Here is an 82,647-nt window from a genome sequence, read left to right on the forward strand (position 1 = left end):
TGACCTCATCGACAGCCAAAACAGCAATCATATTTTCATGATGCGGTAAAATCCCCATTTCTCCATCAAGAGTTTTAACGGAAACAAACGTTGCATGATGATCAAAAACCAGACCATCAGGTGTAACGATTTGTACTGTCATTTGAGCCATAGGTCACCTCTTAAAATCCCATTTTTTCAGCTTTAGCAACGACATCTTCGATAGAACCAACACCACGGAAGGCATCTTCAGGAAGATGATCATATTTTCCTTCAAGGATTTCCTTAAAGCCACGAACTGTATCAGCAACTGGTACATAAGAACCTGGTTGCCCAGTAAATTGTTCAGCAACATTAAAGTTTTGTGACAAGAAGAATTGAATCCGACGTGCACGCGCAACCAAAGTCTTTTCTTCGTCTGACAATTCATCCATACCAAGGATTGCAATAATATCTTGCAATTCATGGTAACGTTGAAGGACGCGTTTCACTTCTGCTGCTACAGCATAGTGCTCTTCTCCGACAATTTCAGGAGCAAGGGCACGGGAGCTAGAAGCAAGTGGGTCAACTGCTGGGTAAATCCCTAATTGCACCAATTTCCGCTCCAAGTTGGTTGTAGAATCCAAGTGAGCAAACGCTGTAGCTGGCGCAGGGTCAGTGTAGTCGTCGGCTGGCACATAGATAGCTTGGATAGAGGTTACAGAACCTTTCTTGGTTGACGTAATCCGTTCTTGCAATTGTCCCATTTCTGTCGCAAGTGTTGGTTGGTAACCCACAGCTGATGGCATACGACCAAGAAGGGCTGACACTTCAGAACCTGCTTGAGTGAAACGGAAGATATTGTCAATGAATAAAAGAACATCTTGACCTTCCACATCACGGAAATACTCTGCAATCGTTAACCCAGTCAAAGCTACACGCATACGTGCTCCAGGCGGTTCATTCATTTGCCCAAAGACCATAGCTGTCTTTTCGATAACACCAGATTCTTTCATTTCCCAGTACAGGTCATTCCCTTCACGAGTCCGTTCCCCAACACCAGTAAAGACTGAAATCCCACCGTGTTCTTGGGCTATATTATGAATCAACTCTTGAATCAAGACAGTTTTCCCAACGCCAGCACCACCGAAGAGGCCGACTTTCCCACCTTTGAGGTAGGGGGCTAAAAGGTCAATAACCTTTATTCCTGTTTCTAAGATTTCTGATGAAGTAGATAACTCATCAAAAGTTGGAGCTTTTTTATGGATTGGTTGACGTTCTGCATCTTCGCCAAATGGAGTATCCAAATCAATGGTATCGCCTAAAACGTTAAAGACGCGACCAAGTGTTTCTTTCCCAACTGGAACAGAAATTGGTCGACCAGTATCTAGAACTTTCATGCCACGAGTCAACCCATCAGTGGATTCCATGGCAATAGTTCGAACCACTCCATCACCAAGCTCAAGAGCTACTTCAAGGACGATTTTTGATTTATTTTCGTCATTTTTATAGACTACAAGTGCATTATTTATCTCAGGTAATTTATCACCAGCTGCAAACGAAACGTCAACGACTGGTCCGATAACCTGAGCAATTTTGCCTGAGCTCATTCTTTTCTCCTCTATCTATTTATTTTATGTGACACTATTCTAGTGCACTTGCACCCGCCACAATTTCAGTAATTTCTTGCGTGATAGCAGCTTGTCTAGCACGGTTATACTGAATCGTTAAATCACTGATAACTTTCTTTGCGTTATCTGTTGCTGTCTGCATGGCGGTCATTCCTGCTGCATTTTCAGCAGTTTTCGCATCAATAATTGCCCCATAAATCATACTCTCAGCAAATTGAGGCAACAATTGATCCAAAATGACATCTCGACTTGATTCCAATTCCAAATTCAAAACGTAGTCTTCATCTGCTTCATTTGGATCCAAATCCACAATTGGAAGCATTTGTTCAACACGCATTTGGCTTGTTAAACTATTGACGTGATGATTATAACAAACATACAATTCATCAAATAATTCGTTTTGATACATTTCAACCGTTTTGTTAATGATTTTACGGACTTCATCAAAGCTTGGTTGATCTGCTAAACCACGCAGTTCATAAATTGGTTGAAGACCACGAGCACGAAAGAAATCCGAACCCATACTTCCGATTGAAATAATGACAAAATCATCTTTATCATGGTATTCCGCAAAAAGTTCCATCATGGATTTGAGAATGGTCGCATTATAACCACCTACCAAGCCACGATCCGATGTGATAACGATATAAGCCGTTTTCTTAACCGGACGACTAACAAGCATAGGATGGTATTTGGAATTTTGAGCTTCATGTCCGTGAAGTAAATCCGTCAATAATTTTCTGACCTTAGAAGCATAGATTTGAAAATTTTTGGCTGCTTCTTCAGATTTTCCCAACTTTGCAGCAGACACCATCTGCATAGCATTTGTGATTTGACTGGTGTTTTTTGTGGATGCAATTTTATTTTTTATATCATTTAATGAAACTGCCATCTGACACCTCTCTTCTTACTTGAAGCTAGACTGATTGATAAATTCAGTAATTGCAGCATCTAGAGCAGCTTCTTCTGGAAGATCTTTTGTCCGACGAATAGTTTCATAGATGCCTTCATGATGAGCATCAAAGTAATCAAACAATTCTGCTTCAAAACGAAGAATATCATCAACTGGTACACTATCCAAGAAGCCATGTGTCAATGCATACAAGATAACCACTTGTTTTTCAACTGGTAGTGGTTCATGAACAGGCTGTTTCAATACTTCTACTGTCCGACGACCACGGTTTAACTTTGCTTGTGTCGCAGCATCCAAATCACTACCAAACTTGGTAAAGGCTTCTAGTTCACGATAAGAAGCAAGGTCAATACGGAGTGTACCAGCTACCTTCTTCATAGCTTTTATCTGAGCAGAACCACCTACACGCGATACAGATGAGCCGGCATCAATAGCTGGTCGAACCCCCCCATTAAAGAGACTATCACTCAAGAAGATTTGACCGTCTGTAATGGAAATCACATTAGTTGCGATATAAGCTGAAATGTCTCCTGCTTGTGTTTCAATAAACGGCAACGCTGTGATAGAGCCACCGCCTAGTTCATCTGAAACTTTTGCAGACCGTTCCAAAAGACGGCTGTGAAGATAGAACACATCTCCAGGGAAAGCTTCACGACCTGGTGGACGACGAAGTAAAAGTGACAGTTCACGATAGGCAACCGCTTGTTTGGATAAATCATCATAAACAATCAAAACGTGTTTACCATTATACATAAATTCTTCTGCCATTGCCACACCAGCATAAGGAGCCAAAAACAGCAATGGTGACGGTTGAGAGGCTGACGCCGTCACAACGATTGTATAATCAAGCGCTCCATACTGACGAAGCGTTTCTACTTGCGTACGAACCGTTGACTCTTTCTGTCCAATAGCAACGTAGATACAAATCATATCTTGTCCCTTTTGGTTCAAAATCGCATCAATTGCAATACTTGTTTTACCAGTTTGACGATCTCCGATAATCAATTCCCGTTGACCACGACCAATTGGTACCAAAGCATCAATCGCTTTCAACCCCGTTTGAAGAGGTTCTGATACAGATTTCCGTTGCATAACTCCTGGAGCAGGCGTTTCAACTGGGCGTGTCTTGTCTGTCTTGACTTCACCAAGTCCATCAACCGGACGACCAAGTGGATCAACAACCCGCCCAATCAAAGCATCCCCAACCGGTACTTCCATGATTTTACCAGTACGACGGATTGTATCACCTTCGCGAATATCAGTAAAATCACCTAGAATGATAATTCCAACATCTGTTGATTCTAAGTTTTGTGCCATACCATATGAGCCATTTTCAAAAATCAACAACTCACCGCTCATTGCATTATCAAGACCATGGGCACGCGCAATTCCATCACCAATATAAGTGACGACTCCTGTTTCCGTGACGTCAAAATTTGGCTGGAAATTTTCAATTTGTTGCTTAATTAAAGCGCTGATTTCTTGTGCGTTAATCGCCAAAATTCACACCACTTTCTATTTCAATTTTTCTTTTACTATTTGTAATTGACGTTTAATACTTGCATCAATTGTCTTATTATTAGCAGTGATGATAAAGCCACCAATAAGGCTCGCATCAAGTTCTTCTTTTAAGGAACGAACTTGCAATCCAAATTTTCGCTCAACAATTGGAATAATTTTGGATTTTTGAGTCTCAGATAAAGTCTGAACGGATTTAATCGTCACTTCAAATTCATTACTAATCATTTCAAGCTGATGAAGACTTTCTACTAAAATGTCATAAAAAAGATCTTCACGATGATTGTGAATAATAACTTCAATGAAGTTGTCAATCAAAAGTGAATCAGATCCTTGAAAATAGCGAAGGCTTTTTTCTTTTTCTGTATCATCAACACCAATGTGCGATAGAAAGGCAACTAAGTTTGTATCATCCAAAATGTCTTTCATTTGATGAAGCTGTTCAAAGACATCTTTTTGTTGCCCTTTTTCAATCACAAGCTGGACAAAAGGTGTGGTATATTTTTCAATTACCGCAAATCTTTTTTTGTCCATTAAGCATCTCCTAGCTTGTCAATGTAGCGGTCAATCAACTCTTTGTGAGCTTCTTGATCCAACTGTTGGCCTAAAATTTTACTAGCAAGATTTACAGTCAAATCAGCTACATCACCTTTAATACTGTTCAAGGCTTCTGCTTTGGTTTGAGCAATTTCTTGATTTGCTTTCTCTTTTAAACGTCCAGCTTCATCAGCTGCATCTGCCAAGATTCCTGCCTTATTTTTCTCAGCAGTTTCTTTAGCATTCTCAATAATGGTTGTCGCTTCCTGACGACTACCTGCTAATTCTGTTTCTCTTTTTTGCGCTAAATCTTCTGCTTTTTGACGAGCTGATTCTGCACCATCAATATCGTCTGAAATCTTTTTAGCACGTTGCTCAAAAGTACTTGTGATATTCTCCCAGGCAAATTTCTTGATTAAAATGATTAACAGAAGAAATGAGCCTGCTACAAGGATAAAATCCCCAATAAGACTACCTAAAGTAATATTCATCTCTTATCTCCCTTCTATTCCTCACTGTTAATTTTCTTACCTAGATACATAGATGTCAACATGGTAAATACATATGCTTGAATACATGAAATAAAGACTGAAAAAGCAGTCCAAACAAGATTCAAGACAAAAGCAATTGGATACCAACCAGCAGCTTGTTGTGATAAAGTTAACAACAAACCAGACAGAACCTCACCCGCATAAATATTACCATAGATACGCAGAGCCAGAGAGGCAAAATTAGTGAATTCTTCCAAAATATTCATTGGAGTCATTCCAGCAGGTGTCGCAAATGCCTTGAGATAAGCTTTCACTCCCCGTCGGCGAATCCCTTCAACATGACAAATTAAGGTAATCAAAAATGAAAATCCTAAGTCAAAGGCAAGATTGGCCGTTGGAGATGTCCACAAATTATGACCATTGGTTGTCTGCACTTTTGCCATCAAACCAAGATTGTTAGCTACTGCAACGAAAAGGAATAAGGAAAAGATAAATAGAGAATAATTCTTTATATATTTATCGCCAATATTTCCCTTTGTAAAGCCAATGACAAAATCATAGAGGTATTCTAAGACATTTTGTTTGCCAGAAGGCTTCAGCGTCATTTTCCGACTAGCCCAATAAACAAAGGCAAATACGATAAATACAGTTAGAAGAGACATAGCAAGTAGAGTCAAATCAAAAGTCACAGGACCTAAAGTGATAGTTGGATTTATACTTTCTTCCAACGAACTCCACCCCCTTTTCTAAAGGATAACTTTCTTTTCTTATTTAATGATGAATGACATCGCAAGTGTTACGAAGAAAGTACCTTCGATAAAGGCAATCCCCATGATCATGAGCGTTCTCAACTGACCAATGATTTCTGGTTGACGTGATGCTGATTTAAATAGATTTGCCATTAAAAAACCTTCAGCGAGCGAAACACCCATACAGGCAAGACATAATCCCAAAAATGTTAAATTCATGATGAATTCTCCTTTATGTTTAAAATTTACTTACTTAGTTTAGTCCTAAAAATTCTTTTTGTCAAATGTTTTTGTCTTTTGGAAACGTTTTATACGGATTTACTTCATTTTCCAAAAAAGCAAGGTATTTCTGCAATAATGATAACCCTAGATAGCGAAAATACGAAGTTTGTTTCACTATAAATCTACCTTTATAAAAAAATAGTAATCTTGTTCTTATTTATTGAAATCTGATACTTCACAAAATCTTCCTCTATCAAATGAAATAAACTAACTTTTCAACAAAGAGGCTGGATAGGTCCCAGCCCCTAGCTTAATCCTTTTTCAGGTTCCAAATTTCTTTGGCGTATTGTTCAATCGTATCATCTGATGTGAATTTATCAGACGTTGCAATATTAACAAGACTCATACGCGCCCATTTTTCTTTGTCGCGATAGAGTTGATCAATCTTTTCTTGTGCAGCTACGTACGAAGCAAAGTCTTCTAGAAGGAAGTATTCATCATTGTGTGTAATCAAAGCTTCATAAATCTCAGCGCCTTCATTCCGGACATTTGGAATGGTTCCGTTTACGAAACTATCAACTACACGCCGAATGACTGGATTGTCTTCGTAGACACCGCGTGAATCATAATCATGACGTGCGTAATGGTCGTAGACTTCGTTTTTGTTCATACCGAAAATCACAATATTGTCATCTCCAACTTCATCTTTGATTTCAATATTAGCTCCGTCAAGGGTTGCCAAGGTAATAGCTCCTGTCATCATAAATTTCATATTAGATGTTCCTGAAGCCTCTTTGGAAGCAAGAGAAATTTGCTCTGACACATCTGCCGCTGGAATGATGAGCTCAGCTAAACTGACACGATAATTTTCAAGGAAAACAACTTTTAATTTGCCTTGTAAACTTTCATCATTATTCACAAGATTTGCTACTTCGTTGATTAATTTAATAACAGATTTTGCAAAATGATAACCTGGTGCTGCTTTAGCACCAAAAATGAAAACTCGCGGCACCATATCTTTATCAGGATTATCTTTCAAATCCCAATATAGCTTAAGAATATGGAGCAAATTGAGCAATTGACGCTTATAGGCGTGAAGCCGTTTCACTTGCACATCAAAGATAGCTTCCGTTGACACTTCCACTCCTGTAGATTCTTTGATGAAAGCTGCTAAACGTGCTTTAGCTTCCTGCTTAACATTATAAAATTCGCTCAAAACATGCTGATCATCTTTGTAGTCTAAGAGTCTACGAAGTTCATGAATATCCGTCCGCCAGCCCTTACCAATCAAACGATCAATTTCATTTGACAATGGTTCATCTGCAATTTGCAACCAACGACGTTGAATGATGCCATTCGTTTTATTATTGAATTTTTCAGGATAAATAGCATAAAAATCACGCAACGTATCTTCTTTGAGAAGTTCTGTGTGAAGTTTGGCCACTCCATTGACCGAATGACCGCCAATAATCGCCAAATGTGCCATGTGGATTTGATTATCTTTGACAATCCGAGTATGTTCAATCACTTGTGGGTCAATGCCACGCGCAGCCATATCAGCAATATAACGATTGTCAATTTCAAGAATAATTTGATAAACACGAGGAAGAACATTTTTAAAGAGTTCCGCATCCCATCTTTCTAGGGCTTCTGAAAGGATGGTATGATTGGTATAGCTCATCGTCTGAACTGTCGCATTCCAAGCGTCTGCCCATTCAAGACCACAATCATCTAACAGAAGTCGCATAAATTCTGCTGGTGCAACTGCTGGGTGTGTATCGTTAATATGAACCGATACCTTTTCATGAATTTGCTCTAAAGGCAGACCTTGTTTCCGATAGGATTTGATAATGGTCTGCAAACCGGCACTGGTCATGAAATATTCTTGAATCAAGCGTAGCTCTTTTCCTTCATAACTTGAATCATCTGGGTAAAGAATGGCCGTAATATCCTGTACCTTGCGACGCGCTTCAATCGTTGGATAATCTAATTCATATTCTTCAGGAATTTCGACATCCCAAAGACGAAGATTGTTGACAACGTCATTTCCAAAACCAATTTGTGGTACATCGTAAGGTACTGCACGGAGAGTTTGTGAATTTTCATAAATGGGAAGCATTCGCCCTTCTTTGTTGGCTTGCAGATAGACATTTCCAAAGATTTTAACATCTACAACATCATGATCCTTACGTGTTTCCCAAACATTTCCGAGACTACCAAACCAATCATCAGGCAACTCGACTTGGTAACCGTCCACAATTTTTTGTTTGAATAATCCATAGCGATAGCGAATTCCATTACCAAATCCAGGATAACCTGTGGTTGCCAATGAATCCATAAAAGCTGCTGCTAAGCGACCCAAACCGCCATTCCCTAGCGCCATATCGTACTCAGCCTGTTTGACAGCTGTAAAATCAATACCTAATTCATCAAATCCTTCTTTGACAACATCGAGGATTCCAAGATTTAATAAATTGGTTTCCAGCATTCGCCCAGGCAAAAATTCAATAGAAAAGTAATAAGCAATTTTTTGCTTGTCTTCTACTAATTTGTTTCGTCGCTCCAACCACATAGGAGTGATGTATTTGCGAATTGTACGTGCTAAGGTTTGAAACAGTTCTGCCGAAGTGGCATCTTCTACTTTAATCAATTGTTCTTCATGCAAAATGTCCTTAAAATCATGAAGAAACTGCTCTTTTGTTAGTTCCATTTCTTAACGGCAAACTCCTTTCTATCAATAAAGAGATTGGTACAAATGACTGTAAGCTTGGCTAGCTGTATCCCATGAAAAATCACGTTCCATAGCTTGTATTTGAAGGTTATACCATGCTTCTTTATCGTTGTAATATAAGTCGATAGCCATGTCAAATGTCCATTTCAGCCAGTAACCTGAGAAATTATTAAAGCTAAATCCAGTTCCTGTTCCTTCGTAAGCATTATAGGGTTGAACGGTGTCACGAAGACCACCAACTTCATGTACAAGTGGCAATGTTCCATAACGCATTGCCATCATTTGGGACAATCCACACGGCTCAAAGCGACTCGGCATCAAGAACATATCACAAGCTGCATAAATTTCTTGGGCTAATTTCACATCAAAAGTGATATTGGCAGATAATTTTTCTGGATAAGCTTGACCAAACCAAGCAAATGATTGCTCAAAAGATGGGTCTCCTGTTCCTAAAAGGATAATTTGTACATCATCTTGTAGTAAATTGTGTAATTGATCCACAACTAAATCAAAACCTTTTTGCCGAGTCAAACGTGATACAATCCCTACTAGAGGTACATCATCTCGAACAGGTAGACCAACTTTTTCCTGCAACACACGCTTATTAGCAAGTTTGCCAGATAAATCATCTTTATTAAAATGATGATCCAGTAACACATCTGTTTCTGGATTATAAATATCTGTATCGATTCCATTGACAATACCTGAGACTTTACCCGACTCCATCCGCAAAATTTGATCCAAACCGCAACCGAACTCTGGTGTCATAATTTCATGTGCATAACTTGGTGATACAGTTGTTACACGATCTGCATATAAAATCCCTGCTTTCATCCAGTTGAGGCAGTCATTCCAACGCAATGTTCCATCTGCATAGCGCTCATAACCCACTCCGAATAAATCCCAGAGCATGCCATCGGAAAATTGCCCTTGAAATTCTAAATTATGAATGGTTAAAACAGTCCGAATTCCATGATAAGCTTGAATCCAATGGTATTTTTCTTTCACTAAAAATGGAATCATCGCGGTATGATAATCATGCACATGCAATACATCTGGAATGAAATCTACTCTTTCCATCAACTCAACAGCAGCCATTTGGAAATAAGCAAAACGCTCACCATCATCAAAATCACCATAAACATGACCACGAAAGAAATAGTATTGATTGTCTATAAAATAGAAGGTTACACCATTTAAAACTGTACGTTTCACACCGACATATTGACCGCGCCAGCCGACCTTTACTTCAAAATGGAACAAGTCTTCCATTTGGTCGCCGAATTTAGTCTCTACCATATCGTAATAAGGCAACACCACTCCCACTTCATGACCAGCTTTCACAAGAGATTTAGGGAGAGCGCCAATGACGTCTCCCAATCCTCCTGTTTTAGAAAAAGGTGCACCTTCTGCTGCTACAAATAAAATTTTCATTGAATTCTATCCTCTGTCACTTTTTCGCCTTTTTTAAGAACAACTGGGTTATCAACTGTTCCTCGAACGGTCACATTCTCAGCAACCTCAACACCCTTATCTAAGATTGCATAGTCTACAACAGCATTTTCGCCAATAAGGACACGTGGGAAAAGAATACTGTTTTTTACACGACTTCCTTTTTTAATACGAGTATTACGAGAAATGACAGAACCACTCACTTCTCCTTCAATAATACTGCCGGAAGCAAATTGAGCATTTGAAACCTTAGAACCGACTGCATAATAAGTTGGCTCTTCGTTTTTTACTTTAGTATAAATCTTTTGATTTGGAGAGAAAAGGGAATAGAATTTTTGTGAATCAAGCATATCAATATTGGCATTGAAGTACGAAGTGACAGAATGAATATTTGCTAAATAACCCGTATATTCATAAGCAAACGCTTTTTCCTGAGCAGCTAAATCACGTAAAACATAACGTAATTTTTGAGGAAATTCTTTTTGTGCTTCTATTTCTAATTTTTCAATCAGCCAGGGTGTATCCACAACAAAGATATCTGTTGACATGTTGTACAAATCCTGTTCTTTTTTATCATCAAAAAGATGGTGATTTTTCACATGATCTGTTTCATCAATTTCCAAAACAGCATTGACTTCGGAAATTTCTTCTTTTGGTAATTTTTTATAGACAACTGTGATCGGTTGATCAGTTGTACCATGTAAGTGGAAGACTTGGTTCAAGTCGATGTTCACCAAAACATCACAGTTCAATGCTACCGTTTGATCGCTGCCCGAACGTTTTAAGTAGGTCAATAATTGCTCGTAGTATTCTTTACCAACAGTAGAACTTTCTACGCGCGTATTATAAATACCAAGATAGTAGTGACTCAAAAGAGTAGACAGCCCCCATTCACGTCCAGAACGGATATGGTCAAAGACAGAACTAATATTATCTTGTTGGAAAATGCCAAAGACGCTCCGAATCCCTGCATTGGCCAGGCTAGACAACGGAAAGTCAATTAAACGATATTTCCCACCAAACGGCAAACTGGCAACTGGACGATGATTTGTCAAAGTAGACATATCATGAAATCCAACTGTATTTCCTAAAATTGCTGAATATTTATCAATCTTCATCTGATGGTACCCCCACTTTCTCATTGTATCCGATAACTTGTACTTCGTCTGTTCCATCAATTTCTACACCATCAGAAATGATAGCTCCTTCACCGATAATAGCACGTTTGATTTTTGCACCTTGACCAATGATAGCACCACTCATAATCACAGAATCTTCTACAACTGCATCTTTACGCACTTGAGCTTCCGTAGAAAGAATGGAATGCTTAACCGTGCCATCTACCAAACAGCCGTCCACAACCAAAGAATCTTCTACATGAGCATTTTCTCCAAGGAAGTTTGGTGGAGAAATCAAGTTACGTGAATAAATTTTCCATTGACGATCCCGACTGTCTAAAGCATTGTTTGGGTCAATATACTCCATATTGGCTTCCCAAAGTGACTCAATCGTTCCAACATCTTTCCAATATCCCTTAAATTCATAAGCATAGACACTTTCGCCGGATTCAAGATAATTTGGAATAACATTCTTACCAAAGTCAGACATATCTACATTGCTCTTTTCAGCAGCTATCAGCATATTACGCAGGCGTTTCCAGTCAAAGATATAAATCCCCATAGAAGCCTTAGTAGACTTAGGTTCAGCTGGTTTTTCTTCAAACTCGACAATGCGGTTATTGGCATCTGTATTCATAATACCAAAACGACTGGCTTCTTTTAAAGGAACATCCAGAACAGCTACCGTCAGACTGGCGTTGTTGTCCTTGTGAGATTGAAGCATATCATCGTAGTCCATTTTGTAAATGTGGTCACCAGACAAAATCAAGACATACTCAGGATTGATAGTATCAATATAATCAATGTTTTGATAAATCGCATGACTAGTTCCTTCAAACCAACGATTGCCCTCACTTGCTGAATATGGCTGGAGAATAGAAACTCCTGTGTTAATACCATCCAGTCCCCAACTAGAACCATTTCCAATATGACTATTCAAAGCTAATGGTTGGTATTGAGTAATGACACCAACATTATGAATTCCTGAATTGGCACAATTGGACAAAGCAAAGTCAATGATACGGTAGCGTCCACCAAATTGTACTGCTGGTTTGGCAATACTTTGAGTGAGTTTTCCAAGGCGTGTTCCTTGCCCACCGGCAAGAATCAAAGCTAGCATTTCATTCTTCATCTGTTACTCCTTTTTGGACTTCTTACTTCCATTTGCTGATTTCACACGACGTTTAATTTTCCAAATACTTGCCCCTAATGCTGGCAGAGTAAAGGTCAACGTCTGAGGATAATCCTTCCACAAGCCTTCTTGAGACTGAACTGTTTGATTATACTCTTTCCATACACCTCCCCATTCTTCTAATTCAGTATTCCAAATTTCTTCATATATGGCTGTCACCGGAACACCAATGGTAAAGTCTTTGCGCTCTACCGGAGCCATATTAAAGACGCAAATTAGCATATCTCCCTTGTCATTTTTCCGAATAAAGGAAAGTACACTTTGATCTGTATTATCCGCATCAATAATTTCTAAGCCATCCCAATTCAAGTCGTTTTCCCATAAAACACGATTTTCTTTATAAAGCTGATTGAGTCGAGAAGTGAAATGTTGCATCTTAGCGTTCATATCATCTGCCAAATCACGCCATTCTAAAGATTCTTCGCATTTCCATTCTAAGAATTGTCCCCATTCGCTGCCCATGAATAGTAATTTCTTCCCTGGGTGACATATTTGATAAGTATAGAGATTTCGCAGACCAGCAAATTGATTATAGCGATCTCCCCACATCTTATGCATGAGACTCTTCTTACCATGTACCACTTCGTCATGAGAAAATGGCAACAAGAAGTTTTCAGAAAAAGCGTACATGAAACTAAAGGTTACTAGATTAAAATCATACTTGCGGTAAATCGGATCTTCTTCGTAGAAACGCAGAATGTCATTCATCCAGCCCATGTTCCACTTATAATCAAATCCAAGACCACCCATTTCTATCATCCCCGTAATCTTTGTATCACTCGTACTTTCTTCTGCAATCATCATGACATCTGGATGAGCAAGCTTGATAACCGTATTCAATCGTTGAAGGAAGTAATAACCTTCATAATTTCGATTACCCCCATCAATATTTGGTTGCCATGGACCACTATCGTAATCCAGATAAAGCATGTTGCTAACTGCGTCTACACGGATTCCATCTAAGTGATAAAAATCAATCCAAAACTTAATACTAGAAATCAAGAAAGACTGTACTTCATTCTTTCCTAAATCAAAGTTAAGAGCCCCCCAGCCATAATTGTGGGCACGGTCATGATCTTGATACTCAAATGTAGGTGTACCGTCATAATAAGCCAAGGCATCATCATTGATAGTAAAATGACCTGGCACCCAGTCTACGATAACTCCAATATTATTCACATGACATTCTTCTACAAAATCACGAAACTCTTCAGGAGTTCCATACGTATGCTCAAGTGCAAAATATCCCATCAGCTGATAACCCCAGCTCAGTCCAAGTGGATGCGCCATTAGTGGCATGAATTCCACATGAGTATAATTCATTTTAACCAGATAAGGAATTAGTTCTTCTTTTAATTGAGCAAATGAGTAGGAACTGCCATCTTCATTTTGCTTCCAAGAACCTGCATGAACTTCGTAAATATTCACAGGTCGTGAGAAAAATCCCCAACGTTTTCTGCGAGCTAACCACAAGCCATCTTTCCATTTCTTTTCAGGAATTGTCCGAACAACTGCACCTGTACCAGGACGTTTTTCAAAATAGATAGCTAAAGGATCAATTTTTAAAATTTCTTGACCGCTGCTTCGTCTAACATTGTATTTGTAAATATCTCCTTCCTTTGGCAAATCCGTGAATACTTCCCAAACACCACCTTCATTGCGTGTCATAGGAATCTGATTTTCATACCAGTCAGTAAAGTCTCCAATCAAATGCACACTTTGAGCATTTGGCGCCCATACACGAAATGTATAGCCGCTTTGTCCATCAACTTCATCTTGATGAACCCCCAAATAGTGCTGCAAATGGAAATTTTCACCTGTGGTAAAAGTTCTCAATGCTTCTTGTCTATCCATTTTTTCACCTCACTTTGTAAGCGTTTTCTATAATTCTATTTTACTATTTTTCCTATTGCTTTTCAAGTAAATTTCCAATATTATTACAAAAAATTCGCAAAACCGAACTTTTCTTCAAATAATACTCACTATTATTAAAAATAACTAGATTTTGTTGGAATTCTAAAATTTTCATTCCATTCCTACTAAATAGCCACTAACATATCAAAGCTACTTAAATGAAAATTTTCATAAAGGTCTATATAGCTTTATAAAAAGGCCGCACAATGCTGCCTTTTCTATTTATTTTATAGTAGCAAATCGCAAAATTACGATCTAATTTCAAATATTTTTCCTCCACTCTCTGATTTACTATTATTTTATCGAACTTTTCTGAAATTTTCAAGCAATATTTTCAATAAAACACAAAATTTAGGAACTATTTTTAATTTTTATGAAGAAAACATTCGTGAATAAGAGGGCGATTTATCTATTCTACTTTCACCACTTGAAGCTGTGCTCCGCCTAACAACACTAAGTATTTTTCAACTTTTTCAATACTGTATGAACGACTAAGAGCTTCAGCATAAAGTGCTAATTGTGCTTGGTAGCGCTCCACTAATTCACTTGGATTTGTATATCGATCCGTCTTGTAATCAAAGAGAATGATTCGGTCCGTCAGCAGTAGATAACCGTCCAGAATCCCACGGACTACAAAATATTGTCCACTTGCTGGATCCTGCTTTAACATAGCAAAAGGAGCTTCACGATATACTCTGTCTGTATGCTTCAAAAGGAGCTGCCCAAGTTCAGTCCAAAAAAAACTAGCTATCTTTTGCAAATCAATTTTCTTTTTAACACTTTCTTCTGCCTGAACCTGTTTTAAAACTTTTCTCAAAATAGCTATCGTAGGGGCTTGATCCAAAGGAATACGCTGCATCAGTTCATGGACAGCGCTACCGATTTGCGCTCCTGTAACTGGAGCTTTTTTAGCAAAATTTGGTAGCTCAAAAGAAGCTTTTCCTACAATGGTCGGATTCCTTTTCTCCATAATTTCAACGCCGTCTGTATCCATAATCGGTTCATAAAATTTCTTAATTTGACTTGGTGTTCGAACACTCGGTAAATGGATGGCAGCTTGATACTTGGTATTCAATCGATCTACATTTTCCAAAATATCCAAAGCCCTACGAATATCCTCAGATTGGCGATTATGCACCATACTCTCTTCAATAACCGCATCTTTCAATTTCAGTTGACCTATTTTTTCACTTGTCAACTCATTATCTGTCACAAATCGCGTTGAAAAAGCTAGATTATCTTTCTCAAATACTACATGTAAAGCCCACATCCAATCTTGAAAACTTGTCATACTTTGCCTGATAGATGCAGCTAAATGCCCCTTCACTGGAGTAGGGAAGCTTTTTTTCTCCAAACTGTTCTGATGACCTTTACCAACTAAATACAGTTTCCTTTCAGCGCGTGTCATGGCGACATAGAGTAGACGCATTTGCTCAGAAATACTGGCTAGATGAATCTCACGCTCATTTTGCTCATAAGGCAGAGTATTAATAGACAAACGAACATGGTTTGGAGCTAACTTATCAGCAACATCTACTGCTACATCAGCTACATACTTGATACCAACGCCATTTTGACGACTGAGAATCAAAGCAGAACTGCTATCTTTACGATTGAAAACTTTGTCCATATTGAGCAAAAAGACATATTTAAATTCCAAACCTTTGCTCTTATGAACTGTCATCAGGCGAACTGCGTGTTTCGGAGCTGCAACAACGACACTTGCCAAGTCATTTTGAGTTTCTAAAATCTTATCAATCATCCCGATAAAACGTGACAAGCCTTTAAAACTCATTTTTTCGTAATCATTTGCGCGCAAAGTAAGGGCATAGAGATTAGCTTGACGTCCCGCTCCATTTGGCAAAGCTCCCACATAATCGTAATAAAAACGATCTTGATAGATTTTCCAAAGCAAATCATATAGTGAATTTGTTTTTGCATACTCTCGCCAAGCCTGTAGTGTTTCTTGAAACTGCTGGATTTTTTTTAAAAGAGGAGGCGTGATAAGTTCAGGATATTGACCGTACCCATTCAGAGTATTCTTCAACTTCTCATATAGATTTTCCTGATGGACAACATAATTTGCCTCAGTCACCTTCTTTTGCAAAGCTAAACGTGCCAATTCATCTTCTGTAAAGTTGAACATGGGCGACTTTAAAAGCGCCACTAAAGCATAGTCATTAAGAGGATTGTTAATCGTACGCAAGGTGTCTAACATCACCATGACTTCAACAGACTGAAGGTAATTGTCCTCACCACCGTCTGAAACGACAGGAATACCATATTTAGCAAATTCAGCTAAAATCGCATCGTTGCGCGTCCGCGAAGCCGTTAGCAAAGTAATATCCTCAAATTGGACATTTTCTTCATTATGCAAACGAATAATTTCTTTGATAACCAGCGCCACTTCTCCTGCAGAAACAGAAGAAACATCTTTGTCGTTCTCCTCATTATCTGTCTCAAGCGCTCCATCATAAATGAGAAATTCTGTCTGATACAAGGGATTTGGTTCTTTTTTATCAGGATTTCCAGCTACCAGATAATGCGTTTCATTGTAATCAATTTCTCCCACTTCTTCATCCATGAGGCGCTTAAAAACATCATTGGTGGCTTCCAAGACTTCCAAATGACTGCGAAAATTCTCTTTTAAGACAATCAATTTCCCTTGTTGACTATCGCTTTGATACAATTTGAATTTCTCATTGAAAATCTGCGGATCCGCTTGACGAAAACGATAAATAGACTGTTTAATATCCCCCACCATAAAGCGATTACCCCCATTTGATAACAGTTCTAGCATCCGCTCTTGCGTGTGGTTGGTATCTTGATATTCATCTACCATAACTTCATGGTATTTGTTCCTATAAAACTGACGCACATCCGAACATTCTTCTAAGATCTGAATAGCAAAATGACTAATGTCCGCAAATTCAAAAGCATTTTCTTCTTTTTTGCGATTCAAATAGCTTGTAACAAACGATTTCATAAATTGCTGCAAAACAAGTAAAATTTCTTTTGCTTCCTCATGGTAGGTCATTTGAAATTCAAAACGATAAAATTGATCCGCCAAGTCTCGTAGAACTTGAATTTTTTCTTTGCGTTTTTCGTTATAGGCGTTGATGATTTCTTTTAATTCTTCTTTACGACCGCTGTTCGTCAAGGCTTTTCCATTGCTGGCACGCGATATTTCTACAATGTTATTGAGCGCTGTGAGATAGGCTTCCTCAGAGGATTGTCCTTGTAAGCTTGCCAGGTCATCAAGCACACGCTGCACATTTTCAAGATATTTTGCTTTGGGAAATTCCTTGGCTTCATGAACCAAATGATAGCTAAAAAAATCTTCTAAATCAAAGAGGGCTTCTTTTGTTTGTGCTAAAAGTTGCGCTTTTTCTTCTTGGAAATCTGCAAACTCATAGCCTTTCAAAAAGTCTTTTTCCAACCATTCTATTGGACTACTAGTAGACTGCAAAAAAGAATAAATCTTATAAACCTGCTCGCGAAAACCAAGCAAATCTTTTCTCTGACCTGTAAAGTTTTTGACCATTTTTTTAAACAAAGCTGCCTGATCAGATTGATAGAAGTCTTCAAAAACTTGCTCAAAAACTTCGTTTTGTAGCAATAATTGTTCACTCGCACTTTGTAAAATGCGAAAATTTGGTGCTAACTCCAACAAATAACCATATTTATTCAGGACTTTTTGAGTGAAAGAGTCCATAGTTCCAATATCTGCATTGGGAATATCAGCTAATTGCTGCGCTAAGTGTTGTTTAAGTTCCTCATTAGTTGTTTCTTTCAAGGCCTTGGACAGCTCTTTCTCCAAGCGCTCTTTTAATTCACTAGCTGCTTTGACGGTGAAAGTTGAAATGAAGAGCTGCTCAATACGAACTCCCCGCAGAATTTGATCAATAATCCGCTGCACCATTACAAAAGTTTTTCCTGATCCTGCAGAAGCAGACACAAGAATGTTTTGACCAGAGGAGTAGATAGCTTCGATTTGCTCTGCTGTACGTTTTTGAGTTTTATTAGACTGTGCTTCTTGATCCTGCAAAGCACGAATCTCTGCTTGAGTCAAAAATGGAATTTGTCTCATTTTTCTAACTCCTCCTTCATCTTTTCTATCCACGCTTGACGTTTTTTTTCACCTGCTGAGTGCTTATCTAGCTTAACCAAATGTCGGGCTCTAGAAAGATGAAGATTGGCTTCAAAACCTGTAATGGACTTATATTGTTCCACAAAAGGTGCAATACTTTTGCCATTTTCTGTATAAGGATTAATCTTAAAATGCCCTGTCAATATCTGCTCGGCAGCACGACGGTACAAGAGTGCATTATAAGCTAACAAAGTTTCTAGCTCTTCTTGACTTAATAAATTGACTTTCTTTTTATTATACAAATCATTGAGTTGATAAGCTTGCTCCGATAGAAATAGCCCCTTGTATTCTAACGTTTTCATCACCTCTTTGACTGCATCACTCTGCGACTTGGTCTTCGCTAAAGGTACGAGTGGATTGGTCATCTGCAAATACATGGCGCCAAAAACCTGTGCTTCATCATTCGTCCACTTTTCTTGTTTCAATGCCATTATATACGTAGGTAATTGAGAATTCAAACCATTGAAAAATTTTTGAAAATCAAAATCTGTGTCACTTGATTTATAATCCACAATTCCCAGACTGTCATTACTTCTCAATCGGTCAATGCGGTCAACTTTTCCTCGAATTTGAAGATTGCGACCATCTGATAAGGTTAAAAATTCTGCACTCTCTTGCCCAAAAACAGCCTCTTCCTGAATAGTTTCTACTAAATCATTTCTTTCTAGAACACGCCCTGTCGCACGCGCTGCGTCAAGCAAAACTTCATGAGCAAACAATGCTTCGGCACTTTCGGTATAAAGAGCTTCAAACTCCGGTTCACAGCTTACTTCCTGAATGGCTTTTTCTAGACGGATGTCGAATTGCTCGTTCGATTGATCGTGCACGACTTTTTCAAACACACGGTGCAGAAAATTTCCATGACTGCGCGCATCTGGGTAAATTGTCATTTCTTCTTGCAGAGCCAAAATATACTTCAAAAAATAAGCATACTGATTACGATAAAATTCTGTCAAAGCTGAAGTCGACAATAGAAATGCTTGATGAGGCGGATAAAGGATTTGCAAAGTCTGCTCTGACAAGGTTTCTGTCTCAAGACTTGACGTGACATTCGGAATCGAAATGCCTTCACTTTCCAATTTTTTGCGCAAAACTCGTACAGCTACTGACCAAAAAGTCTGTTCTTTCTCAGTCAAAGAATGCTCTTTATCAATATCTCCTTGATTCAACTCAATAACCCTCGCCAATAAAGCACGATAAGTACCAATATCATCACTTGTTGCCTGCGGATGCTTCACCTCAATTGGCAAAGCAATTGGTTGCTCACGCAGTTCCAACAGATATGGAGAAATGTCATTCTCTATTTCATTGACAATCTGAGGAGTGGAAAGTACCAATCTATCCGTTGCAGCATTTAGAAGTGACAAGGCGACAAAACGATTTTTCTTGAGATTTTCCTGAGCAGCAATCAGCAATTCCGAATGCTCATCTGTCACTTCGTTTAGCAACAAACGGTCTTCATCTGACAAAAGAGTCTTATTTTGTGCAATTTTGGGAAAATAGTCTTGGGTCAAACCAATCGCGTAAACAAAAGGACTTGACAACGGCTCAATCAAGTCATAAGACTGAACGGTCACAACGTCTACTGTTGCTGGAATCGTTCGATAATTAGATAACAGCATTCCTGACTGCACCAGAGTCAGAAAATCATCTAGATTGACTTTGCTAGCTGAAAAGACATTGGCAAATTGTTCCAAAACATGGCAAAAAGCTTTCCAAACTTCTTCTTGCCGTTCTTGATCTTGCGGATTCGTAAAATCTACTAAACTAGCAAAATTCTGAAAAAAAGAAATTGTTGTTAAAAATTGATGAAATTTTTGAAGCAGGCCTGTCGCTGTTTGACTGCGAGATTTAAAAAATTCCAAGAGAGGAGTGACTATATTTTTTCTTAATTGATTGATATGAACTAGATTAAATTTTCGTTGTTGATTATGAGTAAATTCTTTAGAAAACTTACTCATTCCTCTCACGTCTGCAAAACGGATATATTGCTCAAACAAGTCTAGTTCTTCTTGCTTTAAATGACCATAAAGACCTGTTTTTAAGAGATTGAGCAAATCTTCCGTTCGAAAATTGTAGTGTTTTAGGCGCACTAAAGCTTCAATAAATTGCACCAAAGGGTGATGAGCCATAGCCTCACTTCGTCCCAGATAAAAAGGGATTTGATACTGATCAAAAATCGTCTTTAACTGTAAATGATACGCTTCCACATCTCCCAAAAGAACGCGAATATCCTTATAACGAACTTCATCATGAACTAACTGACGAATGCTTTTTGCCACATATTCTAATTCTTCTTTTTGATTGACTGTTGACCAAATCTGCACATGCGAGCGATCCTGCTCCGTTAGCTTTAGGTCAACATCTGAGAAATCATACCGACTTTCTAACAGTTTTGAAATCTTTCCAAAAGCATCATCTGGCTGGCTTGCTGGTATATATTCAGGTTTCACTTCAAATTTACCTGCCAACTGTCGCAAGAAATCAACACTCGCCTGATAAAGATTGCCCTCTCGAAAACTTGCACGATACGCTTTTTCACTTGCATAAGCACCGATGATAATTTCCACACCCTTATTATGCAAAAGCTCGATCAAATAAGCTTCCTCAGCCGAAAAGCGCGTAAACCCATCAATAACCAAGACTAAATCCTGCAGTTCCTCATCCACATCACCTGCTATAATATGATGGGTAAAGGCCATGATATTTGAATCAGAAGTAAATTCACTCTGATTAAGCTGATACATCACTACTTGAAAAATCTTGATTAAATCTGCTTTTTTCTCTGCTTCTTCCAAATAGTCTAGGTCTGTATAACTCATCTGAGCGACTTGCAGTTCATGATAGAGCTCAACCAATTGCTGAATAAATTGTGCATCCGTCCGAATGGCACCATATACCCTCAAATCATGCTCATTCATTTCTGAAAGCACTTTATAAAAGAGCATGCTAAGCCCAATATCATATATGTTTTCTCCCTTTTGCACATCATTGAGGACAAAATAACGTGCCATCTGCGCAAAACGTGTCACTGTAATAGCAAAGGAAGCATGGTTTTCTAAAAGAGCCAAAACAGCTCTCTCCTTTTCAAATGAAAGAGAATTAGGTGCAATATAAAACACGCGCTTACCTTCCTGTGCCAAGCGTTCTGCTTCTTTCACCAAAATCTTCGTTAAGGGATTGCGAATATCTGTATAAAGTAATTTCATGAGCATCCTGTTTCTATCATAATATAGTTTAATTATATCATTTTTAAAGTTTTTCAACAGCGATTGACTGCATGCCTCCTTTTCAAGAAAAATCCCCACAAGAATACTTGTGGAGAACTATTTTTAACGATAAGCTAAAGCTTTTTTGAAACTCTTCCAAATACCAATATCATCTGTTTGCAAAATCAAGCTGGAATAAATTCGACCAATATAAACCGTCATTCCAGTGGTAAATAAGAACGCAATCACAAAGGAAATCCACGCTTCCAAACTAGTTGCATAACCATTGATAGCACGGAAAGGCATAAAAAAGGTTGAAATAAATGGAATATACGAGCCAACTTTAAGTAAAATCGTATCACCTGCATTTCCAAGAGCTGTTACACCTAAGAATCCTAGTACAACTAGCATCACAACAGGCTGAACGGCTTTCCCAACATCTTCAATTCTCGTTACCATCGAGCCTAAAAAGGCAGATAGGACAACGAACAAAAAGACACTTAAAGTAATGAAAGCAATGGTATTAAAAGAAATGGCTTCACCTAGATGCTTCATCAAATTTGGATTAGCTTGCAAAAATTCTTTTACAAAAGAAACCTTGTCAGAAAATATTAGTAAGAGCACTGCTCCTATCACGTAAATTCCTACATGTGTCAAAATTACTGCAAAAATTCCAGCCATTCGACCATAAAAATATTCAGATGCCTTGATACTGGAGAAAATAACCTCCATAATCTTTGTTCCTTTTTCGCTTGCAATTTCCTGCGCAGTTGAGCTTGTATAAACAATGAGAATCATGTACAATATCAAACCAATTGCTGTTGCAACAACTGTTTGAATCGTTTTCTTAGCCTCTTTCTTTTCGTCAATTTTTTCCTTAAAATCAATCCCCCTTGAAAGCAGTTTAACTTGGTTTGCTGATAAATTAGCTTGGCTGATATTTGCAACCTGCTGTAACTGTAGTAATTTCTGTGAAATTGCTGCCTTTGTAGTGCCATTCATCCCTGTATCAGCGACATAGGTTGCTTTAATTTGACCGCTTGCTTCTGATAGCAGCAAATACCCCCCGACATCACCGTCTTTTATAGCTTTCTTGGCTGCTGCTTCATCTTTATAATCGAAGTCCAGATTCTTGATATCTTTTAAAACTTCCTTGATTTGTGCATTGTCTGTTACAACTGCAATACGGCTAGAATTGCTACTTGACATGGAAGAAAGATACCCAACTCCAAAACTAAGACCAATAAAGATGAAAGGAGAAAGAACCATGAAGACAAAACTCCATGACTTGACATGACGAAGATAAGTCTCTTTGATTACAATTAATGTCTGTTTCATACTTCCACCCCTGATTCTAATTTAAAGATTTCATCAATTGTTGGAGCTTGTTGGTCAAAAGTTGCAATATATTGTCCTTTAGTCAGCAAGTCAAACAAGTCCTTCCCAGCTGTTTCGTCATCTAATATCAATCGCCATGTTCCTTGATTGGTCAGACTGGCTCTGCTTACGTGAGGAAGCGCCTCTAATTCAGCTTGAGAAAGCGCACTAGATACAAAGAGTCTTGTTTTCCCATAGCGATTACGAACTTCTTGTACACTACCATCCAAAATGACTTTACCATCACGAAGCATGATGATCTTATCACATAATTCTTCCACATTTGTCATGACATGATCAGAAAAGATAATGGTCGCTCCGCGCTCTTTTTCTTCAATAATAACTTGCTTTAAAATCTCCGTATTAACTGGGTCAAGACCGCTGAAAGGCTCGTCTAAGATAATCAAATTTGGCTCATGTAAAAGTGTAATAATCAGCTGCACTTTCTGCTGATTTCCCTTTGACAGGCTCTTGATTTTATCAGTCAATTTTCCTTTAACTTGCAATCGTTCCATCCACTGAGGCAATTTTTCTCTCACAACTGCACTTGATACACCTTTTAAATTCGCCAAATAACGCACCTGCTCATAGACAGTCAACTTAGGCATCAAACTTCGTTCTTCTGGTAAATAGCCAATTTCCCGATAAGTGTCTTGAGAAATAGCTTTGCCCTCAAAAGAAATCCTACCGCTATATTCTAAAAAACGTAGAATGCTATGAAAAATCGTTGTTTTCCCAGCACCGTTTTTTCCAATCAGACCAAGGATTTGTCCTGATTCAGCCTTAAAATCAACACCAAACAGAACTTGTTTTTGCCCAAAACTTTTTTCTAAATTCTGAATTTCAAGCATCCTAAACCTCCTAAAATTTTAAGTTCACTATATTATATATATTGTCTATATTTAATAGTATAATATTTTGAAAGCGTATTTTCAAGTTTTTGTGTAAAATTCCTTATTTTTTACAACAAAAAAGAGAGTCATCAACAGTTACATTTATAGATCGTCTGTCTCTCACTCTCTTGCCTTTATTCTATTTACGCTTTACTAAGCCTTAAAAGCCTCTACCAATACTTGAAATTCTTCATTGGAAAGCGTAATCCCTTTTCCCATTTTTGTATGATCAGGACTCCAGCTACGGATATCATATTTGGCTGGTGCACCATTGAAACTCACTCGGTTCAGCTCTTTCGTCCAGCCTTTATCATTTTCTGATAACACCAGTAACTTTTCTTCTATCTCAAATTTAAACTCTGACATTTTTTCTCCTTTTTCTTCTTTCTTGATTTATTCGTAAAAAATTTACTTTTTTAGCAAGTTTATTATATAATATATTGTAACAAGTTATGGAGAATTTAGCTATGAAAAAATTTCTCGAAATGATTTTAGAACGCGCAAGTGAATTTATCAATTACAAAAAGAATACGCAAGAAATAGAGGAGGACAACGCCAATATTTTGCAGATGATTGAAACCGCTTTGCAAAAGAAATCAGGCGTACATGTTATTTTTTTAGATAAAAGTTTTACGGGTGATATTGTCAAATATGACAAAGAACGCCAGCAGCTCATTATAAAAAATTTCCAGAAAAGCATGTCTACCATTATTCGTATTTCAGATATTAAGCGGATTCGTCTGGTTCCTAATACTATCAGAGAAGCACAAAAAAGAAATTCCAACCTCAAATGAGATTGGAATTTTTTATTCAAACAAACCATAATAATCCGCTATGGTCATTTTGGCTTTTTCTTCCTGTTTGAGGTCTTGGATGATCTGTCCGTCTTTCATGACAATCAAGCGATTGCCATATTTGAGAGCATCTTCCATATGGTGGGTAATCATGAGAGCAGTCAGTTGATCACGATTTACAAATTCATCTGTCAGACTCATCAATGCCACACTGGTTTTGGGGTCAAGCGCTGCTGTATGTTCATCCAAAAGCAACAGCTCAGGGCGTTTGAGAGTCGCCATCAACAAACTCAAAGCCTGTCTCTGACCACCAGAAAGAAATTCAATTGGCGTATCCAAATACTTTTCTAAACCATTGCCGATTTTCTCTATTATTTCTTGAAATTCTTTTCGATAATGGCTCAGACGGCGTGGCACTAGAGGGCGTTTTTCACCACGAAATTTAGCAATCAATAGGTTTTCTGCCACCGTCATGCGCGGAGCTGTTCCCATCTTTGGGTCTTGAAAGACGCGTGACAGATACTTAGCACGTTTCTCTGGCAAATAACTCGTCACATTTTCACCTAGAATATAAATGCTGCCACTCGTCAATGGCAATGTTCCTGAGATGACGTTGAACAGAGTAGATTTTCCCGCCCCATTTCCACCTAAAATGGTAATGAAGTCATGCTTATGAATGGTCAAGGAAACATTGTCAAGAATCGTTTTTTCATCAAAGCCATTATTCACAACTTTCGTCGCATTTTTTAATTCTACAATTGCTGTCATTTGCTTAACTTGACTCCTTTAAAGAATTTATTTTTAAAAGTCGGAATCATGAGGCAAACCGCCAAGATAACCGCACTATACAGACGGAGATAACTGGTATTAAAACCAAGTGCAATCACACCCCAAATCAGAAATTGATAGAAAATAGCTCCGACAACAATCGTTAGTAAACGTTCTGCTAATGTCAGACTAGTAAAGAGCACCTCGCCGATGATGAGGCTAGCAAGTCCGACAACAATCACTCCAATACCGCGCGAGACATCCGCATAACCTTCCTGCTGAGCAATGAGGGCTCCAGCTAGAGCAATAACACCATTAGATAGCACCAACCCCATCAGCTCCATTCGCCCTGTGTGAATACCAAAACTCCTCGCCATATCAGGATTATCTCCTGTAGCAATATAAGCTTGACCCAATTTTGTATCTAAGAAAAAGAGCAATGCAGCTATTACCAAGCTAACAAAAAGTAGCCCTGTTAGAAGATTGTTGATTTCGCTAGAAAATGGCAGAAAGTCCTGAATTTGCTTGGTTTCTAGAAGACCAAGATTCGCTCGCCCCATTAACATGAGCATAATCGAATGGCAGGAAGTCATGACCAAAATTCCAGAAAGTAGAGTAGGTATTTTCCCCTTGATATAAAGAAGTCCTGTTGCCATTCCTGCCAAACACCCTGCCAGAATGGCAACAACAGTCGCCGGAAAGGGATTGATACCTTTACTAATCAGCGTAACTGCCACTGCTCCCCCAAAGGGAAAAGAGCCTTCGGCTGTCATATCAGGGAAGTTTAAAATGCGGAAGGTCATAAAAATTCCCAAACCTAGTATGGCCCAAACAAGGCCTTGTGAGACAATTGAAATAATCATAATGTTGTCCTAACTTTAAAAAATATCGTTTCTTATCAATCGGATTACTCAATGACTTGTCCTGCTTTTTTCAGAACATCATCTGGAATCGTTATTCCTAGCTGAGCAGCCACTTTTTTATTTATAACCGTTTTTCCAGTATTAAAGATTTCAACCGCTGTGTTTGCTGGTTTAGCCCCTTTCAAAATCTTCGCAGTCATTTTTCCAGTCGCTACTCCAAGTTCTTTTTGATCTACTACAACGGAACCTAAACCACCTTCTTTTACCATAGCCGTCGCGCTTGGATAGATAGGTTTTTTAACTGTTTGATTGCTGGAAACAACTGTTGAAAAAGCAGAAGCAATGGTGTTATCAATTGGAATCCAAATGGCGTCTACTTTCCCTGTCATCACATTCATAGTTGAAGCAATCTCATTTGTCGAAGGCACAGAATAAGGAAGCACCTTATAGCCTGCTTTTTCAGCCAAAGTTGTAAATTCTTCTACCTGCGTTTTGGAATTGTCCTCACTACTTGAGTAAAGAATACCAATTGTTTTCACATTCGGTGTTAACTGTTTAATCAGATTTAACTGTTGTTTAGCTGGATTATGATCAGAAACACCTGTGATATTACCGCCAGGCTGTTTCAAATCTTTGACCAAATTTGCCCCAGCTGGATCGGTCACTGCTCCCATGACAACTGGCTTATCTTTCGTTGCACTAGCTAGCCCCTGAGCGGCATGCGTTGCGATTCCAATCAGCACATCATTATTATTTGCGACCAGTTGCTTACTCATCGTTGCTACTTTACTTTGATCACCTTCTGCATTCATAAAATCAATCTTGATTTTCTTGCCTTTGTAGCCTTCTTGGGCCAAGCCTTCTTGAATACCCTTATAAATCAAATCCAGCGATGGATGACTAACATATTGTAGTACGCCGACTTTTACTGTTTTTGTTGTATTGTTGATTTTCGTTGTTTTCCCATCATTAATGCTAGAATAAATGATTCCTCCAACAACTAAGACTACTAAAAGTGCAATAATTGCCATTAGTCGTTTATTTTTCATATCTGTTCTCCATTTCGTATGTTTCAAATGTTTATTCAAGTAAAATCCAGAGTCGCCATCGCTTAAACATACTTCCCCTCCATTTACAATAAAAGAAAAACCCACACACAGTTCATCCTGTGTGAGGGCGTAAATCGCGGTGCCACCTCAATTATGGGAAAAATCATACACTTTTCCCACATCTCTATCTTGTCTAACAACAAGTTGCACTATAAGGTGTGCTTACCGAATTTTTATCGTTTCAAATTCAAGTTCTATCCATTAGCCCAATTTCATAAAACCCTGCTGCTTGTTTTCACCAACCACAAGCTCTCTGCCAACAAATATTTTATTACTTTTCTAATTTGATATTATTTTAGAGGTTTCTGAAATAAATGTCAAGTATTTTGTCAAACTTTTCTGATAATAATTTTTCAACCTTTTCTTACTATTTTTTGTTATAATTTTCTTTAGTACCATTCAAGGAGAAAAACCATGTCCTTTGACGGATTTTTTTTACATCACATGACAGATGAATTGCGGCAACAGTTACTGTACGGTCGTATTCAAAAAATCAATCAACCGTTTAATCAGGAATTAGTGCTACAAATTCGCAGTAATCGACAAAATCATAAATTGCTCTTGTCTGTTCACCCTGTTTTTAGTCGCATTCAACTAACCCGTACCGCCTTTGAAAATCCAGCAGTGCCCACCACATTTATCATGGTTATGCGAAAATATCTACAAGGTGCTACGATTGAAAACATTTCACAAATCGAGAATGATCGAATTTTAGAAATTTCTGTCTCCAATAAAAATGAAATTGGAGATAACGTGGCAGCAACTCTTATCATCGAAATCATGGGCAAGCACAGCAATATCATCCTAATGGATAAGGCAAGCGGCAATATTATTGAAGCTATTAAACATGTCGGCTTTTCTCAAAATAGTTACCGTACGATTCTGCCTGGTTCAAGCTATGTCACTCCACCTCAAACAGATAAGCGCAATCCATTTACCATTTCTGATGAAAAATTATTTGAAATTTTGCATACAGAGGATTTGTCGGCCCGTTCTTTACAAAACTTATTTCAAGGCTTGGGGCGCGATACAGCAGCCGAACTCAGCCAGCGCTTAACAAGTGATAAGTTAAAAATCTTCCGCGCCTTCTTCGCTAGCTCCACTCAGGCAACCCTGACTAGCAAGTCATTTACCCCCATTCTCTTTGCGGATAGTCAGAAAGAATTTCCTAGTTTATCACAATTGTTAGATGCTTTCTATCAAGACAAGGCAGAGCGCGATCGCGTTAATCAGCAAGCCAGTGAACTGATTCATCGAGTGGAAAATGAATTAGAAAAAAACCGTAAAAAATTAACGAAACAAAAGCAGGAATTAGTCGCGACTGAAAATGCTGAAGAATTTCGCCAAAAAGGAGAACTCCTCACTACTTTTTTGCACCAAGTTCCCAACAATCAAGACCAAGTAGAACTGGACAATTACTACACAAGCGAGAAAATTACTATTGTGCTGGATAAAGCTTTGACCCCTAACCAAAATGCTCAGCGCTATTTTAAGAAATATCAAAAACTGAAAGAAGCAGTCAAGCATTTAACGGGACTGATTGAAGAAACTAAAGAAACCATTCAATATTTGGAAAGTGTGGAAACCGCCCTGTCACAGGCTAACTTAACAGAAATTGCTGAAATTCGTGAAGAATTGATTCAGACCGGTTTTATTCGCCGGCGTCAGCGTGAAAAGATCCAAAAACGAAAAAAACCTGAGAAATATTTGTCTACTGATGGACAGACAATTATTCTGGTTGGACGAAACAATCTGCAAAATGATGAGCTGACCTTTAAAATGGCGAAAAAAGAGGAACTTTGGTTTCATGCCAAGGATATTCCCGGCAGTCACGTGGTCATCACAGGAAACCTGCAACCAAGCGATGAGGTCAAGACAGATGCTGCGGAATTGGCGGCATACTTTTCTAAGGCGAGATTGTCCAATCTTGTTCAGGTGGATATGATTGAAGTCAAAAAACTTAACAAGCCAACAGGTGGTAAACCTGGTTTTGTAACCTACACGGGGCAAAAGACCCTACGCGTTACTCCTAATGAAGCCAAAATTAAATCCATGAAGATGTAAGGTGTCTACTAACTGGCACCTTTTTCTGACTATTTTTTATATGTCCGACCCTCGGATGAAATGAATCTCTTTTCAGGCAAGCTGTCCGACCCTCGGATGAAATGAATCTCTTTTCAGGTAAGCTGTCCGACCCTCGGATGGAGTGAATTACTTTTCAGGCAAGTTATCCGACCCTCGGACGGAGTGAATTACTTTTCAGGTAAGTTGTCCGACCCTCGGATGGAATGAATTATTTTTCAGGCAAGCTATCCGACCCTCGGATGAAATGAATCTCTTTTCAGGTAAGCTGTCCGACCCTCGGACAGAGTAAATCAGTTCTCAAGCAGGTCGTCAATGTGGACGACAGCTTAAACCAGTTCTCGTTCACTTTGTCGACCGAGGCGACGAACTCGTTCTCATTATAAGGGACTGAAAAAACTTCTTAGAATAGTAAAAGGCTTAAAATCAGTGCTTTTAACAACACGATTTTAAGCCTTTTTGGCATCATTCTTTTGAATTTTGAATGGAATTTGAGCTTTTGTCTAACTTTGTCCACTATTTTTTATTCAGATTTCTCAATATCTTCTTTTAACTCCGACACATTCAATTTTGCAGAGAGAAAATCTTGATCTTGAACCGGAAAACGCTGCTCCAAAGCCGCAATTATTCCGATTTCAACCTCTCCATTTTTCATGACAAAATCCATGACATGTCCACCGAATTGGTGGTCATCAGATAGAAAATGAAGATGATAACCAGCTACGCTGACGCCGTGAAACAGCTCCGGCGTCCAAAAGCCAACAATCGTTCCTGAAATGTGTTCTGCATGATACTCCGGCTGATGAGCTGCGATTTCTGCAAACCTCTTTCCCGGAGAGGATTTTGGAGCTATTCGCACGTGCATGCTGCTAAATTCACCATGAATCTTAATTGAGCGAAAAAGATTTTCCCCGACATAGCTAGCTTCTATGCGCTTCTTCAACGCTTCATCAGTCAGCTCAACGTCCTGACGAAAACACGCTTCTGCTCTGTGAAAAGCCACTGCAGCATAAGGAACCATCCTATCTGTTGAAACTTCTATCACTTCAGGAGTTACTCCTATTCCCTTGGCCTGATAAGCCTTACCGTCAAGCACAATCAGCTCTCCGTCAATAGAGTCTAAAGTACCAATCCCTAAATCGCCATGTTGAAGCAATTCTTCAATCGTCATCGTCCCCTTGTAAAGCCCCGCCATCAAAGCTCCCAAAGTATTGTAGTGAAATAATGTTACAAGCTTTTCCATTTCTCCTCCTAGGCAATTTTTACTATCTTTCCTTGAAAAAAGCAGGTCTCACATCCAGCCTTTTACTGTCTAATACTGCACATCAACCGTACAAGAAAATGAGAAATTGAACTCTCTTGAAATAGTCTTGAACCCTTTCCCAGTTTCAATTTAATAAAACTCATCTGGTAAAATCGTTTCTCCTAGTGTACTGCTGTCCTTGTAATCCACTGGCACATCAATGATAACCGGTCCATTTTCCTTTAAGGCTTTTTGGAGCAACTGTGTTAATTCTGCTGGAGATGTTGCTCGGAATCCTTTCGCACCAAAACTCTCTGCATATTTAACAAAATCAACAGGCCCAAAGTCCACTCCAGATGAACGACCATATTTCATTTCTTCTTGAAATTCCACCATATTATAATGCCCGTCGTTCCAAATAAGATGAATAATTGGCAATTGCAGGCGAACCGCTGTCTCTAGCTCCTGAGCTGAAAAGAGGAAGCCGCCGTCGCCAGACACAGAAATGATCTTTGTGTTGGGACGAACCAAGGCTGCTGAGATTGCCCAGGGTAATGCCACTCCTAACGTTTGCATCCCATTTGAAAAAAGCAGATGCCTTGGTTCATAGCTCTTGAAATAACGTGCCATCCAAATATAATGCGTACCCACATCTACTGTAACTGTCATATCATCTGTCGTATTTTCCTGCAAGACTTCGACAATATCCAGCGGGTGTAGTCGTCCTGTTTCAGTTTGGCTGCGGTCAAATTTCACATCACCGTCCATTTTATCTCGCAAAACTTGCAGATATTCCCGCGACCCTTCTGGTAATTGATAACCGTTGATCGCTGGCAGCAATAAATCCAAAGTATTTGCAATATCTCCAATCAGCTCACGCTCCGGTTGGAAGTAAGTATCAATCTCTGCTGGCTCTACATCAATCACAATGACGCGGGCAGAAATTTCCGCATTCCAGTTGCGTGCTTCATACTCAATCGGATCATAGCCGATAGCGATGACTAGATCAGATTTTTTCAAGAGCATATCACCTGGTTGATTACGAAACAGTCCGACACGTCCAAAGAACGTAGCTTCTTCCAATTCACGAGACACAATCCCAGCCCCTTGGAATGTTTCCACAACAGGCAACTGTACTTGCTCCAATAACTGACGAATAGAAGCCGTCACTTTGGCACTTGAAGCACCATTCCCCAAGAGAAGAACGGGCAACACAGCATTTTTAATCGCTTGCGCTAGGTAGTTGATGTCAGCCACTGAGCTAGAACCCAGTTGCGGATCCGTCAACGGTTTAATAGCCTTCACATGAACCTGACTATCCACCACATCCTGTGGAATGGAGATAAAACTTGCCCCTGGCATTCCTGATTTGGCATGACGATAAGCATTGGCAATAATTTCTGAAAGAGTATTGCCATCTTGCACTTCGACAGAATACTTGGTAATCGGCTTAAACAGTGCAGCATTATCCATGGACTGATGAGCACGTTTGAGAAGATCAGCTCGTTTGACCTGACCGGCTAAAGCTAGTACAGGATCCCCTTCTGCGGTCGCAGTAACCAAGCCCGTTGCCAAGTTTGAAGCGCCTGGTCCACTGGTTGCAATCACGACACCTGGCTCTCCTGTAATCCGCCCAATTCCTTGTGCCATAAAAGCAGCATTTTGTTCATGACGAGCCACGATCAGTTGTGGGCCTTTGTCCTCTAAGGTATCAAACACACGGTCAATCTTTGCACCCGGAATCCCAAACACATAATCCACTTTATGATTAATTAAACTATCTACAATTAGATCAGCACCAAATTTTTCAGTCATTTTCTTCGTCCTTCCTGAATATCACGCTCATCATTATATCATAATTCCCATGCGTCTTATAGGATTGTGCTTGTTACTCTTTTTACAAACTATCGTACAATTCCTGCATGATACCGTCATCCGGAACGAGGCGAAGATAATGCTCTGCTTGGTGTTTTGCTTTTTCAAATTCACCCATTTCACGAAGTAGATAAATATATTGCTCTAAAAATTCTGGATTTTCCTGTAAATCTGAGAGCAACAGACTGTAGCGCTCCAAAGCTGCTGTTGTATGTTCCAAAGCTTGATAGGCACGTGCAATATTCCACTTCGTCAGAACATTATCTACATCTCGCTCTTCAAATGCCAAAACTTCATCAAAACGCTCTTGCTGCACATAAAGATTCGTCAAACGCAGTACGATTTCTTCCTCATCTTCAGCATTCTCTTGCGCTTGCAGCAGGTATTCTTCTGCCTTTTGCTCATCGTGTAGCTCATAAGAAAGTTGTGAAGCCAGTAGCAAAAGACGAGTGTCAAACGGATTTTTCGATAAGCCCTGCTGCGTGAGGCGTAATGCTTCTTCTGTCTGATGTTCTGCATGAAGCGACAAAGCATAACCGTACTCATAGCCCTCAAAGTCTTGCGAAATCGTATCAATTTGCTTAAAGTACAGATTGGCTTTTTGATATTCTTTCTGATCATATAAAATAGTTGCTAGTTCAAAGGCTACCGTATCATCATATTCAATCTCTAAGGCTTTTTGAAGAAATTCAACCGCTGCTTCAAATTTACCAAGATTTGCATAGGAAATGCCAATTCGCTGATAAGTAGAAATACCTGTCTGCTCATAAATGATGCGATTGTCTAAACTAGCATACTCTTTAATGGCTTGCTTAAAATTTCCCAATTCAAAATCTATTTCAGCCAAACCAAAAGTTACTAACGGCTCGTCAGTCAATTGTTTTGCTTCGGCTAGTTTTTCTCTTGCAACGTCCGGCAACCCTTCCATTTGGTACAAATCAGCTTTGACCAATAGAGCTGTCACGTACCAATCACTATCAAAATTAATTTCTTCCAGATAAGCAAAGGCCTCTTCCACTTTCCCATCTTCACTAGCAATCTGTGCTAAACTAATATAGGATTCTGGATAGTGGGGAGCTAAGTTTTCATAAATTCGCTTAGCTTGAGGGAAAAAGCCGATACTTTCTAAGTAATCGGCCAATTCAAGTAATTCTTCTTCTGTATCATTTGTTAGGGCTCTCTCAAAATATTTATTAGCATGCGCCAAATCCTGCTTTTGTAGAAAAGCGACCATTTTTTCACTGTTGTTCAATTCTCTCTCCTGTTTCATCTACTAATTCTTCTTCGTACAAACCGCTAACTTTTTTATACCATTTAAAAATAGCAGTAATCACAACTTTTGCAGAAGCATAGATTGGAATTCCCAGTAAAACACCCCAAATACCAAACATAGAACCAGCTGTCAAAAGGACAAAAAGGACATTAATCGGATGGATATTCAATTGGCTACCGAGAATCAATGGTGATACAAACCGCCCTTCAATCGTTTGCTCTACAATAAAGACAACAATAACTTTCAATAACATAAGCGGTCCAGCAATCAAACCTAAGACAAGAGCCGGTAACATCGCGAGAAAACTTCCTAAGTAGGGAACCAAATTTAAAATCCCTGCAGTTACTCCAAGCGTAACTGCATAACGAAGTCCTATTATCTTAAAGAAAATGATAAACATAATCGCTACAATGATAGCAACAGTCACCTGACCACGAACATAATTAGCAAGCTGTGTATTGACGTCTGTCAAAATTTGACCAACAGGGTCACGAAACTTTGTTGGTATGAATTTTGTCAAATAAGATTTCAAATTTTTCCCATCTCGCAAAAGGTAAAAAAGGATAAAAGGCATGATGATAATAGCTACAATCACTTGCGAAGCCGTACTAATCAATGTGCTCACCCAATTTACTGCTTTCGATGAAAAATTACTTGCCCAAGTCGTCACTTGATCTGAAAAATTGTTGGCAATTTCTTCCAATTGAGGCTTGACATCATCAGAAATACGATTTTCCAAAAAATCTTGAATGATTTTATTCGACTTTTGCAAATTAGCTGGTAAATTCCTTACAAAGCTCACAATCTGATGTTGCAAACTTGGAATTGCCACAGCCAATCCCCAAATCAAAAGCAAAGCAATCAAAATAAAAACAATCGTAATCGCAACCAAGCGATTTATTTTATGCTTCTCCATAAAATCCACGATCGGGTTCAATAGATAATACAAAAGCCCCGCTAAAATAACCGGCAGCATAATAACCCCGATAAATTCTAGAACAGGAATAAAAATGAAACTAATTTTGCTTAATACAAAAATATTCAATCCCAGCAATAATGTCACCAAAAAAACAGTGATTGCTTTATTATCTAAAAACCATCGAAAAAACCACGATAGAGTGAAATCCTTCTTTTTATGTTCCATACAGACATCCTTTTCTTTATTTATCTCATTGTAGCATTTTTCACTAAAAAATTCTTGAAGAAAAAGTAGCCATTTGTAAATTTCTTCCTTGCGTCCAAGTCAAATATAAAAAAGTGAGATTGGGACAAAAATTCCCAACCTCAAAGTATACTATATAATAAACCAACACCGCAATAACTGATTCCTCAAAGCACTACTTTGAGGAAACGGATAGAACTTGCGAAGCAAGTTTCAAGGCGGTTCGCTTTTCAAGCTTGGAAGAAAATTTTTGACAAAAACTTCGTTTTCTTCATTCACCACCTCAACAGTCTAGAAAACTATTAAACAACTTTACGAGGGGAGACTACGAACTAAATTTTTGTTTCATTTAGTTCTATCCCATTCCCACTTTTAGTCTTCTTTATCTGAGAAAAAAATTATAAAACGCATTCGTTTGCCATCAACCGCCTCGAAGCGATAACGCAAGTTGTGTTTCTCCAAAATTTGTTGAACAATAAAGAGTCCCAAACCTGTTCCACCGTCTTTACGATTGCGACTGTAATCTGGACGATAAAATGGTTGAAAGATTTGCTGGATTTGCTGTTCATCCAACACATGTTCCGCATCATTTTCAATCATTAACTGACCATTTTGAATCGTTAAAAAAATTTCTCCGCCAGCTAATGCATAATGAAAAGCATTGTCCAATAAATTTTTAATCGCCTTTAATAAATACATTTTGTTACCATGCACATGAAGTTCTTCTAAATGAACGATAAACTTGTAACCTTTCATATCAGCCAGCATTTTATAAGTATTTAAATTTTCCTCTAAAAGCTGCTTAAGTGAAAACTCCTCTTCTTCCGCTTCTATACGCATTTCAATCTTAGAAATCGCCAAAATGGATTGCACAAGTTTAGATTGCTCTTCTAAAATTTCACGGCATTTATGTAAATATTTATCTTTATCCTTGAAGTCACCAACTCCATAGATCATACCATCTACAATTCCCATCATGCTAGTGATTGGTGTCTTCAACTCATGAGAGGTCATACGAAGGAACTCTGCTTTCTCCCGCTCGCTTTCAGCCACTTTTTCATTTTCCAATCGCAAAGCTTCAATACTCATCAACAGATTTTGATAAAGAGTGTTAATATCTTGAGCAAGATTAGAAATTTCATCATGACCTTTGACTGGACAAATTACATCTGGAGAAAGAGTTGCCATCTTACGCGTACTTTCTGAAATTTCTTTAATGCGTTTGGTTGCAAATCGACTGTAAAGAAAAGCTGCCACACCACCTAGTGCTAAAGAAAAGAATAAGATATAAGGATAGAGGCTTAACAGCACATAATTAGCATCCGATATTGGTTGGAGGGAATATTCTCCACGCAAAGTCAATGTGGTACCTTCTGCCGTTTTTATCTTCTTACTCATACTTTTGGTTTGATTATTCAAGCTCATGTCAGAGGGTAAAATTGTTAATTGAAATTCCCCCTTTTCATTCGCTAAATCAATACGAGGATAAATAAGTTTTCCTTTTGCATCTAATATGCTAAACCAGACGCGTGTATTCTTTCGATTGTAGTCACTTAAAAGCTTTCCCATGTCATCTGACGGTTTTCCTTGAACCTGCTGGGCAATTTGGGAAAACTCACTTTTAGCCTCTCGATGTTTGACTTGATCATAATAAACAGGCATCACAAAATAAAGTGTTGCCAGAACCGTTGTCACGACAATAAAAATAATCGTTCCTGTCAAAAGGAAATGCTTTTTAGCAATTCTCACTCTTCTTCGCCCCCAAGTTGATAACCCATACCGGTAATAGTTTTAAGAGGAATTCCGGGAATTTTTTTCCGAATATTTTTCACATGGTTGTCCAAAACCCGACTATCTAGTTCGCTATAACCCCAGATTGTATTCATCAATTGATCTCGTGTCACTAAATGATTTTTTCTTTTAGCCAGAGCTTGGATGATTTCATATTCTTTTTTGGTTGGAGACATTTTTTCTTCTTGCCAATAAACTGTACAATCATCGATTGAAACACGCAAGTCCCCAACAAGAATTTCAGATTCTGTTACTGTACTACGGAAAATATTTTCAATCCGTTTCATTAAAATAAGTGGTGAAAATGGCTTAGTAACATAGTCGCTAATCAAATGGTTAAAGCTAACTAGTTGAGTATATTCATCATCTAGTGCAGTTAACATCATAACTGGAACCTGCGAAGTTTTGCGGACTTCCTTTAGTACATCCAAACCACTCATGGAAGGTAACATGACATCCAAAACGATTAAGTCAAATGATTTTTCTTCAAATATACGCAAAGCTTCTGCACCGTCAAAAACGGGAGTCACTTCATAATGGTTTTCTTTTAAAAACTCACAAATCACTTGATTGATGGTAGTGTCATCTTCTACTACTAAAATCTTATGCATTTTTTACTCCTTAAATTATAAATATAAAATGACGAATAATCCATATAAAGATTACTTTTATTATACAACAAAATAGAGAACTTACAAAGATTGAACATTGTGATATAGTATAAAATTTTCTTCAAAAAATCAAAGCATTTTCAGAAATCAGCGACAAATTCCTTAGTCTTTTTTGATAATTAAAAACCTTTATAAAATACTTATTACAGCAAACTTCGTTATCCTTTGGAAAAATCCTATTTCGCTTCTATAAATCTATTTTATTGTAACAAAGCTATCTGTTCCCTTTCTACCTCAAATCTATTTTTTATCTATTTTTTAAGCATAAGGATGAAAGGCGCTTTCATTTATGAAAACTATTTCATCTATTTTTATGTTATAATAAAAGTATCAAATTTTTTCGAGGTGAATGATGACTCAAACAGTCTATTTTGGAACTTATACACGTCGTAGCTCTGAAGGAATTTACAAGGCTGATCTTGATACTAGTACAGGTGACCTAACAAATTTAACACTTGTTGCCAAAGAACCGAATCCTACGTATTTAGCTTTTGACAAGCAGCATCACCTGTACTCTGTCGGAGCTGAATATGGGGAAGGAGGTATTGCAGCTTACAATAAAACATTCCAATTACTCAACCATGTTGTAGCTGAGGGAGCTCCTCTCTGCTATGTGAGTGTCGATGAAACAAGAAGTCTTGTCTACGGAGCAAACTATCATAAGGGGCAAGTCTTAGTTTATAGACGACAAGAAAATGGCAGCTTAAAATTAGTTGACTCTGATGTTCACATTGGGTATGGTCCGCATGAAAACCAAGCTGCAGCTCATGTGCATTTTGCAGATTTGACACCAGATAACTATCTGGTTACGTGTGATTTGGGGACTGATGAAGTTATTACATATGATATTAGTGATTATGGTCGGTTGATCCGATTAGATACCTATCATGCAACACCTGGTGCTGGTCCACGTCATATCGTGTTTCATCCTCATTACAAAATCGCTTATCTTATTTGTGAATTAAATTCTACTATTGAAGTTTTAATTTATGATGGCGACGGTCAATTTGAACGCCTACAAACTATTTCAACTTTACCAGAAGACTTTTCAGAATTTAATGGAACAGCTGCTATTCGTTTATCTACAGATGGTCGGTTCCTTTACGGTTCTAATCGTGGGCATAATTCAATTGCTGTTTACAAAGTGGTAGGAGACGGAACTCTTGAACTTGTAGAAATTGTTCCAACTAACGGAAAAAATCCACGAGATTTTAATATTACACCAGATCAACAGTATATTATTGCAGTTCATCAGGACTCAGACAATGCCACTGTCCTCAAACGCGACCCAGAAACAGGAAAACTAACAGAAATCTCACATGATTTCTTTGTCCCAGAAGGTGTTTGTGTTGCTTTTACTCATTAAAAAATAAGGGAATTACATACCTGTTTACACAATTGCACAGTATAAATTGTCAAATTTACAAAAATCATGTTTTAAAAAACTACATATTGTGATTGGTGTAGACTGCTTAATTTAAAAACACCTATACATTTACTCATTGAGGATCCACGTAATTTTCTTATAAAAAGGAATGGAAAACAATCGTGTTTTCATATAATACAAATAAAGAGAAGGAAATAAACCTTCTCTTTATTTGTATAACTTTTCAATTTAAAATCGGATATTTTCTCGTGTTTTTTCATACGATGTAACAAAACGATTGGTTACACCGGGCTCTACTACATCCAATGCTTGTGAGATTTCTTCAAATGAAGCTTGATAATCAAAATCATTCTCAAAAATTTCTAATGCACGATCGAAAGCAGCTTGTACACCTTCATCAAATGAACGATAGCGATTCGAATACTGTAATAATTGTTCTGTTAACGTTGCATTTTCAACAATTCGATAGGTTTCATTTTCAAGTTCATTCATATCATTTGTTAAAATTTCCAGCATACGATTTACTGATTCTATATTGACACGATATTGTTCCAATTCTGCCACTAAGCTTTCCGTGTTATCACTTGCAGTAAAGAAAATGGTCAAGAAACTTCGTGGAATACCTGGCAGATTGCGTTTTTCCATATAACGTTTAATTGTATGCAGTTTGTTGATATAAATATTGACTTTTTGTCGAGCATTGTCATCATCTTTTTCAATTTTAGCCAATTTTTCACTCAGTATTAACTGCTCATCTTCAATTTCTTTCACGCGTTTTTGAATTGTTTCAAGATTTTCTTGAAGAACAGAATAAGCTTGTTTTCTTTCTGAAGAATCTTCAATAGCTTCTAAAACAACATCATCTAAACTCGAAAGTTCACTTTGAAGGCGACGAACATGATTCGTATCACTTTCTGTCAATAGATATAATTTTGAAAGGCGGGCAATCTCTGTCAACAGATTTTGATTGTTTTCTTTTGTATGACCCAAATAACCTGGTAAACTATTGACTAACTTGACAACTACTTTATGTGACTTGATTTCTCGGTTGAACATGTCATACAAAGCATCCACTTCTTCTTGAATTTGCGTATTTTCATACTGCGCATTATCCAATTCCAAACTGGCAATGTTTTCGCTATTCCGGTTCAAACTAGTGTGTAACTGTTGGAAACGAGATTCAATATCCGTTTCAATAAAGTGATATCCTGACTCCAACAGTTTGCGATAACCAGATTCCAAATCTTCTAACTGCTCTGGCAATTTTTCCACTAATTCTGATACAAGAGTTGGAATTTTTTCAACGATATGCGTCAAAGCAAGGATGTGATCTTCTGTTTTATCCAAAATTTCTGCTGCTTCAACAGGGTCTCCTGATGAATTTAAGGTTACAAATTGAGAGAATTCAGATTGAATTTTTTCTAATTGCTTTTCAATCTCAGGAAGTGCTGAACCATAACTTTCTGTATCATTCGCAACAGATACCTGTAACTTTTCATACAAATCCAAGGCATGCAGGACACGACCACTGTTTTTTGACTCTTGCTTTTCTAGCTCAGCAAGTGCGTTACGAATAGCAGTGATATCCTCTTCAATTAGGTCAATCTGACTTTCGATTTTATCAATACCGTGTTTTGCCTTTAAAAATCGAAACGAATTATTGTAACCTTCTGTCTCAAAAAGATTGTTTTCAATATCGGCAAAAGAATTCAAAGAAAGATCAACCCATTTTTGATTCCATTCACGAAAGGCCACTTGACTTTGTCCGATTAAGTGCATATTTTTAACTGCTTCTACTTCATCGTTTACAGGAAGATTATAAAGTTCTTCTTTGTGCTCTTCTAACTTAGCAAGTAAAGCATCATTTCTTTTTCTCAATAAGACAGCAGCTATATAAGCAACAATTAAGAGAACTGCTATCACTATAATTAGTACGATTAGTCCGTTAGACATGTAAAACTCCTTCAAAATATTACTTGAAAATAATCATGATTATTATATCATAATTTTACTGGTAAATGTGAATTTTTTCAGATTTTTTTAAACGTCCAATGTACTATAAACGGCATTTTCTTCGATAAATTCACGGCGAGGTTCCACACGATCACCCATCAGCATATCAAAAATCTTATCTGCTTCTGCTGCATCATCTACTGAAACACGCGCCATTAAGCGATGTTCTGGGTTCATTGTTGTTTCCCAAAGTTGGTGATCATCCATTTCACCTAACCCTTTATAACGCTGGATGCTTGGTTTGGAGCGACCTTCAGAATAACGTTCCAAAGCTAACTGCAGCTCTTCTTCTTGATTGGCTCCAGGTTGGATATATTCTTTCACTTCACTGCCAACTTTCACTCCATAAATAGGTGGTTGTGCAATATAAACATATCCTGCTTCCAAAACAGGTTTCATATAACGATAAATCAATGTCAACAGAAGAGTTCGGATATGGGCACCATCAACATCAGCATCGGTCATAATGACTAACTTTTGATAACGAGCCTTATTCACATCAAAGTCTGCGCCAAAGCCTGTTCCCATTGCGGTAAAAAGGCTACGAATTTCTTCATTTGCCAAGATTTTATCCATACTGGCTTTTTCAACATTTAAAATCTTACCACGAATTGGTAAAATAGCTTGAAATTCCCGATTCCTACCAGACTTGGCTGAACCACCTGCTGAGTCTCCTTCCACGATAAACAATTCTGTTTCGTGCGGATCGTTGGAAGAGCAATCTGCTAATTTACCAGGTAAGTTGGAGATTTCTAGTCCTGATTTCTTGCGGGTCACTTCACGTGCCCGCTTAGCTGCAATCCTAGCTTTAGATGCCAAAATTCCCTTCTCAATAATTTTCTTAGCAACTGCAGGATTTTCCAAAAGAAAATCTGAAAAGGCTTCACTAAAGAGACGATTGGTAATTTTAACAACTTCACTATTGCCCAACTTTGTCTTTGTTTGTCCTTCAAACTGAGGATTAGGATGTTTGACAGAGATGACAGCTGTCAAACCTTCACGAACATCTTCACCAGTTAGATTATCTTCATTTTCTTTTAAAAGTTTATTTTTCTTCGCATAGTCATTGATGACACGCGTGAGTGCTGTACGGAATCCTTGTTCATGAGTTCCACCTTCGTGAGTGTGGATATTGTTTGCAAAACTCATGACTGTTTCGTGATAACCTGTTGTGTATTGTATAGCTACTTCAACAGTAATATCATCCATTTCTCCGTCTGTATATATAGGATTCTCAAAGATAACGTCTTTGTTTTCATTGATGTATTGGACATAGCTAGCAATTCCACCTTCATAATGGTAATCTTTTGTTTGTTCCAATCCTTCGCGTTTATCTGTGATAGAAATCCGCAATCCGCGATTCAAGAACGCTAGTTCCTGTACCCGTTTATTCAATTTTTCAAAATCAAATTCAACAGTTTCTGTGAATATTTCTGGGTCTGGAGTAAAGTGAACAGTTGTCCCTGTTCGATCTGTTTCTCCAATAATTTTCAAATCCGCTACGACCTGACCGCGACGATATTCTTGAAAATGAATCTGTCCATTTTTGTAAACCCGAACATCTAACTGAGCTGAGAGGGCATTGACAACGGAAGAACCCACCCCATGAAGGCCACCGGAAACCTTATAACCGCCACCGCCGAATTTTCCTCCAGCGTGGAGAATCGTAAAGACTGTTTCTACCGCAGGACGACCTGTTTTCTCTTGAATATCTACAGGAATCCCACGACCGTCGTCAACAACTGTAATCGAATTATCTTTTTCTATAAATACTTGAATATGAGTTGCAAAACCTGCTAGTGCCTCATCAATTGAGTTATCCACAATTTCCCAAACAAGGTGGTGAAGTCCTTCCTTTGAAGTTGAGCCAATGTACATTCCTGGGCGCATACGAACAGCTTCTAACCCTTCGAGAACCTGAATTTGACTAGCATCATAATCCTGTGCTTGCATTTCTTTAGTTTCTTCTGACATACGATTCCTTTTCTATATTTTTATAAATTGCTCGAGATTTTCCATATTATCAAAGAGATAAGTCGCAAAACCAGCTGCTTGACCAGCTTCTATATCAATCGGACGATCTCCAATGACTAAACCATTCTCAATCTGATACTTGTCTTTTAAGTAAAGCATCGACTCAGGATTTGGCTTCCTTTTAAAGCCTCTACTAGAAGTCACAACTTCCGTAAAATATGCCAAAATCCCTGTTTTTTCAAGAATCTCTAAAACTTGGTCATTCCGATGAGAAATCAGAAAATTACGCCCTCCTTGCGCAAGAATTTTCTTAAGCAACTCCGAAGCCCCTTCAAATAAAACAGGATGAGCTAATTCTATCGCTTCGTTCGCTTTATAAGTTTGTAAGAATGGAGGAATGTCAGGCACAAACTGAGCAACTGCATAGGGAGTGGAAATCTTCAATGCCTTGTAAACCTCATCATGGTTAGCTTGAATACCAAAACTAGCTAATGTTTCTACAAAAGCAGCCGTTGAAGTCTCGTAATTATCGAGGAGAGTCCCCCCTAAATCCCAAATATAATCTTGATAATCCATACCTCTTATTATAACATATTTTTCTAAAAAATGGCGGTAAAAAGGGATAGGAGAGCTTATTTTAGATATGAATTCCCATAAAAAAACTTACTTGGTTAATTCCAAATAAGTTTCAGTATCCCAGAAAATCAATCACCATAAACATCATTGTAAAGCATTGCCGTTGCAAGCCACTCACTATCTCCGCCCAATTGATGAACTAATTCATAAGCAAAAGCTAGAGCAGTTGCGGGTCCTCGGCTAGTAATCACTTTCCCGTCAACAACAACGGTTTGCTTGATATAAGTACCAGAATCAATATCTGATTCGATACCGTCGTAACAGGTAAACTGTTTGTCCTTTAAGATTCCTGCACGATTGAGTGCAATCGGTGCTGCGCAAATGGCTGCTATCCACTTACCTTCTTCTTGCATCTTCTGTAGAGCTGACATCAAACGATCATCATCTCGCAAATTTGTCGCCCCAGGCATTCCTCCCGGCAGCACTACTAGGCCATAATCCTCTAACTTTCCAGCCCAAACTTTATCTGCTTGAACTGAAATACCATGAGAACCCGTTATAACCCTTTCAAAGCCAACCATTTCGCAAGTAATATCAGCACGACGCAGAACATCCACAACCGTCAACGCTTCAATCTCTTCAAATCCATTGGCCAACATAACAGCTACTTTCGTCATACTTCCTCTCCTTTATTTTAATTGTTTTAATACTACTTTTTTATGCCTTGTAGGATAATGGGAGCGTTTCTCATCTGAGAGATTATTTTGATAACTTATCGAAAGCAAGAGTCCGACACCAATTAAATTACTAATAATCGAAGAACCACCTTGAGAAATGAATGGAAGCGGGATTCCTGTTAAAGGTAAAATTCCTGTTACAGCTCCGATATTTTCAAAAATATGAAAGAGTAACATCATGATAAAACCAGTAGAAATATAGGTGTAAAATTGATTATTTGATTTCAGCGTAATTTTTAACATACGATAAATCAATAGCAAATACAAGGCAATCACAATCGTTGCACCGACAAAACCAAAATCTTCTGCAATGACAGTAAAAATCATATCACTTTCACGTACAGGCACCAATAGATTGGATACATTAAACCCTTGTCCCCAGAGACCACCACTACCAATTGCTATTTGACCTTGTGCCTGTTGATACGTAGTTGTTTGCGCATAATCAAATGGATTCAACCAAGCCAAAATTCGATTAATCTGATAAGTTGGGATCCCAATTTGATGCAAAAAGGCTCGCCCGTCTTTTGAAATGAAAATAAGTAAAAAGCCACCACCTACAATCAGAGCTGTCAAAACAACTGGTACGATTATTTTCCAAGACACACCGGACAGGAGAACAATTCCTGAAAAGATGGCAATAAAAACTAAAGATGTCCCTAGGTCACTCTGCAATGCCAACAAAATCAGGACAGGCAAGGTATAAAGTGCTAATTCAAAAATCAGAAAAAAGTCTAATTGAATTGATCGCTCTCTATCTTTATGGCGCTGTAAAAAATTGACAACAACTCGCGATAACATCAAAATATAGGAAATCTTCATAAATTCAGACGGTTGGAACAAGGTGACACGCCCTATAGTTACCCAGTTTTTTGCTCCTGTCGAAGCAACTAATTCTGAACTATAAAAAATAAGCGGAAGCACCATCAGGGATAAGCCAAATACATATAAGTATGGCGTTATTTGCCAAAGAAATTTTGTATTAAATAGCATAATAATCAAACTGATAACTGTCCCCAGAGCAATCCAAGCAATCTGTTGCCCTACAATCGGCCAAACATTTTTAGGATAATCATGACTAACTGCAATATAAATGGCAACAATACCAATAAAAAGCAAACAAAATACTGGTAATATTAAACTATAATCCACTCGTGAATCAATCGAGCGTTTTTGATAAGGCATATCTCCTCCAACATACGTAATAAACATCAAAAACTTTTACGAGAAAAAGTATTGAATAATTAAGCTAGATGCAGCAACTGCAAACCAAGCAAAGGCACCTGTTACCAACGGTGCTACACCTGCTTTTCTAAATTGTCCAAAGGATACTCTCGCCCCAATCCCAGCAAGAGCCATTGCCATGAGCCATTGTGACAAGAATTTTGTTACTGGTACAAAGGAACTTGGAAAGATGCCTATACTAGTAACAATAGACGCTACGACAAACCACAGAATAAACCAAGGAAAAATATTCTTTAAATCAACTTTTTGATGACTGTTTTGTGAGCGTATATATCGGACTCCTGCAAAGATGAGACAGGCTGGTACAATCATCAAAGCACGACTTAGTTTGACAATCGTTGCCAAATCTCCCGCCGACTGACTGTAAGTGTATCCTGCTGCTACAACAGATGATGTATCATTGATAGCGGTTCCTGCCCAAGTTCCAAAAGTTGCATTATTCATATGCATCAAATGCCCTAAAAATGGGAAAATAAAAACTGCTAAAATGTTAAAGAAAAAAATTGTTGAAATAGATAAAGCGATGTCTTCATCTTTTGCTTCTAAAATCGGTGAAGCTGCTGCAATGGCAGAACCACCACAAATAGCAGTCCCGAACCCAATCAAAGTGGTTAAAACTTTACCCATCCCCAACAAACGACCTACCACATAAGCTGAAAGAAAGGCGATGAGAATCGTTAAAATACTAATCTTTAATGAGGAAATACCCGTAGCAGAGACACGACCAATGGACATGCTGAACCCCAGCAAAATAATGGAATATTGCAGTAATTTCTTACCTGAATAAGCTAGACCAGCATGATAAGTCTTTTTTATATGAAAAAGATTATTGGCTAAAATTCCCAAAAGAATGGCAAAAACGCTGGAGCCAATCAAGGGAAAGAAATTTCCCAAGACGGTTGCTACTGCCGCTAATACAAAAGCAAAACCAATCCCTGGAAGATATTTTTGATACATATTGAACCTTCTTTCTTTGTGTTTCTATTATAACAAAATTTAAAACTAGCAGCAGAGAAAATCAGTATTTTTAACAAAAAAACTCAGTTTACTTTGAACTGAGTCATTCATAAATTGAAGTTACATCGTTTTCTTCTTCAAAAATTGCTCCATCTCTTTTGGAATTTGTTTCATACTTGTGATGGATAGTGGAGCAACTTTTTCCAGAGCTGTTTGAATTTGGCGTCCATATCGTTTGGTTAAAATGCGATTGTCTAAAATAACGACTGCTGATTGCTGCTCTTGGTGTCGAATTGTACGTCCTAAAGCCTGTTTTATCCGTAAAATCGCAACAGGTAAGCTATAATCATAAAAAGGATTCTTACCTTCTTGCCGCAATTTGCGATTGAGCTTCTGCGTAAAGAAATCACTCGGATTGTCAAAAGGGATTCGCGTAATAACTTCAATCATTTGTTTCTGACTAGAAAAATCTGTCCCTTCCCAAAAGCTACCCGCTCCTAGTAAAATACTACTTTCCCCTCTATCAAAACGTCGTTTAATATTAGCTGCTTCACCATTCTTATACTGGGCTAAATGAGGAAGACGCAAGCGGTCTGAAACAGCCAGTAGTAACGATTTTGATGTAAACAAAACGAGGAGAGGAACCCCTTGAGTAGCTAACTTATGTACCCATTTAACAATCAAATCTGCATAAATATCTATATCCAACTCTACAACATTTGGAAAATTCTTATCCAGCCATATTTTCTGCTGATATTTCTGCTTTTGTGGCAACTGATAAAATGGTGCATGTTCAAAACCAAGTAAATGAGCTAAATGCACTTTTTTGCTGATTTCCAGTGTAGCCGAAACGAACAAGACTTGAACTTCTTCGGGTAGCAAGGCTCTAAAATCTAGCATTTCTAAGCAAGCAGCTTCCAACATTGTCACTCGATAATCATCAAATCGCTCCTCTTTTAACCAGAACTGGTCATATTTTGTAGCGAAAATAGCGCGTAAGTCAGGAAGAGAGGAGGTATTTATCTCTGACAAGTCTTGTCGAAGTTTAGAACAAGTTTCCTTTGCCAGTTCATTTTTTCTGTAGCGTTGGAATTGTTCTATTGCATGAGCTAACTCAAATTGGATATCCTCTAACAAACGGCGTTCTAAGATAGTATTTACTTCTTTTAGTTCCAATTGAATCTGCTGCAAACATTTTGTCATATTAAGTGATTTTCGAGATAGATTTTCCAAAGCTAAAAACAACTTCTGCGCTTCATCCACAATCAAAAGCCGATTTTCTACAATTGACTTATCATCTTCTAACCGCGTCAAAAAATAGGCATGATTCGTCACTAACACACGACTACGCTTCGATTTTTCTTGACCTTTTTGCCAAAAATCTGTATCCCAAAAATGAGATTTTTTGCTCAATTTCCCGTCATGAAGAACCTGTTGTAAATAAGTCTGATAACGATGTCGTTGGCCAATTTCATCCAGATCACCAGATTCTGTTTCTGTAAGCCAAACTAAAAGTAACATTTTGCAACGATTGACCAGACGATTATCATCTACTTGTTGCAAACTATCATAAAAGAAGTCAAGTTTCAAATAATTGGCAGGACTTTTTAAGCTATGAAGAGAAATATGAAAAATTTGTTCTAAGTTCTGTCCTTCATTTGCCACAATCTGATCCTGCAATACTTTCGTAGGAACCGTCACCAAGATTTGCTTGCTCGTTTGACCTAAAGCTGGAAGTAAGTAACCATAGGTCTTTCCTAACCCTGTCTGAGCTTGTAAAAAGCTTGATTGATGACTTTTTAAAGCTTGTTCTACCGCATGAGCAAACTCATCTTGTTCTTTTCGTTCCTCTAAATCCAACAAATTGATATTGTGTTGGAAATTTTGGGATAATTTCCTTGCTTTTTTAATCTTTTTACTTTTTCTAAGAAAAATCCCCTGCCGCTTTACCAAATCATGGCAAGTGAAATCCGACATGTGATCAAAAGCATCCTCTATTGCCAAACGTGATTCATAAATCAAACTATTCGAAAAAGTTAACAAATATTCCACTAACTCTTTTGGAAGTTTTTGGATTTTCTCCTGTATTTTTAAAAATAAGGTAGCAGTTGCTGAAGCATCCGCAATCGCTGTATGTGCATGTTTTAAAGGGATGTCTAACTGTTCACATAATATTCCTAGATTGTATTTTTCAAACATCGGGAAAAAGACTTGTGCAAGTTCTACTGTATCTACCCTCGGAGTCACCAATTCAAACCCTTCCCAAAAAAGGGCTTCTGCAAGTAAATTGGCATCAAATTTCACATTATGAGCCACAAAAATGGCATCTTCAATCAACTCATATATCTCACGAGCTACTTGAGAAAAGTCTGGTGCCTTTCTCAATCGCTTATCTGTCAATCCTGTTAATTGGCGAATATGAGAAGTCAACTTTTCATGAGGATTCACATCGGTTTCATACGTTTTGACAATTTGACTATTTTCAATAATCACAATTCCGACTTGGATAATCTTTGCATTGCTACTGGCACTAGTCGCCTCCAAATCTACCACAGCATATTTTCTTTTTTCTTGTGTCATACTAGAAAAATTATACCATAAATCCAACTATTTCGTATCACGTTTTATGTCTTATTTTCTTTTGACGAATAAAGCAATATTTCTTTTGTGTCATTTCTCACATTTTTTGTTAAACTATGAAAGGAAGGGAGCTCTAATGATAACAATTCATAAAACTTTAAATTCTCAAGCATACGAAAATACTTATTATTTAGAAAACGAGCATCATCTTATCGTAGTTGATCCGGGTAGTGACTGGGAGAAAATTGCAGCAAAAATCCAAAAAATCAATAAGCCAATTACAGCTATTTTACTGACTCATACCCATTACGACCATATTATGAGTGTTGATTTAGTTCGTCAACAGTTTAGCAATCCACCTGTCTATGTCGCTGAAAGCGAAGCTACTTGGCTCTATAGTCCGGAGTATAATCTATCTGGACTAGAGCGTCACCAAGATATTGACGACATCATCCTCCAACCTGCCGATGTTTTCTATAATTATCATAATTCTTACAGCTTAGATGATTTTTATTTTTATGTCGTACCAACACCCGGACATTCAATCGGTGGCGTTTCAATTGTCTTTCCTAACGAGCGTTTTGTTTTAACTGGTGATGCCTTATTTTGTGAAGCAATCGGTCGAACGGATCTCTATACTGGAAACTTGGAACAACTCATTGCTGGCATTAAAGAAGAATTGCTGACCTTGCCTAATTATGATGTTTATCCCGGTCATGGTTCTCAGACTACCATTGTTCACGAAAAAATGTTTAATCCATTTTTACAATGAAAAAAGCCCTAAACAGGCTTTTTATTATTGTTTTCTACTAAATCCTCAAGAATCGTCTCATAGACAGAACTGATCCAAATGAGCCAATAATGATTCCTACGACAAAAAGGAAGGCAATCATCAATGGAATAAAGGTTTGCGGTACAATCATTGAGAGATTCTGACTGGCAAGTGATGGATTGAACGATTTATAAGCTACTTCATAAACAAAATAAACTAATCCAGCTGGAACAACCGCTCCGAGTAAGCCAATCCAAGCTCCTTCTAGTAAGAACGGTCCTCGAATATAACTGTTTTTCGCACCTACCAGACGCATGATTTGGATTTCACGACTGCGTGAAATAATCGTAATCCGAATAGTATTTGAAATTAAGAAAATAGCAATAAAGACTAAGAGGAGTGCTCCTACAATACCCCACGTACGAATAAAATTAGCCAGAGCAAAAATACGTTTTGTATTGGCTCCACCGTATTCGACCTCAGAAACTCCTTCAATCTTCTTCGCATTATTTGCGACAGAAGTAACATACTTCGGTTCTGTCGTATCCACGATATAGGCATCATGCAATGGATTGGCGTCCCCTTCAAAGAGTTTCCAATCTTTTCCCATGACTTCCGTTAATTTCTTTAATTGTTCTTCTTTGCTAGAAAATGTAACAGATTTGACATTGGCCATTTTATTAAGAGCATCATAAACCTTATGATAATCCTCATTTTTAACTTTTTGGCCTTCTTTTGTAATCGTCTCTTTATTATCTGCCGTATCTGGACGCATATAGACCATGACCCGCACATTATTTTCAATATCTGTTGCTAGCTTCGCTGTATTTAAAATGACTGACACAAAGATTGCAACTAATCCCAGCGTAATCATCACGGAGCTGACTGCAGCAACCGTCATCCAACCATTGCGCTTTAAACTTTTAAGCGATTCTAGCAGGTGACTTAAAAATCTACTATTCATCGTATCCGTATTCTCCTTTTGCTTCATCACGCACCACACGACCATTTTCGATGGCAATAACGCGGTGACGCAAAGTATTTACAATTTGGCTATTATGAGTGGCCATTAAAACAGTTGTTCCTTGAAGGTTGATTCGTTCCAGAAGATTCATGATTTCCCATGAATTATCCGGATCCAAATTTCCTGTTGGTTCATCAGCGATTAGAACCTTTGGATTATTGACAATAGCCCGTGCAATCGCAATCCGTTGTTGTTCACCACCTGATAACTCATTTGGAAAAGAGCGAACTTTATGTTTCAAACCAACTAAATCTAGCACTTCCATAACGCGCTTTTTAATATTGCGACGACGCTCACCGATAACTTCCATGGCGTAAGCGATATTTTCATAAACTGTCTTTTTGGGTAGCAATTTATAATCTTGGAAAACGACGCCAACATTGCGACGCAACATTGGAATATCACGTTTTTTAATTTTAGCAAGATTAAAGCCAGCAACTTGCAGACTTCCCTTATCAACTTTCACTTCACGATACAATAATCGAATAAAAGTTGATTTCCCAGCTCCAGAAGGTCCTACAATGTAGGTGAATTCTCCTGGTTCCACTTTGATGGACACACCACGCAAGGCTGTTGTCCCGTTGTCATATTTTTTGACAACATCTCTCATTTCAATAATTGACATATATTGCAAAGAGTCCTTTCATTAAATACTCAAGTTACTAAAATGACACTTTCTGTGATAAAAGTCTTCTTTTTAGTTCAACCGCCATTTCAAGTAGGCATCTATGAAGCCATCTAAATCACCATCCATAACTTTATCAACTTGAGCTACTTCGTAACTAGTTCGATGATCCTTAACCATAGTGTAAGGTGTAAAAACATAGGAGCGGATTTGACTTCCCCAAGAGATCTCTTTTTTATCTCCTTTGAGCGAATCTACTTCTGCTGCTTTCTTTTCTTGCTCCATTTGATAGAGCTTGGCTTGAAGCAACTTCATTGCCCGATCACGGTTTCCATATTGTGTACGGTCAACCGTTGATTGTGTCACAATTCCTGTCGGTATATGCGTCAAACGCACCCCCGTCGAAACTTTATTGACATTTTGTCCACCAGCACCACCTGAACGAAAAGTATCCATCTTGATGTCTTCATCTCGAACTTCAATTTCAATCGTATCATCTAACTCCGGCATAACTTCTACTGATGTAAAGGAAGTGTGTCGACGCTTAGCTGAATCAAACGGAGAAATCCGCACTAATCGATGAACTCCCATTTCAGATTTCAACAAACCATAAGCATGAGGCCCTTCAAAAGACAAGGTAACAGACTTAATTCCCGCTTCGTCTCCCGCTTGATAATCCAAAACTTCAACCTTGAAACCATGAGCATTGCCAAAACGTGTATACATACGAAGCAACATATCTCCCCAGTCCTGAGCTTCTGTTCCTCCTGAACCTGGGTGAATTTCAAGGATAGCATTGTTGTTATCATAAGGTTCTGATAAAAGCAAGGTCATCTCATAACTTGCCATCATCTTGTCCAATTCAACTAGCTTTTCTTCTAGTTCTTCTTGCACAGATGTATCTTCAGCCAAGAAATCCAGCAAAATTTCTAGTTCATCAAACAAATCAGTCATTTGCTGAAAGTTATTATAGGTTTGCTTGAGTTCATTGAGCTCCTGAGATGTCTTTTGAGCTGCAATGTTGTCATCCCAAAAGTCAGGTTCTGTCATCTTATTTTCTAAGATAGCAATTTCTTCTTCCAGACCTTCTAAGTCAAAGAGACCCCCTGAAAGAAGCTAATTTTTCACGATTTGCGTCAATTTTTTGACGAATTTCTGAAATATCCATATCTACCTCTTTTCACATATCGTTTTATTATATCACAAGTCAGTATTTTTTTCTAATTTCTGACAGAATCCAATAATAGTTATTGTATAAAATTTCTAAGTTGTAATCAAGAAATTTCGTTTTTTGTTACATGATTGTTAGATAGGTTGCTGGCTGAAGAAAAATATTAAGAAGATAGATATACCGAAATGATATGTATGGTAGTGTTCTACTTTGCAATTTCTCACTCAAGAACTTCTAAAACACCTGATTCTTGATTACCTGGTGCTTGATATTTTGCTACTCTCTTTACTATTTCAGATTCGTTTTTCATCGCATAGCCTGCTCTACATAAGCTAGCTTTTCTAGGTCATTTCCACCATCTCCAAAAGCCACTATCTCTTGTGGAGCTGATCTTTTGGAAAAAATGAAGCCAATTGGGCATATTGATTATCTGAGATGACAACTACTTTAATATCTTTATCTTGCAACATTTGATAAATTTTCTCGAAATACTTCACATCATAGGTATTGTCAAAGCACAGAAATGTACCATCCACAACAAATGCCACTAATTTGACTATCTTTTATCCCTCCTCTTTACCTCAATTTTATACTAAAAAACTTAAAAATTCCTATGATTTTTGACGACAATCGTTCCTATCTCTTTTTTTAAAATACAAGAAGAAGCACTTTAACGAAGAAATTGTAGCTACACTTATCTCTTTTAAAATCTAGTACGAAAATAAGTGAATGGCTTCTCTCAGCTCGTCTGCAAGAACTTTTTCTTTATTTAATTGGAGATAAATTTCTAATAAGCACGAACGAACATTGGAAAACTGTATGAAGTCTATTGAGTTTTCTAACGGAAAGCTAAGTGAAGTTAACCAAACCGCAACTCTGGTTTGTGAGAGCCTCTCATTTAAAACAGCTTGATAGATTACTCGTGCCAAACGCCATTCTTCATCACTAATAAAGCGCCAATCCACTCTTTTAAAAATCTTTTCTAATACTTGAAGAACCTCATTTACTCGTGTTATAGGAAAATCTGGATGACAGATAATCTCAACTAAAAGATCTGCACCATGAGCAAAGGCATGCACCCAACCATATTCTTCAGAATAACCAGTGCTATCATTTTCATACAATAAATAAGACAGACCTTGTTCAAATAGAGCCATTCTTTGATGACTAGAAAGTCTTTTAAAATAAAGTGAATTTTTCTTAGCATCTGCATTTAGCAAATTAGCGAATAATAAAGCCGTAAAAGATCGAATCAGAGTAGCCTGACCAACTTCTTCCTTTTTATACAAAAGTCCCTGTCGTTTAAGAGCTTCAACCACTACAAAATCAAACTGGTCCTTTGTAAATAACTGTTCTTGTATGGCTCTGGCTAGAGAAACAAAGATTAAGTCATCTCGTATTTTATAATTCGGATGACCAACATGATCTAACATCCAAAGGATTTCTTCTTGTTGATAAATTGGCATATCCTGTGCTAATTTTTCTTTTAGTATTTTTTCCATATCTTTCCTTTTCAATTATATTATTAGATTATTAGAAAAAGTCATCCGAAGATGACTTTTTCTTTCTTAAATAGCATTCTGATCAAAGCCAAGTTTGCGTTGGATAAATTTGACAATTTCCACGATGATAATCATTGAAAAACTGCCAATAAGGACTGCTGTCCATTGTGAAAGATCCAATTTTGTTACATGGAAAATTCCTTCTAATGGCTCAATCAAAATAGTGGAAGCTAGCAAAATAAAGGAAACTAAGATAGACCAATTAAAGGTTTTAGACTTGAATGGTCCGACTGTCAGAAGTGATTGATAAACAGATTTCACATTAAAAGCATGGAAGAGTTGAATTAATCCAAGCGTTGCAAAAGACATAGTTAATGCGTCTGCATGAATGGCTCTCATATCCCCAACATGAACAGGATTCATCAAGGCATAGGCATAAACACCAAGTACCAAAGCACCTTGCAAGAATCCTTGATAAATAATCGAGCTCATGACACCACCTGAGAAGAAGCTAGACTTGCGGCCACGCGGTTTATGCGTCATCACGCCCGGCTCAGCAGGTTCAACTCCCAGAGCAATGGCAGGGAAAGTATCTGTCACTAAATTAATCCAAAGTAAGTGAACCGGCTGCAGCACATCCCAGCCAAAAAGAGTTGCTAGGAAAATAGTCAAAACTTCTGCTGTATTGGCTGAAAGCAAATATTGAATCGTCTTTTGAATGTTAGAGAAGACTTTACGGCCTTCTTCAACAGCCACGATAATCGTTGCAAAGTTATCATCAGCCAAAATCATATCAGAAGCACCTTTCGAAACTTCTGTACCTGTAATCCCCATTCCAATACCGATATCGGCTGTCTTCAGGGCTGGTGCATCATTGACACCATCACCAGTCATAGCAACAACTTTCCCCTGATGTTGCCATGCTTTTACAATCCGTACTTTATGCTCAGGTGATACGCGCGCATAGACAGAATAATGACCAACAACTTTTTCAAACTCTTCGTCTGACAATTCGTTAAGCTCGGCACCAGTCATGACATGGTCTTTACTATCATCATTGATAATTCCTAGACGTTTTGCAATGGCTTCCGCCGTAGCTTGGTGGTCACCCGTAATCATAATTGGACGAATCCCTGCTTCCTTGGCAACGCGAACAGCTTCTGCTGCTTCTATACGCTCAGGGTCAATCATTCCAATCATACCTGTGAAAATTAAATCATTTTCAAGATTTTCAGACGTTAAGTTTTCTGGGATTTCATCAATAATTTTATAGGCGCCAGCCAACACGCGCAAGGCTTGATGAGCCATACCTGAGTTATTATCTTTAATCAACTGAGTCGTTGCCTCATCAATCTGCGCAATAGTTCCTGCCTTGTCACGAGACACACAACGTTTTAAGAGTTGATCTGGCGCACCTTTTACAGCAACCAAAAATCTACCGTCCGGCAAAGGATGAATAGTTGACATGAGCTTACGGGTCGAGTCAAACGGCAACTCTGCTACACGAGGATATTGCTCTAAGAAAGCTTTAACATCATAGCCCTTATCAAGTGCATACTGAACAAAGGCTGTTTCTGTTGGGTCACCAATGAGTTTCCCCTCTTGGTCGATTTTAGTGTCATTAGCAAGTACAACCGAGCGTAGCAAAGGCAAGTCGAGCCCAAGCTCAATAGCTTGTTTTGCTTCGTGCAAGCTACCATCATAAAAGACTTTCTCAACTGTCATTTTGTTCATAGTTAACGTACCAGTCTTATCAGAAGCAATAATTTCAGTAGAGCCAAGCGTTTCAACTGCAGGAAGCTTTCTAACAATAGAATTTCTCTTCGCCAAAACTTGGGTACCAAGTGCCAAGACAATGGTTACAATAGCAGGAAGCCCCTCTGGAATCGCTGCAACAGCAAGTGCAACTGATGTCATCAATTCGCCCAGTGGATCTTTTCCTTGAATAAATACACCAACCACAAAAGTGATAGCTGCAATAATTAAAATCGCATAGGTGAGCACTTTTGACAGACCATTTAGATTTTGCTTGAGTGGAGTATCTGTTTCATCAGCGTTTTGAAGCATACCAGCAATATGACCGACTTCCGTATACATACCTGTATTGACAACTACACCCATTCCCCGTCCATACGTAACATTTGAATTTTGGAAAGCCATATTGATGCGGTCACCCAGTCCTGCATCCGCAGCTACATCATCAGTCATATGTTTTTCAACAGGAACAGATTCACCAGTCAGAGCTGCTTCTTCGATTTTCAACGTGTTCGCTTCCAAAAGACGCATATCAGCAGGTACCACATCACCAGCTTCCAGTATAACGATGTCTCCTGGAACTAATTCCTTAGAATCCACTTCTGTCACATGCCCGTCACGCAGCGCGCGCGCAGCTGGGCTAGACATAGATTTGAGTGCTTCAATTGCTTCTTCTGCCTTGCCTTCTTGGTAAACTCCAAAAATGGCATTAATAATGACCACAGCTAGGATAATAATCGCATCTGCAATATCTTCACCACCTGAAGTCACAACTGAAAGAATAGCAGCAATCAGCAAAATGAGAATCATCAAATCCTTGAATTGCTCAACGAATTTCATCAGAAGGGATTTTTTCTCTCCTTCATCTAGTTCATTGCGGCCGTACTCATCTAAACGCTTAGTAGCTTCATTGCTTGTTAAACCCTGATTAGAAGTTTCCAAATTCTTTAAAACTTCTTCCGAACTTTGCGTATAAAACGCTTGGCGCTTTTGTTCTTTCGACAAAATAGTTCCTCCTTTAATCTCTTTTTGACAAACAAAAAGAGACCTGTTTGCTGTAACAAGTCTCGCTGTTTCATACAAGGCCGGAAATTGCTTTCGTATTGACGACCTTGTAACGGATATCCCGCTAGCTACTCCCTTGAGTATTTTTATTATATCAAATTTTTTGATTTTTTCAAGCAAAAAAGTTCAGTAACTGCCTATTTTTACTCAACAGATAACCAGCTGAAATAAATAAAATAATCACTATGAAGTTTGGCAAAATTGAATCTAAAGACATATTGTCTCTGATTACGAAAAATCAAATACATCTACTGACAACCAACATAGCAACTATTGCTAAACTGGGAATCATTTTTCTCTATCCTATTTCCAGGAAATCTCCATTTGATAACTTGCAAAAATCTGCTCACTATCACGTGTTCTCAATTGATAATGAAGTTCAAGTGTCTGCTTTTTCAAATCAACCTGGTAATGACTTGTTTTTGTGATAAATTGCTGTATGCCGACCGGTGTGGGAATTCCAATCAAGGCTTCTCCTCCTTTGATAAACCGCATCAAAGATTTAGGAGTAGAGAAGCGTGTCATGACTAGTTCCTCATCCTGAAACTTCAAAACAACATTTTCATTCTCTTCATTTTCAAAACGCAAGTAATGATAAGCTCCCTTTTTCTGCCATTCTCCGTCATAAGTTTGATCAATTTGTTCTACTTGTTCATCAAACTGTATCTGATTTTTGATTCTAATCTTCACACTATAAGCTCCTCATCTACTGCTTTTCTTTTCTATTTTATCAGAAAATCTCAAAGATTTCTTCCTTTCTTTCCTTTAATTTTTTCAGTGTGGTCTTCTTCTGTTTTATGGTATAATAGAGCCATGATTGAAAAAGTATTTCGTGATCCCGTGCACAATTACATTCATGTAGATCACCAAGTCATCTATGATTTAATAAACACTAAAGAATTTCAACGACTGCGCCGCATTAAACAGCTAGGAACTTCTGGCTATACTTTTCATGGAGGCGAACACAGCCGTTTTTCACATTGTCTTGGAGCCTACGAAATTTCCAGACGCATCACAAAGATTTTTAACGAAAAATATCCAGAAGTTTGGAATCGTCATGAAAGTCTCTTAGTCATGGCAACAGCCCTCTTACACGATGTAGGTCACGGCGCTTATTCACATACTTTCGAGCGTCTGTTTGATACCGACCACGAAGAAATTACACGCCAGATTATCACGAGCCCTGAAACTGAGATTAACCAAGTGCTGGTTCAAGTTTCACCTGATTTTCCAGAAAAAGTAGCCAGTGTTATCAACCATACTTATCCTAATAAACAGGTTGTTCAGTTGATTTCCAGTCAAATCGATGTGGATCGTATGGATTATCTCTTGCGAGATTCCTACTATACAGGTGCTTCTTATGGACAATTTGACTTAACACGGATTTTGCGCGTTATTTGTCCAGTAGAAAATGGCATTGCTTTCAAACGCAGCGGTATGCATGCTGTGGAAGATTATGTCGTCAGTCGTTATCAAATGTATATGCAGGTCTATTTCCATCCAGCTAGCCGTGCGATGGAAGTACTCTTACAGAATTTGCTCAAGCGAGCAAAATTTCTCTATGAAAAGCAGAAAGACTATTTTGCGCTCTCTTCTCCCAACCTTATTCCTTTCTTTGAAAACAGAGTGACTTTGAAAGATTATCTTGCTTTGGATGATGGGGTTATGAACACCTATTTCCAAGTTTGGATGACGAGTCCTGATACGATTTTATCTGATTTAGCACAGCGTTTCATCAACCGTAAGGTCTTTAAATCCATTATTTTCTCTGAAAAAAATGAAAAATATCTGAATATCATGCGGAATTTAGTTGCAGAAGTCGGCTTTAACCCTGACTACTACACTGCCATTCATCGTAATTTTGACTTGCCGTATGATTTCTATCGACCACATGTAGAAAATCCGCGAACTCAGATTGAAATTGTGCAAAAAGATGGCAATCTTGCTGAATTATCCACTTTGTCGCCCATTGTTGAATCGTTAGCAGGCACAAGACATGGAGACAATCGTTTCTATTTCCCAAAAGAGATGCTGAAAGAAGCCGGACTTTTTAGTGAAAATAGTAAAACTTTCTTGTCGTATATCAAAAATGACCAATTTATCTATGGAGAATCACACAAACATGAGGATTAAATTAGTTGCCGTTGACATTGACGGAACCTTATTGAACAATAAAAGAGAAGTCACACCTGAGGTTTTCAGTGCTGTACAAGATGCGAAAGCTGCTGGAGTAAAGATCGTCATTGCAACCGGACGCCCTATTCCAGGAGTGAGAAATTTACTCGAAGAATTACACCTAAATGAGCCAGGCGACTATGTCATTACCTTCAATGGCGGGCTGGTGCAAGATACAGTAACAGGGGAGGAATATATCAAAGAACCCCTGTCTTATGAGGATTATCTGGACATCGAATGCCTCAGCCGCAAGCTAGGAGTTCATATGCACGCTATCACCAAGGACGGCATTTATACTGCTAACCGTAACATTGGAAAATATACTGTTTACGAAGCTGGGTTAGTTAATATGCCAGTCTACTACCGCACTCCAGAGGAAATGATAGATAAAGAAATCGTTAAAATCATGTATATTGACGAACCAGAAATTTTGGATCAAGCAATCACGAAACTTCCTAAAGAATTGTACGATAAATACACACTCGTAAAATCTGCACCTTTTTACTTAGAAATTGTCAAAAAAACAGTCAACAAAGGAGCTGCAGTCGTGCATCTGGCAGAAAAATTAGGATTGACAAAAGAAGAAACTATGGCGATTGGTGACGAAGAAAATGATCGTTCTATGCTAGAAGTCGTGGGAAATCCTGTTGTAATGGAAAATGGAACTGATGAACTGAAAAAAATCGCCAAATACATTACCAAATCAAATGACGAATCAGGCGTTGCATATGCTATTAGAGAGTGGGTTTTAAACTAATGTACATTTATAAAATCGGAATCTCTGCTCAAGAACACGATGATTTTGTTAAGCAAAGCTCTCAAACCAACTTACTTCAAAGTGCTTCTTGGGCAAAGGTTAAAGATAACTGGGACAATGAACGAATTGGTTTTTACAAAAATAATCAATTAGTAGCCTCGGCCAGCATTCTCATCAAGCCACTGCCACTCAGTATGACCATGCTGTATATTCCGCGTGGCCCTATTATGGACTATCAAGATCAGGAATTGCTACACTTTGTTCTGACTTCTTTGAAAAAATTTGCTAAAACTAAAAAAGCTCTGTTTATCAAGTTTGACCCTAGTCTATTCTTAGTTCAAAATCAAAGTGGGGAAGAACGACAGGACAATCCAAAAACTCTTGATTTGATTAACAACTTGCAAAAAGCAGGTGCTATCTGGCTTGGACGCACTGAATTATTGGATGAAACCATTCAGCCACGCTTTCAAGCAAATATTTACAAGGATAATTTCAGTGAAGAACTTTTATCGAAAAGCACACGACAAGCTATTCGCACTGCTCGCAACAAAGGTATTCAAGTCCAATTTGGTGGTTCAGAGCTTTTGGACGATTTCTCTGCTTTGATGAAAAAAACAGAAAATCGAAAAAGTATCCATCTGCGTGGTCAAGATTATTATCAAAAATTGCTGGATACCTACCCTGAGCATTCCTATATCACACTTGCAAGTATTAATTTAAACGAGCGTCTAGAAAATCTCCAAGTACAAAAATCCAAAGCTGAAAAAGAAGCTAGCAAATTTACTGAAAAAACCAAGCCCGGTAAAATTGAAAACAACAAGCAGGAACAAAAACGACTGCAAGAAGAAATGGACTTCTTAGCAGAAAAAATGACTCAAGGAGCCATAACAGTGCCTCTATCTGGAACTTTGGTTCTCGAATATGGAACTACCTCTGAAAATATCTATGCTGGAATGGACGAAGAATACCGCCGCTACCAGCCAGCCCTCCTCACTTGGTATGAAACCGCAAAACACGCCTTTGAACGTGGCGCCGATTGGCAAAATATGGGGGGAGTTGAAAACGATCTAAACGGCGGGCTTTATCATTTCAAATCCAAGTTCAATCCAACTATTGAGGAATATGTTGGTGAATTTAATCTCCCAACTAATCCTCTCTATCATCTCTCTAACCTTGCCTATACTTTGAGAAAGAAATTCCGCAGCAAACACTAAGAAAGGAATCGTATGACATTTAAACGACTTAGTCAGGAAGAATTTGTAAACCATAGCGCTTCTTGTGCTCAACGTTCTTTTATGCAAACAGTAGAAATGGAAATGCTCTTAGCGAAACGCGGTTTTACTTGCCAATATGTCGGTCACACAAATGAACATGATGAAGTGACTGTTTCAGCTGTGCTCTACAGTATGCCCATGACAGGTGGACTTCACATGGAAATCAATTGCGGTCCTGTTTCAACAAATCCTCACGACCTGCAAGCTTTTTACCGTGAACTCAAGACCTACGCCAAAGAAAATGGTGCTTTAGAGCTAATTGTCAAACCTTATGAAACATATCAAATATATGACAGCGACGGCCAGCCAAGCTCTCCAGAAAGGCCCGAGTTGATACAAGAATTGACGGCTTTAGGTTATGAATTTGATGGTTTACAGACTGGCTATCCCGGTGGGGAACCTGACTGGCACTATGTCAAAGATCTGGCAGGTCTTACCGAAAAAGACCTCATCAAATCCTTCAGCAAAAATGGCAAATCAACCGTCAAAAAGGCGAATACTTTCGGCATTCAATTAAAAAAGCTGAAACGAGATAAATTAAATATTTTCAAAGAAATCACTTCTGCCACTTCCGAACGGCGTGAATATAGTGACAAATCTTTAGATTACTACCAAGATTTCTACGATGCTTTTGGTAATCAAGCAGACTTTATGATTGCAACGCTTAATTTTCAAGATTATTTGCAACATCTGCAAAATGATCAAAAAAAACTCAGACAAAAAATTCAAAAATTAGAAGCGGATTTAGAAAAAAATCCTCAGTCGGAGAAAAAGCACAATCAACTGCGTGAATTCTCTAGCCAATTTGAAAGTTTTGAAACACGCAAAGCCGAAGCGCAAGAATTGATAGATAAATATGGAACAGAGGACCAAGTTCTTGCAGGCAGCCTCTTTATCTACACACCACAGGAAGCGACTTATCTCTTTAGTGGCTCCTATCCTGAATTTAACAAATTCTACGCCCCAGCACTTCTTCAAGAATATGTCATGAAAGAAGCTATCAAGCGAAATATTCCTTTTTACAATTTTCTTGGTATTACAGGAATTTTCGACGGTTCAGACGGCGTGCTCTGCTTTAAACAAAATTTCAATGGCTATATTGTTCGCAAAATGGGTACCTTCCGCTATTATCCACAGCCATTAAAATTTAAAATTCTCAGTTTGATTAAAAAATTGCTACGGCGCGCTTAAAACTCTCAAACAGCTTTTTGAGAGTTTTTAAAGTATTCATATGTTCTATAAGGATTTATCAGATATGCTTAAACGATTTATTTCAAAAAAACTACTAGCGATTTACTTTCTGTTTATCGTGCTGACATGGGTTGAGTCAGTTTTAAACCCAACGCTTGTTCGGATGATTATTGATAGTTTTCAAACGAAAAATTTAAAAATTCTCTGGCAAATCTTGATGTTGGGAATTCTTGGAAATATGCTGATTGTCTTAGGTTTGGCAGGCAAACGCTATTTCTATGCAAAAGTCATTGCAGATTTCAATGCAAATATAAAAGGAAAGATGTTTGCTACTTTTTTGTATGAAAATCAACTGGCAAATGAAGATATTCTTTCTGACTTGGAAAATGATGTAAAGCAAAATAATAGCGTTTCCAATTCCTCGTTGAATTCCCCTAGAAATAAAATTATTGTGGACAACATCGTTTGAAAATTTTAAAATTCGCACCGTTGTAAAATGAAGTGTAATAAAAAGGTCAGCATAAATATCCTGACCTTTTTTAACTTCCACTATTATCCATCTAAAAACTTCCGCCACTGCCCCCGTGACTTCTGTCTGATGAAGATGTATGTGTGCTACTACCCCCAGAATCACTGGAGCTGCTAGGCTCCGGTTTTGCTTTCTTATCTACATTTGAGTAGAGGAAGAATTCTTGAGCATTGGTAATCTGGAGACTATTTTTCTTGATGTAATCAGTGGCTCCGGTTTGATGATAGACAGATTTGAGCTGACCTTTCATTCCTGTTACGATGAGAAAGGCAATACCAAAGCCAATAGCCAATGCTCCAGGAATCCAGTACCAACTTAAAGGCTCCTTAGGGAGATTTTTTACATCATAAGGCTGCCCTTTTCGTGCTTGAGTGAGGAATTCATCACACTGCTCAGCGTAGGTTGTAAAAGCAGCATTGTAGTCACCATCTTTTAAATCAGGCAAGAACTGCTTTGATAGGTAGTCTAAGCCAGCATCGGTAAAAGCAGTGATGCCGTAGCCTGTCGTTGAAATATGCCACTTCCGTTCTGCCATACTGATTAAGAAAAGCACCCCATCATGATTTTTTCCTTGACCGTAGCCATTGTAGTCGAAGTAGTCATCTGCGAAGTCTTGAGCACTTTTTCCTTCCAGACTCTTAACGGTCACGACAACAACATCGCATTTTTGGCGCTGACTAATGTCTTGGAGCTTTACTAGTAAGACTTTTTCTTGATCCGGCTTCAGCAAGTCCGCTTCATCTACCAGTAATGGATTGGCCGATGCATTGAGCAATTTGGTTACTTTATTGAGATAATACCGAACACCGCTATAAATATTTTTCCCACTCTCAAAAGCTTTCCAAAGTATGTCGTCACTCTTTGCTCCTAGCTTTTCTTTAGCGTTTCCGGCATAATATAGGATCCATTCATTTTTTTCTTTATCAACAGCAAGGAGAATACCTTCAGCTGTGCCTGCAGATTCTTGATAAACCTTTTCAGCATAAGACAAAATACCATCTTCACCTACTGATTTTGCTGCTAAAAAGTAAACTTTCAAATGATATTGTTCTTCAATAGCTTTAGCCGCTTTGTTAATCTCTGTTATTTCCTTGCTTGAAAAGGCTGAGACTTCATCACGAATATAGCTGGTTTCTTCTGCACAGACAGTCCCAATCATGAGAAAGGAGAGAAGAAGAGTTGTCAGTAATGTTATGAATTTCTTCAACATAATCTCATCCTCCCTTCTTACAGTAAGTGAATCATCCATACAGCCGCATAACTAACTAAACTTGCAGCCACGCCCAGTCCAATTAGCCAACGTCTATAAGCTTGCTTGTCTAAGGGCAAATCTCCGACGAATTTACCAGTCTGACCATTCATCGCAAAGACAAACTTTTTGCCCCTCCAAGTCGTATTTAAGAGCCAAACTGGATAGAGAACATACTTAGTTGAACCATTTATCAAGCGAATATTCGAAGATTCTGGGGTAACGGCAGAAAACCCCGTAACTGTATCTTCAAAGGCTTCCTCCGTGCTTTGCTTGACACGGCTGTTAGCATGAGTAATGCTCTCCTCGGCTCCGACATCATATTTATCTGCTAGGTATCCTGCTAGGTAAGCTGTCTGAAAATCAACAGCTTCTGAAAAATCAAAGGGTTCAATGGATTCCATTAATTGATCATCCAATTTACTTGAACCGTCTACTGGGATATGTTCAAACGCTAACTGACCGGAACGAATAACTGAAAAATAGCTTGTTTCGGTATAGTCATACTCACTATCACTCCATGTTCTAATCCTGCTTGCTTTATAATGAACATCCGCATCTGCTTCTGTGTCAAAAAGCCAGAACGGAACATAAACCCCCTTTACTTCATCAATATGATTTTGGTCTTTAAAAACTTTTGGCAAGAGACGTTTCCCCATGAGATGCTTGTTCAGATTCGCCTTTGCTGCCTTTTTATCTAATTTGAATGGAATCACATAATCTGGCTTTAAATCACCAGCAAAGCGTCCCATCATAACAACAGGATTATCGCAGAATGGACACGAAGTAGCTGCTGTTGACTCGTCAGCAACAATTTCACCACCACAAGATTTACAGACATAAACTGATAGCTGATCAATCTCGCCCGTATCCCATTCACCACCAGCCTGCATACTCCAGGTCATATTTTCATCAGTCTGGGTTTTTAATTGTTCATCCAATTCCTTCAAACTTGACATATCCAATTCGGAATCACAATAAGGACACCTCATTTTCTGGATTGAACTATTAAATTCAAGAGCACCACCACAATTTGGACATTTATATTCTTGTAAATCAGCCATGATGACCTCCTTTCTACTGTCATCGAGCTATGAGATAGTTAGAAAAGCTTTTAAACAAGGTCATTTTCATCAAATACATTGCCACATTCAGGGCAGAATTTAGGTGGATTATAAGCATCTTCTGGTTGCCAGCCACAATTGCTACAACGGTATTGACGTTGGGGTTCTGGCTTTGGTTTTCCACAATTTGAGCAGAATTTACCCTTATTTACAGCGCCGCAAGTACAAGTCCAGCTGTCACTCACAGGTTTTGGTGAACCGCATTCTGGACAGAACTTGCCGGATGCTTCATGCCCATTTGGACAAGTCCATTTATCTGCAGTAGTTTGAGTTTGAGAGGTTGCACTCGCTGTTTGCGTTTGCTGACTAGCGGCCTGCTCTTGTCCCATAGCAAAAAGATTTTGGGCATTCATACCGCCTGCGCCCGCTGCCATTCCTACTCCCATAAAGCCAGTCATCGCACCACCTGGATTTTCAGCCGCTGCTTTCATAGCATCTGCCTGTGCACCGACTAAGGTAGCCGCTGCCATGGTTGGGTCCTTCATAATAGCCACACGTTGAGCCTGCTTAATCATTTCAGCATCTTCGTCTGGAAGAGTTACTGAACCAAGAGCTACACTGATGACTTTCAAACCACGAAGCTCGCCCCATTTGCTAGAGAGTGCTTCATTCATAGCATTTTCGAGTTCTGTATTATGGCTAACAATTTGATTTGGTCGCAATTCTAAATCAGACAATGTAGCGAATGATGGTTGAAGAGCACTGATAAATTCTGTTTTCAGTTGTGATTCTAACTCTTCACGTACATATTCTTTTTCGACATTGCCACAGACATTGGTATAGAAAAGAAGTGGGTCTGCAATCTTATAAGAATAAACACCAGAGCAACGGACAGAAACATCCACATCTAAGCCGATTTTTGAGTCCACTACACGAAACGGAATCGGATTTGGTGTGCCAAACTTATTATCAATCAGCTCTTTGGTATTGAAATAGTAAACACGCTGATCTTTGCCTGTATCACCACCATAAGTGAACCGTTTTCCGATTTGTTTGAAGGTCTCCTTAATGGAATCACCTAAATTACCTGTAAAAATGCTCGGCTCGCTAGAGGTGTCGTAAGTGAATTGACCGGGCTCAGCACAAACTTCGACAATTTTTCCCTGCTCAACAATCATCATACACTGACCGTCTGCAACAGCAATTCCAGAACCATTTGAAATAATGTTGTCACTGCCCTTCGTATTGGATGAACGTCCAGATACTTGCTTTTGTCCTTTGACCACCATGACGGACTTGTCCATGGCATCACAGTAAAAGAATTCTTTCCATTGGTCAGCCAATACGCCGCCTACAGCACCAATTCCTGCTTTAATGAGTCCCATAAGAATCTCCTTTCTCTCTTTAAAAAGCATGTTTCCGCTACCTTAAACTGTACTACTGAACGACATCATCTCCTTTGTCATAAATTTGTAAATTTTTACAAAAAATCATACGCTAACTGGCAATATTTGTCTTTTTATCGCAACATAATTAGCTGAATGAAAGCGCTTTATCTCCAAAACTATTTTACCATATTTTTATAAAATTGTAACTATCAAAAATATGAAAGCTATTTTTGGATTTATAAAACGCCAGAACTTAATCGTACAAATAAAAAAACGAATAATTCCGATGTTCTGACTAACAGAATATCGAAACTGTTCGTTTTTTGTATGATTTTTATGCAACTCTCTTAGATTTCATTCTTTGAAATCCTTGTAGAGACAAGCACAGATCTATCTCGCTTAAAGTAATATGACATTACAATTTTTCAGGAACAGCTGTAAGTAATTCTTGAATAGCTGCTTGGTTGCTTCCTCCAGCCATAGCCATGTCTGGTTTACCACCACCACGACCATTTACAATTGGTGCTAATTCTTTAATTAAGTTACCAGCATGAATCTCCTTTGTCTTGCTAGCTACAAGGACATTGACTTTCTCACCAATAGCCGCCACAAGGACAAGGACATCTGAATAGTCTTTTTGTTTCCAAGTATCGGCAAACGTACGAAGGGCTCCAGCATCGGACACAGAAACTTGACTGGCGATAAAACTATGTCCATTAACTTCTTGAACATTCTTGAACACTTCACCCGAAGCCGCTGCAGCTGCCTTTTCTTTCAACTCAGCGTTTTCTTTTTGCAATTGACGTAATTGCTCTTGAAGAGTTTCAACTTTATGAGAGACCTCTTTTAGTTGAGGAACTTTGAGCGTTGTAGCAATGGCTTTTAGCACATCTTCTTCCTCACGATAAGCTTCAAATGCTTCTTTACTTGTCACAGCGAGAATGCGACGTGTTCCTGAGCCGATTCCTTCTTCTTTGATAATCTTGAAAAGACCAATTTCAGAAGTATTTTTCATGTGAGTACCACCACACAATTCAATAGAGTAATCTCCAATTGTCACCACACGAACTTCTTTTCCGTATTTTTCTCCAAAGAGAGCCATCGCACCCATTTCTTTAGCAGTATCAATGTCTGTTTCAATAGTTTTAATGTCAATCGCTTCCCAAATTTTTTCATTAACTTCTTGCTCAATGCGACGTAGCTCTTCTGCTGTAACTGCTTGGAAATGAGTGAAGTCAAATCGAAGAAATTCTACTTCATTGAGAGAGCCTGCTTGCGTTGCATGTTTACCTAAGACATGATGAAGAGCTGCATGAAGTAGGTGTGTTGCAGTGTGATTCTTCATCACACGGTGACGACGATCGTGGTCAATTTCAAGTTTATACTCATGGCCTAACGTGAGTGGTGCTAGCACTTCTACCGTATGGAGCGGCTGTCCATTTGGGGCTTTTTGAACATCTACAACTTGGGCAACGAGTTGACCTTCAGAGTCAAAAATATGTCCATGGTCTGCCACTTGTCCCCCCATTTCAGCATAAAAAGGCGTCTCTGAAAAAACAAGGTAAGCTTTCCCAGTTGAAACCTCTTCAACTTCTTCGTCAGCTGCCACAATCGCAACCAAATTTGCAGATAAGGTTTCTTTTTCATAATTAAAGTGGCTTTCAGCTGTGATGTTTTGCAAAGTTTCATTTTGCATGCCCATAGAGCCACCTTTAACAACGCTAGCCCGCGCTCGTTCTTGCTGATCTTTCATAGCAGCTTCAAAACCTTCACGATCTACTGTCATACCTGCTTCTTCAGCGATTTCTTGAGTCAATTCTACTGGGAAACCATAGGTATCATAAAGTTTAAAGACATCAGTTCCTGAAATAACAGACTGTCCTTTTGTTTTTAGTTCCTTTACAATACTTTGTGCAAAGTGTTGACCTGAATGAAGTGTACGAGCAAATGATTCTTCTTCACTTTTGACAATTTTTTCGATGAAATCTTGCTTTTCAAGCACTTCTGGATAATAACTTTCCATAATTTTCCCAACTGTTGGAACGAGTTTGTAAAGGAAAGGCTCATTGATTCCTAATTTTTGACCATGCATAGAAGCTCGGCGGAGCAAGCGGCGCAAAACATAGCCACGTCCTTCATTTCCTGGAAGAGCACCATCCCCAATAGCAAATGACAGAGAGCGGATATGGTCTGCAATGACCTTGAAGCTCATATTGTCACCATCTGGATTGTAATTCTTACCAGATAACTTCTCTACTTCACGAATAATCGGCATGAAAAGGTCTGTTTCAAAATTTGTTTTTGCCCCTTGGATAACCGCCACCAAACGCTCTAAACCTGCACCTGTATCAATATTTTTGTGAGGTAGCTCCTTATATTCACTCCGTGGGATAGATGGATCTGCATTGAATTGAGACAGAACAATATTCCAAATTTCAATGTAACGATCATTTTCAATATCTTCTGCAAGTAAACGAAGTCCTTGATGTTCAGGATCAAAAGCTTCTCCACGGTCAAAGAAAATTTCTGTATCGGGCCCAGAAGGTCCTGCACCAATTTCCCAAAAATTATCCTCAATTGGAATCAAATGGCTTGGATCTACACCAACTGAAATCCAACGATTGTAAGAATCATGATCGTCCGGATAATAAGTCATATAGAGCTTATCTTTCGGGAAATCAAACCATTCAGGGCTGGTTAAGAGTTCAAAGGCCCACTCAATTGCTTCATCACGGAAATAATCACCAATAGAAAAATTTCCTAACATTTCAAACATGGTATGGTGCCGCGCTGTTTTTCCGACATTTTCAATATCGTTCGTCCGAATCGCTTTCTGCGCATTGGTAATCCGTGGATTTTCTGGAATAATAGTGCCATCAAAATACTTCTTTAACGTTGCAACCCCAGAGTTAATCCACAGCAAGGTTGGGTCATTGACTGGCACTAAACTAACAGACGGTTCTATAGCATGCCCTTTTGAAGCCCAAAAATCTAACCACATTTGGCGTACTTGAGCGCTCGATAATTGTTTCATTTTTTCTTCTCCTTAAAACTTTTCTTTAGATGATTTTCCTATTGCCTATCTCGAACTCTAAGAGCTATTTTCGAGAGCCTCCACATAGTCAATGGCGATACATAATGAAATGATCAAATCAGCATAGGAATCCTCATAAATCGTAACCTGATAAGTGGAAGTCAGATGAAATAACTCTTTTGAAATCTCTGCAATTACTTGTCCCTGATCATCTAGCAAACGAAATTCCAAATCCCAGATATTTCCTTCCACGCGCAAACCTAAGTTGTCAAATTCATATTTATCTCGTAAAAAGGTAAATTTTTTACGAATATAAAAATTCGAACCATTGCACAATTGAACTTCAAATTGGGGCAAAAAAGTAAGTGTTTTTTTACTAATCTGACTCACTAATTCACCTTTATAGTCATAAATGGTGAAGGTTTTTGGAATTTTTAAAAAGCTTCCTTCCACTTGATAATCAACGTTTCCTCGATCATCTTTGATATCAAACTTTTCACCACCAAAGCGAAATTTCTGCTTTACAAGGTAGGTTTTCATGACAATTCCTCGCCAAAAAACAAGTTCACTAGACGAAGGGCGAAAAACCGCGGTACCACCTTCATTCAATGAACTTGTCATTCTCATTATGTATGCAATTTTTTCTCTGAGTAGCATGGTTTTAGCTCTCACATGGCTTGCAGCACCGCCAATTCTCTGGGCTAAGAGGTCAAAAATCAATTCTCAATAGATTTATTATACTCGCTTATGAGCTTTTCGTCAACTTATTTTGATGAAGATGACGAGCTAGATGTTGATTTGCTATCTGACTTGACATATTGTGAGAACAGATTTTGGAAAGCTTGATCTTTCACTTTAATGTTAGCTGCTTGCAATTCTTTGGCAACAATTCTTTGAATAAAGGTTCGATTGTTTTGCTTTTGTGTCAAGATAACATTTTTCAGTTGTTTCTTATAGTCTTTCCAGTTTGCTGATTTTTCAGACTTACTATTTAGTTTCACAATGTAATAACTTGAAGAATAGGTTGATGATTTAACGGTGATAACATCAGAAATACCATTTGCTTCAAGAGCAAAAGCAGCCTTTTTAACAGCATCTGGAACATCTGTTGACGCTGAGTCAAACTTCACTTCGCCACCCTTATCTTTTGTCTTCTTATCTGTAGAATTTTCTTTGGCAATTTGTCCGAAATCAGCACCTTCGGCTTTTGCTTTTGCCAATACTTCTTTTGCTTTGTCTTGGTTATCTACTTTGATGATTTGAGCAGTCACTTCTGGTGTATAAGATTCGTATGCTTTTTTATAATTTGCATCTGTCAATTCTTTTTCAGCTGCTTTTTTGACAGCATATTCGACCAATTTGTTGGTTCTGATTTGTTCACGATAAGTATCTTCCGTCAATCCTGCTCTTGCCAATACTTGTTGAAAAGCAGTTCCGTAAGTGCTCTTACTCTTATTGAACGTTTCAGTGACTTCTTTTTCTGTAACATGCTTACCATAACTCTTTTCAAAAACTTCTTGAATGGTCATATTGAGAAGTACTTGTTGAGCAGCTGCATTATTTTTTACTTTATTATAAAAATCATTGACAGTAATTGTATTTCCCTTCATCGTGATAATGTCTTTACCACCAGCTTGTGAGCATGCTGCTAATGTTACAACTGACAAAAGCGTAATAGCTCCTGCTAGAATTTTTTTCTTCATTATGAAAACTCCTTTATTTAATTCACTTTCTTATTGTACCATAAAATTAATTTAATATCTTAAATTTTTCTAAAAACTTGTTAATAATAAGAAAATCACAAATATCTCATTTTTTTCGAATCATCAACAAACCATCACCAAGCGGTAATAAGGTAGCTGTTAAATCTGGATTATCAAGCGTTGCATCAAATAAGTTTTGCAAGCCACGATAAATGGTTCTCTGACTTCGACGTACTTCTATTATATCCTTAGCAATATCTCCACCCTGGAAAACATCGTCTATGATGATAATTCCTCCCGAATCAAGGTGTTTCAGAACTTCTGGCAGAAAAACAACGTATTTGGACTTGGCAGAATCCATAAAGACAAAGTCATAGAAATCTTTCAAGCTGGGAAGAATAGCCATTGCGTCTCCTTCAAGCAATGTAATTTGCCTGCGCTTATCAAACTTGGCAAAATTTGCTTTAGCAAGAGCAATCATTTCTGGATTGCGATCAATCGTTGTAATTTGCGCATGTGGTGCATGTTCTGACATTAAAAGTGCTGAAAAACCAATGGCTGTCCCAATTTCCAAAATTTTTTCAGGCTGTAACGTTTCTAACAAAAAACGAAAATATGCAACTGTTTCGTGAGGAATAATGGGAATATTTTCTTCATGAGCAAAATTTTCGAGCTCTTCTAAGGAGCCCGAAACTCGTTTTTGCCGTGTCCGCATAAAATCAACTATTTCTTCCTTGACAACGGGGCGACGCATATTATGATTAGCATTTTTACTATAGGATTTGACCATTTATGCCAAGCCCAACTTTTCTACAAGTGCTTCAAATTCATCAAGACGACGTTCAAAGACTGCAAAGGCAGCATTGAGATAGTCTTCTTTTTCCATATCAACACCAGCTTTTTTAATGACATTCAGCGGATAATCAGAATTTCCTGCTCTGAGATAATGGAGATATTTCTCTTTATCTTCTTGTGTTCCATTGACAATTTTATCGGCTAAGGCAGATGCTGCTGAGAAACCAGTCGCATATTGAAATACATAATAGTCATAGTAAAAATGAGGAATCCGTGCCCATTCGTATTGAATTTGTGGATTATCTTCTTTCGTCAAACCATAATATTTTTCGTTCAAATCTGCGTATAAATTATTCAAAAATTCACTAGTTAAGACCTGACCTTCTTGATCAGCCTTATGGATAGCATGCTCAAACTCAGCAAATTGAGTTTGGCGGAAAACAGTTCCGCGGAAGCCATCCAAGAAATGATTCAGAATCGCAAAACGAGTTTGATCGTCATCTACTTCTTCCAATAATTTCTCCGTCAGTATATTTTCATTGGTAGTGGAAGCAATCTCAGCTAAGAAAATAGAATAATCACCATAAACATAAGGCTGTGTTTCACGAGTATAACTAGAATGCATACTGTGACCCGTTTCATGAACCAAGGTGAAGAGATTATCTAAGGTATCTTGCCAATTCAGCAACATAAAAGCATTAGTATCGTAAGAGCCACCAGAATAAGCCCCTGACCGTTTACCTTGATTCTCACAAACATCAATCCAACGCTCTGAAAAGGCTTTTTTCACTCGGTTAAGATAATCATCTCCAAGAATTGCTAAAACTTCTTCCGCTTTCGTCAAAGCTGCTTCATAGGTAAATTTATAATCTATCTCTGATAGCGATGTATAAACGTCATACATCTTGAGATCTGAAATGCCTAAAATCTTAGCTCGTAACTGAACATAGCGATGTAAGAGTGGTAAATGTTTGTTGACTGCAGACACCAAACTCTCATAAACACTTTCTGGAATAAAGTTAGCAGACAAGGCTGCTTCGCGTGCCGAAGAAAACTTACGTACTTTTGCATTGTAATTATGCACCTTAACATTTGTTTGGAGTGTCTTAGCATAAGTATGTTGATATTGTTCATAAACGCTATAAAGTGCTTCATAAGCTTCCTTACGGACTGTACGATTTTTTGACTCCACTAAGCTAATGTAATTTCCATGCGTCAATTGTACTTCATTGCCTTCTTCATCATGTACAATTGGAAAGACGATATCGGCATTGTCCAAAATTCCAAAAGTATCACCAGCAGCACTAAAAATTTCACCAGCACCTGCCAACAATTCTTCCTCGCGTTGAGAAAGGATGTGAGGTTTCTTTTGCAATAACTTGTCAAAGAAGTGCTGATAGAGTTGCAATTCAGGTTTTTCAGCTAAGAAAGCCTGATACTGTTCATCTGTAATTGCCATAAATTCTGGCTCATAGAAAGCAAACACCTGCCCGAACTCGCTATAAGTAGCCATGCCCTTGGCTTGATACTCTTGATATTTTGCCACACGCGTATCTTGGTCATTTTTCATGTGAGCATAGGAATAAAGCTTTTCAATACGACGCATTAAATCCATTTGGATGTCTGTCGTTTTTAAAAGGCTATCGGCTGAATCCAAAAGATGACCTGCTAAATGACTAGCTTCTTTTAATTCCTTTGAAACTTGTGCTAATTCCATTTCAAACGCTTCATCCGTTGGGAAAATCGTCGTTAAATCCCAAGTGTATTTTTCTTCAATTTCATTTCTTTGTTTTGCCATAAAATTTCCTCCGTCTTTCCTATTCTATCATAAATACTGATAAAATCCTTGTATAAAAAGCTGGAGGATAGAGAATTTGGAAATTTTTATTCTTTTCCTTTTCATAATAAGCTGAAAATTGTTGGTAATAAGGTGTGAGGTCTTGAAAAATCTGACAAAAAGAGCTGGCACGAACAGGCTGAACCTGCGGATAAAAGTCACTAGCCGTTTTAGTCAATAAATTATCACCCGCTTGATACAATGCTGCCTGTAATTTCATCCATTTAGGTTGTTGATAATAGAGTTGTTGACGAACATAACGGCAAATATTTTTATCTTCTTTTGCTAGAAAACTGGTCATCTCCTGCCGTTGAAAGGGCGTTCGTAGAACAGTCAAAAGGCTGCCCTGACCAAAAGGAAAAGACTGGACCTTATATTGAGCTCGACCATGCAAATCTTCGTGAATCAGATACTTGAGCCGAATCTCCTGCTTTTTATCATCCAATTCCCACAGATAAAAGCCCATATTTTGACTGAAATAAAGAAAATCTTTTTGTAAATTAGTTAAAGAATCTTTCAGCCAAAGTTTCTTTCCTAATAGCCAAAGAACATGATAACCGTGCTGATGATAACTGTCCGTACGCTCTTTTAAGCGCTTTTGACTCAGCGAACTGCATTGAACTTCAAGCGCAATCTGTTTCTCTACTAACAGATCTGCAATTTGTTGCAATTTAGGTAAATACGCTTCCACTTGAACTGCATGATTAGACTTTCTGGCCCAAGTAAACAAGGCAGCTTTCAAATTCAGGTGTTCTGCGCTTTCATTTTCCGTATAAAAATGACATTCTTTCAAAGAAACATGAGCAAAATGCGGTCGCATGACTCTTCCTTTTTTAAAACGGACCGCCTCCAAACAAGCTGGACAAAGAAATCTATTCAGCGGATTTACCGTATCTTCCACAGCATTTAGTAGTTTTCCATTTTCCTGACAAGCTATTAGCATAGATTATTTTCCCCTTTTACTGAAATTATTCGCAAAAAAGAGAAACTTCCGAAAAAGTTTCTCAAATCTTTTATAAGGGGAAACAAATTTATTGAATCGCTTCAGCACCGTTCATTTCTTCTTTGTACAACTTAGTATCATACATCTTAATAAATGGATACCAAATTACAAAGGCAGCCAGAGCACAGATAAGTGCAACTACAAAGGCACCAAGATTACCACCTGAACCAACGTAAGCTCCAATACCAATAGGTGTTGGCCATGGTGTTTGGGCAATCGCTTTACCAGCTAGTCCAAGTTGAACAGACCAGTAACCAATCGAAGCAGAGACGATGGGAGCCAAAATAAACGGAACGGTCAATATTGGATTATATACAAGTCGAAGTAAGGGTTATTCTCCCGATGGGAGTCAATAGCAAAGGACATATAGTAGCTAAAGCCAATATAGTCAACAGTGCCCGCCAGTAAGTCTTCCTGATCCTGCTTGCTAAAGTCCACCTTGATTCCCTTTCTTTCCCAGTATTTGAGAATATGCTCAGGATGTTGACCTAAGACATGTACATCTGTAAAATAATAGCGCTTCTGCATAGCTTTCATAGCCATAAGAATATCCCTTGGATTACAAGTAGCCGGATAAATAGGACACATGGCAATCATACAACCGATTTGGAAGTCAGGATTGATTTCGTGACCAACCTTAACTGCACGCGCAGAAGCTACTAACTCATAGTGAGCAGCCTGATACATGATTGCTTCGCGATCATCGCCTTCTTTATAGACAATCCCGGAGTTGGTGAAGGGAGCAAAATCTTCCTGATAATTAGCTTGGTTGTTAATTTCATTGAAAGTCATCCAGTATTTGACTTTATCCTTATAACGCTCAAAAACAACTTCTGAAAAACGGACAAAGAAGTCAATCACCTGACGGTTTTTCCAACCACCGTACTCGGTTACCAAATGATAAGGCATTTCAAAGTGAGACAAAGTGATAATAGGCTCAATACCATACTTGAGGCATTCATCAAAAAGGGCGTCATAAAATTGTAGACCGGCTTCATTAGGCTCTGTTTCATCTCCTTTAGGGAAAATCCGCGTCCAGGCAATAGAAGTCCGGAAACACTTGAAGCCCATCTCCGCAAAAAGAGCAATATCCCCCTTGTAACGGTGATAAAAATCAATGGCCTCATGGTTAGGATAATATTTGCCTTCTAGGACCCCTGGGGTAATTTCCCGAGGCACTCCGTGACGAGCTGCGGTCATAACATCCGTCACACTGATACCTTTTCCACCTTCCTGCCAGCCACCTTCCAGTTGATGTGCTGCAACAGCTCCACCCCAGAGAAATTCATCTTTAAAAGTTGACATATCTAAAGTCCTCCTGATTTTGATATTTTCATTATACATCTAAGAAAGCGCTTTTAAAATCTATATTTTTGCCACAATAATGCGGAAAAATGATAGATTCGTATTCATTAGGTAGACTTTAATAAACGGAACTTCCCTTGCTTTGATATCACCTTTTACTATTAGACTATCATTTTTAGCTATCTATCGAGCTATTGATTCCATTATCTGTACATGCCTCTTTTCATTCAAACAGCAAAAGTAACAAAGTACTTAATAAAGGGGCTGGAAAAAATCCAGTCCCTTTATACTTCTCTTAACCAAACAATTTCTGACTTGACTTGTTTGGTACTTTCAAAAAGAAAGCTAAAACAAGCACTAGAACCATTACACCAGCTAAGAAAAAACTCATCATTTCATAGCCAGATTTATCAATAATATCTCCTGCAATATTTTGAATAAGAATGGTTCCTAAATTGCGCGCTGTCTGCACCAAAGCAATAGCTGTGACCAAATAATTCTCATCTACTACGTTAGCAACAATCTTCAAAGTCACCATAATCAACAGCATACCTGTAGCATGCTTTGACATTAAAGTTAAGAGAATTTTGGAAGTAAGCCCCAAATCCAATCCATAAATCACATACTGTAAAAGCAAAATCCCCAAAGGAATATAGAGCAATTTTTTAATTGGAACCTTATCCATAAAAAGATAAGAAAAGAAAATCAATGGCGACTCACAAATTACAGAAATAGCTACTACAGTTGTCGCCATATTAACACTTAAACCGCTATGCTCTAGCATAGAAGGGATATATGTATGCCCTGTATTTCCAACTCCAGAATAGAGTGCCACGATAAGAAGATAAAACAAATATGTTTTGTTTTTGAAAATTTTCCCAATAGAAGAGTCATTTTTCATTTGTGTGGCTTTTTTTGAACCTTGATTATGTTTTGGGTCAATCCCAAATACTCCAAGAATACTCACACACATCATACCGATAAACACGATGAAAATTGCTTGCGGTGAGATGAATTTATAAATCAATCCTGCTAATTGTGAGCCCATTGCATAACCAAAAGTACCCCAGATACGGATTTTCCCATAAGTATAAGGGCTTCTAGCAGCCAACACATCCATAACAGGATTGACTCCATTGACCAACATTAAAACAGCACTATACCAGACTGTCAACAATAAAAGATTATTGGCTTGCATAAAAAAGATTGCAGCGATATTAATCAGAAGAAAACTATAAATGGTCACTTTTTTAATGCCAATCTTATCGTTTAAAATCCCCATGAGTGGCTGAACAATCATAGAAGAAAAGAATGAGGCAGAGACAACAAGTGACACCTGACTAGCTGAATAACCCTTATCAAGCATATATACTGAAATTAAAGTCGAAAAAAGTGCATATGCTAAAAAATAAAAGTTATACATTAAAAAATAGGCAAAATAGCTATTTTGAAATTTCCTAAACATGACTTTTTCTTTCTCCCTAAAAAATGTGATAAAACTCGACTGGAATCACCAATCGAGCTTTCTATTCTACAAATAAATGATTAACGTTTGTTACGACGAGAAAACTGAGTATTGCTATGAGAAGAGCGATTCATTCTTTTTTGCTTTCGTCTCATGATTTCAAAAACAATAATCAACAAAAAAATCACTATGGGAACTGCAATAAAAATATAATAATCTAAAAACAGTTGCTTCAAACTTTTTCCGTTAGACTTTGCTATAGTACTTTGTACTGTTGATGTTGCTCTTTTCTTTACGTCTGTGACACTTTCTCCATCTGCAATGAGCGAAGAAAGTTGCTTCAGACCATTATCATTTTTCAATACTCCATTTTCCACAACTGGTTTTGCTGACGCCCCTTTTTTCACAGTTGCATAGAAATCTTTTGACAGGTTATATCTTTTTCCATTGATTGTTTGTTCTCCAGCCTTGAAAATTTTTTTGTACTCATAATCAGCATAAGCTTTCTCAATCAAGGCATTGCCAAATGGATGGCGGTAATATTCTCCATCTTGGTCAGACCAATTCCCAACTCCCATGATAACACTAATCAAGCGTTGTTTTCCACGCTTAATCGTTGCAATGTAGTTAAAAGCTCCTCGTGGACTTGATCCTGTCTTTAAGCCATCAACCCCCTTTATAGCATATCTTGCACCAGGAAGTGAGTAATTATAAGTTTCAAAAGTTTCTTCATACGGCGTTCCCTTTTTCACCGTTACAACTGATTTATTTGTGTAGTTTAAAATATTTGGATAATTTTTGACAAAATTGTAGCTTAAAATAGCTAAATCACGTGCTGTTGTCTGATTGGCAGCATTATTATCATAACGTTGTGGCGTGTATAAGCCTTTAAAAGAAACCGCTGCAGCTCCACTGGCATTAAACCATTTTGTATTGGTCATGCCCAACTCTTTTGCTTTAGCATTCATCATGTCCAAAAATGTATCTGGATTACTGTTTGATAGATAATTCGCCAACATAACTGTCGTTGCATTTGATGAAGGAACTGCTGTCATGGTAATCAATTCAGAAACAGTATAATCTACACCGGCTACTATTTTATTATTGGAAATCTCGTAAATATTTGCAATAGCCTGATCACGTGGTGTCGCTTTGATAACTGTATTTTCACTCAACTTTCCTTGCTGAATCGCTTCAAAAACTAAATACAAAGTCATCAATTTGCTCATGCTAGCTGGGTCACGAACTTCATCGATATTATCTTGCCAAAGAATATTTCCCGTATTAGCATCTACTATCAAGGATGATTTCGGACGATTGATTGGATTGACCTTTTCGTCTGGATACATTTTTTGCGCCATATCAACTAACTCGTCCGCATGAATAGTGATTGTTCCCACACACAACACAAAAAAACAAACAATAGTTAACAACTTTTTCACTAGAATCCTCCTGAGTTCTCACTTATCTTCTAGTATAGCATATTTTCCCTGTAAGATAAGGAATTTTTTTTAAATAATAAAAAACCTACCTAAAAATTAGATAGGAAATAGATTCTTATTTTTTAAAATGCTTAAGGCTTCTTTATCTGCGATAACAACCACATCTTCATGTTTTTGAAGAGCACTTCCAGGCAATTCTTCTGTAATCGGTCCTTCTACTGTTCCTGCAATCGCTTTAGCTTTTGAAGCACCATAAGCAAATAAAATAATAGATTTTGCATCGAGAATATTCCGAATCCCCATTGAGTAAGCTTGCGTCGGTACATCTTCTATTTTATCAAAGAAACGAGCATTCGCTTCAATAGTTGATTGCTCCAAATCCACTACATGAACAGTACTATCAAAGCTCGTCCCTGGTTCATTAAACCCAATATGACCATTGGTACCAATTCCCAAAATTTGCAAATCAACAGGATGTTCTGTCAAAATTTGGTTGTAACGTTTCACTTCTGCTTCCGCGTCTTCAGCAACACCATTTGGTAAAAAGCTTTTTTTAAAAGGCTTTTGATTAAATAAATGTTCTTGCATAAAATAACGATAAGACTGAGGATTTTCCCCACTTAATCCTATGTACTCGTCTAGATTCACACTGGTTAAGTCTGACAAATCAAGGTCACTTTCAACAATTTGCTCATAAAAACTCAAAGGACTGCTTCCTGTTGCCAAACCTATCGTTTTTGCTCCTTCAGCTAATTTTTCTTTTAACAATTCAAAGGCTACTCTGCCACCGGCTGCTTGATTTTCTACTTGAATAATTCTCATCGTTGAGCTCCTTTTCTTTACTTAATCATATTATATGGTATAGACCAATTTTTGTCAAGAGAATTTGTTTCTTTTTAAAAAATCCACGCTTGTTTGCACGAAAAATCGTGCTATAATAGAAGAATGTTAGTCTATTTATTCTGTTTATTTTTCATGGGAGTTGCTTTTCTTATTACTGCAATCTTTCTCAACACCAAGCGAATGTGGCATTATCTCTTACTGATTTTAGGAATTTTACTCATGTGTCTGCCACTGCTTGCTTGTTGTTATTCGTTATGGATTTTAGTTACAGCTTAAGGAGAATATATGAATACTGCTGATTTTGACTTTCATTTGCCAGAAGAATTAATTGCACAAACCCCTTTAGAAAAACGGGATGCCTCACGTCTCTTAGTCGTAAATCACAAAACTGGTCAAATGGAAGATACGCACTTCGATGCAATTATTGATCAATTACATCCTGGAGATGCTTTGGTCATGAACGATACGCGCGTTTTACCAGCACGCCTTCACGGCGAAAAACCTGAAACAGGCGGGCATGTTGAATTGCTACTCTTGAAAAACACTGAAGGTGATAATTGGGAAGTGCTGGCAAAGCCAGCTAAACGCTTAAAAGTTGGAGCACAAATTTCCTTTGGGGACGGTCGATTAACAGCAACCATCTTAGAAGAATTGGAACACGGTGGACGCATCGTGCGCTTCCATTATCAAGGTATTTTCTTAGAAGTGCTTGAAAGTCTCGGTGAAATGCCTTTACCACCTTACATACACGAAAAACTAAAAGATCGCGAACGCTATCAAACAGTCTATGCCAAGGAAAATGGCTCAGCTGCTGCTCCAACTGCGGGGCTTCATTTTACAAAAGAATTACTTGCAAAGATTGAAGCAAAAGGCGTGAAATTAGTTTATCTAACGCTTCACGTCGGGCTAGGAACCTTCCGACCTGTCTCTGTAGACAATGTAGATGAACATGAAATGCACTCAGAATTTTACACTTTATCAGAAGAGGCAGCCGAAACGCTTCGACAAGTCAAGGCTAGTGGAAAACGTGTCATAGCTGTCGGAACGACTTCTATCCGTACACTAGAGACAATTGGTTCAAAGTTTAATGGAGAAATTAAAGCTGACTCCGGCTGGACCAACATTTTTATCAAACCAGGTTACGATTGGAAAGTCGTAGACGCTTTCTCTACCAATTTCCATCTGCCCAAGTCAACTCTCGTCATGCTCGTTTCAGCCTTTGCAGGTCGAGAATTGGTGCTCTCCGCTTATCAACATGCCATTGATGAAAAATACCGCTTTTTCAGCTTTGGAGATGCTATGTTTATAAAATAATAGGTGAAATATGAATAAAATTGAAAGCCGTCATCGATTAATTCGTTCGCTTGTCCTAGAGAAAAAAATTCATACACAACAAGAATTACAAGATTTGCTTTCTGCAAACGGTGTTACTGTCACACAATCTACTCTTTCTCGCGACATCAAAGCTTTAAATTTAGTAAAAGTGCACGAAGCGGATGTTTCTTATTACATTATCAACAGCATGGCGCCTTCACGCTGGGAAAAGCGCTTGCGCCTCTACATGGAAGATGCTTTGATTATGCTGCGACCCGTTCAAAATCAAGTTGTTATGAAAACGCTCCCTGGTTTGGCACAATCATTCGGCTCTATCTTAGACGCTTTGGAGTTTTCTGAGATTGTTGCAACCGTCTGTGGTGATGATGTCTGCTTGATTATCTGTGAGGACAATCAAAAAGCGCAAGACTGTTTTAACAAATTAAAACAATTTGCACCTCCATTCTTTTTCAGTAAAGATTGAACAATAAAAAAACTAGCACTTACCTTTATCGACTGCACCCCAAAAGTTAGATTTCCTGACTAACTTTTGGGGTGCTTTTTCGATGAAATTAACTTACAAAGAGAACGGACTGATTTACTATTATCATCTAAGATGTCAGTACCACTGTTACACTTACCTTTTGTCGGGTATATTTTTTACTACAAAAATATACGGCTCAAAACTAAAAGAGTTTTCATTCAAAAACGACTTCTCCTACTCGAATGTCCGTCCTATCTTTCAGATTATCTTCAGGACATTCTTGAAAGGCAAGAACAAGATCCTGAGCACCTTGAAGCTTTCTTATTTTCAATGCCAATTTGGAGTCAATCAGTAAGCTTATCAAGGACCTCAAATACCTAGCTTCCGGATTTTAAAACTTTTCAAACTTTAAAACACACATTTTCATTGCCTTAAACATCAAAAGAGAGAAGACAACTTTTTGTCCTCTCTCGATGTTAGATGCAGTCAACTCACTACAGTTAATAAAGAGCCTATATGAGTACGTTACCAGACTTACTACTCTGTCTCTTCACTTTTCTTGTTACGTGCTAAACCATATAATACACCTGTACTTACAATGACAGCCATTGCAGCAGCTGTAAAGAATGGGCTATTAGTTTCACCAGTATTTGGTAAAGCTTTTGTACCTGAATTGGTATTAGATTGGTTTTCCGTTTGGTCCTTACCTTTTGGTTCGTTGCTATC

General features: G+C 38.1%; 65 protein-coding genes, 2 pseudogenes and 1 other annotated feature (1 of these 68 running past the window's edge). Of the genes and pseudogenes, 11 read left to right on the top strand and 56 right to left on the bottom strand.

Features of this window, described 5'->3' with window-relative positions:
* From HMPREF2542_RS07630 to HMPREF2542_RS07715, 18 genes are all read right to left on the bottom strand, one after another.
* Positions 1–151, bottom strand: partial view of a F0F1 ATP synthase subunit epsilon gene (locus HMPREF2542_RS07630; RefSeq protein ID WP_058670322.1) — the 5' portion only. Its footprint begins 269 nt before the window's first position; the window shows 151 of its 420 coding nt (coding positions 1–151); the start codon lies at positions 149–151; its stop codon lies off the left edge, out of view.
* Between the two features lie 10 nt (positions 152–161).
* Positions 162–1,568: a F0F1 ATP synthase subunit beta gene (gene atpD / locus HMPREF2542_RS07635; protein WP_058670321.1), complete on the bottom strand. Its 1,407-nt coding sequence runs from the start codon at positions 1,566–1,568 to the stop codon at positions 162–164.
* 34 nt (positions 1,569–1,602) lie between these two features.
* Complete coding sequence (locus HMPREF2542_RS07640) at positions 1,603–2,481, bottom strand: F0F1 ATP synthase subunit gamma (RefSeq protein WP_003069751.1); 879 nt, start codon at positions 2,479–2,481, stop codon at positions 1,603–1,605.
* A gap of 15 nt (positions 2,482–2,496) precedes the next feature.
* Positions 2,497–4,002, bottom strand: coding sequence for a F0F1 ATP synthase subunit alpha (atpA, locus tag HMPREF2542_RS07645; protein ID WP_003069752.1), 1,506 nt, complete (start codon positions 4,000–4,002; stop codon positions 2,497–2,499).
* A gap of 15 nt (positions 4,003–4,017) precedes the next feature.
* Positions 4,018–4,554 (bottom strand): F0F1 ATP synthase subunit delta, encoded by a 537-nt coding sequence (locus HMPREF2542_RS07650; protein ID WP_037597322.1) that lies wholly within the window; start codon positions 4,552–4,554, stop codon positions 4,018–4,020.
* On the bottom strand, positions 4,554–5,048 hold the full coding sequence (atpF, locus tag HMPREF2542_RS07655; protein WP_003037243.1) for a F0F1 ATP synthase subunit B: 495 nt from the start codon (positions 5,046–5,048) through the stop codon (positions 4,554–4,556). Before atpF ends, HMPREF2542_RS07650 begins: the two co-directional genes overlap by 1 nt.
* A 14-nt stretch (positions 5,049–5,062) precedes the next feature.
* Positions 5,063–5,776, bottom strand: coding sequence for a F0F1 ATP synthase subunit A (gene atpB / locus HMPREF2542_RS07660; RefSeq protein WP_058670320.1), 714 nt, complete (start codon positions 5,774–5,776; stop codon positions 5,063–5,065).
* A 39-nt stretch (positions 5,777–5,815) separates the two neighbouring features.
* Positions 5,816–6,016: a F0F1 ATP synthase subunit C gene (locus tag HMPREF2542_RS07665; protein WP_048800087.1), complete on the bottom strand. Its 201-nt coding sequence runs from the start codon at positions 6,014–6,016 to the stop codon at positions 5,816–5,818.
* Positions 6,017–6,329: 313 nt separating this feature from the next.
* Complete coding sequence (locus HMPREF2542_RS07670; protein ID WP_003069757.1) at positions 6,330–8,729, bottom strand: glycogen/starch/alpha-glucan phosphorylase; 2,400 nt, start codon at positions 8,727–8,729, stop codon at positions 6,330–6,332.
* Between the two features lie 24 nt (positions 8,730–8,753).
* Positions 8,754–10,184 (bottom strand): glycogen synthase GlgA, encoded by a 1,431-nt coding sequence (gene glgA, locus HMPREF2542_RS07675; RefSeq protein ID WP_058670319.1) that lies wholly within the window; start codon positions 10,182–10,184, stop codon positions 8,754–8,756.
* A complete protein-coding gene (glgD, locus tag HMPREF2542_RS07680; protein WP_058670318.1) occupies positions 10,181–11,320 on the bottom strand; it encodes a glucose-1-phosphate adenylyltransferase subunit GlgD in 1,140 nt (379 codons plus the stop codon). Before glgD ends, glgA begins: the two co-directional genes overlap by 4 nt.
* Positions 11,310–12,452 (bottom strand): glucose-1-phosphate adenylyltransferase, encoded by a 1,143-nt coding sequence (locus HMPREF2542_RS07685; RefSeq protein ID WP_049481322.1) that lies wholly within the window; start codon positions 12,450–12,452, stop codon positions 11,310–11,312. Before HMPREF2542_RS07685 ends, glgD begins: the two co-directional genes overlap by 11 nt.
* Before the next feature lie 3 nt (positions 12,453–12,455).
* Positions 12,456–14,366, bottom strand: a complete 1,911-nt coding sequence (gene glgB / locus HMPREF2542_RS07690) for a 1,4-alpha-glucan branching protein GlgB (protein ID WP_058670317.1) — start codon at positions 14,364–14,366, stop codon at positions 12,456–12,458.
* Positions 14,367–14,835: 469 nt separating this feature from the next.
* Positions 14,836–18,516, bottom strand: a complete 3,681-nt coding sequence (gene addA, locus HMPREF2542_RS07695) for a helicase-exonuclease AddAB subunit AddA (protein WP_070484678.1) — start codon at positions 18,514–18,516, stop codon at positions 14,836–14,838.
* Positions 18,513–21,785, bottom strand: coding sequence for an ATP-dependent nuclease subunit B (gene rexB, locus HMPREF2542_RS07700; RefSeq protein ID WP_070484679.1), 3,273 nt, complete (start codon positions 21,783–21,785; stop codon positions 18,513–18,515). The genes addA and rexB overlap by 4 nt, the downstream gene beginning before the upstream one ends.
* 123 nt (positions 21,786–21,908) lie before the next feature.
* Positions 21,909–23,123, bottom strand: a complete 1,215-nt coding sequence (locus tag HMPREF2542_RS07705) for an ABC transporter permease (RefSeq protein ID WP_058670314.1) — start codon at positions 23,121–23,123, stop codon at positions 21,909–21,911.
* The gene (locus HMPREF2542_RS07710) at positions 23,120–24,013 is read right to left on the bottom strand and encodes an ABC transporter ATP-binding protein (protein WP_058670313.1); all 894 of its coding nucleotides are present in this window, start codon (positions 24,011–24,013) and stop codon (positions 23,120–23,122) included. Before HMPREF2542_RS07710 ends, HMPREF2542_RS07705 begins: the two co-directional genes overlap by 4 nt.
* 195 nt (positions 24,014–24,208) lie before the next feature.
* Entirely contained in the window at positions 24,209–24,421 is a 213-nt protein-coding gene (locus HMPREF2542_RS07715; protein WP_003037473.1) for a YdbC family protein, read from the bottom strand.
* A gap of 86 nt (positions 24,422–24,507) precedes the next feature.
* Between HMPREF2542_RS07715 and HMPREF2542_RS07720 the strand changes: the two genes are divergently transcribed.
* Positions 24,508–24,849 (top strand): hypothetical protein, encoded by a 342-nt coding sequence (locus HMPREF2542_RS07720; protein WP_037565830.1) that lies wholly within the window; start codon positions 24,508–24,510, stop codon positions 24,847–24,849.
* 12 nt (positions 24,850–24,861) lie between these two features.
* Here the strand turns inward: HMPREF2542_RS07720 and HMPREF2542_RS07725 are convergent, their stop codons facing one another.
* From HMPREF2542_RS07725 to trpX, 3 genes are read right to left on the bottom strand one after another with little or no spacing between them, the layout of a single operon-like run.
* Positions 24,862–25,617 carry an ABC transporter ATP-binding protein gene (locus HMPREF2542_RS07725; protein ID WP_058670312.1) on the bottom strand — a complete coding sequence of 252 codons (756 nt, stop codon included), beginning with the start codon at positions 25,615–25,617 and terminating at the stop codon, positions 24,862–24,864.
* Positions 25,614–26,480 (bottom strand): ABC transporter permease, encoded by an 867-nt coding sequence (locus tag HMPREF2542_RS07730; protein WP_058670311.1) that lies wholly within the window; start codon positions 26,478–26,480, stop codon positions 25,614–25,616. The genes HMPREF2542_RS07725 and HMPREF2542_RS07730 overlap by 4 nt, the downstream gene beginning before the upstream one ends.
* 44 nt (positions 26,481–26,524) lie before the next feature.
* Positions 26,525–27,529: a tryptophan ABC transporter substrate-binding protein gene (trpX, locus tag HMPREF2542_RS07735; RefSeq protein ID WP_058670310.1), complete on the bottom strand. Its 1,005-nt coding sequence runs from the start codon at positions 27,527–27,529 to the stop codon at positions 26,525–26,527.
* A gap of 120 nt (positions 27,530–27,649) precedes the next feature.
* Positions 27,650–27,886 (bottom strand) — a binding site (T-box leader).
* A gap of 117 nt (positions 27,887–28,003) precedes the next feature.
* On the opposite strand from trpX, the gene fbp62 reads away from it, so the two are divergent.
* Entirely contained in the window at positions 28,004–29,653 is a 1,650-nt protein-coding gene (gene fbp62, locus HMPREF2542_RS07740; protein WP_070484681.1) for an Rqc2 family fibronectin-binding protein Fbp62, read from the top strand.
* A 541-nt stretch (positions 29,654–30,194) separates the two neighbouring features.
* Here fbp62 and budA read toward each other — a convergent pair.
* The 6 genes from budA to HMPREF2542_RS07770 all read right to left on the bottom strand — a co-directional run bounded on the left by budA (position 30,195) and on the right by HMPREF2542_RS07770 (position 37,626).
* A complete protein-coding gene (gene budA / locus HMPREF2542_RS07745) occupies positions 30,195–30,914 on the bottom strand; it encodes an acetolactate decarboxylase (RefSeq protein WP_070484684.1) in 720 nt (239 codons plus the stop codon).
* Positions 30,915–31,064: 150 nt separating this feature from the next.
* Positions 31,065–32,729: an acetolactate synthase AlsS gene (gene alsS, locus HMPREF2542_RS07750; RefSeq protein WP_049476634.1), complete on the bottom strand. Its 1,665-nt coding sequence runs from the start codon at positions 32,727–32,729 to the stop codon at positions 31,065–31,067.
* Positions 32,730–32,811: 82 nt separating this feature from the next.
* Positions 32,812–34,041 carry a tetratricopeptide repeat protein gene (locus tag HMPREF2542_RS07755; protein ID WP_082663114.1) on the bottom strand — a complete coding sequence of 410 codons (1,230 nt, stop codon included), beginning with the start codon at positions 34,039–34,041 and terminating at the stop codon, positions 32,812–32,814.
* Positions 34,028–35,206, bottom strand: a complete 1,179-nt coding sequence (locus tag HMPREF2542_RS07760) for an AI-2E family transporter (protein WP_049481299.1) — start codon at positions 35,204–35,206, stop codon at positions 34,028–34,030. The genes HMPREF2542_RS07755 and HMPREF2542_RS07760 overlap by 14 nt, the downstream gene beginning before the upstream one ends.
* A gap of 390 nt (positions 35,207–35,596) precedes the next feature.
* The gene (locus tag HMPREF2542_RS07765) at positions 35,597–36,973 is read right to left on the bottom strand and encodes a HAMP domain-containing sensor histidine kinase (protein WP_003069789.1); all 1,377 of its coding nucleotides are present in this window, start codon (positions 36,971–36,973) and stop codon (positions 35,597–35,599) included.
* Positions 36,970–37,626, bottom strand: a complete 657-nt coding sequence (locus tag HMPREF2542_RS07770) for a response regulator transcription factor (protein ID WP_003069790.1) — start codon at positions 37,624–37,626, stop codon at positions 36,970–36,972. Before HMPREF2542_RS07770 ends, HMPREF2542_RS07765 begins: the two co-directional genes overlap by 4 nt.
* Positions 37,627–38,038: 412 nt before the next feature.
* Here HMPREF2542_RS07770 and HMPREF2542_RS07775 point away from each other — a divergent pair, with 412 nt between their 5' ends.
* Complete coding sequence (locus tag HMPREF2542_RS07775; protein ID WP_070484685.1) at positions 38,039–39,052, top strand: lactonase family protein; 1,014 nt, start codon at positions 38,039–38,041, stop codon at positions 39,050–39,052.
* Positions 39,053–39,301: 249 nt separating this feature from the next.
* Here HMPREF2542_RS07775 and ezrA read toward each other — a convergent pair whose 3' ends face one another.
* The 7 genes from ezrA to HMPREF2542_RS07810 all read right to left on the bottom strand — a co-directional run bounded on the left by ezrA (position 39,302) and on the right by HMPREF2542_RS07810 (position 49,155).
* Positions 39,302–41,026, bottom strand: a complete 1,725-nt coding sequence (gene ezrA / locus HMPREF2542_RS07780; RefSeq protein ID WP_058670305.1) for a septation ring formation regulator EzrA — start codon at positions 41,024–41,026, stop codon at positions 39,302–39,304.
* 87 nt (positions 41,027–41,113) lie between these two features.
* Positions 41,114–43,060, bottom strand: coding sequence for a DNA topoisomerase (ATP-hydrolyzing) subunit B (gyrB, locus tag HMPREF2542_RS07785; RefSeq protein ID WP_006269927.1), 1,947 nt, complete (start codon positions 43,058–43,060; stop codon positions 41,114–41,116).
* 12 nt (positions 43,061–43,072) lie between these two features.
* Positions 43,073–43,636, bottom strand: coding sequence for an HAD family hydrolase (locus tag HMPREF2542_RS07790; RefSeq protein ID WP_058670304.1), 564 nt, complete (start codon positions 43,634–43,636; stop codon positions 43,073–43,075).
* 128 nt (positions 43,637–43,764) lie between these two features.
* On the bottom strand, positions 43,765–44,313 hold the full coding sequence (locus HMPREF2542_RS07795; RefSeq protein WP_058670303.1) for a DJ-1 family glyoxalase III: 549 nt from the start codon (positions 44,311–44,313) through the stop codon (positions 43,765–43,767).
* Positions 44,314–44,325: 12 nt separating this feature from the next.
* On the bottom strand, positions 44,326–45,558 hold the full coding sequence (locus tag HMPREF2542_RS07800) for an FtsW/RodA/SpoVE family cell cycle protein (protein WP_070484686.1): 1,233 nt from the start codon (positions 45,556–45,558) through the stop codon (positions 44,326–44,328).
* Between the two features lie 36 nt (positions 45,559–45,594).
* On the bottom strand, positions 45,595–46,575 hold the full coding sequence (locus HMPREF2542_RS07805) for a YeiH family protein (protein ID WP_070484688.1): 981 nt from the start codon (positions 46,573–46,575) through the stop codon (positions 45,595–45,597).
* A gap of 120 nt (positions 46,576–46,695) precedes the next feature.
* Positions 46,696–49,155 carry a bifunctional DnaQ family exonuclease/ATP-dependent helicase gene (locus HMPREF2542_RS07810; RefSeq protein WP_058670413.1) on the bottom strand — a complete coding sequence of 820 codons (2,460 nt, stop codon included), beginning with the start codon at positions 49,153–49,155 and terminating at the stop codon, positions 46,696–46,698.
* A gap of 136 nt (positions 49,156–49,291) precedes the next feature.
* Between HMPREF2542_RS07810 and HMPREF2542_RS07815 the strand changes: the two genes are divergently transcribed.
* The gene (locus HMPREF2542_RS07815) at positions 49,292–49,927 is read left to right on the top strand and encodes an MBL fold metallo-hydrolase (RefSeq protein ID WP_058670301.1); all 636 of its coding nucleotides are present in this window, start codon (positions 49,292–49,294) and stop codon (positions 49,925–49,927) included.
* 37 nt (positions 49,928–49,964) lie between these two features.
* Here the strand turns inward: HMPREF2542_RS07815 and ftsX are convergent, their stop codons facing one another.
* From ftsX to HMPREF2542_RS07845, 7 genes are all read right to left on the bottom strand, one after another.
* Positions 49,965–50,891, bottom strand: a complete 927-nt coding sequence (gene ftsX, locus HMPREF2542_RS07820) for a permease-like cell division protein FtsX (protein ID WP_049476626.1) — start codon at positions 50,889–50,891, stop codon at positions 49,965–49,967.
* Positions 50,884–51,576: a cell division ATP-binding protein FtsE gene (ftsE, locus tag HMPREF2542_RS07825; RefSeq protein ID WP_003069826.1), complete on the bottom strand. Its 693-nt coding sequence runs from the start codon at positions 51,574–51,576 to the stop codon at positions 50,884–50,886. The genes ftsX and ftsE overlap by 8 nt, the downstream gene beginning before the upstream one ends.
* Before the next feature lie 72 nt (positions 51,577–51,648).
* A protein-coding gene (prfB, locus tag HMPREF2542_RS07830) for a peptide chain release factor 2 (RefSeq protein ID WP_134970971.1) occupies positions 51,649–52,744 on the bottom strand; the annotation gives its coding sequence in 2 pieces (ribosomal slippage) (positions 51,649–52,671 and positions 52,673–52,744; 1,095 coding nt in all).
* A 223-nt stretch (positions 52,745–52,967) separates the two neighbouring features.
* On the bottom strand, positions 52,968–53,057 hold the full coding sequence (locus tag HMPREF2542_RS10195) for a hypothetical protein (protein ID WP_148129470.1): 90 nt from the start codon (positions 53,055–53,057) through the stop codon (positions 52,968–52,970).
* Positions 53,058–53,457: 400 nt separating this feature from the next.
* The gene (locus HMPREF2542_RS07835; RefSeq protein WP_058670300.1) at positions 53,458–54,249 is read right to left on the bottom strand and encodes a DUF2785 domain-containing protein; all 792 of its coding nucleotides are present in this window, start codon (positions 54,247–54,249) and stop codon (positions 53,458–53,460) included.
* Between the two features lie 66 nt (positions 54,250–54,315).
* The gene (locus HMPREF2542_RS07840; RefSeq protein WP_058670299.1) at positions 54,316–57,009 is read right to left on the bottom strand and encodes a cation-translocating P-type ATPase; all 2,694 of its coding nucleotides are present in this window, start codon (positions 57,007–57,009) and stop codon (positions 54,316–54,318) included.
* Positions 57,010–57,372: 363 nt separating this feature from the next.
* On the bottom strand, positions 57,373–57,759 hold the full coding sequence (locus HMPREF2542_RS07845) for a YwiB family protein (protein WP_058670298.1): 387 nt from the start codon (positions 57,757–57,759) through the stop codon (positions 57,373–57,375).
* A 123-nt stretch (positions 57,760–57,882) separates the two neighbouring features.
* Here HMPREF2542_RS07845 and HMPREF2542_RS07850 point away from each other — a divergent pair, with 123 nt between their 5' ends.
* The 5 genes from HMPREF2542_RS07850 (at position 57,883) to HMPREF2542_RS07870 (ending at position 62,935) form a co-directional block, all read left to right on the top strand.
* On the top strand, positions 57,883–59,202 hold the full coding sequence (locus tag HMPREF2542_RS07850) for an HD domain-containing protein (RefSeq protein ID WP_058670297.1): 1,320 nt from the start codon (positions 57,883–57,885) through the stop codon (positions 59,200–59,202).
* Complete coding sequence (gene yidA / locus HMPREF2542_RS07855) at positions 59,192–60,001, top strand: sugar-phosphatase (protein ID WP_058670296.1); 810 nt, start codon at positions 59,192–59,194, stop codon at positions 59,999–60,001. The genes HMPREF2542_RS07850 and yidA overlap by 11 nt, the downstream gene beginning before the upstream one ends.
* Positions 60,001–61,215: an aminoacyltransferase gene (locus HMPREF2542_RS07860; protein WP_058670295.1), complete on the top strand. Its 1,215-nt coding sequence runs from the start codon at positions 60,001–60,003 to the stop codon at positions 61,213–61,215. The genes yidA and HMPREF2542_RS07860 overlap by 1 nt, the downstream gene beginning before the upstream one ends.
* Positions 61,216–61,227: 12 nt before the next feature.
* Positions 61,228–62,466 carry an aminoacyltransferase gene (locus tag HMPREF2542_RS07865; protein WP_058670294.1) on the top strand — a complete coding sequence of 413 codons (1,239 nt, stop codon included), beginning with the start codon at positions 61,228–61,230 and terminating at the stop codon, positions 62,464–62,466.
* 64 nt (positions 62,467–62,530) lie between these two features.
* Complete coding sequence (locus tag HMPREF2542_RS07870; RefSeq protein WP_049517331.1) at positions 62,531–62,935, top strand: ABC transporter ATP-binding protein; 405 nt, start codon at positions 62,531–62,533, stop codon at positions 62,933–62,935.
* A 91-nt stretch (positions 62,936–63,026) separates the two neighbouring features.
* On the opposite strand, the gene HMPREF2542_RS07875 is transcribed toward HMPREF2542_RS07870, so the two are convergent.
* The 14 genes and pseudogenes from HMPREF2542_RS07875 to HMPREF2542_RS07945 form a co-directional block, all read right to left on the bottom strand.
* On the bottom strand, positions 63,027–64,205 hold the full coding sequence (locus tag HMPREF2542_RS07875) for a TPM domain-containing protein (protein WP_058670293.1): 1,179 nt from the start codon (positions 64,203–64,205) through the stop codon (positions 63,027–63,029).
* Between the two features lie 17 nt (positions 64,206–64,222).
* A complete protein-coding gene (locus HMPREF2542_RS07880; RefSeq protein WP_058670292.1) occupies positions 64,223–65,308 on the bottom strand; it encodes a TFIIB-type zinc ribbon-containing protein in 1,086 nt (361 codons plus the stop codon).
* Positions 65,309–65,358: 50 nt separating this feature from the next.
* Positions 65,359–66,693: an SPFH domain-containing protein gene (locus HMPREF2542_RS07885; protein WP_070484690.1), complete on the bottom strand. Its 1,335-nt coding sequence runs from the start codon at positions 66,691–66,693 to the stop codon at positions 65,359–65,361.
* 418 nt (positions 66,694–67,111) lie between these two features.
* Positions 67,112–69,730: an alanine--tRNA ligase gene (gene alaS, locus HMPREF2542_RS07890; RefSeq protein ID WP_070484691.1), complete on the bottom strand. Its 2,619-nt coding sequence runs from the start codon at positions 69,728–69,730 to the stop codon at positions 67,112–67,114.
* 57 nt (positions 69,731–69,787) lie between these two features.
* Positions 69,788–70,357 (bottom strand): LURP-one-related/scramblase family protein, encoded by a 570-nt coding sequence (locus HMPREF2542_RS07895; RefSeq protein ID WP_080749299.1) that lies wholly within the window; start codon positions 70,355–70,357, stop codon positions 69,788–69,790.
* A gap of 137 nt (positions 70,358–70,494) precedes the next feature.
* Positions 70,495–71,433: a peptidylprolyl isomerase PrsA gene (gene prsA, locus HMPREF2542_RS07905; protein WP_003069861.1), complete on the bottom strand. Its 939-nt coding sequence runs from the start codon at positions 71,431–71,433 to the stop codon at positions 70,495–70,497.
* Between the two features lie 106 nt (positions 71,434–71,539).
* Positions 71,540–72,223 (bottom strand): O-methyltransferase, encoded by a 684-nt coding sequence (locus tag HMPREF2542_RS07910; protein ID WP_058670289.1) that lies wholly within the window; start codon positions 72,221–72,223, stop codon positions 71,540–71,542.
* Positions 72,224–74,026, bottom strand: coding sequence for an oligoendopeptidase F (gene pepF / locus HMPREF2542_RS07915; protein WP_058670288.1), 1,803 nt, complete (start codon positions 74,024–74,026; stop codon positions 72,224–72,226).
* Positions 74,027–74,045: 19 nt separating this feature from the next.
* On the bottom strand, positions 74,046–75,008 hold the full coding sequence (locus tag HMPREF2542_RS07920; protein ID WP_058670287.1) for a competence protein CoiA: 963 nt from the start codon (positions 75,006–75,008) through the stop codon (positions 74,046–74,048).
* Between the two features lie 88 nt (positions 75,009–75,096).
* Positions 75,097–75,393 (bottom strand): annotated as a pseudogene (gene celB / locus HMPREF2542_RS07925) (PTS cellobiose transporter subunit IIC); the annotation flags it as partial.
* Positions 75,387–76,373, bottom strand: a pseudogene (locus HMPREF2542_RS07930) (6-phospho-beta-glucosidase); the annotation flags it as partial. The pseudogenes HMPREF2542_RS07930 and celB, both read right to left, overlap by 7 nt.
* Before the next feature lie 295 nt (positions 76,374–76,668).
* On the bottom strand, positions 76,669–77,838 hold the full coding sequence (locus HMPREF2542_RS07935; protein WP_058670285.1) for an MFS transporter: 1,170 nt from the start codon (positions 77,836–77,838) through the stop codon (positions 76,669–76,671).
* 80 nt (positions 77,839–77,918) lie between these two features.
* Entirely contained in the window at positions 77,919–79,280 is a 1,362-nt protein-coding gene (locus tag HMPREF2542_RS07940; protein WP_049476614.1) for a DUF1958 domain-containing protein, read from the bottom strand.
* A gap of 96 nt (positions 79,281–79,376) precedes the next feature.
* Positions 79,377–80,102 carry a glucosamine-6-phosphate deaminase gene (locus HMPREF2542_RS07945; RefSeq protein WP_070484694.1) on the bottom strand — a complete coding sequence of 242 codons (726 nt, stop codon included), beginning with the start codon at positions 80,100–80,102 and terminating at the stop codon, positions 79,377–79,379.
* A gap of 306 nt (positions 80,103–80,408) precedes the next feature.
* On the opposite strand from HMPREF2542_RS07945, the gene queA reads away from it, so the two are divergent.
* Entirely contained in the window at positions 80,409–81,437 is a 1,029-nt protein-coding gene (gene queA, locus HMPREF2542_RS07950) for a tRNA preQ1(34) S-adenosylmethionine ribosyltransferase-isomerase QueA (RefSeq protein WP_070484696.1), read from the top strand.
* Between the two features lie 10 nt (positions 81,438–81,447).
* Positions 81,448–81,921, top strand: coding sequence for an arginine repressor (locus HMPREF2542_RS07955; RefSeq protein ID WP_003069883.1), 474 nt, complete (start codon positions 81,448–81,450; stop codon positions 81,919–81,921).
* Between the two features lie 537 nt (positions 81,922–82,458).
* On the opposite strand, the gene HMPREF2542_RS07960 is transcribed toward HMPREF2542_RS07955, so the two are convergent.
* Positions 82,459–82,647: LPXTG cell wall anchor domain-containing protein (locus HMPREF2542_RS07960; RefSeq protein WP_148129471.1), on the bottom strand; the 189-nt coding region annotated here is incomplete at its 5' end.

The sequence above is a fragment of the Streptococcus sp. HMSC034B05 genome, assembly GCF_001809055.1.
Classification (GTDB): domain Bacteria; phylum Bacillota; class Bacilli; order Lactobacillales; family Streptococcaceae; genus Streptococcus; species Streptococcus constellatus.

Bases quoted from the DNA above. Each gene is read 5' to 3' on its own strand.
- addA (WP_070484678.1), bottom strand. From the start codon at position 18,516: ATGAGACAAATTCCATTTTTGACTCAAGCAGAGATTCGTGCTTTGCAG.
- HMPREF2542_RS07670 (WP_003069757.1), bottom strand. From the start codon at position 8,729: ATGGAACTAACAAAAGAGCAGTTTCTTCATGATTTTAAGGACATTTTG.
- atpD (WP_058670321.1), bottom strand. From the start codon at position 1,568: ATGAGCTCAGGCAAAATTGCTCAGGTTATCGGACCAGTCGTTGACGTT.
- HMPREF2542_RS07875 (WP_058670293.1), bottom strand. From the start codon at position 64,205: ATGTTGAAGAAATTCATAACATTACTGACAACTCTTCTTCTCTCCTTT.
- HMPREF2542_RS07795 (WP_058670303.1), bottom strand. From the start codon at position 44,313: ATGACGAAAGTAGCTGTTATGTTGGCCAATGGATTTGAAGAGATTGAA.
- HMPREF2542_RS07775 (WP_070484685.1), top strand. From the start codon at position 38,039: ATGACTCAAACAGTCTATTTTGGAACTTATACACGTCGTAGCTCTGAA.
- HMPREF2542_RS07760 (WP_049481299.1), bottom strand. From the start codon at position 35,206: ATGGAACATAAAAAGAAGGATTTCACTCTATCGTGGTTTTTTCGATGG.
- HMPREF2542_RS07835 (WP_058670300.1), bottom strand. From the start codon at position 54,249: ATGGAAAAAATACTAAAAGAAAAATTAGCACAGGATATGCCAATTTAT.
- HMPREF2542_RS07805 (WP_070484688.1), bottom strand. From the start codon at position 46,575: ATGTATCAAAAATATCTTCCAGGGATTGGTTTTGCTTTTGTATTAGCG.
- HMPREF2542_RS07790 (WP_058670304.1), bottom strand. From the start codon at position 43,636: ATGGATTATCAAGATTATATTTGGGATTTAGGGGGGACTCTCCTCGAT.
- HMPREF2542_RS07945 (WP_070484694.1), bottom strand. From the start codon at position 80,102: ATGAGAATTATTCAAGTAGAAAATCAAGCAGCCGGTGGCAGAGTAGCC.
- HMPREF2542_RS07920 (WP_058670287.1), bottom strand. From the start codon at position 75,008: ATGCTAATAGCTTGTCAGGAAAATGGAAAACTACTAAATGCTGTGGAA.
- HMPREF2542_RS07685 (WP_049481322.1), bottom strand. From the start codon at position 12,452: ATGAAGAATGAAATGCTAGCTTTGATTCTTGCCGGTGGGCAAGGAACA.
- HMPREF2542_RS07850 (WP_058670297.1), top strand. From the start codon at position 57,883: ATGATTGAAAAAGTATTTCGTGATCCCGTGCACAATTACATTCATGTA.
- prsA (WP_003069861.1), bottom strand. From the start codon at position 71,433: ATGAAGAAAAAAATTCTAGCAGGAGCTATTACGCTTTTGTCAGTTGTA.
- budA (WP_070484684.1), bottom strand. From the start codon at position 30,914: ATGGAAAAGCTTGTAACATTATTTCACTACAATACTTTGGGAGCTTTG.
- alaS (WP_070484691.1), bottom strand. From the start codon at position 69,730: ATGAAACAATTATCGAGCGCTCAAGTACGCCAAATGTGGTTAGATTTT.
- gyrB (WP_006269927.1), bottom strand. From the start codon at position 43,060: ATGTCAGAAGAAACTAAAGAAATGCAAGCACAGGATTATGATGCTAGT.
- trpX (WP_058670310.1), bottom strand. From the start codon at position 27,529: ATGAAAAATAAACGACTAATGGCAATTATTGCACTTTTAGTAGTCTTA.
- HMPREF2542_RS07885 (WP_070484690.1), bottom strand. From the start codon at position 66,693: ATGGGACTCATTAAAGCAGGAATTGGTGCTGTAGGCGGCGTATTGGCT.
- HMPREF2542_RS07725 (WP_058670312.1), bottom strand. From the start codon at position 25,617: ATGACAGCAATTGTAGAATTAAAAAATGCGACGAAAGTTGTGAATAAT.
- HMPREF2542_RS07880 (WP_058670292.1), bottom strand. From the start codon at position 65,308: ATGGCTGATTTACAAGAATATAAATGTCCAAATTGTGGTGGTGCTCTT.
- HMPREF2542_RS07870 (WP_049517331.1), top strand. From the start codon at position 62,531: ATGCTTAAACGATTTATTTCAAAAAAACTACTAGCGATTTACTTTCTG.
- rexB (WP_070484679.1), bottom strand. From the start codon at position 21,785: ATGAAATTACTTTATACAGATATTCGCAATCCCTTAACGAAGATTTTG.
- HMPREF2542_RS07865 (WP_058670294.1), top strand. From the start codon at position 61,228: ATGACATTTAAACGACTTAGTCAGGAAGAATTTGTAAACCATAGCGCT.
- ftsX (WP_049476626.1), bottom strand. From the start codon at position 50,891: ATGAATAGTAGATTTTTAAGTCACCTGCTAGAATCGCTTAAAAGTTTA.
- HMPREF2542_RS07815 (WP_058670301.1), top strand. From the start codon at position 49,292: ATGATAACAATTCATAAAACTTTAAATTCTCAAGCATACGAAAATACT.
- HMPREF2542_RS07650 (WP_037597322.1), bottom strand. From the start codon at position 4,554: ATGGACAAAAAAAGATTTGCGGTAATTGAAAAATATACCACACCTTTT.
- HMPREF2542_RS07640 (WP_003069751.1), bottom strand. From the start codon at position 2,481: ATGGCAGTTTCATTAAATGATATAAAAAATAAAATTGCATCCACAAAA.
- HMPREF2542_RS07935 (WP_058670285.1), bottom strand. From the start codon at position 77,838: ATGTTTAGGAAATTTCAAAATAGCTATTTTGCCTATTTTTTAATGTAT.
- ezrA (WP_058670305.1), bottom strand. From the start codon at position 41,026: ATGTCTAACGGACTAATCGTACTAATTATAGTGATAGCAGTTCTCTTA.
- HMPREF2542_RS07730 (WP_058670311.1), bottom strand. From the start codon at position 26,480: ATGATTATTTCAATTGTCTCACAAGGCCTTGTTTGGGCCATACTAGGT.
- pepF (WP_058670288.1), bottom strand. From the start codon at position 74,026: ATGGCAAAACAAAGAAATGAAATTGAAGAAAAATACACTTGGGATTTA.
- HMPREF2542_RS07705 (WP_058670314.1), bottom strand. From the start codon at position 23,123: ATGAAACAGACATTAATTGTAATCAAAGAGACTTATCTTCGTCATGTC.
- HMPREF2542_RS07955 (WP_003069883.1), top strand. From the start codon at position 81,448: ATGAATAAAATTGAAAGCCGTCATCGATTAATTCGTTCGCTTGTCCTA.
- glgB (WP_058670317.1), bottom strand. From the start codon at position 14,366: ATGGATAGACAAGAAGCATTGAGAACTTTTACCACAGGTGAAAATTTC.
- HMPREF2542_RS10195 (WP_148129470.1), bottom strand. From the start codon at position 53,057: ATGAAAAACGAATCTGAAATAGTAAAGAGAGTAGCAAAATATCAAGCA.
- glgA (WP_058670319.1), bottom strand. From the start codon at position 10,184: ATGAAAATTTTATTTGTAGCAGCAGAAGGTGCACCTTTTTCTAAAACA.
- HMPREF2542_RS07710 (WP_058670313.1), bottom strand. From the start codon at position 24,013: ATGCTTGAAATTCAGAATTTAGAAAAAAGTTTTGGGCAAAAACAAGTT.
- alsS (WP_049476634.1), bottom strand. From the start codon at position 32,729: ATGACTGAAAAATTTGGTGCTGATCTAATTGTAGATAGTTTAATTAAT.
- HMPREF2542_RS07910 (WP_058670289.1), bottom strand. From the start codon at position 72,223: ATGGTCAAATCCTATAGTAAAAATGCTAATCATAATATGCGTCGCCCC.
- HMPREF2542_RS07770 (WP_003069790.1), bottom strand. From the start codon at position 37,626: ATGCATAAGATTTTAGTAGTAGAAGATGACACTACCATCAATCAAGTG.
- yidA (WP_058670296.1), top strand. From the start codon at position 59,192: ATGAGGATTAAATTAGTTGCCGTTGACATTGACGGAACCTTATTGAAC.
- HMPREF2542_RS07860 (WP_058670295.1), top strand. From the start codon at position 60,001: ATGTACATTTATAAAATCGGAATCTCTGCTCAAGAACACGATGATTTT.
- HMPREF2542_RS07810 (WP_058670413.1), bottom strand. From the start codon at position 49,155: ATGACACAAGAAAAAAGAAAATATGCTGTGGTAGATTTGGAGGCGACT.
- HMPREF2542_RS07800 (WP_070484686.1), bottom strand. From the start codon at position 45,558: ATGCCTTATCAAAAACGCTCGATTGATTCACGAGTGGATTATAGTTTA.
- HMPREF2542_RS07720 (WP_037565830.1), top strand. From the start codon at position 24,508: ATGGAGAATTTAGCTATGAAAAAATTTCTCGAAATGATTTTAGAACGC.
- ftsE (WP_003069826.1), bottom strand. From the start codon at position 51,576: ATGTCAATTATTGAAATGAGAGATGTTGTCAAAAAATATGACAACGGG.
- HMPREF2542_RS07715 (WP_003037473.1), bottom strand. From the start codon at position 24,421: ATGTCAGAGTTTAAATTTGAGATAGAAGAAAAGTTACTGGTGTTATCA.
- HMPREF2542_RS07665 (WP_048800087.1), bottom strand. From the start codon at position 6,016: ATGAATTTAACATTTTTGGGATTATGTCTTGCCTGTATGGGTGTTTCG.
- fbp62 (WP_070484681.1), top strand. From the start codon at position 28,004: ATGTCCTTTGACGGATTTTTTTTACATCACATGACAGATGAATTGCGG.
- atpF (WP_003037243.1), bottom strand. From the start codon at position 5,048: ATGAATATTACTTTAGGTAGTCTTATTGGGGATTTTATCCTTGTAGCA.
- glgD (WP_058670318.1), bottom strand. From the start codon at position 11,320: ATGAAGATTGATAAATATTCAGCAATTTTAGGAAATACAGTTGGATTT.
- HMPREF2542_RS07895 (WP_080749299.1), bottom strand. From the start codon at position 70,357: ATGAGAATGACAAGTTCATTGAATGAAGGTGGTACCGCGGTTTTTCGC.
- queA (WP_070484696.1), top strand. From the start codon at position 80,409: ATGAATACTGCTGATTTTGACTTTCATTTGCCAGAAGAATTAATTGCA.